General features: G+C 66.9%; 91 protein-coding genes, 2 tRNA genes and 9 pseudogenes (2 of these 102 running past the window's edge). 44 read left to right on the top strand and 58 right to left on the bottom strand.

The window, feature by feature from the left end; translation table 11 throughout:
* A protein-coding gene (locus ACX5I6_RS08745; RefSeq protein WP_461840195.1) for a beta-galactosidase crosses the window boundary here: on the top strand, positions 1-1,126 show its 3' portion. The gene continues 902 nt to the left of window position 1, outside the view; 1,126 of the gene's 2,028 nt are visible here — the last part of the coding sequence; its start codon lies off the left edge, out of view; its stop codon occupies positions 1,124-1,126.
* A 151-nt stretch (positions 1,127-1,277) separates the two neighbouring features.
* On the opposite strand, the gene ACX5I6_RS08740 is transcribed toward ACX5I6_RS08745, so the two are convergent.
* The 3 genes from ACX5I6_RS08740 to ACX5I6_RS08730 all read right to left on the bottom strand — a co-directional run bounded on the left by ACX5I6_RS08740 (position 1,278) and on the right by ACX5I6_RS08730 (position 4,767).
* Positions 1,278-2,636 carry an ABC transporter substrate-binding protein gene (locus ACX5I6_RS08740; protein WP_461840194.1) on the bottom strand — a complete coding sequence of 453 codons (1,359 nt, stop codon included), beginning with the start codon at positions 2,634-2,636 and terminating at the stop codon, positions 1,278-1,280.
* A gap of 252 nt (positions 2,637-2,888) precedes the next feature.
* Positions 2,889-3,833: a carbohydrate ABC transporter permease gene (locus ACX5I6_RS08735; RefSeq protein WP_285247005.1), complete on the bottom strand. Its 945-nt coding sequence runs from the start codon at positions 3,831-3,833 to the stop codon at positions 2,889-2,891.
* Entirely contained in the window at positions 3,823-4,767 is a 945-nt protein-coding gene (locus ACX5I6_RS08730; protein ID WP_461840193.1) for a carbohydrate ABC transporter permease, read from the bottom strand. Before ACX5I6_RS08730 ends, ACX5I6_RS08735 begins: the two co-directional genes overlap by 11 nt.
* A 371-nt stretch (positions 4,768-5,138) precedes the next feature.
* Here ACX5I6_RS08730 and ACX5I6_RS08725 point away from each other — a divergent pair, with 371 nt between their 5' ends.
* The 3 genes and pseudogenes from ACX5I6_RS08725 to ACX5I6_RS08715 all read left to right on the top strand — a co-directional run bounded on the left by ACX5I6_RS08725 (position 5,139) and on the right by ACX5I6_RS08715 (position 10,770).
* Positions 5,139-6,407, top strand: a complete 1,269-nt coding sequence (locus ACX5I6_RS08725; protein ID WP_461840192.1) for an ABC transporter substrate-binding protein — start codon at positions 5,139-5,141, stop codon at positions 6,405-6,407.
* A gap of 1,206 nt (positions 6,408-7,613) precedes the next feature.
* Positions 7,614-9,658: pseudogene (locus tag ACX5I6_RS08720) on the top strand (DUF6807 family protein).
* Complete coding sequence (locus ACX5I6_RS08715) at positions 9,655-10,770, top strand: M24 family metallopeptidase (protein ID WP_461840191.1); 1,116 nt, start codon at positions 9,655-9,657, stop codon at positions 10,768-10,770. Before ACX5I6_RS08720 ends, ACX5I6_RS08715 begins: the two are co-directional and overlap by 4 nt.
* Positions 10,771-10,889: 119 nt before the next feature.
* Here ACX5I6_RS08715 and ACX5I6_RS08710 read toward each other — a convergent pair whose 3' ends face one another.
* Genes ACX5I6_RS08710 through ACX5I6_RS08690 form a run of 5 tightly spaced genes read right to left on the bottom strand, consistent with a single transcriptional unit; the run spans position 10,890 to position 16,782 of the window.
* Positions 10,890-12,341, bottom strand: coding sequence for an aldehyde dehydrogenase (NADP(+)) (locus ACX5I6_RS08710; RefSeq protein ID WP_461840190.1), 1,452 nt, complete (start codon positions 12,339-12,341; stop codon positions 10,890-10,892).
* A gap of 33 nt (positions 12,342-12,374) precedes the next feature.
* On the bottom strand, positions 12,375-13,478 hold the full coding sequence (locus ACX5I6_RS08705) for a mandelate racemase/muconate lactonizing enzyme family protein (RefSeq protein WP_461840189.1): 1,104 nt from the start codon (positions 13,476-13,478) through the stop codon (positions 12,375-12,377).
* Positions 13,478-14,383 (bottom strand): 5-dehydro-4-deoxyglucarate dehydratase, encoded by a 906-nt coding sequence (locus tag ACX5I6_RS08700; protein WP_461840188.1) that lies wholly within the window; start codon positions 14,381-14,383, stop codon positions 13,478-13,480. The genes ACX5I6_RS08705 and ACX5I6_RS08700 overlap by 1 nt, the downstream gene beginning before the upstream one ends.
* A complete protein-coding gene (locus ACX5I6_RS08695; protein ID WP_461840187.1) occupies positions 14,380-15,345 on the bottom strand; it encodes an NAD-dependent epimerase/dehydratase family protein in 966 nt (321 codons plus the stop codon). Before ACX5I6_RS08695 ends, ACX5I6_RS08700 begins: the two co-directional genes overlap by 4 nt.
* Before the next feature lie 9 nt (positions 15,346-15,354).
* Positions 15,355-16,782, bottom strand: coding sequence for a Gfo/Idh/MocA family protein (locus ACX5I6_RS08690; protein WP_461840186.1), 1,428 nt, complete (start codon positions 16,780-16,782; stop codon positions 15,355-15,357).
* Between the two features lie 350 nt (positions 16,783-17,132).
* On the opposite strand from ACX5I6_RS08690, the gene ACX5I6_RS08685 reads away from it, so the two are divergent.
* Positions 17,133-18,167, top strand: a complete 1,035-nt coding sequence (locus tag ACX5I6_RS08685; RefSeq protein ID WP_285246994.1) for a LacI family DNA-binding transcriptional regulator — start codon at positions 17,133-17,135, stop codon at positions 18,165-18,167.
* Here the strand turns inward: ACX5I6_RS08685 and ACX5I6_RS08680 are convergent.
* Entirely contained in the window at positions 18,164-18,868 is a 705-nt protein-coding gene (locus tag ACX5I6_RS08680; RefSeq protein ID WP_461840185.1) for a FadR/GntR family transcriptional regulator, read from the bottom strand. The two genes, ACX5I6_RS08685 and ACX5I6_RS08680, sit on opposite strands and share 4 nt — an antisense overlap.
* A 68-nt stretch (positions 18,869-18,936) precedes the next feature.
* Here ACX5I6_RS08680 and ACX5I6_RS08675 point away from each other — a divergent pair, with 68 nt between their 5' ends.
* Positions 18,937-20,274 (top strand): alpha-hydroxy acid oxidase, encoded by a 1,338-nt coding sequence (locus ACX5I6_RS08675; RefSeq protein ID WP_461840184.1) that lies wholly within the window; start codon positions 18,937-18,939, stop codon positions 20,272-20,274.
* A gap of 3 nt (positions 20,275-20,277) precedes the next feature.
* Here ACX5I6_RS08675 and ACX5I6_RS08670 read toward each other — a convergent pair.
* Positions 20,278-20,912 (bottom strand): annotated as a pseudogene (locus tag ACX5I6_RS08670) (ArsR/SmtB family transcription factor).
* Between the two features lie 80 nt (positions 20,913-20,992).
* Positions 20,993-22,204, bottom strand: coding sequence for an acetoin utilization protein AcuC (locus ACX5I6_RS08665; protein WP_461840183.1), 1,212 nt, complete (start codon positions 22,202-22,204; stop codon positions 20,993-20,995).
* Positions 22,205-22,309: 105 nt separating this feature from the next.
* On the opposite strand from ACX5I6_RS08665, the gene ACX5I6_RS08660 reads away from it, so the two are divergent.
* On the top strand, positions 22,310-23,743 hold the full coding sequence (locus tag ACX5I6_RS08660; RefSeq protein WP_461840182.1) for a TrkH family potassium uptake protein: 1,434 nt from the start codon (positions 22,310-22,312) through the stop codon (positions 23,741-23,743).
* 40 nt (positions 23,744-23,783) lie between these two features.
* Positions 23,784-24,422, top strand: coding sequence for a potassium channel family protein (locus ACX5I6_RS08655; RefSeq protein WP_018761823.1), 639 nt, complete (start codon positions 23,784-23,786; stop codon positions 24,420-24,422).
* A gap of 53 nt (positions 24,423-24,475) precedes the next feature.
* Here the strand turns inward: ACX5I6_RS08655 and proC are convergent.
* The 5 genes and pseudogenes from proC to ACX5I6_RS08630 form a co-directional block, all read right to left on the bottom strand.
* Positions 24,476-25,308, bottom strand: a pseudogene (proC, locus tag ACX5I6_RS08650) (pyrroline-5-carboxylate reductase).
* A 250-nt stretch (positions 25,309-25,558) separates the two neighbouring features.
* Positions 25,559-26,548: a Ppx/GppA phosphatase family protein gene (locus ACX5I6_RS08645; RefSeq protein ID WP_018761825.1), complete on the bottom strand. Its 990-nt coding sequence runs from the start codon at positions 26,546-26,548 to the stop codon at positions 25,559-25,561.
* Positions 26,549-26,555: 7 nt separating this feature from the next.
* Positions 26,556-26,975 carry an SseB family protein gene (locus ACX5I6_RS08640; RefSeq protein WP_018761826.1) on the bottom strand — a complete coding sequence of 140 codons (420 nt, stop codon included), beginning with the start codon at positions 26,973-26,975 and terminating at the stop codon, positions 26,556-26,558.
* Between the two features lie 136 nt (positions 26,976-27,111).
* Entirely contained in the window at positions 27,112-29,838 is a 2,727-nt protein-coding gene (gene topA, locus ACX5I6_RS08635; protein WP_461840181.1) for a type I DNA topoisomerase, read from the bottom strand.
* A gap of 123 nt (positions 29,839-29,961) precedes the next feature.
* On the bottom strand, positions 29,962-31,599 hold the full coding sequence (locus ACX5I6_RS08630; protein WP_461840180.1) for a DUF7059 domain-containing protein: 1,638 nt from the start codon (positions 31,597-31,599) through the stop codon (positions 29,962-29,964).
* A 43-nt stretch (positions 31,600-31,642) separates the two neighbouring features.
* Between ACX5I6_RS08630 and ACX5I6_RS08625 the strand changes: the two genes are divergently transcribed.
* Both ACX5I6_RS08625 and ACX5I6_RS08620 read left to right on the top strand, forming a co-directional pair.
* Positions 31,643-32,113: a hypothetical protein gene (locus tag ACX5I6_RS08625; protein ID WP_461840179.1), complete on the top strand. Its 471-nt coding sequence runs from the start codon at positions 31,643-31,645 to the stop codon at positions 32,111-32,113.
* A gap of 51 nt (positions 32,114-32,164) precedes the next feature.
* A complete protein-coding gene (locus ACX5I6_RS08620; protein WP_285246983.1) occupies positions 32,165-32,728 on the top strand; it encodes a hypothetical protein in 564 nt (187 codons plus the stop codon).
* A gap of 9 nt (positions 32,729-32,737) precedes the next feature.
* On the opposite strand, the gene trhO is transcribed toward ACX5I6_RS08620, so the two are convergent.
* On the bottom strand, positions 32,738-33,634 hold the full coding sequence (gene trhO, locus ACX5I6_RS08615) for an oxygen-dependent tRNA uridine(34) hydroxylase TrhO (RefSeq protein ID WP_461840178.1): 897 nt from the start codon (positions 33,632-33,634) through the stop codon (positions 32,738-32,740).
* A gap of 126 nt (positions 33,635-33,760) precedes the next feature.
* Here trhO and ACX5I6_RS08610 point away from each other — a divergent pair, with 126 nt between their 5' ends.
* Both ACX5I6_RS08610 and ACX5I6_RS08605 read left to right on the top strand, forming a co-directional pair.
* Positions 33,761-34,453 (top strand): GNAT family N-acetyltransferase, encoded by a 693-nt coding sequence (locus ACX5I6_RS08610; RefSeq protein WP_461840177.1) that lies wholly within the window; start codon positions 33,761-33,763, stop codon positions 34,451-34,453.
* Between the two features lie 73 nt (positions 34,454-34,526).
* Positions 34,527-36,902 (top strand): DEAD/DEAH box helicase, encoded by a 2,376-nt coding sequence (locus tag ACX5I6_RS08605; RefSeq protein WP_461840176.1) that lies wholly within the window; start codon positions 34,527-34,529, stop codon positions 36,900-36,902.
* Positions 36,903-37,021: 119 nt separating this feature from the next.
* On the opposite strand, the gene ACX5I6_RS08600 is transcribed toward ACX5I6_RS08605, so the two are convergent.
* The 7 genes from ACX5I6_RS08600 to ssd form a co-directional block, all read right to left on the bottom strand.
* Positions 37,022-37,375: an Rv3654c family TadE-like protein gene (locus ACX5I6_RS08600; RefSeq protein ID WP_461840175.1), complete on the bottom strand. Its 354-nt coding sequence runs from the start codon at positions 37,373-37,375 to the stop codon at positions 37,022-37,024.
* Between the two features lie 107 nt (positions 37,376-37,482).
* Complete coding sequence (locus tag ACX5I6_RS08595; protein ID WP_461840174.1) at positions 37,483-38,001, bottom strand: TadE family type IV pilus minor pilin; 519 nt, start codon at positions 37,999-38,001, stop codon at positions 37,483-37,485.
* Positions 37,998-38,378 (bottom strand): DUF4244 domain-containing protein, encoded by a 381-nt coding sequence (locus tag ACX5I6_RS08590; RefSeq protein ID WP_285246978.1) that lies wholly within the window; start codon positions 38,376-38,378, stop codon positions 37,998-38,000. Before ACX5I6_RS08590 ends, ACX5I6_RS08595 begins: the two co-directional genes overlap by 4 nt.
* A 163-nt stretch (positions 38,379-38,541) precedes the next feature.
* The gene (locus ACX5I6_RS08585; protein ID WP_285246977.1) at positions 38,542-39,150 is read right to left on the bottom strand and encodes a type II secretion system F family protein; all 609 of its coding nucleotides are present in this window, start codon (positions 39,148-39,150) and stop codon (positions 38,542-38,544) included.
* Positions 39,147-39,944 (bottom strand): type II secretion system F family protein, encoded by a 798-nt coding sequence (locus ACX5I6_RS08580; protein ID WP_285246976.1) that lies wholly within the window; start codon positions 39,942-39,944, stop codon positions 39,147-39,149. Before ACX5I6_RS08580 ends, ACX5I6_RS08585 begins: the two co-directional genes overlap by 4 nt.
* Entirely contained in the window at positions 39,941-41,245 is a 1,305-nt protein-coding gene (locus tag ACX5I6_RS08575) for a TadA family conjugal transfer-associated ATPase (RefSeq protein ID WP_461840173.1), read from the bottom strand. Before ACX5I6_RS08575 ends, ACX5I6_RS08580 begins: the two co-directional genes overlap by 4 nt.
* A complete protein-coding gene (ssd, locus tag ACX5I6_RS08570) occupies positions 41,242-42,282 on the bottom strand; it encodes a septum site-determining protein Ssd (RefSeq protein WP_285247196.1) in 1,041 nt (346 codons plus the stop codon). The genes ACX5I6_RS08575 and ssd overlap by 4 nt, the downstream gene beginning before the upstream one ends.
* Positions 42,283-42,530: 248 nt before the next feature.
* Here ssd and ACX5I6_RS08565 point away from each other — a divergent pair.
* A pseudogene (locus ACX5I6_RS08565) lies at positions 42,531-44,265 on the top strand (bifunctional 3'-5' exonuclease/DNA polymerase).
* A gap of 121 nt (positions 44,266-44,386) precedes the next feature.
* Entirely contained in the window at positions 44,387-44,608 is a 222-nt protein-coding gene (locus ACX5I6_RS08560) for a YegP family protein (RefSeq protein ID WP_165838005.1), read from the top strand.
* 3 nt (positions 44,609-44,611) lie between these two features.
* Here the strand turns inward: ACX5I6_RS08560 and ACX5I6_RS08555 are convergent, their stop codons facing one another.
* The 3 genes from ACX5I6_RS08555 to ACX5I6_RS08545 all read right to left on the bottom strand — a co-directional run bounded on the left by ACX5I6_RS08555 (position 44,612) and on the right by ACX5I6_RS08545 (position 47,540).
* The gene (locus ACX5I6_RS08555) at positions 44,612-45,289 is read right to left on the bottom strand and encodes an NUDIX hydrolase (protein WP_018761843.1); all 678 of its coding nucleotides are present in this window, start codon (positions 45,287-45,289) and stop codon (positions 44,612-44,614) included.
* Positions 45,286-46,080, bottom strand: a complete 795-nt coding sequence (gene nth, locus ACX5I6_RS08550) for an endonuclease III (protein WP_461841691.1) — start codon at positions 46,078-46,080, stop codon at positions 45,286-45,288. The genes ACX5I6_RS08555 and nth overlap by 4 nt, the downstream gene beginning before the upstream one ends.
* Positions 46,081-46,163: 83 nt before the next feature.
* Positions 46,164-47,540: a hypothetical protein gene (locus tag ACX5I6_RS08545; protein ID WP_461840172.1), complete on the bottom strand. Its 1,377-nt coding sequence runs from the start codon at positions 47,538-47,540 to the stop codon at positions 46,164-46,166.
* A gap of 396 nt (positions 47,541-47,936) precedes the next feature.
* On the opposite strand from ACX5I6_RS08545, the gene acs reads away from it, so the two are divergent.
* The 5 genes from acs to ACX5I6_RS08520 all read left to right on the top strand — a co-directional run bounded on the left by acs (position 47,937) and on the right by ACX5I6_RS08520 (position 54,295).
* Positions 47,937-49,958, top strand: coding sequence for an acetate--CoA ligase (gene acs, locus ACX5I6_RS08540; protein ID WP_461840171.1), 2,022 nt, complete (start codon positions 47,937-47,939; stop codon positions 49,956-49,958).
* A 204-nt stretch (positions 49,959-50,162) separates the two neighbouring features.
* Positions 50,163-51,473 (top strand): ABC transporter substrate-binding protein, encoded by a 1,311-nt coding sequence (locus tag ACX5I6_RS08535; RefSeq protein WP_018761846.1) that lies wholly within the window; start codon positions 50,163-50,165, stop codon positions 51,471-51,473.
* Between the two features lie 89 nt (positions 51,474-51,562).
* Complete coding sequence (locus ACX5I6_RS08530) at positions 51,563-52,537, top strand: carbohydrate ABC transporter permease (protein WP_018761847.1); 975 nt, start codon at positions 51,563-51,565, stop codon at positions 52,535-52,537.
* Entirely contained in the window at positions 52,534-53,448 is a 915-nt protein-coding gene (locus ACX5I6_RS08525) for a carbohydrate ABC transporter permease (RefSeq protein WP_018761848.1), read from the top strand. The genes ACX5I6_RS08530 and ACX5I6_RS08525 overlap by 4 nt, the downstream gene beginning before the upstream one ends.
* A gap of 55 nt (positions 53,449-53,503) precedes the next feature.
* A complete protein-coding gene (locus ACX5I6_RS08520) occupies positions 53,504-54,295 on the top strand; it encodes a DeoR/GlpR family DNA-binding transcription regulator (RefSeq protein ID WP_018761849.1) in 792 nt (263 codons plus the stop codon).
* A 3-nt stretch (positions 54,296-54,298) separates the two neighbouring features.
* On the opposite strand, the gene ACX5I6_RS08515 is transcribed toward ACX5I6_RS08520, so the two are convergent.
* Complete coding sequence (locus ACX5I6_RS08515) at positions 54,299-55,327, bottom strand: LacI family DNA-binding transcriptional regulator (protein ID WP_018761850.1); 1,029 nt, start codon at positions 55,325-55,327, stop codon at positions 54,299-54,301.
* A gap of 5 nt (positions 55,328-55,332) precedes the next feature.
* Entirely contained in the window at positions 55,333-56,535 is a 1,203-nt protein-coding gene (locus ACX5I6_RS08510) for a Gfo/Idh/MocA family protein (protein ID WP_018761851.1), read from the bottom strand.
* 180 nt (positions 56,536-56,715) lie between these two features.
* Between ACX5I6_RS08510 and ACX5I6_RS08505 the strand changes: the two genes are divergently transcribed.
* The 5 genes and pseudogenes from ACX5I6_RS08505 (at position 56,716) to aroQ (ending at position 62,896) form a co-directional block, all read left to right on the top strand.
* Positions 56,716-57,648 (top strand): carbohydrate ABC transporter permease, encoded by a 933-nt coding sequence (locus ACX5I6_RS08505; protein ID WP_461840170.1) that lies wholly within the window; start codon positions 56,716-56,718, stop codon positions 57,646-57,648.
* Positions 57,649-57,658: 10 nt separating this feature from the next.
* The gene (locus ACX5I6_RS08500; RefSeq protein WP_018761853.1) at positions 57,659-58,582 is read left to right on the top strand and encodes a carbohydrate ABC transporter permease; all 924 of its coding nucleotides are present in this window, start codon (positions 57,659-57,661) and stop codon (positions 58,580-58,582) included.
* Positions 58,583-58,666: 84 nt separating this feature from the next.
* A complete protein-coding gene (locus ACX5I6_RS08495) occupies positions 58,667-60,007 on the top strand; it encodes an ABC transporter substrate-binding protein (protein WP_461840169.1) in 1,341 nt (446 codons plus the stop codon).
* Positions 60,008-60,158: 151 nt separating this feature from the next.
* A pseudogene (locus ACX5I6_RS08490) lies at positions 60,159-62,349 on the top strand (alpha-galactosidase).
* Between the two features lie 82 nt (positions 62,350-62,431).
* Positions 62,432-62,896: a type II 3-dehydroquinate dehydratase gene (gene aroQ, locus ACX5I6_RS08485; protein ID WP_461840168.1), complete on the top strand. Its 465-nt coding sequence runs from the start codon at positions 62,432-62,434 to the stop codon at positions 62,894-62,896.
* Positions 62,897-62,936: 40 nt separating this feature from the next.
* Here aroQ and ACX5I6_RS08480 read toward each other — a convergent pair whose 3' ends face one another.
* Positions 62,937-64,121 carry a MarP family serine protease gene (locus tag ACX5I6_RS08480; RefSeq protein WP_018761857.1) on the bottom strand — a complete coding sequence of 395 codons (1,185 nt, stop codon included), beginning with the start codon at positions 64,119-64,121 and terminating at the stop codon, positions 62,937-62,939.
* 196 nt (positions 64,122-64,317) lie between these two features.
* On the opposite strand from ACX5I6_RS08480, the gene ACX5I6_RS08475 reads away from it, so the two are divergent.
* Positions 64,318-64,995: a Crp/Fnr family transcriptional regulator gene (locus ACX5I6_RS08475; RefSeq protein WP_013602309.1), complete on the top strand. Its 678-nt coding sequence runs from the start codon at positions 64,318-64,320 to the stop codon at positions 64,993-64,995.
* A gap of 106 nt (positions 64,996-65,101) precedes the next feature.
* Here ACX5I6_RS08475 and ACX5I6_RS08470 read toward each other — a convergent pair whose 3' ends face one another.
* The 3 genes and pseudogenes from ACX5I6_RS08470 to ACX5I6_RS08460 form a co-directional block, all read right to left on the bottom strand.
* Positions 65,102-66,013 (bottom strand): NUDIX hydrolase, encoded by a 912-nt coding sequence (locus tag ACX5I6_RS08470; RefSeq protein ID WP_461840167.1) that lies wholly within the window; start codon positions 66,011-66,013, stop codon positions 65,102-65,104.
* 15 nt (positions 66,014-66,028) lie between these two features.
* Positions 66,029-66,562, bottom strand: a complete 534-nt coding sequence (locus ACX5I6_RS08465; RefSeq protein ID WP_461840166.1) for a RidA family protein — start codon at positions 66,560-66,562, stop codon at positions 66,029-66,031.
* 1 nt (position 66,563) lies between these two features.
* Positions 66,564-66,718: pseudogene (locus tag ACX5I6_RS08460) on the bottom strand (DUF4177 domain-containing protein).
* Between the two features lie 37 nt (positions 66,719-66,755).
* Between ACX5I6_RS08460 and ACX5I6_RS08455 the strand changes: the two are divergent.
* The 5 genes and pseudogenes from ACX5I6_RS08455 to ACX5I6_RS08435 all read left to right on the top strand — a co-directional run bounded on the left by ACX5I6_RS08455 (position 66,756) and on the right by ACX5I6_RS08435 (position 73,952).
* Positions 66,756-69,076: pseudogene (locus ACX5I6_RS08455) on the top strand (transglycosylase domain-containing protein).
* Between the two features lie 6 nt (positions 69,077-69,082).
* Positions 69,083-70,027: a metallophosphoesterase gene (locus ACX5I6_RS08450; protein ID WP_461840165.1), complete on the top strand. Its 945-nt coding sequence runs from the start codon at positions 69,083-69,085 to the stop codon at positions 70,025-70,027.
* A gap of 133 nt (positions 70,028-70,160) precedes the next feature.
* Positions 70,161-71,969 carry an ABC transporter ATP-binding protein gene (locus ACX5I6_RS08445; RefSeq protein ID WP_461840164.1) on the top strand — a complete coding sequence of 603 codons (1,809 nt, stop codon included), beginning with the start codon at positions 70,161-70,163 and terminating at the stop codon, positions 71,967-71,969.
* A complete protein-coding gene (locus ACX5I6_RS08440; protein ID WP_461840163.1) occupies positions 71,966-73,792 on the top strand; it encodes an ABC transporter ATP-binding protein in 1,827 nt (608 codons plus the stop codon). Before ACX5I6_RS08445 ends, ACX5I6_RS08440 begins: the two co-directional genes overlap by 4 nt.
* Positions 73,793-73,875: 83 nt before the next feature.
* A tRNA-Pro gene (locus ACX5I6_RS08435) sits at positions 73,876-73,952 on the top strand.
* A gap of 160 nt (positions 73,953-74,112) precedes the next feature.
* Here the strand turns inward: ACX5I6_RS08435 and ACX5I6_RS08430 are convergent.
* Entirely contained in the window at positions 74,113-74,331 is a 219-nt protein-coding gene (locus ACX5I6_RS08430) for a hypothetical protein (protein ID WP_461840162.1), read from the bottom strand.
* A gap of 131 nt (positions 74,332-74,462) precedes the next feature.
* Here ACX5I6_RS08430 and ACX5I6_RS08425 point away from each other — a divergent pair, with 131 nt between their 5' ends.
* Entirely contained in the window at positions 74,463-75,728 is a 1,266-nt protein-coding gene (locus ACX5I6_RS08425; protein WP_461840161.1) for a helix-turn-helix domain-containing protein, read from the top strand.
* Between the two features lie 47 nt (positions 75,729-75,775).
* Here the strand turns inward: ACX5I6_RS08425 and ACX5I6_RS08420 are convergent, their stop codons facing one another.
* Both ACX5I6_RS08420 and purD read right to left on the bottom strand, forming a co-directional pair.
* On the bottom strand, positions 75,776-76,714 hold the full coding sequence (locus tag ACX5I6_RS08420) for a phosphoribosylaminoimidazolesuccinocarboxamide synthase (protein ID WP_461840160.1): 939 nt from the start codon (positions 76,712-76,714) through the stop codon (positions 75,776-75,778).
* Between the two features lies 1 nt (position 76,715).
* Positions 76,716-78,032, bottom strand: coding sequence for a phosphoribosylamine--glycine ligase (gene purD / locus ACX5I6_RS08415; RefSeq protein WP_133830681.1), 1,317 nt, complete (start codon positions 78,030-78,032; stop codon positions 76,716-76,718).
* A gap of 99 nt (positions 78,033-78,131) precedes the next feature.
* Between purD and ACX5I6_RS08410 the strand changes: the two genes are divergently transcribed.
* The 3 genes from ACX5I6_RS08410 to ACX5I6_RS08400 are packed head-to-tail and all read left to right on the top strand — an operon-like array spanning position 78,132 to position 81,221.
* Positions 78,132-79,727: a molybdopterin-dependent oxidoreductase gene (locus ACX5I6_RS08410; protein WP_461841690.1), complete on the top strand. Its 1,596-nt coding sequence runs from the start codon at positions 78,132-78,134 to the stop codon at positions 79,725-79,727.
* A gap of 60 nt (positions 79,728-79,787) precedes the next feature.
* Positions 79,788-80,804, top strand: a complete 1,017-nt coding sequence (locus tag ACX5I6_RS08405; protein ID WP_109045143.1) for an asparaginase — start codon at positions 79,788-79,790, stop codon at positions 80,802-80,804.
* Between the two features lie 39 nt (positions 80,805-80,843).
* Positions 80,844-81,221, top strand: a complete 378-nt coding sequence (locus ACX5I6_RS08400) for a sterol carrier family protein (protein WP_461840159.1) — start codon at positions 80,844-80,846, stop codon at positions 81,219-81,221.
* Here the strand turns inward: ACX5I6_RS08400 and ACX5I6_RS08395 are convergent.
* From ACX5I6_RS08395 to ACX5I6_RS08380, 4 genes are all read right to left on the bottom strand, one after another.
* A complete protein-coding gene (locus ACX5I6_RS08395) occupies positions 81,198-81,917 on the bottom strand; it encodes a Pr6Pr family membrane protein (RefSeq protein WP_461840158.1) in 720 nt (239 codons plus the stop codon). The two genes, ACX5I6_RS08400 and ACX5I6_RS08395, sit on opposite strands and share 24 nt — an antisense overlap.
* A 55-nt stretch (positions 81,918-81,972) precedes the next feature.
* Positions 81,973-82,734, bottom strand: coding sequence for an SDR family oxidoreductase (locus ACX5I6_RS08390; protein ID WP_461840157.1), 762 nt, complete (start codon positions 82,732-82,734; stop codon positions 81,973-81,975).
* A gap of 14 nt (positions 82,735-82,748) precedes the next feature.
* Entirely contained in the window at positions 82,749-83,492 is a 744-nt protein-coding gene (locus ACX5I6_RS08385; RefSeq protein WP_461840156.1) for an aspartate/glutamate racemase family protein, read from the bottom strand.
* Positions 83,493-83,577: 85 nt separating this feature from the next.
* Complete coding sequence (locus tag ACX5I6_RS08380) at positions 83,578-85,146, bottom strand: NCS1 family nucleobase:cation symporter-1 (RefSeq protein ID WP_461840155.1); 1,569 nt, start codon at positions 85,144-85,146, stop codon at positions 83,578-83,580.
* A gap of 309 nt (positions 85,147-85,455) precedes the next feature.
* Here ACX5I6_RS08380 and aceE point away from each other — a divergent pair, with 309 nt between their 5' ends.
* Both aceE and ACX5I6_RS08370 read left to right on the top strand, forming a co-directional pair.
* A complete protein-coding gene (gene aceE / locus ACX5I6_RS08375; protein ID WP_461840154.1) occupies positions 85,456-88,197 on the top strand; it encodes a pyruvate dehydrogenase (acetyl-transferring), homodimeric type in 2,742 nt (913 codons plus the stop codon).
* Between the two features lie 76 nt (positions 88,198-88,273).
* Entirely contained in the window at positions 88,274-88,999 is a 726-nt protein-coding gene (locus ACX5I6_RS08370; protein ID WP_461840153.1) for a nucleotidyltransferase family protein, read from the top strand.
* A 12-nt stretch (positions 89,000-89,011) separates the two neighbouring features.
* Here the strand turns inward: ACX5I6_RS08370 and ACX5I6_RS08365 are convergent, their stop codons facing one another.
* Complete coding sequence (locus ACX5I6_RS08365) at positions 89,012-90,568, bottom strand: HNH endonuclease signature motif containing protein (protein WP_461840152.1); 1,557 nt, start codon at positions 90,566-90,568, stop codon at positions 89,012-89,014.
* A gap of 207 nt (positions 90,569-90,775) precedes the next feature.
* Here ACX5I6_RS08365 and ACX5I6_RS08360 point away from each other — a divergent pair.
* Positions 90,776-90,865, top strand: a tRNA-Ser gene (locus ACX5I6_RS08360).
* 122 nt (positions 90,866-90,987) lie between these two features.
* On the opposite strand, the gene ACX5I6_RS08355 is transcribed toward ACX5I6_RS08360, so the two are convergent.
* Complete coding sequence (locus ACX5I6_RS08355) at positions 90,988-92,022, bottom strand: zinc-binding dehydrogenase (protein WP_461840151.1); 1,035 nt, start codon at positions 92,020-92,022, stop codon at positions 90,988-90,990.
* A gap of 257 nt (positions 92,023-92,279) precedes the next feature.
* On the opposite strand from ACX5I6_RS08355, the gene ACX5I6_RS08350 reads away from it, so the two are divergent.
* The gene (locus ACX5I6_RS08350; protein ID WP_461841689.1) at positions 92,280-92,615 is read left to right on the top strand and encodes a DUF7793 family protein; all 336 of its coding nucleotides are present in this window, start codon (positions 92,280-92,282) and stop codon (positions 92,613-92,615) included.
* A 30-nt stretch (positions 92,616-92,645) separates the two neighbouring features.
* On the opposite strand, the gene ACX5I6_RS08345 is transcribed toward ACX5I6_RS08350, so the two are convergent.
* From ACX5I6_RS08345 to ACX5I6_RS08285, 13 genes and pseudogenes are all read right to left on the bottom strand, one after another.
* Positions 92,646-93,380 (bottom strand): SRPBCC family protein, encoded by a 735-nt coding sequence (locus tag ACX5I6_RS08345; RefSeq protein ID WP_461840150.1) that lies wholly within the window; start codon positions 93,378-93,380, stop codon positions 92,646-92,648.
* A 76-nt stretch (positions 93,381-93,456) separates the two neighbouring features.
* Positions 93,457-94,509, bottom strand: a complete 1,053-nt coding sequence (locus tag ACX5I6_RS08340) for a glycoside hydrolase family 3 N-terminal domain-containing protein (protein ID WP_461840149.1) — start codon at positions 94,507-94,509, stop codon at positions 93,457-93,459.
* Positions 94,469-95,119, bottom strand: a pseudogene (locus ACX5I6_RS08335) (glycoside hydrolase family 3 N-terminal domain-containing protein); the annotation flags it as partial. The pseudogene ACX5I6_RS08335 and the gene ACX5I6_RS08340, both read right to left, overlap by 41 nt.
* Positions 95,116-95,736 (bottom strand): gluconokinase, encoded by a 621-nt coding sequence (locus ACX5I6_RS08330; RefSeq protein ID WP_461840148.1) that lies wholly within the window; start codon positions 95,734-95,736, stop codon positions 95,116-95,118. The pseudogene ACX5I6_RS08335 and the gene ACX5I6_RS08330, both read right to left, overlap by 4 nt.
* Before the next feature lie 31 nt (positions 95,737-95,767).
* On the bottom strand, positions 95,768-96,997 hold the full coding sequence (gene manD, locus ACX5I6_RS08325) for a D-mannonate dehydratase ManD (RefSeq protein ID WP_387458465.1): 1,230 nt from the start codon (positions 96,995-96,997) through the stop codon (positions 95,768-95,770).
* Between the two features lie 36 nt (positions 96,998-97,033).
* Positions 97,034-98,446 (bottom strand): mannitol dehydrogenase family protein, encoded by a 1,413-nt coding sequence (locus ACX5I6_RS08320; protein WP_461840147.1) that lies wholly within the window; start codon positions 98,444-98,446, stop codon positions 97,034-97,036.
* On the bottom strand, positions 98,443-99,846 hold the full coding sequence (uxaC, locus tag ACX5I6_RS08315; RefSeq protein WP_461840146.1) for a glucuronate isomerase: 1,404 nt from the start codon (positions 99,844-99,846) through the stop codon (positions 98,443-98,445). The genes ACX5I6_RS08320 and uxaC overlap by 4 nt, the downstream gene beginning before the upstream one ends.
* 3 nt (positions 99,847-99,849) lie before the next feature.
* On the bottom strand, positions 99,850-100,755 hold the full coding sequence (locus tag ACX5I6_RS08310; RefSeq protein ID WP_461840145.1) for a sugar phosphate isomerase/epimerase family protein: 906 nt from the start codon (positions 100,753-100,755) through the stop codon (positions 99,850-99,852).
* A gap of 4 nt (positions 100,756-100,759) precedes the next feature.
* The gene (locus ACX5I6_RS08305) at positions 100,760-101,920 is read right to left on the bottom strand and encodes a Gfo/Idh/MocA family protein (protein WP_461840144.1); all 1,161 of its coding nucleotides are present in this window, start codon (positions 101,918-101,920) and stop codon (positions 100,760-100,762) included.
* Positions 101,917-102,765: a sugar phosphate isomerase/epimerase family protein gene (locus ACX5I6_RS08300; protein WP_461840143.1), complete on the bottom strand. Its 849-nt coding sequence runs from the start codon at positions 102,763-102,765 to the stop codon at positions 101,917-101,919. The genes ACX5I6_RS08305 and ACX5I6_RS08300 overlap by 4 nt, the downstream gene beginning before the upstream one ends.
* Before the next feature lie 2 nt (positions 102,766-102,767).
* Complete coding sequence (locus ACX5I6_RS08295; RefSeq protein WP_461840142.1) at positions 102,768-103,691, bottom strand: carbohydrate ABC transporter permease; 924 nt, start codon at positions 103,689-103,691, stop codon at positions 102,768-102,770.
* Entirely contained in the window at positions 103,688-104,698 is a 1,011-nt protein-coding gene (locus ACX5I6_RS08290) for a carbohydrate ABC transporter permease (RefSeq protein WP_461840141.1), read from the bottom strand. Before ACX5I6_RS08290 ends, ACX5I6_RS08295 begins: the two co-directional genes overlap by 4 nt.
* 6 nt (positions 104,699-104,704) lie before the next feature.
* Positions 104,705-106,064: pseudogene (locus ACX5I6_RS08285) on the bottom strand (ABC transporter substrate-binding protein).
* A gap of 217 nt (positions 106,065-106,281) precedes the next feature.
* Between ACX5I6_RS08285 and ACX5I6_RS08280 the strand changes: the two are divergent.
* Complete coding sequence (locus ACX5I6_RS08280; RefSeq protein WP_461840140.1) at positions 106,282-107,334, top strand: LacI family DNA-binding transcriptional regulator; 1,053 nt, start codon at positions 106,282-106,284, stop codon at positions 107,332-107,334.
* A 93-nt stretch (positions 107,335-107,427) separates the two neighbouring features.
* Here ACX5I6_RS08280 and ACX5I6_RS08275 read toward each other — a convergent pair whose 3' ends face one another.
* The 3 genes from ACX5I6_RS08275 to ACX5I6_RS08265 form a co-directional block, all read right to left on the bottom strand.
* A complete protein-coding gene (locus tag ACX5I6_RS08275; RefSeq protein WP_461840139.1) occupies positions 107,428-108,306 on the bottom strand; it encodes a phosphotransferase in 879 nt (292 codons plus the stop codon).
* Between the two features lie 115 nt (positions 108,307-108,421).
* On the bottom strand, positions 108,422-109,669 hold the full coding sequence (locus ACX5I6_RS08270; RefSeq protein WP_461840138.1) for an FAD-dependent oxidoreductase: 1,248 nt from the start codon (positions 109,667-109,669) through the stop codon (positions 108,422-108,424).
* Positions 109,662-110,948 carry an MFS transporter gene (locus ACX5I6_RS08265; protein WP_285247380.1) on the bottom strand — a complete coding sequence of 429 codons (1,287 nt, stop codon included), beginning with the start codon at positions 110,946-110,948 and terminating at the stop codon, positions 109,662-109,664. Before ACX5I6_RS08265 ends, ACX5I6_RS08270 begins: the two co-directional genes overlap by 8 nt.
* Positions 110,949-110,996: 48 nt before the next feature.
* Here ACX5I6_RS08265 and ACX5I6_RS08260 point away from each other — a divergent pair, with 48 nt between their 5' ends.
* The 5 genes from ACX5I6_RS08260 to ACX5I6_RS08240 all read left to right on the top strand — a co-directional run.
* Positions 110,997-111,803, top strand: a complete 807-nt coding sequence (locus ACX5I6_RS08260) for an IclR family transcriptional regulator (protein WP_285247379.1) — start codon at positions 110,997-110,999, stop codon at positions 111,801-111,803.
* 120 nt (positions 111,804-111,923) lie between these two features.
* Complete coding sequence (locus ACX5I6_RS08255) at positions 111,924-113,054, top strand: cupin domain-containing protein (protein ID WP_461840137.1); 1,131 nt, start codon at positions 111,924-111,926, stop codon at positions 113,052-113,054.
* Entirely contained in the window at positions 113,054-113,896 is an 843-nt protein-coding gene (locus ACX5I6_RS08250) for a fumarylacetoacetate hydrolase family protein (protein ID WP_285247377.1), read from the top strand. Before ACX5I6_RS08255 ends, ACX5I6_RS08250 begins: the two co-directional genes overlap by 1 nt.
* Positions 113,896-114,648 carry a maleylpyruvate isomerase family mycothiol-dependent enzyme gene (locus tag ACX5I6_RS08245; RefSeq protein WP_285247376.1) on the top strand — a complete coding sequence of 251 codons (753 nt, stop codon included), beginning with the start codon at positions 113,896-113,898 and terminating at the stop codon, positions 114,646-114,648. Before ACX5I6_RS08250 ends, ACX5I6_RS08245 begins: the two co-directional genes overlap by 1 nt.
* A gap of 231 nt (positions 114,649-114,879) precedes the next feature.
* Positions 114,880-115,343, top strand: the beginning of a protein-coding gene (locus ACX5I6_RS08240; protein WP_285247375.1) for a PucR family transcriptional regulator. Its footprint extends 1,132 nt past the window's final position; only the first 464 of its 1,596 coding nucleotides appear in the window; it begins with the start codon at positions 114,880-114,882; its stop codon lies off the right edge, out of view.

Raw genomic sequence — 115,343 nt, 5'->3', positions numbered from 1 at the left:
CGCGGACCTCACGCGCGGCATTGCGGGCGGTGACCCGTGGATCCTGATGGAACATTCGACGTCGGCGGTCAACTGGCAGCCGCGCAACCAACCCAAGATGCCCGGCGAGATGCTGCGCAATTCGCTGGCCCACGTGGCCCGCGGGGCGGACGCCGTGATGTTCTTCCAGTGGCGGCAAAGCTTCGCGGGGTCGGAGAAGTTCCACTCCGCCATGGTGCCGCACGGGGGACGGGACACGCGGGTGTGGCGTGAGGTGGTGGAGCTTGGCGCGGCCCTGCAGCGCCTCGAACCCGTACGCGGTTCGCGGGTCCGGTCGCGTGCCGCCATTGTCTTCGACTACGAGGCCTGGTGGGCCGGTGAAATCGACTCCAAGCCGAGCATCGACGTGAAGTACCTGGAGCTGCTGAGGGCGTTCCACCGGTCGCTGGTCCTCCGCGGCATCTCCGTGGACCTGGTGCATCCCTCAACGTCACTGGCCGGCTACGACCTGGTCCTGGTATGCACGCTGTACGCCGTGTCCGATGAGTCCGCCGCCACCATCGCCGCCGCGGCTTCGCGCGGGGCCACGGTCCTGGTCAGCTATTTCAGCGGCATCGTGGACGCTCAGGACCATGTGCTGCTCGGCGGCTACCCGGGCGCGTTCCGCGATCTCCTGGGCGTCCGGGTGGAGGAGTTCCACCCGCTGCTGGCCGGGGCCCAGCTGAAGTTGAGCGACGGGAGCACCTCGTCCATCTGGAGCGAGCATGTCCACCTTGCCGGCGCCGAAGTGATGCAGGCCTTTACCGAATACCCCCTGGAGGGTGTCCCCTCCCTGACCCGGCGGGCTGTCGGGTCAGGGGCCGCCTGGTACCTGGCCACCTTCCCCGACGCCGACGGCATTGAGGCCCTGGTCGACAAGCTGCTGGCCGAATCAGGCGTTTCCCCCGTCGCCGCTGCCGATCCCGGGGTGGAACTGGTGCGGCGCCTGTCCGCCGAGGGGCGCAGCTACCTCTTCGCCATCAACCACACGAGGGCCGATGCCGCCGTGTCGGCCACCGGCCTGGACCTGCTGACCGGAGAGCCGTTCCCGGGCTCGGTTCCTGCCGGCGGCGTAGCGGTGGTGGCGGAGGGCCAGGCGCAGCCCTAAGGACGGCCGACGGCGGCACGGGCCTGGGAAACAGCTCCGCCCCGGAAGGAACCATCGGTTCCCGCCGGGGCGAGCTGCCACCCGCCGTCGGACGCCTCGGGTGGGGCGTTACCCGCCCGAGGTGTCCGGAGCCGTGTTGGCGGTGTGAAGATCAGTTGCTGATGGCCGACTTCATCTCGTCGGTTGCCTTCTTGCCCGCGTCGGCCGGTGACAGGCGGTCGAACAGGACTTCCGACGTGTACCGCTTGATGATTTCCTGGATGGCTCCCGCACCCTTTGGCGGCGGCGCCGGGGCTTCGCCAAGTTCGCCCTTGATCTGGTCGATGAAGGTGACCACCTTGACGTCGGCCGGGGTCAGTTTGGGCTGGATGGCGGCCCGGACATCCGAGTTGGGGTAGACGCCGCGGTCCGCCAGGAGCGCTTCGCCGGCCTTGACGTTGTTGGTCAGGAAGTTGATGAACTTGGCAGTTTCCTGCGGGTGCTTGGTGCGCGAGGAAGCGGACCAGAACTGCGAGGCTTTGTACCAAAGCTCCGCGTCGGCCGCCGAGCCCGTCTTGGTGGGGAACCGCAGGATCTTGAGGTCTCCGCCACTGGCCTTCTCAAGGGCCGGCGCCTGGTTGGACCACCAGAACGCCATCGCATTCTTGCCGGTCGCCAGTCCGCTCTGGTCAAGCGGAGCGGCTTCAGCCTCAACCACCTCGGACGCTGAGGGCACGGCCTTCTTCTGGCTCAGCTCCTTCAGGAACGCCCACCATTCCGCGATGTCACCGGGCTCAAAGCCCAGTTTGCCGTCGGACGTGTAGAGGGACTTGCCGTCCTGCCGGAGCCAGACTCCCAGGGAGGCTTCATCCGTTCCGTAAGCTGCCGCGCCGTAGGTGCCCTTTGGCGACTTCGCGGTGATCTCGGCGGCGATCCGGCCAAAGTCGTCCCAGGTCCATTTGGTGTCATCCGGCAGCGGAACGCCGGCGGCCTGGAAAACTGCGGGATTGGCCAGGATGGTGGCGGCGTTGATGCCGGCCGCGATGCCCGTCAGGCCTTTCTGGCTCTTGCCGGCATTCAGGGCCGCTTCATCCAGTTTGGAGGTGTCGATGTCGTACTTGGAAAGATCCAGGAGCGCGCCGCGGCTGGAGTATTCAGTGATGTATTTTTCGTCCATCTGGATGATGTCCGGGGCGTCATTGGCCGCCACCTGGGTGGCGAGCTTGTCCCAGTAACCGCTCCAGTCGCCGAATTCCGGTTTGATCTTGATTTTGGGATTTTCGGCTTCGAACTGCTTGATGGCTTCCTGTGTCAACTGGGCGCGCTTGTCGCCGCCCCACCAGGAGAAGCGAAGCTCAACGGTTCCGTCAGCGCTCTGCGGAGCGGCTCCCCCGCCGCAGGCACTGAGGGCCATGACTGCGGCGACTGCGGCTGCGACAGCACCCGCCGTCCGGGTTCGGCGCGGTGCGCGTGAAGGTGGTGCCCCTGCCGGCTGCTTGGCAGCAAATGCAGGACGGGGAAAAAGCGGCACTGTGTAACTCCGATCTTCTTTGATCAAGGTGCGGTGATGTTGGGGGTGGCCTGGCCGCAGCCGTCGAGGTTTCGAAGACTGCACCTAAGCCGCGAAATCGCTTTCTGCATCTGATACTACAAGTCTAAAACTTGTATTACAAGATGTTAGGCGAAGTGCTTCCATCCCATGACGCACGAACGGCCCGTCGCTGGCGACGGGCCGTTCAAACAGGTGAGGCAGGGGCGCGTGGCGCCGGGGTGAGGCCCGGCGTTACTTGATGCCCGTGGTGGCGATGCCCTTGATCAGGAACCGCTGGCCGAACAGGAACACCAGGAAGACCGGCAGCAGGGACACGATGGACATTGCAAACAAGGATCCCCAGCTGGTGGCGGACTGCGAGTCGACGAACGCGCGCAGTGCCACCGGAACGGTGAACATATCCGGGTCCGTGAGGTAGATCAGGGCGCCGAAGAAGTCGTTCCAGGTCCAGATGAACGTGAAGATCGTGGTGGTGGCCAGGGCCGGCACCATCAGCGGCAGGATCACGCGAAGGAAGATGCGCGGGTGGCCGGCTCCGTCGATCCTCGCGGCCTCGTCAAGCTCCTTGGGGATGCCGCGGATGAACTGCACCATGAGGAAGACGAAGAACGCATCCGTGGCCAGCAGCTTGGGGACGATCAGCGGCCAGAAAGTATTCACCCAGCCGATCTGCGAGAACAGGATGTACTGCGGCACGATCACCACGTGGAACGGGAGCATGATGGTCAGCAGCATGATGCCGAAGAACAGCTTCTTGGCGGTGAACTGCAGCCGCGCGAACGCGTAGGCAGCCATCGAGCATGAGACCAGGTTGCCCAGGATCGATCCGATCACCACGATTGCGGAGTTGATCATGTAGTGGCCGAACGGGTGCGTCAGGGCCGACCAACCGGAGGTGTAGTTGCTCATTTCCAGGCTGTTCAGCCACAGGCCCGGTTCACGGAAAATCAGGTCGTTCGGCCGCAGCGAGGAAACCACCATCCACAGGAGCGGATAGATCATCAGCCCGCCGGCCAGGATCAGGATGCCGTGCTTCATCAGCGATTTGCCGCGCTGGGCCCTGCTGAAGGCCAGCGTTCCCCGGGATTCGCGGACCCTGGGCTTGCGGTTCGTAGGCTTGCCGGCGCCCCCGGACTTCTTGTCCGGGGTGGGCAGCGTCTCAAGCTTAGTCGTCATAGAAAACCCAATACTTAGAAGCGATGAAGTTGATGGCGGTGAAGACGCCGATGATGAGCAGCAGCACCCACGCCATGGCTGAGGCGTAGCCCATGTCGAACTGGCCGAAGCCCTTTTGGTAGAGGTACAAGGTGAAGAACATCGTTGAGTCGGAAGGTCCGCCGTTGCCGCCGGAGACGATGAACGCCTGGGTGAAGGACTGGAACGAACCGATGATCTGCAGTACCAGGTTGAAGAAGATGATGGGGCTCAGCAGCGGCATGGTGATCCGCCAGAACTGCTGGAGCGTGGTGGCACCATCAACCCTGGCCGCCTCGTAGTACATGTTGGGGATCTGGCGCAGGCCCGCGAGGAAGATGATCATCGGAGCGCCAAAGGTCCACACGTGCAGCAGGATGATCGATCCCAGGGCCGTGCTGGGGTCCGAGATCCAGCCGGGACCCTGGATGCCGAACATGGCCAGGACCTGGTTGACCAGTCCGGTGGTGCCGAAGATCTGCTTCCACAGGATGGCGACGGCGACAGAACCGCCCAGCAGCGACGGCAGGTAGAACACGGAACGGTAAAACGGAAGGCCGCGGAGCCCCTTATCCAGGACGAGCGCGATCAGCAGTGCCACAGCCAACTGCAGTGGCACACCCACCAGGACGTACGTGAACGTAACCCGCAACGAGTTGTGCAGCCGGGCGTCGCTGAGCATCCTGGTGAAGTTGTCCAGCCCCGTCCACTCCGGCGGCTGCAGCAGGTTGTAGTCCGTAAAGGAAAGGTAGAGGGACATCAACATGGGGCCGATGGTGATGGCCACCAGGCCCACCAGCCACGGGAGCAGGAAAATATAGGCGGCCTTGTTATCCCGCCTGTTGGCCTTCTTCTCCTCAGCGGTGACTTTGCCCTTCCGCCGGCTCAACGAAGACAGTTCGCTGATGGCGCTCACGGTTGTTGCTCCGTCACGGACAGCAGGCAAGCGTCGCCCGGCAGCTGGGCCGGACGGCGCGTCCGGGGAATATGCTTTGCGGCCATGTGGTCTCCTTTGGTCATCGTGGCCTCCACGTTTCGGTCATCGCCAGGCGATGGGGGGAATTGGACTCCCTTCGCGGGCCCGCCGCCTGCCCGTCAGGGCTGGAGCGGTTCCGCCCGCCGGGAGCGTGTTTTAGAAAGCGGCTCCGTACCAAAGTAAACGGTTTCTTGACTCCTGTACAGCCCTTTGTTAGTTTTTGAGAAAACGTTTTCTGTTACATCTGGCAGGGGGACGTGACCACCAAAAGGAGGGGGACAACAATGAGGTTTGGTCTCAGGAAATCGGTAATGGGAATCACCGGCGCCGCCGCAGCGCTTGCCATGGTCCTTACCGGCTGCGGCAATAGCCCGCAGGCCGCGAAGGTGGGGACTGCGGAGGATCCCGTCACCATCCGGTTCGCGTGGTGGGGCAACGACTCCAGGGCAAAGACCACCATGGAGGTCATCAAAGCCTTCGAAGCCGCCAACCCCACCATCAAGGTCCAGGGTGAGAACACCGAGTTCAGCTCCTACTGGGACAAGATGGCCACCCAGATCGCCGGCGGAACCACCCCGGACGTGATCGCCATGAGCGGCGCCTACCCCAGCGAATACTCCAGCCGCGGCGTCCTCCTGGACCTGGACAAGGTCAAGGACCAGATCGACACCTCGAAGTTCGCCGACGGGACCGTCGACCTGGGCAAGATCAACGGAAAGCAGTACACCATTACGGCTGGGGTCAACTCCATGTCCATGGTCCTGGACCCCAAGGTCTTCGAGGCCGCCGGCGTGCCGCTGCCGGACGACGAAACCTGGACGTGGGACGACTACGGACGGATCGCCGCGGAAATTTCCAAAAAGTCGCCGGGCGGAACTTTCGGCACGACCCCCATGGCCAACGATTCCTTCCTCGCCGTCTGGGCACGCCAGAATGGCCAGGAGCTCTACACGGACGACGGCAAGAAGATGGGTATCAGCGAGGACACGCTCGCCAAGTGGTTTGAGCTCAACAAGAAGCTGATGGAAACCGGGGGCGCCCCCTCCGCGTCCCAGACCGTCGAGGACGGGTCCGCCCAGCCTGAGATGACACTGATGGGCCAGGGAAAGCAAGGAATGAAGATCTCCTGGAGCAACCAGATGACGTCCTACTCCGGTGCCCCGCTGGTCATGATGAAACTTCCGGGCGAAAGCAAGACGCCGGGGGCCTGGCTGCGTTCGTCGATGGAATACGCCATCTCGTCCAAATCCGCCCAACCCAAGGAAGCGGCCTTGTTCATCAACTACCTGGTCAACAACATGGACGCGGCCACCAAGATCAAGAGCGACCGCGGCATGCCCGCCAACACCGAGCTGAAGGCCGGCATCACTCCCCTGCTCAAGGAAACCCAGCAGAAGGAAGCCACCTACCTGGACCGGATAGCGGCCATGAAGATCCCGGCACCCAAGCCCTTCCCGGCGGGATCATCCGCAACCCTGGAAGTTTTGAACCGTTACAACACGGATGTACTCTTCGGAAAGATCGCGCCACGGGACGCCGCCAAAGGCATGATTTCAGAGGTTAACCAAAACCTCGCCTGACGCCTGCCGCGGCGGACGGACGAACAGCCACCAACCACGAAAGGAGGCAGGCACATGATCACGGCAACACGGCCCAGCGCCATCGCCGGCTACGACGATTGGCCTGCCTATGTCCGGGCCCATCCCCGCCACCGGGCATCCACCGCGGCGGCGCAGGAACTCTCGGACGCCTTGGGCGTCCCGGCTGCGTCCGCGCCGTTGGAGGTTCGGGTGCAGTGGGAGGAAACGTACGACGACGCCACCACCACCGAGCTGAGCTGGCAGGTGGGCTTCGGGCCGCGCACCACGGGCTGGCTGGTCCGGCCGGCAGGACATTCCGGCCCCCTGCCAGGCGTCCTGGCCCTGCACTGCCACGGCGGAAACAAGTTCGGCGGCGCGGACCGGCTGGTGGAGCTCCCAACAACCCATCCGTCTGCGGCTGCCGCACGCGCAGGCCACTATGACGGCCGTGCGCTGGCCACCGGCATCGCCCGCCAGGGTTTCGCTGTCCTGGCCCATGACACGTTTGCCTGGGGCAGCCGCAGGTTTGACCTCTCCACCCCGCCATGGCGGACCGCCGCGGCCGTTGACGCACGGCAGGCGCAGTGGCGGGCGGACGGCGTCGCGCCTTCCGAGGCGGAGGAATACAACGCCGCGGCCGGCGTCCATGAGGACACTGTGGCCAAGGCGGCGGGGCTGCTCGGCACCAGCCTGGCCGGCATGGTGGCCCATGACGACCTTGCCGCCCTCGACGTCCTGGCCGCACTGCCCGGCGTCGATGCGGGCAGTCTGGGGTGCATCGGTTTCTCCGGCGGCGGCGGCCGTTCCCTCACCCTCGCCGCCCTCAGCCCGCGCATCAGGGCCGCCGTGGTCACCTGCATGATGACCACGTTTGAGTCCCTTTCCCCGCTTACCTCGACGCACATTCGTGGCTGCTGCAGACTCCTGGACTGTGGAAGCTGGGTGACTGGCCCGAACTCACTGCCCGCGCCGGGTCCGCCCGGTTCCTGGTGCAGTACGCCCTTGCTGACGAACTCTTCCCGGAAGCCGGAATGCGGCAGGCCCACCAGTTACTCGAATCCCTACACAGCGGCACGGACAGGTATGCCGGCAGCCTCTGGCCCGGCGGGCACGTCTTCACGGCGGCCATGCAGGACGAGGCCATCGACTTCCTGGCGGAAACGCTCACCTCCTGACCCCCAACCAGCAACGCTCCCAAGGACCCACGTGACCACACAGCATTCGGCGGAATCCACCCATCCGCAGTCCCCGCCCACAGACCTTCCCAGGGTTGCCCTGGTGGGGGTGCACGGCTTCGGCGAACGGCACCTCGCCAACCTGGCCCGGCTCGAACAGGCCGGCGCCCTGGAACTGGTGGCCGTCGCCGATCCCAACCCGCCGCAGCCAGGCAGCCTGGCCGGCTCAGTGGCTGTGTACCCGGACCTGGACCGGCTGCTGGCCGCCAAGCCGGGCGTCGACGTCGTCATTATTGCCACCCCCATCCAGACGCATGCTCCCCTGGCCATCGCGGCATTGTCCGCCGGAATGGACGTCTATGTCGAAAAGCCGCCGGTGGCATCCCTGGCGCAATTCGAGCAGGTCCTGGCCGCGGCCAGGGATCACGGCCGCCTGGTCCAGGTGGGCTTCCAGAGCCTGGGCTCCCAAGCCCTGCCCGCCATCCGGGGCCTGGTGGAGTCAGGTGAAATAGGCACCGTGCTGGGGCTCAGCGCCACCGGCCAATGGCTGCGGACCAAGGCGTACTTCAACCGCTCGCGCTGGGCCGGGAAGCGCAGCCTCGACGGCACGGACGTGGTGGACGGGGTGGCCACGAACGCCCTGGCCCATGCCGTTGCCACCGGACTGCACTTGGCGGGCGCGAATACCCTCGCGGACGTCCGCTCGGTGGAAACGGACCTGTACCGGGCCAACAGCACCGAAAGCGATGACACGTCCATTCTGCGGATTCGCACCGCTGGCGGAGAGACCCTGCTCTGTGCCCTCACGCTCTGTGCCCCCGAGCAGCTCAACCCGGCCGTTACGCTGCACGGAACGCTGGGCGAGATCACGCTCTCCTATACGGAGGACCACGTCGTCATCACCACCCCGGCCGGCGAGCGCCGGGAGTCCTTCGGCCGGACCGACCTGCTCGAAAACCTGCTGGATGCCCGGGCCCACGGGACGCCCCTGCTGTGCGCGCTGGAAGACACCGGAGCGTTCACCGCCGTCCTGGAGGCTATCCGCACCGCACCCGCACCAGCCCCGATCGGCACCGGCTTCATCACGTGGGAAGGCGAGGGCGACGACGCCCATCCGGTGGTGCAGGGCATCTCCGGAACCCTGGAGCGCGCCGTCAAGGCACAGGCAACGTTCGCAGAACTGGGCGTGCCTTGGGCCCGCCCCGTCCCCCGGTCCGGACGCTGACCGTGGAGGGCCACCCGGTGGCGGAATACCAGGACGGCAGCCATATCCGGGCAGTATCCTCCCCGCGCCCCTACCTCCACCCGGTGCGCACCCTGAACGGCGTCGTGGTGACGGATCATCAGCCCCTTGACCACGTGTGGCACCTGGGTGCCGGCGTGGCCCTGCAGGATGTGGACGGGGTGAATTTCTGGGGCGGCCGCACCTACACCAGGGAAGCCGGCCAGTACGTGTGGCGCCCGGACCACGGCAGCATCGCAAGCACCGGCACCGTATCCCTCCAGGCCGACGCCGGCGCGGGCCGGCCCGGCGTCCTGCAGGAGACGCTTAGCTGGAACGGGCCGGACGGCTCCCCCGTTCTCCGTGAGGAACGCACCTGGGCGTGGTCCGCCGTCGAACCCTCCGCCTGGCGGCTGTCACTGGATTTTGCGCTGTCACCCGCCGGGAACTCGCCGGTCAGTCTGGGCAGTCCGGGCTCCAACGGCCGGTTCGAGGGTGGCTACGGCGGCTTCTTCTGGCGGCTGCCCGAATGCGCGGACCCTGCCGTCTGGACGCCCGCCGGCTCCGGTGAGTCGCAGGCCCACGGCAGCGTCACGCCATGGCTCGCCTGGTCGGGAACGTTCGACGGCGGCCCGGCCACCTTGGTGTTCGTCGCTGCCGGGAACTCAACGGACCCCTGGTTTGTCCGGGTTGACGGCTACCCGGGCGTCGGCCAGTCACTGGCCTGGGATTCGCCCGTCATGGCGGAGCCCGGCGCACCGGTGCGGCGGCACGTCACCGTTTTCGTGGCCGACGGACTCCTGGCCACCGCCGACATCGAAGCACTGATCAACGAGCAAGGGGATCCGTCATGACCCAGACCACAGCCGCCGCCGTTCCCCAGCAGGAGGCCCGCCTGGCTCCCGGATCCCCGGGCGACCGGGCCATCAAGCGCCGGCGAGTGCTGGACATCCTGGACGCGGCCGGGCGGGATTCGTTGCTCCTCACCACCAACACGGCGCTGACCTGGTACCTGGATGGCAGCCGGGTGCACGTCAGCCTGGCCGGCGACCCCATCGCCGCCCTGCTCGTGGCGCGCGACGGCGACCACTTGGTGACGTTCAACAACGAAGCCGGCAGGATCGCCGCCGAGGAGCTTCCGCTGGGAGTCAACCTGCATACCGTTCCCTGGTACGCGAACCTGCACCAGGGCGCGGCCGCCGTGGGCAACGATGCCCTGCCGCCGCTGTCCGAGGCAGAGGTTGCCGCCGAACTGCGCGCCGCCCGCCAGCAGCTGCTGCCAGCGGAGAGCGCCCGCTATGCCCTGCTCAGCGCTGACGTTGCCGGCATCATGACCGATGTCCTGTCAGCCGCCCGTCCGGACACTACCGAATTCGCGCTGGTGTCGGCGCTGGCCGCGCGGGTGGTGGCCGCCGGGGCAGAGCCGCTGGTGCTCCTGTGCAACGGCAGCTCCCGCAGCACGTTCCGGCACCCCCTGGCCACGCACGCGCTTCTTGGCCGGCGGGCCATGGCGGTGGTTTGCGCCCGCCGCGACGGCCTGGTGGCCAACATCACCCGCTGGATCAGGTTCGACGCCGGCACTCCCGGAGAGCGCGACGCCGAGGCCCGCATCGCGGCAGTGGAGGCGGATATTTTCGATGCCACGGTTCCCGGCACCCGGCTGGACCGGATCTTCACCGAGATCCAGGCCGCCTACGTCCGGCATGGCTTCGGCGCGGACCAATGGGAACAGCACCACCAGGGCGGGCCCGCAGGTTACGCGGGCCGTGACCCCCGGGTCACCTCCGGCGCCACGGATACGGTGGTGCTGGACCAGGCGTTCACGTGGAACCCGTCAGGGCCGGGCGTCAAGATCGAGGACACGGTCCAGCTCACGGAATCCGGGCTCCGCATCCTGACTGTTGATCCGCGCTGGCCGGTGGCCACCGTGAACGGGCTGGAACGCCCCGTGACCCTGCAGCTCTAATTCGACGCCCGCTCACCTGCTGCAGCTTTAATCGAAACGCCCGCTCACTTATGGCCGTCGTTACGGCCATAAGTGAGCGGGCGTTTCGTGTTTGGCTGCAGCAGGTGAGCGGGCGTTTGTTACGGAAGCCGCAGTTCCCCATCCACACGGCGCGGGATCCCCAGCGGATTGTCCTCGCGCAGCGCCGGGTGCAGGACGCTTTCCGGGGCGTCCTGGTAGGCCACGGGACGCTGGAAGCGGCGGACCGCCGTCGCACCCACCGAGGTGAACAGCGAGGTGGTGGCGGGGTACGGGCCGCCGTGCTGCTGGGCCCAGTTCACGGCGACGCCGGTGGGCCAGCCGTCGAACAGGACCCGGCCGGCCAGGCCGGAGAGCTGCTCCACCAGGGCGGCGATGTCCTCGCCCGGTTGTGCATGCACTGTAGCCGTCAGGCTGCCGGGAACCTCCGCCAGGACAGCCGACAGTTCCTGCTGGTCCGTGTACTCAATGAGGATGGTAGTGGGCCCGAAGCATTCTTCAAGAAGCTGCCCGGGCCGGTCCAGGACCTTGGCCGCGGTGGTGGCGAACACCACCGGGGCAGCCCCGTTGGAGGCCGCGTCCTGGTCAACGCTGCCGCCCACCACCTGAACACCCTCCACGGCTGCGAAGCTGCGCAGCCCGTCCGGGTAGGCTTCGGCGATGCGGCTGGTCAGCATGCCGGCCGCGGGCTTGTCTTTGCTGGCTTCCGCTACCTCGGCTGCGAAGGAGGTTCCGGCAGGGATGAACACCAGGCCCGGCTTGGTGCAGAACTGGCCGGCCCCAAGGGTGAAGGAGCCTGCCAGGCCGGCGGCGAGTTCGGTGGAACGGGCCTTCAGTGCTGCCGCGGTGATGACCACCGGGTTGAGGCTGCCCAGCTCTCCGTAGAACGGGATGGGATCCGGGCGGGAGGTGGCGAGGTCGAACAGGGCGCGGCCGCCGGGAATGGACCCGGTGAAGCCCACGGCCTTGATGGCGGGGTCCTGGACCAGCGCCGTTCCCACCTCGCGGCCGCTGACCAGGGCGAACAGGCCCTCCGGAGCACCCGCACTGCGAAGCGCCCCCGCCACAATTTCTGCGGTCCGCTCGGAGAGCCGCAGGTGCCCTGAGTGGGCTTTGACAACCACGGAGCAGCCGACGGCGAGGGCCGAGGCCGTGTCACCGCCTGCCACGGAGAAGGCGAACGGGAAGTTCGACGCCGAGAAGACCGCCACCGGCCCGATGGGCCGCAGGATGCGGCGAAGGTCGGGTGTGGGCGGCGTGGCGGCAGGGTCCGGGTGGTCGATGATGGCTTCAAGGTAGGAGCCCTCGGTGATCACCCGGGCGAACAAGCGCAGCTGGCCGGTGGTGCGGGCCACTTCCCCCGTCAGGCGCGGGACACCGAGGCTGGTTTCGGCGTCGGCGATTTCCACCAGTTCGGCCGCGTTGGCGTCCAGGGCGTCCGCCACCGCGTGAAGCCACGCGGCGCGCTCTGCGTCGGTGGCCGCAGCAGCGGTCCGGGCGGCCTCCGTCGCGGCAGCGGTGAGTTCGGACAGGGAAAGCGTTGCAGTTGTCACGTCAGGTACCTGTTCTGTGGATGTGCGTAGTGGTTACGGTGCGTCCCGGAAACGGAAGCCCAGTCCGGGCTGGTCCGCCAAGGCCACCCTGCTGTTGGTGAACCGCACCGGCGACGGGCCGGCCAGGAGCCCCAACTGTTCGAAGGATGCCTCCTCGACATCTTCCACCATTGTGGGTTCCGCCAGGGTCAGTGCCAGCTGCCCGGACAGTTCCGGCAGCAGGTGCGGCATGACCTTGATGCTGTGGGTCCGTGCCAGCTCCACGATCCGCCGGAACGGGGTGATGCCGCCTACCCGGATGATGTTGGGCTGGATGATGTCCACCGCCTCCGCCTCGATGAAATCGCGGAACCGGTAGATCGTGTGCAGGTTTTCGCCAAGGGCAATAGGCACCGGGGAATGATTGCGGAGCCTTCGGTAGGCCCAGAGGTCGTCCGCGCGGAGAGGTTCTTCCAGCCATTCCAGCCCGAATTCGGCCAGGACATCGAGGGCCCGGAAGGTGGTGGGCAGGTCCCACCGCTGGTTGGCGTCGATCATGAGCCTGCGGTCCGGGCCCAGGACCGAACGGACGGCGGCAACGCGTTCGCGGTCCTCGCGGAGGTCCGGCTTGCCCACCTTGATCTTGACAGCCTGGTGGCCGGCCGCAACCCAGCGTTCGGCCTGCGCCACCAGCTCTTCCAGGGTGTAGTGCAGGTTCACGCCGGAACCGTAGACCTCGGCTGACTCCTGCCGCTGGCCCAGCAGGCCGGTGACGGACATGCCGGCACGGCGGGCCTGCAGGTCCCACAGTGCAAGGTCCACACCGGCCATGGCGATGGTGGTGAGCCCTCCGCCGCCGGCCTCGTGCAGCCGCTTCCAGAGCACGTCCCACACCCCCTCGGGGGTGGCGGGCAGCCCGGTGACGAAAGGGGCGATGTCGTGGTCAAGCAGCGCCTTGACTGCCTGGGGACCGATGGTGGGCGTCCAGGAGAAACCAAAGCCCGTCCCGCCGTCGTCCGTGGAAACCTCGGTGGCAATCACGTGGTTCTCCTGCGCCTCCGCGCCCCAGCTTCGGCGCAGCGCAACGGTGAGGAGCCTCGTCGACAGGCCGGTGATGCGCGGGACGGTGCGGACGGTTTCGGCGGCCAGTGCGCTCATCAGTGCCCGGCCAGCTCGTAGCCCCTGGCCAGGATGGCCTTGAGCTCCACGAGCTGCTCCTCCGTGGGATCCTCCAGCGGCGGCCGTACCGGGCCCACCGGAAGGCCGCCCAGGCGCAGGCCGGCCTTGATCAGGGAGACGCCGAAACCGGGTGTTTGGTCGCGCAGGCGGACCAGCGGCGCGTAGAAGCCCTCAAGGAGGGCATTGCGGCGGTCTTCATCACCGGAAACGTAGGCGTCGTAGTATGCCTTGGCGATCTCCGGCGCCATCGCGAATGCTGCCGAAGAATACAGCGGGATCCCCAGGCCGCGGTAGGCGCCCTGCGTCAGTTCCGCAGTGAGCAGGCCGTTGAAGAACGCGAAGTCCTCCCGGCCGGCAGCCTTGACGGCGGACACGATCTCCTGGGCCAGGCCGACGTCGCCCAGGCCGTCCTTGAAGCCGATGACCTTGGGATTCGCCGCCAGTTTCGCCATGGACGCGGCCGTGAACTTTGCGTTGCCGCGGTGGTAGACAATGACCGGCAGGCTGCTGGCATCGGCGACGGCCTCGATGTAGGCCACCAAGCCGCCGGTGGGTCCGGTCACCAGGTAGGGCGGAAGCACCAGGAGGGCGTCGGCGCCGGCTTCCTCGGCCACCCGGGCGGCAGCGAGGGCGTGGCCCAGCGGTCCACCAGCTCCTGCCACTACGGGGACTTTTCCGGCGACGACCTCGACGGCGGCCGCCACCACGGTGCTGACCTCGTCGATGCTGAGGGCATGGAATTCACCGGTGCCACAGGCAGGGAAGACGCCGCCGGGGCCATAGGGCAGCCGGGAGGCGATGTGTTCCTTGAGCAGTGCGACATCAACGGCGCCGTCGGCCGTGAACGGGGTGACGGGAAAAAACAGTACGCCGTCGAATTTCATGGTGTCTCCTTGCTTCCGCCGCCGGCTGTGACCAGGGTGGAAGCCTCGTCGTTGAGGGTGTGGCGGGACGTGAGTTCGGTGCGCCAGCTGCGCCGCGGCTGCCAGCCCAGGAGTTCCTGTGCCTTGGCGATGGAGAACGCGGGGCTGGTCCCGGTCAAGCCCGCGCTGATGTCTTCGCTGCCCGGCAGGAACCGGGGCATGAGCTCCGCCAGCGGCGCGGTTGCCAGGGCGTCCGCAAGCCCGACGAAGAAGGTTTCGCCGTTGGGAATGTCCGTCATTTTCCGGAGCAGCAGGTCAAGGAAGTCCGCCACATCCCGGGCGTCCACGTAGTTGAACAGGGCCGGCGCCGAAAGGGCGGGATCGGCCAGGCGTTCAGCCAGGGTGTGGCCCTGCTGGGTGGGCGCCCCCTCCCATTCCTCCGGTGAGATCACGAAGCATGGGCGGAATGCCGCGTACCGGATCCGCTCCCCTTGGGCGGCGGCGAACATCTGCACTGTCTGTTCGGCGATGAGCTTGGACAGCGCATAGGCGTTCCAGGGCTTCGGCGGCGTCCGCTCGTCAAGCGGGAACGACGGCGGAAGCCAGCCCGCGGGCGAGCCGTAACCGAGCACGGTGGGGCTGCTCGCGGTGATGATTTTGGGGACGCCCAGCTCGGTGGCGGCGCTGATCACGGCGAAGGCGAGCCGGGTGTTGGTGCCGAAGATGACGTCCTCCGGCGCGCTGAAGGGGACGGCGATCGCTGCAAGGTGGATGACGGCGTCGGGCCTTGACTCCCGGAGGAGGCGCAGCGCCTCCCCCGGCGCCAGGAGGTCCGCGGTTTCCTGCACGACGCCGGGCGGCAGCTGGCCGGCGGGCACGGCGTCGCGGTCCACGGAGACCACCTCGTGGCCCGCCTGGGCTAGCCCTGCGACGACGCTGCGGCCCAGGCGGCCGGAGCCGCCGGTAACGAATATCCTGCTCATGGTTCTTCCTTACTTGCCGCGGCGGAGGTCGACGCCCAGGTCCAGGTCCTCCACGCGGATGGGCAGCGAGGTTTCGAGCGACTGGTTGCCGGCGATGCCCACGGACACAGAACGCAGCCCGTCGAGGTAGCCGGAGGGGCGGCCCAACGGGTCTTCGCCCGGGCCGTTGAAGAGGTCCGAGAGCAGGAGCTCATCGCCCCCGCCGTGGCCGCCTTCGCCATTGACGATCGGGACCTCGTACGCTGCCTCCCAGTGGCGTTGGACCACCAGCCGTTCACCATTGCGGCGCACGGCGTCCTCTTCCTCCACGGGGGTTGCGCTCGGGTCCACCACGGTCTTCTTGTCCGTGCTGTGCAGGACGGCGGCGCGTTCCACCACTTCGAGCTCAGCCCGGCCTTCCGTGCCGTTGACCGCCACCCGGTACCCTTCCCACGGGCTGTGCGCGTTCAGGGAGTAGCTCAGGCGCGGCCCGCCCTGGTACTCAACCACCAGTGCCAGGTTGTCCTCGATGGTGATGCCGCCGGTGAAGACGTCCTGGTCGCGGCGGTAGCCGTCGTAGTGTTCGTTGTCCAGGAAGAGCGCCTTGAGCCGCTCGTCCTCCCGGAGGTCCAGCGCGAACGGGTCCTTGTCACCGGCGGGCGCACCGGCGTCGGGTGTTCCGCGCTCGGGGCGGGGGCCCAGCCCGCGTTCGGCGGCGTTCTTGTCGCCATAGAATTTCAGGCCGCCGGAGGCGAAGACGCGCTCCGGGACGTCGTCGATCCACCAGTTGACGAGGTCGAAGTGGTGGGACGCCTTGTGGATGAGCAGGCCGCCGGAGTTCTTCTTCTCGCGGTGCCAGCGGCGGAAGTAGTCGGCGCCGTGGACCGTGTCCAGGACCCAGCTGAAGTCGATCGAGGTGACCTTGCCGACCACGCCGCTCTGGATGATTTCCTTCAGGGCGCTGTTGCGGGGCGAGTAGCGGTAGTTGAACGTCACCACCACATTCCGGCCGGTTTCCTGGACCGCTTTGGTGATGCGGCGGCAGCCCTCGGCATCGATGGTGAGCGGTTTCTCCACCACCACGTCCGCGCCGGCCCGGAGGGCTTCGACGATGTAGTCGGCGTGGGTGTAGTCCGGAGTGGTCACCACGACGCGGTCAATGTTGTTGGCCTGGATAAACGCCGTCAGGTCCGCCGGATCGAACGAGGCAATGGGGCCGGGAGCGCCGAGTTCCTGGATGAGGCCCTGGTAGAACTCCACGCGGCCGGGGTTCACGTCTGAGAACGCGACCAGTTCCGCGGTGTCGGCGTGCTTGCCGAACACTGCGCGGATGTACATTTCGGAACGCCCTCCGGTGCCGACCAGGGCAAGGCGCGCTTTGCGGCCGTCGGAGGTGGCGCTGCCGGCAGCCGTGTGGGGAGCAGCTGCGGCCGACGTCGTCTCGGCTGTGTTGACCATGTGGGGTACCTTTCGAAAGCTCGTTGCCCGGCCGCCGGGACGGCCGCTGCGGTTCGGCGGTGGCACTCTGCTGCACCTGCCTGAGAAAGCGTTTTCTCAGTTCGCTATAGAAGTTGTATCAACCCGCCCGCCCATCCGTCAACCACTTCGGGCGCTGACAGAAAGCGTTTTCCGGCCCAACGCCGCGCTGGCGCCCTCCCCGGCGGAAAACTGCCGGGAAAAGGATAGAAATCGCTTTCCGGCTGCCGTATATGCTGTCTTCCAAAGCACCTGCCACCCGGGGCTTGTTGGCCCGGCGCGTGCCGCGGCCGGCAGCATCCGTCCGGAGTGGCGCGAAAGAAGGGTTCCCCATGGCCAGGAAATCGGCAAGCGGCCGGATCGGCATCGCGGATGTCGCCGTGAAGGCAGGAGTCTCACACGCCACGGTTTCGCGTGTCATGAACGGGAACTTCACCGTGGACCCGGACATCGCCGCCAGGGTCCGCGCAGCCGCCGCCGAACTGAAGTACCAGCCCAACCCGGTGGGCCGCAGCCTCGCACTGGGGAAGACGGACACCATCGGCATCGTGGTGCCGGACTTGGCCAACCCCACGTTCCAGGCGATCCTTCGCGGCCTCAGCCGGGCCGCGGCACAGGATGGCTACCGGGTGCTGATCGCGGATTCGTTCGAGGTTTCCAGCGAGGAGTCCATCCTGGCCGGCGAAGCGCGCCGCCGCTGCGACGGACTGGTCCTCTGCGCACCCCGCATGTCCGATGCCGAACTGACGGAGATCGCGCCGTCCCTGCACCCGCTGGTGCTGATCAACCGCACCACGGCCGCGCCGGACGTGCCCAGCCTGGTGGTGGACTACGGGCAGGGCGTCCAGGACATCGCCGGACACCTGGTGGAGCTGGGGCACACCCGGCTGGCCTTCCTGGCGGGGCCGCCGCGGAGCGCATCCAACGGCATGCGGCTCAAGGGCCTGGAGGCATTCAAGGCCGCCCACCCGCAGGTGGAGGTGACCATGCTCGAGGGCGGCTCGGACTTCGACACCGGGCATGAAGCAGTTGACGCGGTCCTGGCGAGCGGGGCCACCGGCATCCTCGCCTTCAACGACCTCGTGGCCATGGGCCTGATGAGCGGACTGCATGAACGGGGCCTGGATGTGCCCGGCGACATCTCAGTGACCGGGTTCGACGACATCCCCTTCGCCAAATACACGACGCCGGCGCTCACCACCGCGGCCGTCCCCATTACCGAACTGGGCGAGCAGGCCTGGCACCAGCTCCGGGCATTGATCCGCAAGGAAGGGAACGAGGTGCCCGGCAGCCGCTTCCAGCCCCGACTGGAAGTGCGGGCCAGCAGCGGCCCGGCCAAGGCGCCACGGAGCGCCGTCCACGGCTAGGGTTCCCGGGACCCGGCCCCCAGGCCCGCTTCCTGGTAATACCCCTCGATGTGGGCCGCCACCAGTCCTGCCGCCCGGCCGCCGTCGCCCTTCCGGACCGCAGCGAGGATGGCGTGGTGCTCGGCGCGCAAACGGGAGGCGGTGGCGTCCCAGTCGGGCAGGTTTGACGTCAGCTCTGCAGCGTAGCCCTGGATGGCCTCGCGGAGGGATCCCATCATGGCACTGACCACCGCATTGCCGGCGGCGCTGGCCAGCGCGAAATGGAAGCGGACGTCGAGGGCCAGGAAGTCACCGACCGAGAGGCCTTCCGCCTGGTCCATCCCGGCCAGCAGGGCCGCGGCCTCGTCGAGTTCGGGGGCATCCGGCCTGGCCTTGCCCGCGGCCCAGGACTCCAGCAGGACGCGGGTCTCCACAATGTCCGCCACGGGCAGGTGCTGGGTGGCAACGTGCAGGCGGAGGGCCGAGCCGAGCGCCGCGGTGGGGTCCGAGATGACCACCGTCCCGGCATCGGGACCGGACCCGACACCTGCACGGACCACGCCCATCGCCTCGAGGATCCGGATGGCTTCCCGCACCGACGTCCGGGAGACCTTGAGCTGCTCGGCGAGGGTCCGTTCGGCCGGCAGCCTGCCGCCGACGGCCAGCCGGCCGGCAGAGAGTTGGTCCTCGATCCACGCCAGGACCAGCTGATGGGTTCGCATACGGCCAATGGTAGTTGATGTGGTTGGACCACATGGCCTACAGTGTGGTTGGACCACAGGAGGACGCCATGACCCACATCATCCAGCCCGGCAATCCGGAGGCCGCCCCGGCCCCGGACACCACGGACATTCCCGCAGCGCCCGCCCCTGCCGAGGCGCCGGCGTCGTCCGCCGTGCCCCCTGCCCTGAAGCGCCGCGTGCCCAAGTACGCGGACCTCGCTCCGCTGATGCAGTTCAAGAAGCCCGAGTTCAGCAAGGACGCCCGGCTCAAGCGGGCCAGCACCATCTGGGAACTCCGGGACATCGCCAAGCGGCGGACGCCGCAGGCTCCCTTCGACTACACGGACGGAGCCGCCGAGGAGGAAATCACCCTCCGCCGGGCCCGCCAGGCCTTCCTGGACATCGAATTCCGGCCCGGGATCCTGCGGAACGTCTCAGCCATCGACCTCAGCACCACCGTCCTTGGCAAACCGTCCCGGCTTCCCGTCGGCATCGCTCCCACCGGATTCACCCGGATGATGCAGTCCGAGGGCGAATACGCCGGGTCCCGGGCCGCCGAGGCAGCGGGCATCCCCTACACGCTGTCCACCATGGGCACCGCGTCCATCGAGGACGTGGCCGCCGCTGCACCCAACGGCCGGAACTGGTTCCAGCTGTACCTGTGGACGGACCGCGACCGTTCACTCGAACTGATCGAACGCGCCGCCAAGGCCGGCAACGACACCCTCATGGTGACCGTGGATACGGCCGTGGCCGGCGCCCGCCTCCGCGACGTCCGCAACGGCATGACCATCCCGCCTGCATTGACCCTGAAGACTGTCCTGGACGCCTCCTACCGGCCTGCCTGGTGGTTCAACTTCCTCACCCACGAGCCGCTGACCTTCGCGTCGCTCTCGCGCTACACCGGCACCGTAGCGGACCTGATCAACTCCATGTTCGATCCCACGCTCACCTTCGAGGACCTGGACTGGCTGCGAGAGACCTGGAAGGGCAACCTGGTGGTCAAGGGCATCCAGACGGTGGAGGACGCCCGCCGCGTCGTGGACCACGGCGCGGACGGCGTAGTGCTCTCCAACCACGGCGGCCGCCAGCTGGACCGGGCCCCCATCCCGTTCCACCTGCTCCCCGAGGTCAAGGAGGCCTTCACCAAGGACAACACGGACGCGGCCATCATGCTGGACACCGGCATCATGAGCGGCGCCGACATCGTGGCCGCCCTCGCCCTTGGCGCTGACTTCACCCTGATCGGGCGCGCCTACCTCTACGGCCTGATGGCCGGCGGCCGCGCCGGCGTGGACCGCGCCCTGCAGATCCTGGAGAAGGACATGGCACGCACCATGGCCCTGCTGGGCGTCAGTTCCGTTTCGGGGCTCACGCCGGACCATGTGAGGCTGCTGGGGCGGTAGCCGCTATTTCTTGCGGCCGAACTTGGGCAGGTTGGGGAGGTTTGCCAGCAGGTCCGCGGCTTTGGTGGCCGCGCGGCCAACACTGCGTCCAATCTGCTGCGGAACGCTGTCGTCGCTCAACGGTGCTGCGGTTCCGCCGGGGATGACGACGGCGGGGCTCAGCTCTGCCCCCTCCCGCGCCAGGACGGCCGCCGCGGCGTCCTCCTGGCCCTGCGCCGCGTGCCCAGGTTCGACGGTGGCGGGCGCCTCCGTCGGGCCTGCTGCGGCCGCCGCTGCTGGCCGGCCCTTCGCTGCAGCTGCAGTGTTCCCTGCGGCGGTGTTTGCGGAGGCGTTCTTTGGCGATGCGCTGGTTGGCGAGGAGGCAGCCTTGGCGGCCGTCCCGACGTCGAACGTCTCCAGCCAGCTTGCGATGCCTTCCAGCGGGCCCCGGTTCAAGGCGTAGTACCGCTTTTGGCCCTGCGCGCGCATGCTCACCAGCTGCGCTTCCCGCAGGACCTTCAGGTGCTTCGAAATGGTGGGCTGGCTGGCGTCCAGTTCCTCCACCAGCTCCCCACTGCTTTGTCCCCCGTCCGGAGGGCCACCAGGATGTCCCGCCGGGTGGATTCCGCTATGACGGCAAATACGTCGTCTGTCACCATGCCTCCCACCCTAGCGACATATACGCCGAAAGGCATCAACTATTTCGGTATCCCAGTGTCCCGTTGCGGCACCTGAGCCGCTAGTCGAACCAGGGGTCCAGCCCGTGCAATGGGAACACGGCCTTGCGGGTGGCCATGACGGTACGGTCCACGGCGTCGTTGGGGTCGAAGCCCACTTCCCAGGACCGCCACCACAGCTCCACGTCATCCCCCATCAGCGCCGGGGGCACGGTCCCGAATTTCTCCGCCACATACTGCCGCCAGTCCTCGGGGACGGCGATGCGCAGCGGCACGGGCCGTCCGGCGGCGATGGCCACCAGGTGGCTCCAGGCGCGCGGCACCACGTCCAGGACGTTGTACCCGCCGCCTCCGGTGGCGATCCAGCGGCCCCCGCAGAACCGTTCGGCAAGGTTCGCGACGGCGTTCGCGGCCTCGCGCTGCCCGTCGACGCTGAGATTGAGGTGGGTGAGGGGGTCGCTGCGGTGTGAATCGCAGCCGTGCTGGCTGACGATGACCTCCGGTTCGAAGGCGCCTACCAGCTGCGGCACGATGGCGTAAAAGGCCCGGAGCCAGCCGGCGTCCCCGGTGCCGGCCGGCAGGGCAACGTTGACGGCTGTTCCCTCCGCTGCGGGGCCGCCGATTTCGTTGGCGAACCCAGTTCCGGGAAAGAGGGTCAGTCCTGTTTCGTGCAGCGAGAGCGTCAGGACCCGGGGATCGTCCCAGAAGATGTTCTGCGTGCCGTCGCCGTGGTGGGCATCGACATCGATGTAGGCCACTTTTCCGACGCCGCCGTCGAGGAGCCGCTGCACGGCAAGCGCGGCGTCGTTGTAGATGCAGAATCCACTGGCGCGGTCCCGGGAGGCGTGGTGCATGCCGCCGCCGAAGTTGACCGCATGCACGGCCCAGCCCTCCAGCACGCCCTGGGCGGCCATCAGGGATCCGCCCGCGAGCCGCGCCGCGGCCTCATGCATTCCCGCGAAAGCCGGGTCATCCTCGGTTCCCAGCCCCCGGGACTCGTCCGGCCGGGAGGGGTCGGCGCTGACCCTGCGCACCGCGGCGACATAATCCACCGAGTGAACCGCTTCCAGTTCCGCATCGGAGGCTGTCTCCGGTGCCTGCACGTCCACGTGGTCCAGGTCGAACAGCCCCAGGCTCCGCGCCAGGCGGGCCGTCAGGTCCATCCGTTCCGGTGCCATGGGGTGGCCCGGACCAAAGTTGTAGGCAGTCATGTCAGGGCTCCACGCCACCATCGTCGGCGGCGCGGGCTGGCTTAGACCGGGCAGATATGTCATCAATCACAGGCTACCCGAGCCCGCCGGACTCCCAGCCAGGCCATGAAGCCGGGCTTTAGTGGTTTACTACTGGGGGAAGCAGTTTCGACCGAGGAAAAGCCACACATGACGCAGAGCCAGTCAAGGCCCCGGACCCCGGCCAGCTGGCACCCCCCAGCGCAGGAGCGGGAGGGCCTCTGGATCTTCACGCGGCTTCGCGACTTCATCGACGACATCGCCAACACCTCCCCTGCCAGGCTTGCCCTGACGGCGTTCGCCGCGGTCTGCGTGGTGTTCACGTTCCTGCTGTCCCTGCCCATGGCTTCGGCCGACGGAACCGCCACCCCCATCCACGAGGCCATGTTCACAGCTGTCTCGGCCGTCTGCGTGACGGGACTTACGGTGGTGTCGACGGCGGTGCACTGGTCCTTCTTCGGCCAGCTGGTGATCCTGGTGGGCATCTTCATTGGCGGTTTGGGTACCTTGACGCTGGCCTCGCTGCTGGCGCTGATGGTGAGCAAGCGGCTGGGGGTGCGCGGGAAGATCATTGCCGCCGAATCCATGAACAACGCCGGCCGCCTCGGCGAGGTGGGCACCCTGCTCCGGATCGTCATCACCACCTCCGTGGTCATCGAGGGCGTCCTGGCCCTGGCGCTCGTTCCCCGGTTCCTGACCTTGGGCGAGCCCTTCTGGCAGTCCGTGTGGCATGGCATCTTCTATGCCATTTCGTCGTTCAACAACGCCGGCTTCACCCCGCACTCTGACGGCATCGTGCCCTACGAGACGGACCTGTGGATCCTCATTCCACTAATGGTGGGCGTCTTCCTGGGCAGCCTGGGCTTCCCCGTGGTGATGGTCCTCCAGCAGAACGGCTTGAACTGGAAAAAGTGGAACCTGCACACCAAGCTCACCATCCAGGTATCGCTGATCCTGCTGGTGGCCGGGGCGTTCCTCTGGGCGCTGATGGAGTGGGACAACGTCCGGACCATCGGCACCATGGATGTGGGCGACAAGATCACCCACGCGCTGTTCGCCTCCGTCATGACGCGTTCCGGCGGCTTCAACCTGGTGGACCAGAACCAGATGGATTCGACCACCATGCTGCTGACGGACGCCCTGATGTTCGCCGGCGGCGGTTCCGCATCCACGGCGGGCGGCATCAAGGTCACCACCATCGCCGTGATGTTCCTGGCCATCGTCGCCGAGGCCCGCGGAGACGCGGACGTCAAGGTCTACGGCAGGACCATCCCGCAAGGAAGCATGCGGGTGGCCATCTCGGTGATCGTGGCCGGCGCCACCCTGGTGTCAGTGTCCGCTTTCCTGTTGCTGGCCATCAGCGGCCAGTCGCTTGACCGGGTGCTGTTCGAAACCATTTCCGCGTTCGCCACGGTGGGCCTGAGCACCAACCTCAGCGCCGAGATGCCCCCTGCCGGCGTCTACGTCCTCGCAGCCCTGATGTTCGCGGGCCGTGTGGGAACCGTTACCCTCGCAGCCGCTTTGGCCCTGCGCCAGCGCAGCCAGTTGTACCACTACCCCGAAGAGAGGCCCATCATTGGCTAGTTCCACAGACGCCCCGCGGCGCCCCGCCCACAATGCCCCGGTGCTGGTGATCGGGCTGGGCCGCTTCGGATCATCCACGGCAGAGCAGCTGGTCAAGCAGGGCCGGGAAGTACTCGCGATCGAACGCGACCGGAACCTGGTGCAGAAATGGGCCCCGCTCCTGACCCACGTGGTGGAAGCTGACGCCACCAACATCGACGCACTGCGCCAGCTGGGGGCGCAGGAGTTCAGTTCCGCGGTGGTGGGGGTGGGGACGTCCATCGAGTCCTCCGTGCTGATCACCGTCAACCTGGTGGACCTGGGAATCGAACACCTCTGGGTCAAGGCCATCACCCCCTCGCACGGCAAGATCCTGACGCGGATCGGGGCCAACCACGTGATCTACCCGGAGGCCGACGCCGGCGTCCGGGCAGCCCACCTGGTCTCCGGCAGGATGCTGGACTTCATCGAGTTCGACGACGACTTCGCCATTGTGAAGATGTACCCGCCGCGCGAGACCGTGGGGTTCACGCTGGACGAGTCGAAGGTCCGCTCCAAGTACGGTGTGACCATTGTGGGCGTGAAGTCCCCGGGCGAGGATTTCACCTACGCCCGGCCCGAGACCAAGGTGTCTTCGCGGGACATGCTCATTGTCTCCGGGCACGTCGACCTGCTGGAACGGTTCGCCGCCCGGCCGTGACGTCCCCGGTGGTTGGGTTTGTCGAAAGCGGATTTCGACAAACCCAACCTCCGCTACCCAAGCTGCTTGGTGATTTCCGCTGCCCGGTCCGCTGCCGCCTTGGCGCCGGCGGCGATGATGGCCGGGATGCCTTGTTCGTCGAACGTGGCGATGGCCCGTTCCGTGGTGCCGTTGGGGCTGGTGACAGCTTTGCGCAACGCGGAAGGGTCAGCACCCGGTTCGGCGAGCATGAAGCCTGCGCCGGCCACCGTTTCGCGGGCCAGGAGCAGGGACAGCTCGCGGTCCAGGCCCAACTCCTCCCCCGCCGAAGCCATGGCCTCGGCCAGGTAGAAGGCGTATGCCGGCCCCGAGCCGCTGATCGCTGACAGCGCATCCACCTGCTCTTCGGGCACTTCCACCACAGTCCCGGCGCCCTGCAGTATGTCCTTGACCTTCCGGAGCTGCCCGGGCGTGCAGTGGGTTCCCGGTGACACGGATACCACACCGCGGCCCAGCTTTGCCGGCGTGTTGGGCATGGTCCGGATGACCGGCTGGCCGGCGGGGAGCGCGGCTTCGAGTTGGGCGATGGACACTGCCGCAGCCACGCTGACCACCACGGTGTCCGGCGAAAGGGCCGGGCCGATTTCCCGGGCCAGGTCAGCAATTCCCACCGGCTTGACGCCAAGGATGACGACGGCGGATCCCTTGGTGGCTTGTTTGTTGTTGTCGGGTTCTTCCTCGCCGGCGATCGCGGTAATGCCGGGGTACCGTTCGGCGAGTTCCGAGGCGCGCTCCGCGCGGCGGACGGTGGCCACCACATCCCGGGGTCCGTCCCGGCCTCCAGCAGGCCGCCGAGAATGGCCTCGTTCATGGATCCACAGCCAAGGAATGCAATTCGGTTGCTCATGCCTCCATCATTGCAGTACGCATGCATTCACAGGCAACTCCCATGTTCAGCGCAGGCAGCGCACAACTTGGAGTCCTAAGGTAGTTATTACCTCATTGAGGGTGCGAGTGATGCGGCAGGCATGGGGATGCCTGCCAGGGCACCGGTGGCTCGGCAACAGGTTTTCCCCCATTTTCCTGTTGCCGGCCCCGGTGCTTCCGCAGTTAAGCGCTACTGGAGGCGCTGCCCGGCCAGGCCGAACGTTTGGGTGCTAGATGGCAGGTTCCACCGGGCGGGACGCGGCCACATGGGGCGCCGGTTCCAGCGGCCCGGCGAAGACCAGCTGGTCCAGGCGGCGCAGGATGAGCCCTTCGCGCAGGGCCCAGGGGCAGATGCGCAGCTTCTTGAACTTGAACATCTCCAAGGCCGCCTCGGCCACCAGGGCGCCGGCAAGGAGCTGGTGCGCCCGCGCTTCGGATACACCGGGGAGGTGCAGCCTGTCCTCCGAGCTCATGGCCGAGATCCGCTGGGTCCAGATGCCCAGGTCCGAGGCGTGCAGTTCGCGCTTTACGTAGGGGCCCTCAGCGCTGGGTGCAGCCCCGGCGATCCGGGCCAGGGACCGGAAGGTCTTGGAGGTGCCCGCCACCACGTTCGCCCGGCCGAGGCCGTCGAATTCCCGGACAGCGGGCTTGAGGGTGGCCCTGATGTAGCGTCGCAGTTCCTTGACGCTTTTGGCCGACGGCGGGTCCTCGGGGAACCAGTCCCGGGTGAGCCTGCTGGCGCCAAGCGGCACGGAGGTGGCCACCTCCGGAAGCTCGTCCTGGCCGAAGGCCATTTCAAAGGAGCCGCCACCGATGTCCAGGTTCAGGATGGGGCCGGCGCCCCACCCGTGCCAGCGCCGTACCGCGAAGAACGTCATGGACGCTTCCTCGCTCCCGGTGAGTTCCTGAAGGGTCACCGTGGTCTCGTGCTTGACCCGGGCCAGCACGGCGGGGCCGTTGGTAGCCTCCCGGATGGCCGACGTACAGAATGCCAGCAGGTCTTCGGCCTTGTGCCGGGCGGCGAACTCCCAGGCCTCCAGGACGAACTCGGTCAGCTCATGCTGCCCCTCGTCGCTGATGCTGCCGTCCGGTTCAAGGTATTGGACCAGGGACAGCGGCCGCTTGTGGGACGCAAACGGGACCGGCTGCGCACCGGGATGCGCGTCTACCAGGAGCAGGTGGACGGTGTTGGATCCGATGTCGAGGACGCCTAGACGCATGGGGACATTATTGCTCGTCGGCGCGCTTGAAGTCCCGCCGGATGTTCGCCACGCCTTCGGGATCGATCTCGAAGCCGTAGGCGGCACCGGGGTTGATCACCATGCCCAGTTCGTCGCCGAGGTTGGCGATGATGGCCGCACCCTGGGTGCCCAGCACGTTGGGTGCGGCTTCCAGGTACTGCTGGTCCACCCGGGTGGGGTGTGAGAAGACGGCGAGGACGGGGCGGCCGTCCGCGTTGGCAAGGACCAGCGGCTCAACCTGGGAGTCCACTCCTTCCACCGTGTCCGAGCTGATGATGTAGACCTCGCTGTTCAGGAAGGACAGGATGACGTCCACGGGATTGGCGTCTTCCTGCCCGCCGGTGGCGAGCTTCTCCTCAAGGTCGTTGAGCGGCTGGAGATCCGTGTGCGCGGGCTGTTCAGTCATACCGTCTACCCGATCACGATGTGCCCTGCACCGCAAACAGAGTCGCTGCCATGTCCCGAAATCGCCGGAAAAATGCGGGCTCGCCGGTTCTTTCCGGCGAGCCCGCACCGCTCCGGCGACTTCGGCGGTCCCAGGACTACTTCTTGGCCGTTGCCTTCTTCTTCGCGGGTGCCTTGCGGGTGGCCGTCCGCTTGACCGGGCCCTTGGCGCGCTTCTCGGCCAACAGCTCCACGGCCTGTTCCCGGGTGAGTTCCTCCAGGGAGGTGGCACGCGGAACCGTGATATTGGTGATGCCGTCGGTGATATATGGACCGAAACGGCCCTCCTTCACCACGATGTTCTTCTCCGACACCGGGTCCGGACCGAACTCCGCCAGCGGCGGCACGGCGGCACGGGCTCCGCGCTGCTTGGGCTGTGAATAGATCTCCAGCGCCTGCTCCAGGGTAATGGTGAAGATTTCCTCTTCGGATCCGATGGAGCGCGAATCCGTGCCCTTCTTCAGGTACGGACCGAACCGGCCGTTCTGCACCGTGATGAGGTTGCCTTCGGCGTCCTCGCCCAGCGCGCGGGGCAGGCTCATGAGCTGCAGGGCCTCGTCCAGTGTCACGGACTCCACGGTCATGGACTTGAACAGCGAACCCGTGCGCGGCTTGGCCTTGACCGGCTTCTTTGGCGGCTTGGGCTTGCCGTTCTTGTAGTACTCCACCGGCTGCCTGGCCAGGTCTTCGTCGGTCATCTCCGGGATGATCTCGGTGACGTAGGCGCCGTAGCGGCCGTTCTTGGCCACAACAGTGTGTCCCGTGTGCGGGTCTGCACCGAGCACGCGCTCCTCCGGCGCCGCAGTCTCCATCAGCTCAATGGCTTTGGCCGCGGTCAGTTCGTCCGGGGCCAGGTCCTCGGGAACGTTCGCGCGGGCAGACTCCACGATCTCGCCCGTCTTGGGATCGACGACGGCTGCGGAACTTTCCAGGTACGGGCCGAACTTGCCCACCCGCAAGGTGATGTCGTCGGTGATCGGGATGGAGTTAATCTCACGTGCATCGATCTCGCCCAGGTTGTTCACGATGCTCAACAGGCCGGGGTCGGAGTCCTCGCCGAAGTAGAAGTGCCGGAGCCACGAAGCTCCCGCCTCCTGGCCGTTGGCGATCTTGTCCAGGTCGCCTTCCATGTCGGCGGTGAATTCGTAGTCCACGTAGTCGCTGAAATGCTGCTCCAACAACCGGATCACCGAGAACGCGATCCAGCTGGGCACCAGTGCGGAGCCCTGCTTCCGGACGTAGCCGCGGTCCTGGATGGTGGAGATCGTGGACGCGTACGTCGACGGGCGGCCAATGCCCTTCTTTTCCAGTTCGGCGGTCAGGGACGCTTCCGTGTAGCGCGGCGGCGGCGAGGTTTCGTGGCCCACCGCCAGGATGTCCGCGGCAGTGAGGGAGTCGTCCTTGGCCACATTCGGGAGCCGGCGTGCTTCGTCGGACTCGTCATCGCCGCGTGTCTCGTCCTTGCCTTCCTCGTAAGCGGCCAGGAAGCCGGGGAAGGTGATGACGGTGCCGGAGGCGGAAAACTCGGCGTCCCGCCCGTCGGCGGCAATGGCACCAAGGCGGATGGTCGCCGTCGAGCCCTTGGCGTCACCCATCTGGGACGCCACGGTGCGCTTCCAGATGAGCTCGTACAGGCGGAACTCGTCCCCGGAGAGCTGCTTGGCAACCTGGGCCGGCGTGCGGAAGGAATCTCCCGCCGGGCGGATGGCCTCGTGCGCTTCCTGCGCGTTGGCGGCCTTGTTCGAGTAGACGCGCGGTGACTGCGGAATGTATTCCGGCCCGTAGAGCTCCGAGGCCTGCCGGCGCGCGGCGGTGATGGCTTCGTCACTCAGCGCCGACGAGTCCGTACGCATATAGGTGATGTAGCCGTTTTCGTAGAGCCGCTGGGCCACCTGCATGGTGCTCTTGGAGGAGAAGCGCAGCTTGCGGCCGGCCTCCTGCTGGAGGGTGGAGGTGGTGAACGGCGCGGCCGGGCGCCGGGTGTACGGCTTGGTGTCCACCGAGCGGACGCGGAAGTCCGCATCCTGGAGCCCGGCGGCGAGGGACGTCGCAAGCTCCTCGTTGAGGTGGGCCACGTTCTTGGCGGTGAGCTCGCCGTTGTCGTTGAAGTCGCGGCCGCTGGCCACCTTGGCGCCGTCAACGGCGGCAAGCTTGGCCTTGAACGAACCGGAGTCCGCGCCGAACTGGCCGGTCAGGTCCCAGTAGGAGGCGGCCTTGAAGGCCATCCGTTCGCGTTCGCGGTCCACCACCATGCGCGTGACCACGGACTGCACACGGCCGGCGGACAGGCCGCGGGCCACCTTGCGCCACAGCACCGGGGAGATCTCGTAGCCGTACAGGCGGTCCAGCACGCGTCGGGTTTCCTGCGCATCCACCAGGTCCTGGTCAACATCGCGCAGGTTGCCCATGGCGCGCTGGATGGCTTCCTTGGTGATTTCGCCGAACGTCATCCGGTAGACCGGGACCTTGGGCTTGAGGACTTCGAGCAGGTGCCACGCAATGGCTTCGCCTTCGCGGTCCCCATCGGTTGCGAGATAGAGTTCGTCGGCGTCCTTGAGCGCAGCCTTGAGCTCGGTCACCTTTTTCTTCTTGTCCGGAGACACCACGTAGTAGGGCTTGAAGTCGTGGTCGATGTCGACGGCGAACTTGCCCACCGACGTTTTCTTCAACTCGGCCGGGAGTTCGGACGGTTGCGGCAGGTCGCGGATGTGACCAATGGAGGCCTCTACGATGAAGCCCTCGCCGAGGTACTTGGCGATGGTCTTGCTTTTGGCCGGAGACTCCACAATCACGAGTTTCTTGCCGGTTTTGGCCTTGCTTGGCACGGTGCTCCTACAGAAAAAGGTTGCTGGGGCAGATGAGCCCATGTTCGCCTAGTTCACCATATTTTGGGGAATCGTGCGCATTCATGTGGAAAAGACGGGGCCCGGCCAGGAGCATAAGGGGGCTTACTGTTCGGCCGGAAACGCGGCCGGAATGAGGAACCCGTCCCGCACAAGGTTGGCCACGTCGGCAAGCAGCGAGCGCTGGAATGACCCGGCCTCTCCGCCCAGGAGGGCCTCCAGTGCCGCGGCGATCTGCCCGGCGGCCAGGTCGCCGTCGCACGCTGAGACGAACCCGGCCAGCTCGGTGCTCATCAGGTTGGTGCGGCGCAACCCCGCGCCCTGCCGGAGCAGGATCACGCCGGGGTGCTCGGCGCCGGGGCGCTGGTGGCGCTCCTCCGTGACGTCGTCGGCCACGAGCAGGTGCGTTTCGGCGAGATCGTGCCCTGCCAGCCAGTCGCTGCGTTCGACGGCGGCGCCCAGGTGGGGTCCGACGGGCTGCTCGATGGGGTACGTGATTTCCTCGTAGCGGCTGATGGCTTCCTGCCCGGCCGCAGCGGGGCGCCGCAGCCACACCATGCCGAAGCCGATCCCAGCGACGTTCCGGGACCCGAAATCCGCGAGATATGCGGCGTAGGCGTCCCGGTAGTGTGTTCGGTCCCGGGATTCGGAGGCGTCCTGCAGCCAGGTTTCCGCGTATTGTTCCGGACTGACCTGCTCCCGTTGGATGAACCAGGCATCGGTGCCTGCCCGCACCCAGGACCTCGGCCGCTCATCCCAGTTGGCGCCGGCGGGGATTTCCCAGTTTCCCAGCATCTGGGCCACGCCGCCCGGCGCCAGCACGCCGGGCAGGTCCGCCACCAGGGACGCGACGATCTCATCACCCGGCAGGCCGCCGTCGCGGTAGGTGAACTGGCCGGCCGCGTCCTCGCCGGCGCTGCGCGGCGTGATCACGAACGGCGGGTTGGACACCACCAGGCCGAACTCCTCGCCGGCCACCGGCTCCAGCAGCGAGCCCAGGCGCAGGCTCACCCGGTCCTCGAGCCGGTCCGGGTCCACGGAGAGCGCCGCGGCGTTGAGCAGGATGTTGAAGCGGGCGTAGGCCAAGGCGCGTTCGGAGATGTCGGTGGCGGTCACGTGCTGGCAGTGGTGCAGCAGGTGGAAGGCCTGGATGCCGCACCCCGTGCCCAGGTCCAGGGCGCGTTCGGTGTGCTGCCGGATGGTGGTCTGCACCAGCGTGGTGGACGCCTGCCCGATGCCCAGGACGTGATCGTGCCGCAGGACTCCTGACTGCTGGTGGGCCGCGAGGTCGCTGGCCACCCACAATTCAGCGCCGCCGCTGCCGTCTGGGTTCGCGTCCCAGCCGTACGGGCGCAGGTCGGCCTTGGCCGTGATGAGGGGCGTGCCGGGGACGGGCTGCACCAGGCCCAGCTCCAGGAGCCCTTCCACGCCGATGCCCGGCAGCGCGGCGTCGAGCGTTTCCCGTTCCTGCGGCTCGGCCAGGAGCCAGAGCCTGACGACGGCGGCAAGCGGCGCCGCCGCTGCGGTGCGCTGCACTGCCTGCGCGGTGGCCAGCATGGCGGGAATGACCTGGTCCCGGTTCAGCGCCGCGGAGGCCGTGGGCCCCAGCAGGCGGGCGACGCCGTCGAGCGTGTAGTCGATCCTGCGGAGGTCAGCGGCGAGCGCCGCGAGCAGCCCGGGAAGGTCGCTGCGGGGTGCGTCGGGAGTGTTGCCGGCGGTGAACTCGTACGGGGATCTAGGCACCGCTCAAGTTTAGTCCGGCCCGGCAGCGGGGTACGGTGGAAGCATGCCTTCCCGCCTGTCCTTCCTTCCGCGCGCCCGCACCGCCGCGGTACGCCGTACGCTGCCGGCGGTACTGGTTGCCGCAGCCCTTGGACTCACCGTCGCAGGGTGCTCGCCTGCGGGCTCGGTGGAGGCCGCGGACGTTCCGCAGTGGCGGGCCACGGCGCTGCCCACGTCCCCGGCGGACGTGGTGCTCCAGGATTCGGGAAAGATCCTCAACCGGGACCACCTTGTGCAGGAAGCAGCTTCCGTTCCTGCCGGCAGCTACACGCTCACGGCGGTGTGTGCCGGCACCGGCAAGGCGTTCTTCGCAGTGTCGCTGGACGGCAAGGCTGTTACCGAAGCGGGTGCGGCCTGCAACGGCCGTGCCGAGACCACCAGGATCAACCTGCCTGCCGGCGGCCGGGTCCAAATCAGCAGCTCCAGCGTGGACGCCCCGCTGCTCTACGCGTACCGGCTGGTCCCGGCGCAATAACACCGGGTTCCGGCTCTGGCCCGGCGCCTGTCGCGGGCATACAGTCGGACTATGCCCAGTGTGCGGAGGTTCTCCGCGCCCCTTCCCCGAAGGACAGCACGGGCGCCGCGGGCACCGAAGCCCGCGGCCGCCGTCGCCCTTGGACTGGTGCTTGCGGCAGGTGCCCTGGCGGGCTGCGAATATACGTACGACGACGGCCGGGCCGGCGCCGTCCAGGGCGGCGCCACCATCGCCCCGGTTCCGGCGTTCACCCGCGATCCTTTGCAACAGGACCCGGTCAGCGGCGCCGACCTCGGTGATTGGGTGTCCCGGGCGCTTCCGGAGGGCACGGGACCGGAGGTCCAGGCCGATGCCGGGTTGTTGGGGTCCGGGGAGGTGCGGACCGTGGCATCACCGGCCCTGGAGGCCGGGACCTACACGCTGGCCCTGGCCTGCCGAAGCCAGCGCAGGGTGACGTTCACGGTGAGTACCGAGGACGTGACGCTGGTGGATCTTGGCCTTCGGTGCGGCATCAACCGGGAGAACGTCTTCTATCTCTCCACCCGGAGCGTCCTGACGGTGCGGCTGGAAGCGGGCAGCGCGGCGAACTATGCGTTCCGGCTGCGCAGGCTTTGACGTGCGGGCTCAGGCAGCGGCGCAGCCTTCGGGGCAGCGGAGCGTCTCCGGGCTGGAGGCGCACCCGGCGCAGTACAGCGTCAGGGTCCGGCAGCTGGGGTTGGAGCAGTTCTCGAATTTGCTGGTGGGTGCGGAGCAGCGGGCACACTGGCCGATCGTTTTGGCGTCCTCGCTGAACTCGAGGTGCATGCGCTTGTCGAAGACGTAGAGTGAGCCTTCCCAGAGCCCTTGGTCCTTGAATGCCTCGCCGTAGCGGACAATACCGCCGTCGAGTTGGTAGACCTCTTTGAAGCCGCGGTTCACCATCAGGCTGGAGAGGACCTCGCAGCGGATGCCGCCGGTGCAGTAGGTGACCACAGGCTTGTCCTTGAGGTCGTCGTACTTGCCCGAGTCGAGTTCCTTGATGAAGTCGTGCGTGGTGGCGACGTCCGGGACCACGGCGTCCTTGAACCGGCCGATTTCGGCTTCGAAGGCATTCCGGCCGTCGAAGAACACCACGTCCTCGCCGCCCTGCTTCTTGGCGTCCACCAGTTCGTGCAGTTCCTCCGGCTTGAGGTGCTTGCCTCCGCCCACTACTCCATTGGCGTCGACAGTCAGTTCTCCGGGAGCACCGAAGGAGACGATCTCGTCCCTCACCTTGACGCTGAGCTTCGGGAAGTCCTCTGCGCCGCCGTCGGACCATTTCACGTCGATGCCCCGGAACCCCGGATACTCGCGGGTGGTCTTGACGTACTGCTTGACCGCGCCGATTTCCCCGCCCACCGTGGCGTTGATTCCGTCCTTGGAGATGAGGATGCGGCCGGTCAGGCCGAGCTTCTCGCACAGGGCGCGCTGCCAAAGCCGCACGGCGTCCGGTTCCGCGATGGGGGTAAAGCCGTAAAAAAGCACAATTCGGTTCAAAGCCACGTATTTAAGGGTACCGCCGGCCGGGTGCACGGTTATCGCCGGCCCGGGAGCAGACGCGTATCACAATTCCATAAGCACTTGGCCACCCCCTGTTGCTGGCGATCCGGCTGGAATAGTCTTCATGCCATGAGTCAGGAAACCCTGGTTGAAGACATCACTGGCCTGTTTCAGGTGTGGGTTGCGGGCTGGGCCGGATGTCGCGGCTACCGGACCTCGACGCAGGGCCGGTTCCCTGCCGTATTCCGGGCTGACACCAGCGGTGACTGGGAAGTTTTTGCGTCCGAACCCACCCCTGACGAGTTCGCGGCCCTGGCCGCCACCACTGCCGAAGCGCCCGCCCGGGTGCTGACCATCCTCACCCACGATCCCGCCAGGTTCAGTGGCCTGGCGGCCAAGCACGGGCTGAACGTCACCTCCGATTCCCAGACGATGATGATCGTGGACATGGAGACCCAGGACGCTGAGGATCCGTGGCTTTCCGACGACGACCTGAGCCTGTCCACGTTCGAGCGGGATGGCGTGCACTACGCAGAGGTCCGATCCGGGGACGAGATCGCGGCCAGCGGAAGGGTGTTCGTGGTTGGCGATACCGCGGTGTTCGACAAGATCATCACCGAGCCCGCATTCCAGCGCAGGGGCCTGGGAAGCCTCATCATGCGGGCCTTGGCGGCCCAGGCCTTCGGCCACGACGTGCGGACAGGACTCCTGCTGGCGTCCACTGACGGGCAGAAACTGTACTCACACCTGGGCTGGACCACGGTGGCCAGCGTCCTGATGCTCTCGGCGTCCCATGACGGAGCGGATCTTTCGCTCAGCTGAGGGTGCCGCTGCCCGGTTGTGCGTTTGGCGAACCGCTGCCCTCCGGCTTGGTGCCGGGTGAAACAATGGTGGGGTGACCCCCCATGACTCCCTGATTCCCCTTCTGGGCCGCGGCCCGGAACCGGAACAGCTCCGTCATGTCCGCACCATCCCCGCGCGGGAGGCGGTCCACGAGCCCTGGCCTGAATGGGTGCACCAGGACCTCGTTGAGGCGTACGGCTCGCTCGGCATCCGGGAGCCGTACCGCCACCAGGTGGAAGCCGCCAACGCCGCCCATGCGGGGAAGCACGTGGTGGTGGCCACCGGAACCGCGTCGGGGAAATCGCTGGCGTACCAGTTGCCGGCGCTGGACGCGATCCACCGGTCGGAGTTGCGTGTGCTGGCGGACCCGGGGAAGATCCACGACGACGGCGCCGTGACGCTGTATCTCTCCCCCACCAAGGCCCTGGCGGCGGACCAGTTGAACGCCATCCGTGCTTTGAAACTGCCCACGGTCCGTGCGGAAACCTACGACGGTGATACCGATCCCGCTGCCCGCCGCTGGATCCGGGACCACGCGAACTTCATCCTTGCCAACCCCGACATGCTGCACTTCGGCATCCTCCCCAACCACGCCTGGTGGGCGTCGTTCTTCCGCCGGCTGCGCTATGTCATCGTCGATGAGGCGCACAGTTACCGTGGCGTGTTCGGCTCCCACGTGGCGAACCTGATGCGGCGGCTTCGCCGGATCTGCGCCTACTACGGGGCAGGATCGTCGTACCCGGAGCCGGTGTTCATTGCGGCGTCGGCCACGGCGTCGGAGCCTGACGTCTCCTTCGCGCGCCTCATTGGCGCCCCCGTCACTGCGGTGTCCCGCGACTGCTCGCCCCACGGTGCCACGACGGTGGCCCTCTGGGAGCCGGCGCTGACGGACGTCCGCGGCGAGAACGGCGCCAAGGAACGACGGACGGCCGTGGCGGAGACCTCTGACTTGCTGGCCAACCTGGTGTCCGCGCAGATCCGCACCATCGCATTCATCAAGTCACGACGTGGCGCGGAAACCATCTCCGCCATTACCAAACGGCTTCTCGACGAAGTGGATCCGAGCCTGCCGCAACGGGTGGCCGCGTACCGCTCGGGCTACCTGCCGGAGGAACGCCGGGCGGTGGAGAAGTCGTTGCGTTCCGGCCAGTTGCTGGGTGTTTCCAGTACGTCGGCCCTGGAACTGGGGATCGACATTTCCGGCCTTGATGCGGTCCTGGTGGCCGGGTGGCCTGGAACCCGGGCCTCCCTGTTCCAGCAGATCGGCAGGGCGGGCCGCGCCGGCCAGGATGCGATTGCGGCCTTCGTGGCAAGCGACGACCCCCTGGACACCTACCTGGTGAACCATCCCGAGGCCATTTTCGATGTTTCGGTGGAAGCAACAGTCTTTGACCCTTCAAATCCCTACGTCCTGGGACCGCATCTGTGCGCCGCGGCCGCTGAACTTCCGCTGGGACCGGCGAAGCTCGATCTCTTCGGCGATACCGCAGAGATGCTCCTGGACCGGCTGGTGGCACAGGGCTACCTCCGGCGCCGGCCTGCCGGCTGGTTCTGGACCCATTCGCAGAGTGCCGCCGCCATGGTCAACCTCCGGGCGGACGGAGGGGGACCAGTCAGCATCGTGGACGCCGAGACCGGTTCGCTCCTGGGGACCATGGACTCGCCGCAGACCCACTACCAGGCGCACACCGGGGCGGTGTACGTCCACCAGGGCGATACCTATGTGGTGGAGGACCTCAACGAGGACGATCACTGCGTCATGGTGCGGCGCGCCAACCCGGACTATTACACGACCGCACGGGACGTGACACAGATCGAGGTGCTGGAGACCCAGCGAACCATGCAGTGGGGTGACGTGACGGTGCACTTCGGCGACGTGAAGGTCACCACCCAGGTTGTGTCATTCCAGCGCAAAGCACTGATTTCCAATGAGGTGCTGGGCGAGGAACCGTTGGAGCTGGGCGCCCGCGACCTGTTCACCAAAGCTGTGTGGTTCGTGGTGGAGAACCGTTCCCTGACGGCGGCGGGACTGATCGAGGCCCAGTTCCCGGGTGCCCTGCACGCTGCCGAACACGCGGCCATTGGTCTTCTTCCCTTGGTGGCTTCCAGCGACCGGTGGGATATCGGCGGGGTATCAACCGCACTGCACGCCGATACCGGGGTGCCCACCATCTTTGTGTATGACGGGCACCCCGGGGGCGCCGGGTTCGCCGAACGGGGCTTCGACAAGGCCATGGTGTGGCTGGCGGCAACGCGGGACGCCATCAAGGCCTGTGAGTGTGACACCGGCTGCCCGTCCTGTGTCCAGTCGCCCAAGTGCGGCAATAAGAACAACCCGTTGGACAAGGCCGCGGCCGTAACCCTGCTGGATGTCCTGCTCAAGGACGCTTCGGAAGCCAGCCGTGAGGTGCTGGACGCCAGGAGCTGAGCGGGATGCGCCAGACTGAAAGACGTCCCGGACAGAAGAAGTGCCGGACTAAAGGACGTTTGGGACTGACGGGCGTGCAGGGAGGCCTGGACAGTCCCTGCGCCGCCACAAGGCAGCCGCTACGGAGGGGGCCCTGCCCGTGCATGTCCCGTGGCGGCGCCCAGGAGCGACCCTTCGTTAAGCTCGGTCCGCACGTCAACGGTCTGTCCGGCCCCTTCCACGCAACTGATCACAGTGGCGGCATGGCGGGCCGACACCTCCGACGCAACCATGCAGGGCTCCCCTGTTGTGATGCCGCGGAGGGCGTCGGCCGCTGCGAGGGCTGCCAAGTCCGCGGCTGCGGCCGCCCGGCTGGCCAGCACGGCCGACTGGGCGAGCAAGAGCATGACGGCCATGGCTGTCATGACCACCAGCGCCAGCCCGGCCGCCATGAGCGTTCCGGAGCCGCGGTCCCGGCCATTGTGCGCACCCAACCAGCTGGACGAACTACCAACACGCCCCAGCCTGTCAACTGGGCGGCAGTACCGTGAGGCCGGGCGGCACGCCCGGGCCTTTGCTGGGAGGCGCTTTTCCATCGCCGTCACCGGTTTCCCTTTCCATCGGTCAGGCCGCTGCCGTTGCGGGTCCCGTCTGCACCGCCGGTTCCCGGCGACTCACTCCGCGTCGATGCACGTGCAGTGAGGGTCCACGGAATCGATGCGCCCAGCGGTCCGGACACATGGTCGGTGACGGTGATGCTGAACCATTCGCCGTCGGCCGCAATGGACGCGGCCGCCGTTTCGCCGGCAAGGGTCCTGACTGTCCGTTCCACGGCGCCGGGGTCTTCGCCCCGAGCCAGGGCCCGCGCCCCGGCGCGGGCTCCTTCTTCGATCCGCAGTTGCGTCATACCTGCGGCGGCTCCGGCCAGCAGCATGGCAAGCAGCGCCAGTACCGCCGGCAGCGCCACTGCGAACTCTGCTGTGACCGCGCCCCTGGCAATCCGCCTGGGCGTCACATCGGCAGCGCCCGGAGCACGGGGTTTGGCAGGCGAACTGGTGCTGCCCGGCGCATGGGGCGTGTCGGGTGAATCGGCAGTGCCCGGCGCATGGGGGCCGGTCACGGCAACGCCAGCGCGGTCCGGATCAGGTTCAGCAGGAAGCCACGGACTTCATCACTGCGAAGGATGAACACGAGCAGCCCTGCGAAGCCGACGGCGGCCAGGGTGGCGATGGCATATTCCGCCGTGGCCATGCCTGCCTCAGAGCCCAGCAGCCGGGCCCTGCGCCGGTTCCCATGCCGGAATGGGTCCGATCCCGGATAAAGCTCAACGACATTGCCGTCTGCGGCCGCTGCCCCATGCCTGGCAGAACCGGTTGGCGCGGAAACCTGCCCGGCGCCGCCGGTGGCGAACCCTTGTCCGCCAGGTGAGGTGCCGGCAGTGGCGGAGTGGGCGAGCGCGGATGTTCCGGCGGAGCAGCCGTGGTGGTTGATGGACATGTGTTTTCCTTTCATGGGTCTGCCGGGATGTTTCCCCGGCTGTCTCGACTCTTCCCGCCGGCGGTGCGGCCGGTAAGGGATGGGGTGGGCTAAGTGGAAAAGCCGGGCCGCCGCCCCCTTGTGGAGGAAAGGACCGAGGCGCCGGGGTGCCCGGGCGGGCGGTCTAGGAGCCGGACGGAACCAGGGCGAGCAGCACCGGGACGACGCCCAGGCAGATGAAGGCAGGGAGCGAGCAAAGGCCCAGCGGGACCACCAGCTTCACGCCAAGCGAGGCGGCGCGTTTTTCTGCGGCACGGAATCTCTCGCGCCGAAGCCTTGCAGCCTGCGCATACAGGATCGCGGATGACGGTGCACCAGTCAGCGCGGCAAACCCGAGGGCGTCCCGGAGCTCCAGGACCTCCGGAAGCCGTACGGCTGAGCTTCGCCACGCCGTCTCCCAGTCGGCGCCGATGGCCAGGGCGGAGACCACTGGACGCAGGGAGTCCCGGTAGTGCGGGGCTGCCGAGGCGGCCACCAGTTCCAGCGACCGCCCGATTCCGGCCCCGGCGTCCAGCATCGCCGCCACGAGTTCGAGCATCATGGCTGTGTCCCTGATGCCCCCAGCACGGCCCTTTTCGGTCCCCGCAGGTGCCTGGTGGTGGTTCTCCCGCGGGGCGTCCAGGTTCAGGCGCCGCAGGCGTCGGCGTGACCGGCTGCGGCCTGAACAGGACAACCAGGCAGCCATGGCGAGGAGCAGGAACAGCGCCGGCCCCTGACCCCATTCCGGCGTCATGGCCCTGACTCCGCAGCGGCCGAAACGAGCCGGGCGGACCACACCCGGCCGGCCATGGTGAGGACTATGCCGCCTACCAGCGCTGCCAGTCCAAGGGGGGTGCCCAGCAGCGTGGCTAACGGGTCAACCCCCAGGGCTGCGCCCAGTCCGAGTCCCATCAACGGAAGCCAGGTCAACAGGCGGACCGTGGCTTTAGGCCCTGCAAGGGCCGTCTGCCTGGCGGCGTCGGCGTCTTCCCCGGCCTCCAGCTGGGCCGCAAACCTGGTCAGCACGTCAGCGAGCGGGCATCCACTGGCTTCAGCGATATCGAGACAGGCCGCCAGCTCAGACCAAGTTGCGGCTTCACGGTCCCGGCCCGGGAATGCCGTGGGAAGCACCCGACGGATGGCCTCGGACACGGGAGCTCCGGTAGCCGCGGCTGCACGGGCTGATGCGAGGACTGTGGTTGACCCGCTCGCCAGTACGGGGCGCTCGGGGCGTGCGGCATCCGGGAGCCGCTGCTCTTGGCCGCCGGGGACGCCGTACACGGCCCACAGTTCATCCCAGAGCCGTGCGGGCGTCCGTCCGCCCCTGAGCAGCGCCGCCAACTGCTGCACCATCAGGGTCAGGCCCATTCCGCGTTTACCGGCCGAGTCGCGGCCGGAGCGCCGGGACCACGGCAGCATCCTGCGCGTGGGGGTTCGTTGCGCTCCCGGGGAGTTCCGCGCCACGGCGCGCAATCTCGCCGGCGCACGCAGCGGCGGTTTGAGGAGCAGCACGGCGGTGCAAAGGAGCGCCGCCAGGAAGAGCGTCACGGGGCTTCCCCGGAATCCAGCCCCAACCGGGCTGCCAGCGCAGGCCACCCCGGGCCCGGCTTTCCGGATTCCTCGACGGCCGGCACCACGCCAAGGCCCTCGGGACCGTCGCCGAGGAGTCCCACGCAAAGTACTTCCCTGCCCCGGGGCGTCCGGCCGAGGTGGATGACCACGTCCAGCGCGCTGGCCGCCTGGAGCCGCACCGCCTCCGGCCCCAATCCGGCGAGGGCCCCGAGCGCTGTGAGCCTGGCCGGGACCGCCGTTGCGGTGTTGGCGTGGATGGTTCCGCCGCCACCGCTGTGGCCGGTGTTCATCGCGGTGAGGAGCTCGCGCACTTCGGGCCCCCGGCACTCGCCCACCACCAGGCGGTCCGGGCGCATGCGCAGGGCCTGCCTGACGAGTTCCCCCAGATCCACGGCTCCCCCGCCTTCAAGGTTTCCATGACGCGATTCAAGGGCCACCACATGCGGGTGGACCGGGTTCAGCTCGGACGCATCCTCGATCAGGACGAGGCGTTCGTCCGGCGCACACAATCCCAACAAGGTGGACAGCAGCGTGGTCTTGCCGGAACCGGTGGCCCCGCTGACCAGGAAGCTTAACCTCCTGGCCACCACGGCTTCCAGCACTGCCTGCACCCTCGGGCCGAACATCCCGGCGGCCCGGAGTTCCGCCATGGTGAATACCCGCTCCCGGCGGATCCGGATGCTCAGCAGCGTCCCGGACGTGGAAACCGGCGGCAACACGGCGTGGACACGGTAGCCGCCGGCGAGCCTTACATCGACGCACGGTGAGCCGTCATCCAGGCGCCGGCCACCTGCAGCCACAAGCCTGCCGGCCAGTGCCCGCACTTGGGCCTCATCGTCGAACCGGACGGAAACCCGCTCGATGCCGTGTCCCCTGTCCACCCAGACAGAGCCCGGCGCGTTCACGAAGATGTCCGTGACGGCCGGATCCCGGGTGAGTTCCTGAAGCGGCCCCAAGCCGTTGAGTTCAGCGCTGATCCGCTCGACCGCGGCCAGCGAACCGGCGGTACCCAGCAGCTTGCCGGTGGCCTGGACCGCCGCGGCAACCCGTGAGGGCGTCACGGCCCCTGCCTCGGCCATCATCGACTCGCGGACGGACTCCAGCAGGCCGGCGTCCACTGCCCTTCCGGTCCCTGCTGCATTCCCCGACCGCCCGGAGCGGCCTGCCTGGTTGGTTTCCAGGATCCGGGCGTTCCGCCGGGCGCCCGCGTTTCCCGGCGCCGCCCCGCTGCCCGCATCCCGCCCGGCGAACCCGGGAGTTCCCTGCGGACGCATCATGCCGCATCCCCCGCGTACAGGTCATCGCCGAGCCACTCGAGGGCCGCGGCGGCGAAGCGCCGTATGTTCCGCCGCTTCCCCAAGTCCAGCAGGCGGCCCGCCTCCGCGGCACCTGGTACGGCGCGCAGTTCGGGGATCCTGCCTTGCACCGGCAGCCCGACGGCGTCGGAGATCAGCGAAGTGTCCAACGCGGCGCCGGGACGCCCGCGGACCAGCAGTGCGGCCTCGACCGGGGGAAGCTCCTGGAGCAGGCGAACGGTTGCCACCGCCGCCTTGAGCTGGGCCGGGACCACCACCATGATCCGGTCGCAGTCCCACGCCACCGTGTTCAGCGGCCCTGCACCCCGCCCCACATCGACCACCACCAGTTCGTAGCCACGGCGGGCGGCGTCGAGGACCCCGGCCATGGCAGCGGCGGGGACCGGCAGCGGTTGCTCCCGGGTGGCAGGCCACGAGAGGAAGGACAAGCCTCCCGCCGCAGGCAGGGAATCCACCAGCTGCACGGGGTCAATGCTGCCCCTGGCCTCGGCGAGGTCCGGCCACCGGAGGCCAGGGATATCCTCCGCGGCGAGCGCAAGTTCAAGTCCACCGCCCCAGGGATCGCCGTCAACCATCAGGACGTGCACACCCAGCCGGGCGGCTGCCTGGGCAATCCAGATGGCGGCCGTGGTGGCCCCTGCACCGCCGCACCCGCCCGTGATGCCCAGGACCACCCCACCCGGACCTGGCGAGCGGGACCGGCTGAGGTGGTCTGCCAGCCAGGCCGCGGCGTCCGGCAGCACGGCTACGCGTTCGGCCCCCAGAGCGGCGGCGAGGTGCCAGAGGCTGTCCCCTTCACCGTCCAGGCCAACCATGACCGCCGGCGTGCGCCGGCGCGGTGGCAGTTCGCGCACATCACTGCCCACGAGGACCGCTGCCGCGGCATCCCAGTGCCTCCCGGCTTCGACGGCATCGGGGACAACACGCAGGTGCGCCCCGGCAGCCGCCACAATGCGCTCCACCTCAGAACGCAGCACTCCGGAGGAGGTGACCAGCAATACTTCACCTGACCCGTTCGGCAGCCAGGCCGCGCCTCGCACGTCCGGCCCATCGGCCGCTCCTGGCGCCCCGCCAGGCGGCCGCCGCGAGGGTGCCCCGGAATGTTCCGGACCGGACCGGGGTGCGTTCAGCTGGTGCCTGCTCATGGAGCCACTCTGTCTATATCCCGGCCCACGGAGGAGTCAGGAAATCCTGTATGTGGACAACGTGCGTCCGGGCAGCTCCGCAAACAGGGCAGAATTGGAGCATGTATCTGCTGCTCGCCGCCCACCCCCGCGGCGCGGCCCTCCAGCAGCTGACGCAGGCGGGACATCCCGAGCCGGCCAACCCGGAACCCCGGCCCGTGGCACTGCCGGACCTTCCCGCCGTCGTCCGCGACCTGGAAGCCCGGCGCCCCGGCGGCCAGCCGCCACGCTGGATTTGGCACCGGACGCAGGACTGGTACCCCGCACTGCTCACATCCGGGGTGGAGGTGGAGCGTTGCTATGACGTCAGCCTCTGCGGCAACATCCTGGCCTTTTCGCAGTTCAGCGCGCACACCGAGTACGCCCGGAACACGGACCGGGTCCCCGTGGAGGATCCGCTGCTGCCCCCGAAGACACTGCTGCCGCCGCGTCCCCCCGCAGACCAGGGCGCATTGTTCGACGACCCCAACGCCGGTGCCGCGCCGGGCGTGTCCCTGGACGAGCTCCGAACCGAGTACGCTGCCCAGCAGGCCGCCATGGCTGCGGTGGACACGGCGGAAAACCGCCGGAACCGGCTCCAGCTGCTGCTGGCGGCGGAGTCAGCGGGCGCCATGGTGGCTGCGGAGATGCAGCACGCCGGCGTCCCGTGGCGCGAAGACCTGCACGAACAAATACTGTCCGGGCACCTCGGGCCCCGGCCCTCCGCCGGGCAGCGTCCGCCCAGGCTCGAAGCGTTGGCGGCGGAACTGCGCGGCCTGCTCAACGCTCCCGGACTCAATCCCGATTCGCCGCAGGACTTGATGCGGGCCCTGCACCGTAACGGAATCGAGGTGAAGAGCACCCGGAAATGGGAGCTGAGGGAGTCGAGCCACCCGGCCATTGAGCCGCTCTTGGAGTACAAGAGCCTGTCCCGGCTGCACACAGCCAACGGCTGGTCCTGGTTGGATGCCTGGGTGGACGGCGGCCGGTTCCGGCCGGAGTACGTCGTGGGGGGCGTGGTCTCGGGCCGCTGGGCTTCCCGCGGCGGCGGCGCCCTGCAGATTCCACGCCAGGTCCGCGGTGCCGTGCACGCCGATCCCGGCTACAAGCTCATCGTTGCGGACGCCTCGGCAGCTCGAACCCCGGGTCCTGGTGGCCCTTGCCCAGGATTCGTCCATGGCGGAGGCGGCCCGGGACCAGGACCTCTACGCCGGGATTGCCGCCAAGGGTTTCGGCGGGGACCGGGCCAAGGCGAAGATGGCGCTGCTGGGCGCAATGTATGGTGCCACCTCCGGTGAAGCAGGCCGGCTGATGCCGCAGCTGGCACGCACCTATCCCCGCGCCGTCGACTTCGTGGAGCGGGCGGCACGGGCGGGCGAAGCCGGAGGAACGGTCACCACCAGGCTGGGCCGGAGCAGCCCTCCCCCGTCCGAGCGCTGGTACCAAAGCCAACGTTCGGCAACAGCGGAGGAGCAACGGCGGGCCGAGTCGATCGCCCGGTCGCGGGGCCGTTTCACGCGGAACTTCGTGGTCCAGGGCTCGGCGGCGGACTGGGCGGCGTGCTGGCTGGCGGAATTACGACGACGGTTGCGCACCTTGCGGGCTGCAGGCGCGGTGGGGAGCGGGGCCGGCCGGCCCGAGCTGGTGTTCTTCCTCCACGACGAAGTGATGGTTCACGCGCCGGCAGAGCGGGTGGAGGCTTGCATCGCCGCCATCGAGGAAGCGGCCAGGGCGGCCAAGGAACTGTTGTTCGGCCCAATACCGGTGGAGTTTCCGGTGAGCCTTGCCGTGGTGGATTCCTACGACCGTGCCAAGTAAGGCGCCCGGAGTTCGGCAGGAAAACACGCCTTTGAGACGCAAGGTAACCTACCCGGCAGTAGCTCGACGGGTACGGTGGCGGCGGTTACAGTCAAAATGGCTGAAGCAGATCCGGTCACTGATGCAACGACGCATACCAGGGAGGTCCCCGTCCATGGCGGGAAGATTTGAAATACACCGTGTTGGGGACGAGTCCTACCGGCTGCGGCTTACCGACGCCGAAGGGAATATCGTCGCGGTTTCTCCGACTTTTCCATCCCTGACGATGCTGCGGGACGGAATCAAGGCAATGCGGGAGAATGCCGCCACGGGGATTGTTGTGGACTTGCGCCGGCAGGCCTGACGCCTAAACCGCAACCGGGTGCAGCCGGTTCCGGTCCCACGGGACGGACCAGCCGAGCTGGTCGAACAGCCCGCTGAGCACAATGCCGGTGAAGCCCCATACCAGCACGCCGTTGACAGTGAATGCCGGGCTGTCGAACGTGCGGCCGGCCCGGTGGACGGTGGCCATCACCCGGTTGTCGGGGTCCAGCAGGTCCCGGACCGGGACGCGGAACACCTGGGCCGATTCACCGTAATCCACCACCCGGACCGGCGACGGGGCATGCCACCAGGCGAGGACCGGCGTCACCAGGAAGTTGCTGTGCGCCAGGCCCAACTCCTGGAGGGTGCCCAAGACCTCCACGCCGGCCGAGTCCAGCCCGGTTTCCTCTTCGGCTTCCCTCAGCGCAGCCGCCACCGGTGTTTCGTCCCGGTCGATGCTGCCGCCGGGGAACGCCACCTGCCCCGGGTGGGACCCCAGGGTGTGGGCCCGTTCCAGGAGCAGGACGTCGAGGTCGGCCGCGGCCAACGGCTTGGCTGACGCGGCAGGGACGTCGTCGAGAACGCCGAAAAGCATGAGGACGGCGGCCCTGCGGGCGCGCTCAACGTCCACGGTCAGCGCGGCCCAGCGCGGGTCAGGGGGGCCGGCGGTTCCCGATTCGGCCTGCCGGACCAGCCTGGCAAGGTCTTCGCGCGCGCTCACGGGGTCCTCACCTGGGACGCCATCCGGATCTCGGCTGCCCGGTGCTGCTCTGACAGGTACTGCTCCAGCAGTGCTTCGCTGCCGGGCGCCAACTCATATTTCAGGAGCTTGGCGGCCTTGGCCGGGTCCGTCTCTCCCATGCCGTAGGAGGGGCACCAGTTGGCCACGGGACAGGCACCGCAGGCCGGCTTCCGGGCGTGGCATACGCGCCGGCCGTGGAAGATCACCCGGTGGGACAGCATGGTCCAGTCCTTGCGCTCGAAGAGCCTGGCCACGTCCTGTTCGATCTGTACGGGATCCTCCGACTGCGTCCAGCCGAACCGCTTGGTGAGGCGGGCGAAGTGGGTGTCCACGGAGATGCCCGGGACGCCGAAGGCGTTGCCCAGGACTACGTTGGCCGTCTTGCGTCCGACGCCGGGCAACGTGACCAGGTCCTTCATCCGGCCCGGAACTTCGCCGTCGAAGTCGTCCACGAGCCGCGTGCACAGCGCGAGGACGTTCTTGGCTTTGGCCCGGAAGAACCCGGTGGGCTTAAGGATGGTTTCCAGCTCCACCGGGTCGGCTTCCGCCAGGGAACGGGCGTCAGGCCAGCGCGCGAACAGCACTTTGGTGACCTGGTTGACGGTGACGTCGGTGGTCTGGGCGGACAGCACCGTTGCCACCAGCAGTTCGAAGGGGTTGCGGAAGTCGAGCTCCGCGTGGGCGTAGGGGTATTTTTCGGCCAGCGCCTTGTGCATGCGCCGCGCCCGCCGTTTCAGTGCCAGCAAGGATTCGGCCGGGACCACGGGCATGCCGGGAGCCTGGTCGTTATTCGCGGTTTGCCCGGCGGGGTCGTTCCCGCCGGGCCTGGCCGCCCGGAGCCCGGCCATGGACGTCAGCCGCGCTCGATGTTGCTGAGGTCGCGCAGGATGCCCAGCCGGCCGTCAGTGTGCTGGACCAGGAACTCGTGTCCCCGGTCTTCCAGTGCCAGCACCCACCCGCCGGGTTCGATGACGAAGGCAGGCGCCCCGGTGCGGGGATCAAAGGCGGTGCGGTGCTGCGCCACGGCAAACCAGAAGGCCTCGTGGGCGGGCTGTGCGTCCGCCTCGTCGTGGCGGACAGTGGGGTCCACGGTTGCGCCGATGGGCTCTTCGGTCCGGATCTGCTGGTGCACCGCGGTGGCGGCCGGCGGCTCCCAGGCTGGCTGCGGGGCACCAAGTGCCGGAGCATCGGCTGCCCGGGTTTCCTCCGCCGCGGGCGCCGCAGCGGGACGGACGACGTCGGCTGCCTGGGTTTCCTCCGCCGCGGGCGCCGCAGCGGGACGGACGACGTCGGCTGCCTGGGTAGGCGGCCCGGCATCCACCTCGGGGGTACGGTCCAAGACCTCCGGGGCGGTGGAAACCGGAGTGGAGGTTGCCGTCGCGGAAGGAGCAGGTGCCGAGGCGGAAGGAGCAGGCGCAGGCGCTGCAGGAGCCGAGGCGGGCACGGCGGCCGTGGCAGGCGGCTGCCCGTTGCCGGCAGGTTCGTGGCTGGCGCCTCCCGGCTGGACCGCGGATGACCCGGCGCCTCCGCCGCCAAAGACGCCTGCGCCCTTGAGTCCGAAGCCGGTCTTGGACTGGCCGGAGCCGGACTCCGGCTTTGCCGGCTTGGGGGCGCGGGGCCTCCGCGCGGGCACTGCGGCTTCGCGTGCCACGATATGGGCCGGCGCATCGGCCCGGCCTTTGAAATCACCGGCGAGATAGGGGATGTAGCGGCCCAGGACCGTGGCTGCGAACAGGACCAGGGAACCGATCAGGCCCACCAGCAGGCTGGTGACATAGGCGCCCGCAACCGACAGGAAGAAAAAGGCGACGGCGAAGGAGGCAACCACCGAGGCGAACTGGTCGATGGACAGCGATCCCACCCGGATTTTGGTACCCGGCACCAGCCGGCGTGCGGCGAACAGCGCGCTGGCGATCACCGGCAGGATGATGCCCAGTCCCAGGAAAAAGAGGTTGTTGAGGTTCCACAGGTTGTAGCGGGCGCCGAACAGCGGCAGCAGGGATGCGACGAAAAGGATCAGGGTGCCGGCGAAAACCGCAAGGTCGCGCACGGTGAACGGTCCGAGCACAGCCTGGTTGGCGTTGGGGTCAATCTTCCACGAGGCCGCCTTCTGCCCTGGAGCGGTGCCGCCGGCAGGGTTTTGGTGGCCTGGTCCCCCGGCGGTTCCGGAGCCGCCGGGTCCCGCTTGGGTGTGCGGGGCCGTTCGCTGGCCGAAGCTCTGCTGGTTCATTCTGCTCTCCTTAGCGTGGCGGCACCGGGCCCGTGCGGACCCGAAAACTGTGCCGTCTTGACATGCGGTCCGGCTCCGGCCCGGCACGGTCCATGCCTGGCCGGAGCCGTCCGAAGTGAAGTCACAATTCCATCTCAGCCTAGTCAACAGCCAAGCTGATCACTAGCTGGCTTGGGGTCGACGGAGCCGCCTGCACACCATTCACCGCTTAACAAATGCCGTTCGCTGGCGCATCTGTGACGGCGGGCACATTGGGTCCGCGGCAAGCATTAGGCTTGGTTGCGGAACAGCTCTTTGCGGTATGTCCGTCCCGGCTGGAGCCCAGTGCCGCGCCAACGGCGGGCCCTGCGGTGAGGGCGTCCCGCGCGGCGACGATCGATGAATGATGAGGTTCATATGTCCCAGGACACCCCCAGCTCCACGGCCACGGTTCCGTCGGATTCCGCCCCGGCCGCAGCCCGGTCCGGCCAGCAGGGTGACGCTTTCGCGAACCTGCTGCACGAGACCCGGGCCTTCCCTCCCAGCGCCGAGTTTGCAGCCGGCGCCATCGCCACGGCAGCCGAGTATGACGATGCGAACGCGGACCGGCCGGCGTTTTGGGCGAAGAAGGCCCGGGAGCTGCTGACGTGGTCCAAGGACTTCACGCAGGCGCTGGACTGGTCTGATCCGCCGTTCGCGAAATGGTTTGTTGGCGGCGAAATCAACGCGGCGTACAACGCGCTGGACCGGCATGTGGAGGCCGGCAACGGTGACCGGGTGGCCATCCATTTCGAGGGTGAACCCGGCGACACCCGCGCGTACACCTATGCGGAGCTGACCGAAGAGGTGAAAAAGGCGGCCAATGCTTTCGAGTCCCTGGGCGTGGCCAAGGGTGACCGGGTGGCGGTGTACCTGCCGATGATCCCGGAGGCCGTGATCACTTTGCTGGCGTGTGCCCGGATCGGCGCGGTTCATTCGGTGGTGTTCGGCGGCTTCTCGGCCGAGGCGCTCCGCTCCCGGATCGACGACGCCGAGGCCAAGCTGGTGGTGACCGCTGACGGTACCTACCGGCGCGGCAAGCCCAGCCCGTTGAAGCCGGCGGTCGACGACGCCCTGGCCCACGACGGCCACACCGTGCAGAACGTGGTGGTGGTCAAGCGCAACGGCCAGGACGTGGACTGGCATGAGGGCCGGGACCACTGGTGGGCGGACACGGTGGGCGCTGCGTCCGCGGAACACACCGCGGTGGGCCACGATTCCGAGCACCCGCTGTTCATCCTGTACACCTCCGGGACCACCGGGAAGCCCAAGGGGATCCTGCACACCACCGGCGGGTACCTCACCCAGGGCGCGTACACGCACAAGGCGGTGTTCGACCTGCACCCGGAAACGGACGTCTACTGGTGCACGGCCGACGTCGGCTGGATCACCGGCCACTCGTACGTCGCCTACGCCCCGCTCATCAACGGCGCCACCCAGGTCATGTACGAGGGCACCCCGGACTCCCCGCACCAGGGCCGCTGGTGGGAGATCGTGGAGAAGTACAAGGTCTCCATCCTCTACACCGCCCCTACCGCCATCCGCACCTTCATGAAGTGGGGCGCGGAGATCCCGGGCAAGTACGATCTGTCCTCGATCCGCGTCCTGGGTTCGGTGGGCGAGCCGATCAACCCCGAGGCCTGGATGTGGTACCGCAAGGTGATCGGTGGCGACAAGGCGCCCATCGTGGACACCTGGTGGCAGACCGAAACCGGCGCCCAGATGATCGCCCCGCTGCCGGGCGTCACCGCCACCAAGCCCGGCTCGGCCCAGGTGCCGCTGCCCGGCATTGCCGTGGACGTGGTGGACGAGATGGGCCAGTCCGTGCCCGACGGCCACGGCGGCTTCCTGGTGATCCGCGAACCCTGGCCGTCCATGCTGCGTGGCATCTGGGGCGACCCCGAGCGGTTCAAGGACACCTACTGGTCCCGATTCGAAAACATGTACTTCGCCGGGGACGGGGCCAAGAAGGATGAGGACGGGGACATCTGGCTCCTGGGCCGGGTGGACGACGTCATGAACGTCTCCGGGCACCGGCTCTCCACCACGGAGATCGAGTCCGCCCTGGTGTCCCACCCCGCCGTAGCTGAGGCCGCCGTCGTGGGCGCCTCTGACGAGACCACCGGCCAGGCCGTCGTCGCGTTCGTCATCCTCCGCGGCGACGCCGTGAACAACGGCGACGCCACCGTCCAGGAACTGCGCAACCACGTGGGCAAGGAAATCGGCCCGATCGCCAAGCCAAAGAACATCCTGGTGGTCCCCGAACTGCCCAAGACCCGATCCGGCAAGATCATGCGGCGCCTCCTCAAGGACGTCGCGGAAGGCCGCGACCCGGGCGACGCCACCACCCTTTCCGACCCAACGATCATGCAGCAGATCGCGCAGTCGCTCAGAAAGTAACACTGGCTTAGTATCCAGCCGGGCACCACCGGACGGCCCCGTTTCCCGCGCCATCACGGGGAAGGCGGGGCCGTTCACGTTTGTGACGATTCAAAAAATCGACGCGCAAAATGTTATTTAGCGTTCTTCCCTGTTCGCTTTTGCGAGGTTATAGTCAGCGTATGTGAGGTGCCTCACACGCGGCTATTTTTCAAGGGAGAGAACATGGCTTCACAGTTTGATGCGTCTGCCACCGCATTTCCGAGCAGGCGGACCATCCTCAAGACAGTCGGCGTAGGAGCGGTTGGCCTGGCCGGCATCCCGTTCCTTGCCGCCTGCACCGGCGGCAGCGCACCGTCGGCAACGGGGTCGGAATCCTCCGGCCTCACTTTCGGCTCCGGAGCCTCGGACGACGTCCCCAAGCGCGCCTACCAGGCCGTGACGGATGCCTTCACAGCCAAGACCGGCAAGACGGTCACCACCAACGTGGTACCCCACAACGATTTCCAGAACAAGATCAACTCCTACCTGCAAGGCTCCCCCGACGATGCGTTCACCTGGTTCGCCGGGTACCGGATGCAGTACTACGCGGGCAAGGGACTGCTGGCACCCATCGACGATGTCTGGCAGACCGTGGGCGCCAACTTTTCCGACGCCCTGAAGAAGGCGTCCACCGGCCCCGACGGGAAGATGTATTTCGTTCCCAACTACAACTACCCGTGGGGGTTCTTCTACCGGAAGAGCCTCTGGACCGAAAAGGGCTACCAGGTACCCGCAACGTTCGATGACCTCAAGGCGCTTGCCACGAAGATGAAGGCTGACGGCCTGATTCCCATTGGCTTCGCCGACAAGGACGGCTGGCCCGCCATGGGCACCTTCGACTACATCAACATGCGACTCAACGGCTACCAGTTCCACGTGGACCTCTGCGCCCACAAGGAGTCCTGGGACCAGCAGAAAGTCAGCGCCGTCTTTGACACCTGGAAGGCCCTCCTGCCGTTCCAGGACCCTGGAGCCCTCGGGCAGACCTGGCAGGACGCCGCAAAGGCCCTGGAGGCGAAGAAGACCGGCATGTACCTGCTCGGTTCCTTCGTCACCCAGCAGTTCACCGACCCCACGGTCCTGGCCGACATCGATTTCTTCGCTTTCCCCGAAATCGCGATGGAAGGCAGGGACTCCGTCGAAGCCCCCATCGACGGACTGCTGTTGTCCAAGAAGGGCGGGGACAACAAGGCAGCCCGCGACTTCCTGGCGTTCCTCGGCACACCGGAGGCGCAGAATGCGTACGCCAAGGTGGACTCGTCAAACATCGCCACCGCCAAGGGCGCGGACACCTCATCGTTCACGCCCCTGAACAAGAAGTGTGCCGACACCATTGCGGGCGCGAAGAACATCAGCCAGTTCTTCGACCGCGATGCTCTGCCGGCCATGGCCAACAACGTGATGATTCCCGCCCTGCAGACGTTCATCAAGGACGGCACCATGGACGTCAAGAACCTTGAGGCCCAGGCCAAGACGCTGTACGCAGCGCAGTAGTTTCCGCCTACGGAACGGCGACGGCGGCGCTTGGCGTGCGCCGTCGCCGTTCCCCTCCTGCATCCGGACCAAGCAAGGGGAAGAATCCCATGAGCAGCACCGCACAAGAATTGATTCCGCCGGAGTCCAGGGACCCGGCCGGAGCGCCCTCGAAGAGGCGGCCCGGGCGCGGCCGGGTACGCCGCCTGTCCAGCCGGGACAAGCTTGTCCTGGCCCTGATGGTGGGGATTCCCACCCTGATCGAACTGATGCTGGTCTGGCTGCCCATGCTGATGTCCGTCGGGCTGAGCTTCAGCCGCTGGAATGGCCTGGACCTGGCAGATCTCCGTCCGGCCGGCACCGACAACTACCAGTTCATCACCCAGGACTACCCGCCGTTCTGGCCCGCGGTGCAGCACAACATGCTGTGGCTGCTGTTCCTGGCCCTCATCGCCACCCCGCTGGGCCTGCTGCTGGCCGTACTCCTGGACCAGAACATCCGCGGCAGCAAGATCTACCAGAGCATCTTCTTCGCCCCGGTCATGCTGTCCCTCGCCCTGATCGGCATCATCTGGCAGCTGTTCTACCAGCGTGACAACGGCCTGCTGAACTTCGTCCTGGGAACGGCGGGGACGCCGCAGGCAGTGGACTGGTTCGGTGATTCGTCCGTCAACATCTGGGCCGCCATGATCGCCGCCACCTGGCGGCATGCCGGCTACGTCATGCTGCTGTACCTGGCCGGCCTCAAGGGCGTGGACCCCAGCCTGAAGGAAGCGGCAGCCATCGACGGCGCCTCCGCCACGCAAACCTTCTTCCGCGTGGTCTTCCCGGCCATGCGGCCGATCAACATCGTCATCGTGGTCATCACCATCATCGAATCCCTCCGCGCATTCGACGTGGTGTACGTGATCAACCGCGGCACCAACGGCCTGGAAATGCTCAGCGCGCTGGTCATCCAGAACCTCGTGGGCGAAGGCCAGGTGATCGGCGTGGGCTCCGCGCTGGCCGTGGTCCTGCTGGTGATTTCCCTTGTCCCCATCGTTTTCTACCTCAGCCGCACCTTTGGCAAGGAGAACAGAGCATGAGCAATGTTGCAGCCCGGCCCCGGCCCGTTCCCGCAGGCGCAGGAACCCGGTCGGGGAGCCGCCCCAAGCGGCACTACGGGACCCACATCTTCCTGACCGTCATGGCCATCGTGTGGCTGGTCCCGCTTGGCTGGTCCGTCTTCACAGCGCTCAGGCCGGTGGCCTCCACCAACCAATACGGGTACTTCAGCCTGGCCGGCGCGTTCAACTTCGACAACTTCATCCAGGCCTGGACGCAGGGCGGGTTTTCCACCTACTTCTGGAATTCGGTGATCATCACGGTCCCGGCCGTGCTGCTGACGCTGTTCCTCGCCTCGCTTATGGCCTTCGCCGTGAGCCGGGTCAACTGGAAATTCAACATCACGCTGCTGATCATGTTCACAGCAGGCAACCTCCTTCCACCGCAGGTCCTCGCCGCGCCATTGTTCGAGATGGCCAAGCACCTTACGGTGCCCTACTCGTTCAGCGATTCCGGGAACATGCTCAACACGTACATCATCGTGATTGCCGTGGACACGGCGTTCCAGATGGGGTTCTGCACCTTCGTGCTGTCCAACTACATGAAGGCGCTGTCCGCAGACCTGACCGAAGCGGCGCTGGTGGACGGGGCGGGCATTTGGCGGCAGTACAGGGAAATTATCCTGCCGCTGTGCCGGCCGGCGTTCGCCGCCCTGGGCACGCTGGAAGTCATCTTCATCTACAACGACTACTTCTGGCCCCTGCTCTTCATCCAGAGCGGCAACCGCCTCCCCATCACCACCGCCATCAACAACCTCCAGGGCCAGTTCCTGAACAACTACAACCTCTTGGCGGCGGGTGCGGTCATCACGGTCATCCCCACCCTGATCATCTACCTGCTCCTGCAGCGGCAGTTTGTGGCGGGGCTGACTCTTGGTTCCAGCAAGGGGTAGGCAAAGATGGAACGTGAACGGGACATTTCTCCCTTAGCCGCCCGAAAGGAACTCCATGCTTCCCGCAGCACGTCACCAGGCCATCGTGGACGCCGTCCAGCGGGAGCGGGTGGTCCGTGTGTCAGACCTCGCCCACCAGCTGGGTGTCTCGCTCATGACGGTCCGGCGGGACATCGAGCTGCTGGAGGAGGGCGGCCGGGTGGAGCGGATCCACGGCGGTGCCAAGCTCCCCGGCGGTGCAACCACCCATGAGCCCGGATTTGAACTGAAGTCAACCCAGCTGCCGGCCGAGAAGCGCGCCATTGCGGCTGAGGCCGCGCGGATGGTGCATGAGGGCATGGCGGTGGGCCTCAGCGCCGGCACCACCACGTGGGCGCTGGCCCAGGAACTGGCCAAGGGGCCTCGGATCACGGTGGTGACCAACTCCGTGCGCATTGCGGACCTGTTCCACCACGGGGCCGCTTCCGGGGCTGCCCGCTACGGTTCAACCGTGATCCTGATCGGCGGCGAGCGCACGCCGTCGGACGCCCTGGTGGGGCCGATTGCCACCGCAGCACTGAAACAGCTGCATCTGGACTTGCTGTTCCTGGGCGTGCACGGCATGGATCCGGAAGCAGGATTCACCACTCCCAACCTCCTGGAGGCGGAGACCGACCGGGCCTTCGTGGCGGCGTCCCGGAAGCTGGTGGTGGTGGCGGACCACACCAAGTGGGGTACGCAGGGCATGAGCACCATCGCCGCGCTGGAGGAAGCGGACGAGGTCATCAGTGATGCCGGCCTCAGCGCGGACGCCCGCCGGATCCTGCAGGAGAGCGTCAGCCGGCTGCGGATCGCTGCGCCGGCCTAGCTCCTACGGGCAGCCGCAGGACTGGCGGATGCGCAGCGTAGTGGGGAAGATCCGGTGCCGCGGTTTCCCGCCGCGGCCGGCTTCCAGCAGCGCCCCGACGGCGGCTTCGGCCATGGCCACCACCGGCTGCTCCACGGTGGTCAGCGGCGGCCAGGAGTATTCCGAGTCCGCCGATCCGTCAAAGGACGCGATGGCGATGTCACCCGGGACGGAAAGGCCCGCCTCGTGGATGGCGCGGAGGAGTCCGATGCCCTGCATGTCGGACGTGGCAAAGATGGCGGTGGGCCGGTTCACCGATGCCAGCAGCCGCTGCCCGGCAGCATACCCGCCGGGCCTGGTGAACGCGCTGTAGGCAATGGGGCCCTCCGGCAGGCCTGCCTCCTGGAGCGCCTGGCGCCAGCCCAGCTCGCGGCCATCGGTGGAGCCGGAGACGTTGGTGCCCATCGCCAGCCCGATATTGGTGTGCCCATGGCCGATGAGGTGCTCCACCGCGATCCTGGCACCGGCTGCCAGGTCCACGCCGACGCTGTTGAAGCCGGGCGCATCGCGTTCCTGGTTCAACAGCACCGCCGGGATGTCCGCCGTCTCCAGGACTTCGAGGTCAGGTTCGAAGAGGACGCTGGCGAGCAGCACCCCGTCCACCTGCCGGGCGGCGAGGTTGCGGACGTTCCGCCGCTCCTTGGCCAGGTTCCCGTCCGAGTTGCTCAGGACCAGGGCGTAGCCAAGGGCGGCGGCCGCGTCCTCCACCGCGTGGGAGAACAACGAGAAGAAGGGGTTGGCGATATCCGGGACAATGAGCCCCAGCGTCTCGCTGGACCCCAGCTTGAGCGCCCTGGCGGCGGCATTGGGCCGGTAGCCGAGGACGCGGATGGCGTCCTGGACTTTGGCTTCGGTGGCGGGGGCCACCTTCTTGGGACCTCCGTTGACCACGTAGCTGACGACGGCGGTGCTGACGCCCGCGAACCGGGCAACATCCTTGCGCGTCACCGGCCCGCGCGGGGACGGCACAGCCGAAGTGGTCATGGAGTACATGCTAGCTACCAGGTGGCGGGCGCGTCGCCGAAGTCAGGGATGGGCAGGCGCGCGCCGTCTTGCCGTGCCGATTCGTGGGCCACGATTCCGGGTAGCGTGAACCGCGCGGCGACCCAGGCATTGACGGGCGGCAGCGAGCGGTTGTTCACCGCGGTGACGAAGTCGTCCACCAGGAAGTGGTGGCTGCCTTCATGCCCGTTGGGCGCGCCGTGGAACTCCGCGGGCAGCCGTGCTGCGTCGTGCACCGGGGCGAGTCCCGACACGAAGGCGTCCCGGAGTTCGGGGGCGACGTTGGCCAGCGACGGATCGTCCAGCGGAATGCTGGGCCGGGTTTCCATCTGCTCGGAGATGTCGTGGACGTCCTGTTTGTCCTGCCACACGGTGACCTTGGCGAGCTGTTCGAAGCTGGCCTCGGTGCCGAAGAACCGGAACCTGGATTCGCGGATGTGGGAGGGGTAGCCCACCCGGCGCATTTCGTTGGTTCGCATGGCACCGCCGTCGTTCAGTTCGAAGAGCGCGGTGGCGTTGGATAGGTCGTTGCCGAACATACTGACGTCCTTGTCGAAGACGCCGTCGTTCCGCTGGTCCGAGACCCCTATGCAGCTGACGCTGACGGCATGTGCCGGAAGGGCCCCGAGCACGCCGCCGATCGCGTGCGTGGGGTAGAGCATGGGCGGGTAGCTGGCGGTTTCCTTCCACCGCTCGCCGCCGCTGTACTGGTAGGCGTCGTAGAACCCCAGGTCCATGTCGTGGACATAATCGCCCTCGGAGTAGAAGACCCTGCCGAATTTTCCGGCAGCGTGCTGCTCGCGGGCATAGACCGTGGCGGGGTTGTAGTAGCTGGTTTCACCCATCATGTAGACGTTTCCGGTTTCCCGGACGGCGTCGATGATGCGGGCGATTTCCGCTTCCGAGACTGCCATGGGAACGGCAGAGTAGACGTGCTTGCCTGCGCGGAGCGCCCGTTCCACCAGGGGGCCGTGGGTCCAGCGCTGGGTGAAGATGGCAACGGCGTCGACGTCGGAGGCCAGCAGGGCGTCGAAGTCCGCTTCCTGCCCCGCCAGGTTGTACCGTTCGACGGCTTCGGCCGCCCGTTCCGGGCGCTCATCGGCCACGTAGACGGCGTGGACACCGGGGTGAAGGTTGAACAGGTGCGCGAACTGGGAGCCGAACTGGCCCGCGCCCACGATGCCGATCGAGAACGTCATTGTCATGCCTTTCGTCAGGGTTACCTGAGTCTTGCATCGGTTTCTACTCGAGTCAATATCCGGTAAATGGAGAAAAAGCCTTTGAAACAGGCAGAAATTAACCTCTTGCCACCCCAGCATCTACTCGTGTAGATTGTTCCGCAGCCTGTTACTTCCATCACAATCAGGAAAGGGTCGACGATGACCACCCTTACCAGGAACGCCAGCCCGGCAGAACATGCAGTGCGCCGGCCGCTGAAGCGCAGGGGACAAAGTGACCTGAAGATCGCGCTGTTCTTCATCGCTCCCGCCATGATCGGATTTCTCGTCTTTTACCTGGTGCCGACGCTTCGCGGCATCTACCTCAGCTTCACCGAATACAGCATCCTCGGGGACCCCACGTGGATTGGCACCGCCAACTACGAGGCGATCGCGAAGGATCCCCTGTTCTGGAACGCCTTGGCGGTCACCTCGCAGTACGTCCTGATCAACATCGTCCTGCAGACCGCACTGGCCCTGGGGCTGGCCCTGCTGATGCACCGGGTGGCCAAGTCAACCTGGATCCGCGGCGCACTCCTGCTGCCGTACCTGATGGCCAACGTGATCGCCGCCCTCCTGTGGTTCTGGCTGCTGGACTACCAGATCGGCATCGTCAACTACTTCATCGAATCCATCGGCCTGCCCAAGGTGGCGTTTTTCGGCAGCGAGGAATGGGCCATCCCCACCCAGGCGCTGATCAACACATGGCGGCACATGGGCTACACAGCGCTGCTGCTCTTCGCCGGCCTGCAGTCCATCCCCCACCACGTCTACGAGGTGTCCAACCTGGACGGCGCCTCCCCGTGGCAGACGTTCCGCAAAATCACGGTGCCGCTGCTGCGTCCCGTCCTGGTCCTGGTCCTGATCGTCACCGTCATCGGCTCGTTCCAGGTCTTCGACACCGTGGCCGTGACCACCCTTGGCGGCCCGGTCAACGCCAGCCGGGTGCTGCAGTTCTACATCTACCAAAAGGCCTTCACGGAATCGGATTTCGGATACGGCTCCGCCCTGGCAGTCATCCTCTTCGTCATCCTCGCCTTGGTGGCCTTCATCCAGATGAAGTTCCTCAAGGGCAACGAATCAGACCTGGACTAAGGACACTTCCATGACCACCGCAAAAGTTTCCGCCCCCGCCCGGCCCGCCGCCCGCCGTCGTCCGTTCAGCTGGCGCCGCGCCGCCGCCTGGGCCCTCGTTGCCCTCGCAGTCGCCGTATCGGTCCTCCCGTTCTACTGGATCCTGCGGACGGCGCTGTCCACCAACGGATCCCTTGCCGGCAACGCCACCAACCTGCTCCCGGCGGACTTCAACCTCGGCGCCTTCAAACGGGTCTTCGGCCTGCAGTCACCGGAAGAAGCTGTCGCCGAAGGCGGCTCCGGAGCCCAGATCGACTTCTGGAGCTACCTCCGCAACTCCGTGCTCTTCGCCTCCATCACCACCACCGGGGCCGTGTTCTTCAGCGCCATGGCCGCCTACGCGTTCGCCCGGTTGCGGTGGCGGGGACGGAACCTGGTGTTCAGCCTCTTCCTGGCCACCATGATGGTGCCGCCGATCTTCACGGCACTGCCCAACTTCCTGCTCATCAAGAACCTGGGCCTGCTCAACACCCTGGCGGGGCTGGTACTCCCCTACATCTTCATGACCCCGTTTGCCATCTTCTTCCTGCGTCAGTTCTTCCTGAACATGTCCCGCGAGGTGGAGGAAGCGGCCATGCTCGACGGCGCCAAGCACCTTCGGATCTTCTTCCAGATCATCCTGCCCAACGCCGCAGCCCCCATCGCCACGCTGGCCCTGCTCACCTTCATCGGCCAGTGGAACGAGTATTTCTGGCCGCTGCTGGTGGGCCAGGACGAATCCGTCCGCGTCCTCACGGTGGGCCTGGGCGTCTTCAAATCCCAGTCGCCGCAGGGCGCGCCGGACTGGTCCGGGCTGATGGCCGCCACCCTTGTCTCCGCCCTGCCGGTCCTGATCCTGTTCGCCGCGTTCGGCAAGAAAATCGTCAACTCCATCGGCTTCTCCGGCATCAAGTAAGTCCCCTTCCCGCGTAACCCACCCGCCCCATCCCCGGCGCCGGGCCATGGCGGCCTGCCCGGAAGCACTGTGAAAGGAACACCCATGAAAAAGAAAGCACTCACCTCCCTCGCCGCAGCGGCAGCCGCTGTCCTGGCACTGTCGGCCTGCGGAGGCGGCGGATCCGCCGAGGCCGGCAAGGGCGAAATCAACTACTGGCTGTGGGATGCCAACCAGCTCCCGGCGTACAAGCAGTGCGCCGACGACTTCCACAAGGCCAACCCGGACATCACCGTCAAGGTCACCCAGCGCGGCTGGGACGACTACTGGGGCACCCTCACCAACGGCTTCGTGGCGGGCACCGCCCCGGACGTGTTCACCGACCACCTGGGCAAGTACCCGGAATTCATCAAGAACAAGCAACTGCTCGCCCTCGATGACGCGGTCAAGAAGGACAACATCGACACCAGCATCTACAACTCAGGGCTAGCGGACCTCTGGGTGGGCCAGGACGGCAAGCGGTACGGCCTCCCCAAGGACTGGGACACCATCGCCCTGTTCTACAACACCAAGCTCGCAGCCGACGCCGGCGTCACCCCCGAACAGATGGCCAACCTGAGCTGGAACCCCCAGGACGGCGGCACGTACGAAAAGACCATCGCCCACCTGACCGTGGACAAGAACGGCAAACGCGGCGACGAAGCCGGCTTCGACAAGAACAACGTTGCCGTCTACGGGCTCGGCCTCAACGGTTCCGGCTCCGGCCAGGGCCAGACCGAGTGGAGCTACCTGACCGGAACCACCGGCTGGACGCACACGGACAAGAACCCGTGGGGCAAGCACTTCAACTACGACGACCCCAAGTTCCAGGAAAGCATCGACTGGTTCGCCGGGCTCGTGGACAAGGGCTACATGCCGAAACTTGAAACCACGGTGGGCGCCAGCATGGCGGACACCTTTGCCGCCGGCAAGTCCGTCATCAACGCCAACGGTTCGTGGATGATCGGCCAGTACACCGGCTACAAGGACGTCAAGGTGGGCATCGCCCCGACGCCCACGGGAGTCGACGGCAAGCGCGCCAGCATGTACAACGGCCTGGCGGACTCCATCTACGCCGGCACCAAGAAGCCGGACGCCGCCATCAAGTGGGTGGAATACCTGGGTTCCGCAGCCTGCCAGGACGTGGTCGCTGCCAAGGCCGTCGTCTTCCCCGCCATCAAGACCTCCGCCGACAAGGCAGTGGAAGCGTTCAAGGCCAAGGGCGTGGACGTGACCCCGTTCAGCCAGCAGGTCAAGGACGGCACCACATTCCTCTACCCGATCGCGGACAACGCCGCCAAGGTTGACGGCATCATGAAGCCGGCCATGGACGCCGTGGTGTCCGGCAAGGCCAAGGCCAGCTCCCTCACCCAGGCCAACGACCAGGTCAACGCCCTGTTCAAGTAACCCATCCAACGTGGCTGCGTATGTGGTCGCAGCCACCGGCCCGGGCGCCGCCGTCCTCCTCCTCGCGGCGGCGGCGCCCGGCCACCCCTTCCCGGATTTCCCTCCTGTGCGTAACTTAAGACGCAACGCTGAACACTGAAAGAGACCTCCTATGGATCCCCTGTATCTCCGTTCCGCCGGCACCAGCCTGCTGATCAGCTTCGACAGCGGGGAGGCCGAGGTCATCCATTGGGGCGCCGACCTGGGTTCGGAGCTTGCCGGACCTGGGCTTCCTGGCCGGACCTATCGGGCACTCTTCGGTCGACGCGCGCGTACCGTCCGGCCTCCTCCCCCAGGCGTCCTCCTCGTGGCGGGGCCGCCCCGCCCTCCGCGGCCACCGCATCACCGGCAACGGCCCCGGCTTCGACTTTTCCACCCGCCTCCGCGTCACGTCCGTCCACGCCGAGGGCCGCACCGCCACGATCGGCCAGGCCGACCTCGACGCCGGCATCAGCGTCTCCACCTCCCTGACGCTGCACGACGGCGGCCTGCTGGAACTGCGCCACACCGTCACCAATGACGGCACCACCCCGTTCCAGGTGGACGAGCTGGCAACCGTCCTCCCGGTGGCCCCCGACGCCGTCGAACTCCTGGACCTCACCGGCCGCTGGTGCCGGGAACGCCACCCGCAACGGCAGCGCATCCAGCAGGGCACCTGGGTCCGGACCGGCCGGCACGGCCGCACCGGGCACGACTCGTCACTGATCTTCGCCGCAGGCACCGAGGGCTTCGGCAACCGGCACGGCAAGGTGTGGGCGACCCACCTGGCCTGGAGCGGCAACCACGAACAGTTCGCGGACACCATCGGCGATGGCCGCACCGTGATCGGCGGCTCGGAGCTGCTGGGGCCGGCCGAGGTCATCCTCGAACCGGGCGCCGGCTACACCACACCGGCCCTTTTCGCCGCCTACTCCGGCCATGGCCTGGACGGCATCAGCGAGGCGTTCTACAGCTGGTTCCGTGCCCGGCCGCACCATGTGCTGCCCGCCGCCTCCACAGGACTGCCGGCCGGTAAACCGCGCCCGGTGGTGCTGAACACGTGGGAGGCAGTGTATTTCGACCACAACCTGGACACGCTGATCGAACTGGCTGATTCCGCGGCGGACCTTGGCGTGGAGCGCTTCGTGCTCGACGACGGCTGGTTCCGCGGGCGCCGCGACGACCACGCCGGGCTGGGCGACTGGTACGTCGACGAGACGGTGTGGCCGGACGGCCTGACCCCGCTGATCGACGCCGTCACCTCCCGTGGCATGGAATTCGGCCTCTGGGTGGAGCCGGAAATGGTCAACCTGGATTCGGACGTGGCCCGTGCGCACCCGGAATGGATCGTGGGTCCTTCCGCTTCGGCGCACAAGGACGGCGGCCGGCTGCCCCTGGAGTGGCGCAACCAGCACGTCATCGACCTGGTGAACCCGGAGGCCTGGCAATACGTGTTCGACCGGATCTCCGCGCTCCTGTCCGGCAACAACATCAGCTACTTGAAATGGGACCAGAACCGGGATCTCGTGGAACACGGCCATGCCGGCCGGGCCTCCGTCCACGAGCAGACCCTTGCCGCGTACCGGCTGTTCGATGAACTCCGCAAGGCCCATCCCGGCGTCGAAATCGAGAGTTGCTCGTCCGGCGGCGCCCGTGTGGACCTGGGCATCCTGGATCGGACCGACCGCATCTGGGCCTCGGACTGCAACGACGCGCTGGAGCGGCAGACAATCCAGCGCTGGACCGGCGTGGTGGTCCCGCCCGAGCTGGTGGGCAGCCACATCGGGCCCACCACCTCCCACACCACCGCCCGCACCCACGACCTCTCGTTCCGGGCCATTACCGCCTTGTTCGGCCACTTCGGGATGGAATGGGATGTCCGGGGCGTCCAAGGCAAGGAGCGGGAAGAGTTGCGGCGCCTGGTGGGGCTGTACAAGGAACACCGGGGCCTGGTCCACAGCGGGCTGCCTGTCCACGCGGACATCGCCGATGACGCGTTCCAGCTGTACGGCGTGGTGGCCCCCGCGCCCGTTGAAGGCACGACGGCGGCGCTGTTCGCCGTCGTGGGCATGCGCACCTCGGCATCCGAGACCCCCGGCAGGATGGGCGTTCCCGGGTTGGACGCGGAGCGCAGCTACCGGGTGGAGGCCGTCTTCCCCGCACCGGTGGACGCCGACTACGCCCACACCTTCACCCAGGTCCAGCCTCCGGCCTGGCTTTCGGGCGGCGCGGTTGCCACCGGACGGTTCCTCGCCGAAGTGGGGCTGCCCATGCCCATGTTGAACCCGGAGCACGCGTTGCTGTTCAAGGTCACGGCCCTCTAGCAGCTGCTGTGGGCCCGCTGCCCGCCGCCCCTACCAACGTAAGAATGCGCGGCGGGCAGCACCAACCGATAGATTTGCACGCATGACTGAAGCCTCCTCCACTGTCGAAGCCGGCCGCGGCACCATCCTCGTCATCAACGGCCCCAACCTGAACCTGCTGGGCACCCGGGAACCGGAGAAGTACGGCACCTCAACCCTTGCGGACGTGGAGCAGCTGGCAGCCTCCGCCGCCGCCAAGCACGGCTTCGCGGTGGAGTGTGTGCAGTCCAACCATGAGGGTGTCCTGCTGGATGCCATCCACGCGGCCCGGGGCGCCGCCGCAGGAATTGTCCTGAATGCCGGCGCCTTCACACACACGTCCGTGGCGCTCCGTGACGCCCTGGCTGCGGTGCAGCTGCCCACCGTCGAGGTGCACATCACCAACGTGCACCAGCGGGAAGAGTTCCGGCACCACTCGTACCTGTCGCCGGTATGCGCCGCGGTGATCGTGGGCGCCGGCGTGTTCGGCTACAAACTCGCCATCGACTACCTGGCCGAGGTCCTGTAGCCGGCAGCCCTGGTTCTTCACTCCCTGGCTTCCGGCAGCCCTACTTCTGGATGCACTGCCCGGAGGAGACGGGCGCGGACAGGGTGGGCGCCTGCTGGGCCACGGGGTTCAGGTCGCTCATGGTGATGGCGAATCCCACTTCTGCGTCCGAGGTTGCCTTGGCAAAGATCACGCCGGCCACCTGGCCGTCAGTGGTCAGCAGCGGGCCGCCCGAGTTCCCCGGCTGCACGTCCCCCGCCAGGCGGTAGATGTCTTCAGGCGACGGGTTGTTTCCGTAAATGTCCGGCACCAGCACGGTGGCGATGTCCTGCACCGTGGCCGGCTTGGACTGGAAGGGCCCGCCGTGGGGGTAACCGGCGAAGGCGGCCTGGCTGCCGCCGGGCAGGTCGCGGCTCAGCGGCAGGGGCTGGGACGGAAGGTTGTCCACCGCCAGGACTGCCAGGTCCCGCTTGGTGTCGAAGTAGACCACACGCCCCGGCATCGCGCCGCCGTCGGGCATCTCCACGACGGGCTGCGACACGCCCGCCACAACGTGCGCGTTGGTGACCACGCGGCCCTGGGACACCACGAACCCGGTACCGGTCTGGTTCTGGCCGCATTCGTACGCCGTGCCGGCGATCCTCAGGACCGACTGGGCTGCCCTGTTCAAGGCCGGAGTGTTGGTGCTGGCGTTGGGCACCTGGACCGGCTGGCCTTGGTCCAGGCCTTCGAACAACGTGGGTATCCCGTTGCCGATAACCGTGGACCGCAGTTCAGCCATGGTCGCCTTGACCGGGGTGGGCGTGAGCCCGTCGATGAACCGGATCACCTTGGATTCAGCCAATTGCTGCGACACGACCGGCACGCCCAGGGAGCTGACGCTGAAGGCCAACATGGACATCACCAGCGCGGACACCACCAGGTTCAGGGCCCCGCCCACCAGCCGGTCCACGGCACGCAGCGGCCGGATCCGCATGGCACCGCGGATTTGCCGGCCCACCATGGTGCCCAGCCCGTGGCCCAGGGCCATGAGGACGACGGCGGCCGCAATGATGGCGGTCAGCCTCCATCCGGAGTCCGGAACGAAGGTGCTGACCAGGGGGACGGCAAAGAACGCCGCGACGGCGCCGGCCGCGAAACCGGCCAGGCCGCCGACCGTGACCAGGAACCCATTGCGGAGGCCGTAAACCAGGTATGACAGCAGCGCCAGGATCAGGACGAGGTCCAGGACAGTCAAGCCGACCACAAAGGCTCCTTATTAAACAGTTGAACCCCCATTCTAGTGGCGGACACTGACAAACTTCTGTGGGCTTCAGCGCCCTCCCATTGACCCGGATCCGGTTGTTCACGGGCGTTTCGGCTGCCAAGTTCGTCACAGAACCTTGAAAATTCTGAAACAATGGCTCAAGCGCCACAGCCGATACTTTTACTCAGGAGATTTCATGGACATCGAGGTACTGCGCCGAGCACCCCTTTTCGCCACGCTCGACGACGACGCATTCCGTCTGCTGACGGACGAGCTCACCGAGGTGGACCTTTCCCGCGGCGCATCCGTGTTCCGCGAGGGCGACCAGGGTGACCAGCTCTACTTCATCGTCTCCGGCAAGGTGAAACTCGGCCGCACGTCCCCGGACGGCCGGGAATCCCTGCTCGCCATCCTCGGCCCGGGCGAACTCTTCGGCGAGATGGCCCTCTTCGACCCCAGCCCCCGCACCGCCACCGCCACCGCGGTCTCGGAAACCCGGCTGGCCGGGCTCAAGAATGAGAGCCTGAACACCCTGCTGCGGACCCGCCCCGAGGTTTCCGCCCAGCTGCTGCAGGCCCTGGCCCGCCGCCTGCGCCGCACCAACGACTCCCTGTCCGACCTTGTCTTCTCGGACGTTCCGGGCCGCGTGGCCAAGGCCCTGCTGGACTTGGCGGACCGCTTCGGCCGGCCGGCAACCGACGGCGTCCTGGTGGCACACGAGCTGACCCAAGAGGAACTGGCGCAGCTGGTGGGCGCGTCCCGCGAAACCGTCAACAAGGCCCTCGCCGAGTTCGTCCAGCGCGGCTGGCTCCGCCTCGAAGCCCGCGCCGTGGTCATCCTGGACATGCAGCGCCTCCGCCAGCGCTCCCGCTAGGACCTACGAAAAAGGCCGCCCCGAGGGGCGGCCTTTTCGTGCCCGGGAACGGCGCACGGTGGTTGCGACAAGCTCAACCACCAGGTTTCGACAAGACCGCCTGGCGTCAGCGTTCGCGCTGGTGGTCCCCTGCCACGGTCTTGGCGGCCTCGACCTCAAGCATCAGCTTGCCGTTTTCCTCCACCAGGACCGGCTGGTACACGTGGGGCTTGCGCTTGTAGCTCAGGTAGGCGATGCAGCCGTTGGCGGCCGCCATCTTTTCGATCATGATCTCCGAACCGGGAACCAGCAGCTCACCCAGGGGACGGCCCACGGTGTTCTCCTGGCCGGCCTCGTCGCCGAGTGCGGTGGTATTCCTTTCCTGCACCACCTGCGCCGCGTTGACCCACCTGCCCCAGACGCCCTTGCCCTCAAGCAGTGAGGGTTCCTGGCCCAGCGGGACGGTGGCGGCAAAGTACCGGGTATCGAACCGGCGGTGCGCAAAATCCGGGCTGCGCCAGTTGACCAGGGATTTGAGCAGGTCCGTGCGCAGCGAGAGGCCGCGCTTGCCCAGGACCTGGGCCAGCGTCTTCTCCTGGTCCGCGACCGCGATGCGGGCGCGCATCCATTCGGACGAGGATGTGGCTTCCACGGTGTTGGACATGTCCGGACCAGCCAGCAGGATGCCGGTCTCTTCGAAGAGTTCCCGGATGGCGCCCACCACGTGGCGCCGGGCCAGCCCGACGTCGGCCGTTCCCATCTGCTCGGCCCAATGCTGCGGCGAGGGGCCAAGCCAGCCCATGGCGTCGTCGTCGGCCGGGTCAAGGGAACCGCCGGGGAAGGCGAGGACTCCCAGCGGCGAGGAGCCGGGCCGGTAACCCAGCCAGGTCTCCAGGCCGGTGGGCGAATCACGCAGGAGGACTACGGAAGAGGCGTAGCGCGCGGCCCGGGGAGTCCGTTCGCCGTGTTCGAGCCAGCTTTGAGCCGCCCCTTCAAGGTCCTGGGGAAGTGCAAAAAGGCGTCGTGCGAGGTGAGGCAAGGGAAGTGACCGGTCCTAGCTGAATTCGGCGATCAGTTCGACTTCAACAGGAGAGTCGAGCGGAAGAACGGCAACGCCGACGGCGGAACGTGCGTGCTGCCCGGCGTCGCCAAGGACACGGCCCAGCAGCTCAGAGGCGCCGTTGATAACGGCGGGCTGGCCCGTGAACGACGGGTCCGAGGAGACGAATCCGACCACCTTGACGATGCGGGTGATGCGGTCCAGGTCGCCGATGACGCTCTTGACCGCGGCCAGGGCGTTCACGGCACACACGGCGGCATACTTCTGGGCGTCCTCCGGAGAGACCGTGGGCTCGTCGGCGAACCCTTCGGTACCGGCGGACACCTTGCCGGTAGCTTCGAGTTTGCCGTTAATGAACGGCAGCTGGCCGGAGGTGAACACGTGGTTGCCGGAGACGATGGCGGGGACGTAGGACGCCACGGGAGCGGCGACCTCCGGGAGAGTGATGCCAAGTTCCGCGAGGCGCTGCTCGACGGCGGAGGCCGGCGCCGTTGCGGCGCCGGAAGGGGCTTCTGCGGGGGTGCTCATGCTACTGCTTCTCCCTCTTGAGGTAGGCGACAAGTCCGTTGCCGTCGGGTCCGGGAACAACTTGGACAAGCTCCCAGCCGTCCTCCCCCACTGGTCCAGGATCTGCTTGGTGGCGTGAATAATGAGCGGAATCGTCGCGTACTCCCATTTGGTCATGAGAGAAAGCGTAGCCCTTGCCGGTAAAGTGGAAAACATGGCGACTCGCAACAACCCCTTATTCGACACTGCCACCACACTGGGTAAGATCCTTCTTTTCCTCGGTGTGAGCGCGATTTGCGGTGTCCTGGTGGCGGGCCTTCTGGTCCCTGCCGCTGCCGTCTCGGGCAGCGCGGCAAGCGGTTCCATCAACTTCTTCGACTCCCTCCCCGCGGAACTGAAGGTTGACCCGCCCAGCCAGACCACCCGCATCCTGGCCGCCGACGGCAGCGAGATCGCCAGCGTCTATACGGAGAACCGCACCAAGGTTCCGTTGGACCAAATTTCCCCGAACATGAAGAACGCCATCATTGCCGTGGAGGACAGCCGCTTCTACGAGCATGGCGGCGTGGACACCACCGGCATCCTTCGCGCGCTGGTCGCCACCGCCCGCGGCAACAAGCAGGGTGCATCCACCATCACGCAGCAGTACGTCAACAACGTGCTCAATGCGAATCTCGCCGCTGCCGGCGAAGAAGACCAGATCAAGCTCAACGGCGTCAACAAGGGTGTTGGCGACAAGCTCCGCGAAATGAAGCTCTCCATCGCCCTGGAAAAGGAGTTCACCAAGGACCAGATCCTTGAGGGCTACCTGAACATCGTGTTCTTCAACCGCGACGCGTACGGCATCGAGGCCGCCTCCCGGTACTTCTTCAGCACCACCGCCAAGGACCTGACCCTCCCGCAGGCGGCACTCCTGGCGGGCCTGGTGAACAGCCCGTCCATGTTCGACCCCATCACCAATCCGGAGAAGTCCAAGCAGCGCCGCGACCTGGTGCTGGGCCTGATGAAGGACCAGGGCAAGATCACCGCGGACGAATACCAGGCTGCGGTGGCCACCCCCGTTGAACCGAAGGTCACCCAGCCCAAGCAAGGATGTGCGTACGCGGCCACCGCTCCGTACTTCTGCGACTACGTCCTGCATCTGCTGGAGAACAACCCGGCCTACGGTGCGGAGGTCAAGGACCGCCAGCGGCTCATCTACGGCGGCGGCCTGACCATCACCACCACCCTGGACCCCAAAGCCCAGGCCACCGCACAGGAGCAAGCCGACGCCGCGGCCGGCGCCAACCCGGATAAATGGGGCGCGTCAATGGTCTCGGTGCAGCCCGGCACCGGCAAGATCATCTCCATGGCCCAGAACACCTCGTTCCTGGCCGGCGCGGGCGGCTTTAATTCACAGTTGAACTTCAACGTGGACAAGCTGGACAAGGACGGGAACGACCTCAACGGCGTCGGCGGGTTCCAGCCTGGTTCCACCATGAAGCCGTTCACCTTCGCGGAGTGGCTCAACGAGGGCAAGACCATGAATACCGTGGTCAATGCAGCCCAGCGTGTCTACCCGATCGGTTACCCGTGGAAGAACACTTGCGGGAAGGTCCAAGGTGCATACAGCACAGCGCAGAAGAACGCAGGCCTGGACGCTACCGATGACCTCCAGAACGCCGAGCCACAGTGGTACCGGCCGCTGACCGTCCTCGAGGGCCTTTACAACTCCATCAACACGGTGACGTTCGCGTCCGCGGCGCAACTGGACTTCTGCGGCATCCAAAAGATCGCCGATGCCGTTGGACTGCACAGCGGCCTCCCCTCGGCGGATGGCAGCGAGCCGCACCCCAAGATCAACATGATGACCCTGGGCAACCTGCTGGGATCCACCCAGACGTCGCCGCTGACCATGGCCAGCGCGTTCGCCACGTTTGCGAACGACGGCAAGTACTGCGAGCCCATTGCCATCACCTCGGTGACCGACGCCACCGGCAAGCAAGCCCGGCCCAGTCCAGCAGCTGCCGCGACGCCATCAAGCCGGAGGTTGCCCGCGGCGTGAACTATGCGCTGCAGGAAGTCATGAACAGGGGTTCGGGCGCGCTGATCCAGCCGCGTCTTTCCACCAAGACCAGCTTCCCGATCGGCGCCAAGACCGGTACGTCGAACAACAACGGCTCCACCTGGGTTGTTGGCCACACCACCGGATTGGCCACGGCTGCCTGGTTCGGTGACCCGCTGGGCGACCAGGGCCGCGCCGGCCAGAACATCACCGTCAACGGAAAGTTCTACCAGGGCATTGACGGTTACATGGTTGCCGGTCCCATGTTTTCGAACTTCATGACCAAGATCGCGCCGGGCTACGGCACCAACCCGTTCCCGGCACCGCCGAGCAACATGGTCAACGGAACTACTACCAATTCGGCACCCGCCCAGAGCAGCCCGCAGGCCAGCCAGGCCCCTGCAGCCCCTGCAACCCAGGCACCCGCCACCCAGGCGCCCGCCCCGGCCCCGAGCAACAACGGGAACGGCAATGGCAAGGGCAACGGCTAAGTACGCATGAGCATCGACAGCCTGGCAAGCCGCGCCCGTTCAATCGGGCGCGGCTTTGCCGTTGCCGCAGGTGCAGGAACTGCAGCCGGGATGGCGGCCTTCGGCTATGGCTTGTGGGAGAAGAACCAGTTTGTCCTCCGCGAGGAAACCCTGGCCATCCTCCCTCCCGGCCGCAACCCGTTCCGCGTCCTGCACTTGAGCGACATCCACTTCGTGCCCGGGCAACACCAGAAGGCCCGGTGGCTCGGCTCATTGGCAGACCTGCAGCCCGACCTGGTGGTCAACACGGGCGACAACCTCAGCCACGTGATGGCCGTGGACCCGCTCCTGGCTGCGCTCCGGCCGCTGCTGCAATTTCCCGGGGTCTTCGTTCCGGGCTCCAACGACTACTTCGCTCCCACATTCAAGAACCCTGCGTCCTACCTGTTGGGCCCCTCCAAGGCCGTGCCCAAGCCCACCGCCCTGGATTGGCCCCGCCTTCGTTCCGGGTTCGGCATGGGCGGCTGGGTGGACCTGACCAACCGCCACCAGTCGCTGATCTTGAACGGCATGCGCTTCGACTTCTCCGGTGTTGACGATCCGCACCTTAACCGCGAGCGGTACGCCGGCTGGCCGCGCGGCACGGTCAACCAGGACGCCAACGACCACCTCAAGGTCGCGGTCATCCACGCCCCGTACCAGCGGGTCCTGGACCACTTCACGGAAAGCGGCGCGGACCTCCTGCTCGCCGGCCATACGCATGGCGGCCAAATTTGCATCCCCGGGTACGGTGCCGTCGTTGCCAACTGCGACCTCCCCACGTGGCGCGCAAAGGGCCTCCACGACTGGACCAGCAAGGGGCGCACGACGCCGGTCAACGTCTCCGGCGGCATCGGCACCTCACGCTTCGCCCCGGTAAGGATCGCCTGCAAGCCGGAGGCAGTCCTGCTCACGTTGACCTCCCGCGGCTGACCCTCCCATTACGGACTGCAATAACTGGGCAAGCCGGGCGCCCTGGCGGCAACCCCCTGTGAATCGTCTCACTCCATGGCATAGGGTAGTTGCCAGAGGAAACTACATTCGTTTTAGAGCTTGAGAAGCGGGCATGGCCAAGCAGACTCCATTTTTCAGATCAATCAGCCGTCTCTATCCGCACGTCCGCCCCATCATCCCCCGGCTTGTGCTGGGGCTTCTCTGTGCGCTGGCGGCAAGTATCGTTGCCCTGACCATCCCCCAGGTGCTGCGCGTCCTGGTCAACACGGCGCTGCAGCCGGGGGCTGGCGCGGACGGGGTGTGGATTTCCGCCGGCGTCATCCTGGTGCTGGGCGTCGCCGAGGCCGGCCTGGTGGCGCTCCGCCGGCAGTTCGTCATCAACCCCGCCACCACGGTGGAAACCCGAATGCGGGTCTCGCTCTACGACCACCTGCAGGAACTGACCGTCTCCTTCCACGACCGCTGGGGTTCCGGCCAGCTGCTTTCCAGGTCCATGACGGACCTGAACTTCCTGCGCCGGTGGATGGCCTTCGGCGCCATCATGCTGGTGGTCACCACCCTCACCGTGATAATCGGGATCGTGGCCATGTTCGCCATGAGCTGGCAGCTGGCCCTGATCTTCCTCGCCGCCGCCGTTCCCATCACCATCAACAGCTTCCGGTTCCGCACCCGGTTCAGCAAGGTGGCCCGGCGCAGCCAGGACCAGGCCGGGGACCTCGCCACCACGGTGGAGGAATCGGTCCACGGCATCCGGGTGCTCAAGGCGTTTGGCCGCAGCCGGGAAGCCTTGGAGAACTTCAACGAACAAGCCGAGGAACTGCGCCAGACCGAAATCGAGAAGGCCCTCCACCAGGCCACCTTCACCATGGTGGTCACCCTGCTCCCCGAACTCGCCCTCGGAACCGGCCTGGTGGTGGGCGTCATGCTGTGTGCCGGCGGCCAGCTGAGCATCGGCTCCCTGGTGGCGTTCTTCGCAACGGCCGCCGTCATCGCCTCGCCTGTGGAATTCTCCGGCATGCTGCTGGCCATGGCACTCACGGCCAAGACCGCCGTCGACCGCCACTACGAGGTGATGGATACGCAGAACACCATCACCAGCCCCGCCGAGCCGCGCCGCCCGGACGAACTCGCGGGCGCACTGCGCTTCGACAACGCAACGTTCGCCTTCGAGGACGCCCCGGACAAACCGATCCTTAAGGACATCAACCTCGAGGTGCGGCCCGGCGAAACCATGGCCCTGGTGGGCGTCACCGGGAGCGGCAAGAGCGCGCTCATCCAGCTGGTCCCCCGCCTCTACGACGTCACCGCCGGTTCCATCAGCATCGATGGCGTGGACATCCGCGACTTCGACGTCGAGGAACTGCGCAGGATCGTCGGAGTGGCCTTCGAAGACACCACGCTGTTCTCCAATTCCGTCCGGGACAACGTCCTCCTCGGCGCGCCGGTGCGGACCGAGGAGATCCTGGAGGAGGCCCTGGACGTGGCCCAGGCGCACTTCTCCTACTCCCTGCCGCAGGGCGTGGACACACTGATCGGCGAGGAAGGGCTCAGCCTGTCCGGCGGCCAGCGCCAGCGCATTGCCCTGGCACGCGCCATCGCCGCCCGTCCACGCGTCCTGGTCCTGGACGATCCCCTCTCTGCCCTGGACGTCCACACCGAGGAACTCGTGGAGGCCCGCCTCCGCGAGGTGCTCAAGGACACCACCACCCTGATCGTGGCGCACCGGCCGTCCACAGTGGCCCTGGCCGACAGGGTGGCGCTGCTGGAGGACGGCCGCATCACCGCCGTCGGCACGCATACGGACCTGCTGGCCGGCAACCAGCACTACCGTTACGTCATCGCCAGCCTTGAGCGTGAACCGCGCGACCTGGACTCCGAACTGTCCGCCCTTGAGGACCAGGCAGAGGAAGTGACCCGATGAGCACGGCAACGTTCGGCACCGCCAACGAGGACAACGCCCACCTCAGCAAGAGTGACAGCAAGGCTGTCCGGCGACGGTCGATTGCCTTGCTGGCGTCCCTGATCCGGCCGGTGCGGGTGCGGTTCTGGCTGACCATCGCCATGGTGGTCCTTTCCCAGGCAGCCCGCGTGGCCGGCCCGGCACTGATTGCCTTCGGCATCGACCACGCCCTCCCGGCCCTCCGGTCAGGTGACAACCTCCCGCTGGTGTTCACCGGCGTCGCCTACCTCCTGGCGGCCATCGCGACGGCGGGGCTCACCGCCCTGTACGTCACCTCCACGGCACGGCTCAGCCAGGCCATGCTGCTGGACCTGCGCGTCCGGGTCTTCCGGCACACACAGCGGCTCAGCCTGGAATTCCATGAAAGGTACACATCCGGCCGGATCATTGCCCGCCAGACGTCGGACCTGGAGGCGTTGCGCGAACTCCTCGATTCCGGCGTCAGCTCGCTGGCCTCCGGGATGCTCTTCATGGCGTTCACCGCCGCCACGATCTTTGCCCTGGACTGGCGAAGCGGCCTGCTGGTACTGGCCGCCGGCGTGCCCATGTTCTTCCTGGCCCGCTGGTACCAGAAGCATTCCCAAATCGCCTTCCGGGAATCACGGGTGGTTTCCGCCCGGCTGATCGTGCATTTCGTCGAAACCATGACCGGAATCCGCGCGGTCAAGGCCTTCCGCAAGGAAAAGGGAAACTCCGAAACCTACGGCAACCTTGCCGAGGACTACCGCCTGGTCACGGTCCGGTCCATCAACCTCAACGGGATCTTCCAGCCCGGGCTGGTGCTGATCGGCAACGTCTGCGTGGCAGTGGTGCTGCTCTTCGGGGGCTTCCGGGTGCTGGGCGGCGACCTGGCCGTAGGCGTCCTCCTGGCCCTCATCCTCTCCACCAAGCGGTTTTTCCAGCCCGTGGACCAGATGGCCATGTTCTACAACTCGTTCCAGAGCGCGCAGGCAGCCCTCGAAAAGGTGTCCGGGCTCCTCGAGGAAGTACCCACCGTCCGGCCGCCGAAGAACCCGGTCCCGCTTCCCGCAGCCACCGGGCGCATCGACTTCAAGGACGTCGAGTTCCGCTACGGCGACGGACCCGTGGTGGTTCCCCTCCTTAACCTGCATATCCCGGCTGGGCAGACAGTCGCCCTGGTGGGACAGACCGGCGCCGGCAAGTCCACCCTGGCCAAACTCATCGCCCGGTTCTACGACGTCACCTCGGGACACCTGACCCTGGACGGCGTGGACCTCCGCGACCTTGCCACCACCGACCTCCGCCGGAACATCGTCATGGTCACCCAGGAAGCCTTCCTGTTCAGCGGTTCGGTGGCGGACAACATCGCACTGGGCCGGCCGGAAGCATCACGTGCCGAGATCGAGGAAGCCGCCAAGGCCGTTGGGGCGCACGACTTCATCCTGGAACTCCCCGGGGGCTACGACACCGACGTCAACAAGCGCGGCGGCAGGGTCTCCTCCGGGCAGCGGCAGTTGATCAGCTTCGCCAGGGCCTTCCTGGCGCGGCCGGCAGTACTGATCCTGGACGAGGCCACCTCCTCCTTGGACATCCCCTCTGAACGGCTTGTGCAGGCCGGGCTGGCCCGCCTGCTCGCCGGGACGGAGGCGGCGCGCAGGACGGCACTGATCATCGCGCACCGGCTGTCAACCGTCGAGACAGCTGACAGGGTACTGGTGGTGCACGACGGCCGGATCGTGGAGGACGGCACTCCGGAAGAACTGATCGGCGGCGGCGGCCGCTTCGCGGACCTGCACGGGGCCTGGAAGGATTCCTTGGTCTAAGCCGCCGCCCAGGCTCCCGGCGGCCGGATTTCGCATCGGGCCCCGCCATCGGCTATCCTTGTAAAGTTGCTTTTGCAGCGGATCGGGATGTAGCGCAGCTTGGTAGCGCGCTTCGTTCGGGACGAAGAGGTCGCAGGTTCAAATCCTGTCATCCCGACCATAACGAAAAGAGGGTCTCCACTGGGGCCCTCTTTTTGCGTCTCTATTTGGTGACGCCCCGCCGGAGATCCCGCTGCCGTAAAGCCCCGCCACCCGGTTAAAGGAATGGCCCCAGAGCTGTTGCTCCGGGGCCATCCTCGCCTCCTGGGTGAGGAAGCAGTTTATGCGGGATCAGGCCAGTTGCCCACGTACGTGGTGTAGGTAGTGGTAGTGGTCTTATCCTTCTTCACCTTTGCGGAGGCGGGGTCAGGCCAGTTGCCTACTGCTACAGACGTACTCGAATTATCGGCGACGGAGCCTGAGGCCAGGACAGCCGGAGCTGCCGCGGAAAAAGCCAGGGCCCCGGCCAGGACGGCCGCGGTTGCGATCTTCTTCAACATATAAGTTCCTCAATACGAGTCGGATTCGTTACAAAGCCAGCACTGTCCTTGTTGACACACATTGTAAAATATTTTCCACAGGGGCTGTCAAGCATCCGTCAGCCCCACTTGTCCCAAGGAGGAGGATACGCGTGGGCAACGGGTTCGGAGAAAAGCTCCGCGCTGAGCGCCTTGAGCGTGGACTGACGCAGGCCGAACTGGGCAAGGACCTGTACTCACCCAGCTACATCTCGCTGCTTGAAACGGGCCGCCGCGAACCGACGGCGGAAGTCATCGAGGAACTGGCGCGCAGGCTGGAGCTGGCACCGAAAGCCCTGGAGGCCTGGAGCCAGCCCATTTCCGTCAGCGACGCCGAGTATGTACTGGCTGGCCTCTATGCCCGGCAGGCGTGGGACCTGCGCGACTATCCCCTGGCGGCAAGCCACGCGGCCACGGCCGCGAAGATCGCCCTGGAGGGGCGGAACACCAGTGCGTGGTGGAACATGACGTACATGCAGGCCGAGTGCCTGATCAAGCAGGGCAACTGGCGGGAAGCCCAGAAGATCATGGAGCACCTGCTGGAACATCCCATGGCCAGGGAATCGGCAGGACTTGCCGTCCGGGCACACCAGATGCTCGCCGGCATCTACCAGGGCCAAGGCCAGCTGAGCCTCGCCGTGGACCAGGGAATCCTGGCCGTGGACCTCTGCAAGCAGCTCCCCAAGGGATCAACCCTCATCATCAACGCCCACCACGCCCTCATCGGGGCACTTGCCGAGAGCGGACGGCTTGATGAAGCCTGGGGGTACTGCCAGGCCATGATCGAGCACGTGGACGAACTCTCCATGAGCCAGCTCGCCGGCGAGGTGGCCTGGGTGGTGGGTAACGTCGCCTTCATGCGGCACGACTACGCCGAGGGCGTGAAGCACCACGAGCGTGCGGCGCGCCTGCTCTCCCCCGCCAATGACATTGGACTGTGGGCCCGGTTCAACAAGGCGTCCGCGGCGGTCCGGCTCTCCTCCGGCATCGTTGAGCCGGAAACGCTGTCTGCGATCGAACGTGCTGAACTGGCGCTGTCAATCGTGGGTGGAAACAAGTCAGACCAGCTGGAGGTAGCGTTCATCCGCGCCCGCTGGCTGTACCTGACCGGGGACATTGTGGCCGCCGTCGAGAAACTCCGCGAAATCCACGCCGAGCGCGCAAGCCTCGCCAAGCACACAGCCGGTGAGGTCTCGCTCCTCCTGGGCAAGTCGCTCAAGGCTGCCGGTGACACCGAGGAAGCCCTGGTGCACCTGGAGGAAGCCCAGAAGGCCTTTGCCGCGGCAGGCGCCCAGGACAGGGTCCAGCAGGCCTTGGACGCGATCCTTGAAATCAAGCTGGCCCAGAAGCGCGCGGCTGCCGCCGCGAAAGCCAGCTGAAACACGCCAGGTGAACCCCCGGCGCGTCCACCTGGCGTGGCCGGGTCTCAGGCGAACGTCTTCCCGGTGATCTTCTCGTACGCTTCGACGTACCGACTGCGGGTGCGTTCCACCACGTCGGCAGGCAGCGCCGGCGGCGGGGTGTCGGATGAACGGTCCCAGCCGGACGCGGCAGAGGTCAGCCAGTCCCGCACGTACTGCTTGTCGTAGGAGGGCTGGGCCTGGCCGGGCTTGTAGGTTGCGGCGTCCCAGAAACGGGAAGAATCAGGAGTCAGCACCTCGTCGCCCAGGGTGATCGACCCGGAGACGGCGTCATAGCCGAATTCCACCTTGGTGTCGGCGAGGATGATGCCGCGTTCCCGCGCAATCTTCTCCGCCGTGGTGTAGATCTTCAGGGTCAGCTCGCTCAGGCGGCCAGCGATGTCATCCCCCACGAGCGCCACCACGGCGTCATAGGTGATGTTCTCGTCGTGCTCACCGATCAATGCCTTGGCGGACGGGGTGAAGATGGCGTGCTCCAGCCGGGAGCCATCCACCAGCCCCTCCGGGAGCGGGATATCGCATACCGTTCCGGACGCCTTGTACTCCAGCAGCCCCGAACCCGTGAGGTAGCCGCGGGCAATGCACTCCACCGGGAACATGTCCAGCTTCTTGCAGATCATGGCCCGGCCTTCCACCTCCGCGGGCACGCCGTCTTCCACCGTGGACCCGAGCACATGGTGCTCGACGCCCAGCTGGTCGAACCACCAGAGGCTCAGCTGGGTGAGGATGCGGCCCTTGTCCGGGATCTCGCTGGAGAGCACATGGTCAAAGGCGCTGATGCGGTCGCTGGCCACCACCAGGACGCAATCCTGGCCCAGGCGTTGCACGATCGACTCGTCGGCAGGTTCGTAAAGGTCGCGGACCTTGCCGGAGTAGACGTGCGTCCACCCCTCCAGTTCCAGGGTGTCCGTGGCGTAGCCACGGTTCTCGGGAGTTCCACTCATGTCAGGCCTTCGCTTTCACTACGGGCAGCGATCCGGTGGCACCGTACGGTACCTTGATTTCCCCGCGGGCTGCCTTGCGGGCAATGTCGCTGCGGTACTGGGAGCCTTCAAGCTGGACCAGCTCAACGCCGTCATAGGCCCTTTCCCGGGCCTCCACCAGGTCACTGCCCAGGGCGACGACGGCCAGGACGCGGCCGCCGGCGGAGACCACCTTGCCCTCGTCGTCCAGGGCGGTGCCGGCGTGGATGACGTGCACGCCGTCGAGGGCGTCCACTTTCTTGAGTCCGCGGATTCGGTCACCGGTGCGGGGCGTGTCAGGGTAGTTTTCCGAGGCCACGACGACGGCGACGGCGGCGTCCTTGGACCAGCGCAGCTCTTCCGCTTTGTCCAGTTCGCCCTTGGCGGCTGCCATGAGCAGCGCACCCAGGGGGGTCTTGAGCCGGGCGAGGACCGCTTGCGTCTCGGGGTCGCCGAAACGGACGTTGAATTCGATGACGCGGGTTCCGCGGGACGTGAGCGCGAGCCCGACGAAGAGGACGCCCACAAAGGGAGTGCCGCGGCGCGCCATCTCGTTCACGGTGGGCTGCGCCACCCGGTCAAGGACTTCCTGCACCAGGCCCTCGGGTGCCCACTCGAGGGGGGTGTAGGCGCCCATGCCGCCCGTGTTGGGGCCTTCGTCGTTGTCGAAGATGCGCTTGAAATCCTGGGCCGGCGAGAGTGCCACGGTGTTCTGCCCATCGCAGAGGACGAAGAGGGAAACCTCGGGGCCGTCCAGGAACTCCTCGATCACCACGGATCCACCGGCGTCGAAGCACGACTGGGCGTGGGCCAGGGCTTCGTCCCGGTTCCTGGTGACCACTACGCCCTTGCCGGCGGCCAGGCCGTCGTCCTTCACCACGTACGGAGCGCCGAAGGTGTCCAGCGCGGACGCTGCCTCTTCGGCATTGGTGGCCACCATGGCCATGGCGGTGGGAACGCCTGCCTCCGCCATGACCTCCTTGGCGAACGCTTTCGATGCCTCCAGCTGGGCTGCTGCCTTGCTGGGCCCGAATACGGGAATGCCGGCGGCGCGGACGGCGTCGGACACACCGGCGGCCAGCGGAGCTTCGGGGCCCACCACCACGAGGTCGACCGTGAGCCGGGCGGCCAGCTCGGCAACAGCCTGGGGATCGTTGCCGTTGATGTTGTAGGTGGGTACCAGCTTGCTGATACCGGCATTGCCGGGCGCCGCGTGGACTTCGGACACGTTGGGGTCGGCAAGCAGGGAGCGGACAATGGCGTGTTCGCGGCCTCCGGGGCCAATGACGAGTACCTTCACAGTCTCCAAGGGTACTTTGTGCACCCTTCCCGCTCCTAAGCTGTGACCTTGCCGGCCCGGCCGGTCAATCCGGACCACCCGCCGCTCCGAACCACCACCATGACAAAGCTTCGGAACCGCTTGACCGGCCCCTCCGCCCTGGCTGCCCTGGCAGGTGTGGTGGCAGCCGCCGTCGTACTTGCCGTTGCGGAGCTCCTCGGCGCATTTTTCACCGCCAGGGCAACCCCGCTGTTCGCCCTGGGGTCCACCTTCATTGACTTCACGCCGCCCCGGCTGAAGGACTTTGCGATTGCCACCTTCGGCACCAACGACAAGACTGCCCTGTTCGTGGGCATGGGACTGACCATCGCGGTGCTCGCCTGCGTCCTGGGCATCGTGGCCTACCGGAAATGGGTCCTGGGCGTCCTGGGCGTCCTGTTCATGGGCGCGGTCATCGTTGCGTGTGTCGTGACGCGTGCAGGCGTCAGCGAAGTTGACGCCATCCCGTCCGTACTGGGCACGGTGGCCGGCCTGGTGGCCCTCCGCCTGCTGGTGGCACCGCTCTGGCGGCTGAAGGAAAGCAAGCCATGGCCCGAGACTCCCGCGGACCAGGCAGCCGACGCCGATGCCCGGCCGGGGAACGAAGGCGCCAGCCGTCGTCGTTTCTTCGCTGCGGCAGGGATCACCGCGGTGGCCGCCGGCATCGCCGCGACCGGCGGACGGTTGCTGGGCGCGGCGCGCAACAACGTGGCCAAGGCCCGCGAAGCGCTCACCCTGCCGGCGCCGGCAAAAGCCGCAGCCGCGGTTCCCGCCGGCGTACAGTCCCCCGTCCCCGGCGTCACGCCATGGCTGACGGACAACGCCGACTTCTACCGGATCGACACCGCGCTGAGCGTCCCGGAAATCAACGTCAACGACTGGGAACTGCGGGTCCACGGCCTCGTGGAGCAGGAAGTCACCCTCACATTCCAGGACCTGCTGGATGCCAGCCTGATCGAATCGCACGTCACCCTCACCTGCGTCTCCAACCCCGTGGGCGGCAACCTCGCCGGAAATGCCAAATGGCTGGGCCTGCCCATCCGCGACGTCCTGGCCCGGGCCAAGCCCAAGGACGGGGCGGACATGGTGCTCTCCAAGTCCATCGACGGCTTCAGCGCCTCCACCCCCCTGGAGGTCCTGCAGGACGGGCGTGACGCCATGCTGGCCATCGGCATGAACGGCGAGCCGCTGCCGCTGGAGCACGGCTATCCGGTGCGGATGGTGGTCCCGGGGCTCTACGGGTTCGTCTCCGCCACCAAGTGGGTGGTGGACCTGGAGGTCACCCGGTTTGCGGACAACAAGGCCTACTGGACCGAGCGTGGCTGGTCCGAACGCGGCCCCATCAAGACAATGGCGCGTGTGGAGGTACCTAAGTCCTTCGCCAAGGTCCCCGCCGGGAAAGTCGCCGTTGGCGGTACTGCCTGGGCACAGACCCGGGGAATCACCAAGGTTGAAATCCAGATCGACAACGGCGAATGGACCGAGACGGTCCTCTCCACGGAAGCCTCAACCATCACGTGGCGCCAGTGGTCCTACGAATGGGACGCCACGCCGGGCCCGCACTACATCAAAGTCCGTGCCACCGACGGTACCGGGCAGGTGCAGACGGACCAGCGCGCAGATCCTGTCCCTGACGGCGCGTCAGGCTGGCAGTCGGTGATGGTGACCGTTCAGTAGCCACCCGCGACCGGCCCGCGGGTGGCCCGCCATCCGCGAACCGGCCCATAGACTGGCAGTATGCCGCACAATCCGCATGCCACCTTCACCGTTGACTCCGCCGTCGAACTGGCCGTCATAGAACGCAGCGGCTTCGTGGAGTCCCGGCACATCGGCTCTGCGGTGCTCGTCGCCGCCGACGGCTCGGTGGTCACCGAACTCGGCGACATCAACACCCCCATCTATGCACGGTCCACCCTCAAGCCCTTCCAGGCGCTGGCGTCCATGCAATCGGGCGTACCGCTGCGGGGTGCCCAGGTGGCCATCGCGTGCGGCAGCCACACCGGTTCGCTGGACCACATGGATGTGGTGGCAGGCATGCTCAAGGCGGCGGGCGTACGGGAAGACCAGCTGCAGTGCCCGGAAGCCTGGCCGGAGGACGAAACGGCGCGGAACTGGCTGGTCCGGTCCGAAAAGGGCAAGTCGCGGCTGGCCTACAACTGTTCCGGCAAGCACGCCGCCTTCCTGTGGGCCTGCACCGAGAACGGCTGGGACACGCACAGCTACCTGGAACCCAACCACCCCCTGCAGCAGCGGGTACGCACCGTCATCGAGGAATACACCGGTGAGCGGATCGCGCACCTGGGCATCGACGGCTGCGGCGCTCCCGTGGCCGCGGTTTCGTTGAAAGGACTGGCGCTGGCGTACTCCCAGCTGGCCAAGGCTCCCGGCGACCACAGCTTCAGCGCCAGGGCCGCGACGATCGCCACCTCCATGCTGGACTATCCCTGGGCCGTTCAGGGCCGGGGTGAAGCGAACACCTTGGTGATGGATGAGCTGGAAATCATCGCCAAGATCGGTGCCGAGGGCGTCCTGGCGATGGCCACACCGCAAGGAGTCTCGGTGGCCGTCAAGATCCTGGACGGAAACGTGCGGGCAACCTCTTTGGTGGCCCTCACGCTGCTCGCCGCCGCCGGGGCCGTGGAGATTCCCGGAGTCGCCAGCGCCTTGGAGAAAGTGGTGGCTCCGGTGCTCGGGGGCGGCCGGCCGGTGGGGAAGATCCGGCTGGGCCCCGCGGTATCCGCCCTCCTTGACTAGCTCCAGATTCCGTGCCGACGCCAAAGGAAAATTGAAAGCATGGCCACAGCCCGCCGTCGTATTGATGTCCACGAGGGCAAAGCAGCAGTGAAGGCGTGGCTGGAAGCCGCCCAGTCGCCGTCGGACGCTCCCCTGCCGCGCGCCGCCCTGGCCACGGCCGTGCGGTACTCCCTGGAGGAAGTGACCGCCCGGGCGCCGGGAAACTCCGTGGAGGTGCGCGTGCCGCCCTTCGGCGTCACCCAGTGCGTGGAGGGCCCGCGGCACACACGCGGCACCCCGCCGAACGTCATTGAGTGCGACGCCGCCACCTGGCTGGCGATGGTCACCGGCCAGGTGGCGTGGGCGGACGCAGTTGCAGCCGGCAAAGTGGCAGCCTCGGGCCTGCGCGCAGACTTATCGGCCCTGCTGCCCCTCTAGCCCGGGCTCGTCTCCCGCGTGCCTGCCACGGGTGGTGCGGGGCTCTCCGGCCCCCTCCGCCGGGGAAATCCGTGCCGGGTGGGGGACCGAGTTCTGCAGTTTCGTGGACAAGGCCGCCACTACGGCGAAGGCAAGCGCGGCCACGGCAATAAGGACCGACATCACCGCAACCGTGCCGTAGCCGGCTGCCCGCGGGTCCAGGAACGGATAGGGATACCAGTCCACGATGGGACCCCGGACCAGGCTGTAGACCAGGTACAGCAGGGGAAAAACCAGCCACACCAGGGATGTCCGGACCGGAATCCGCACCCGTGGGAGGTCCACCAGCCAGTCGATCACCATGACGGTGGGTCCGGTGTAATGGAGCACCACATTGACCCACGGGATGGGGGTGTTGACGTCAATGTCGCTCAACAGCAGGCTGTAGGTGATCCCGGTGATGGTCATATACACGGTGGCCGCACCCCGGAGGAGTTCAAGCCACCGCGGGCTTGCCCCCTTCCAGGCAAACCAGCCGGCGATCCCCAGGGTCACGAAGGCGATGATGTTTGATTCGATGGTGAAGTAGCTGAAGTAGTTTCCGGCGCTGGCGCCCGGTACGTTCTGCACCAGGTGCAGCAGCTGGAACAGCACCGCCACGAACCCCAGCAGCGCGAACCAGAAGCGGAAAAGTGCAAGTCCCCTGTTTGCGGTCATGTGCCGATCCTAGGCTCTGGGCGGCCACCCGCCCCGCCACGGCGGTCCGGCGTGCCTACCCGCGGCCAATGAAAGGCATGCCGGCCGCCGTGACCACCACGGAGCCGACGCTGGCCGACGCCGGCATGTTGGCCATCATTAAGACGGCACGCGCCGCGTCCGCCACCGGAAACATCGGTTCCACCTTGCGGCTGCCGTCCGCCTGCAACGCCCCGGAACCGACACCGATGGTGTCCATGATGTCGGTGGCGGTGTTGCCGATATCGATCTGCCCGCACGTGATGCCGTAACCGCGGCCGTCCAGGTCGATGCTCTTGGTCAGCCCGGACATCGCGTGCTTGGTGACCGTGTAGGCCACGGTACGCGGCCGGGGCGAGTGGGCGGAGATGGACCCGTTGTTGATGATGCGGCCGCCCTGGGGCTCCTGGGCTTTCATCGTCCGGACTGCCGCTGCCGCGCACAGCATGGACCCGGTAAGGTTCACGGCCACCGTGGCGTTCCAGTCTTCCAGGCTGATTTCGTCCACGCCGGCCGACGGGCCGAACACCCCGGCGTTGTTGAACAGGACGTCCACGCGCCCCCACTGCTGGCGGACGGCCTCGAAAAGCCGCTCGACGTCGTCGGGCCGGGTGACGTCGCAGGGCACCACCAGGGCGTCCGGGCTGCCGTCCGCGGTTTCCAACAGCAGCGCCTCGCGCCGCCCGGCAAGTGCCACGCGGTAGCCGTCGGCCAGCATCTGCCGCGCCACCTCCCGGCCGATGCCGGACCCGGCTCCGGTGACGACGGCGACGCGGGCGGCGGGCTGTGGGGTGTTCATTCGGTTCTCCTGGCTTAAAGCTGCGCCGGAACGGCCGGCTGGTGCAGCGGCCAGCCTATGACGGTCTTGGGCCGCGGTGCAGCGAAGGTCCGCACTTTGGAGGTGGACAGGCGCATGCGCACCAACGATTCGGCGATGGTCACTGCCGAGGCCACACCGTCCACCACGGGGACGCCTGCCCGCTGCCGGATCTGCTCGTCCAGGCCTGCCATGCCGCCGCAGCCGAGCACAATCACTTCCGCCTTGTCCCGGGTAACGGCCAGCAGTGCCTCGTTGATGATGGCTTCCACCGCCCGTTCCGGTTCCTCTTCAAGTTCCAGGACGGCCATGCCGCTGGCACGGACGGACGCGCACCTGGCATCCAGGCCGGCCAGTTTCAGCCGGTCCTCAATGAGCGGAACCGTGCGGTCCAGTGTTGTGACCACCGAGTACTTGTGGCCAAGGAACATCGCCATGCTTGCGGCGGCCTCCGTGATGTCAACCACCGGAACATCCAGCAGTTCCTGCAGCCCCTCCCGGCCGTGTTCCCCGTAGCCGGCCTGGATAACGGCGTCGAACGGCCCGGGGTAGGAGGTGACGGCGTCCATGACGGCGATGGCGGCCAGGTAGCTTTCGAAGTTTCCTTCGCAGGAGTCTGCGCCGAACCGCGGCGTGAGGCCAACGATTTCGGTGTCCGGGGCGGCCGCGGCGCGTGCGGAGGCCGCGATGGAGTCGGTCATTGAGTGGGTGGTGTTCACATTTGCGACGAGGAGGCGCATGGGAAGTTCCTTTGTCAGCCGGTGGTGGCAGCCCTTGCCGGGTCCTGGGCTTCAGTGGGTGCCGGGGTTCAGTGGGTGCTGGGGTTCAGTGGGTGCTGGCGACGGCGATGGCCTCGCCGTCGTGGTCCACGAGCACTTGGTTGCGGTCGGCGATGAAGAAGTACAGCGCGGCGGCGATGCCGGCGGCGAAGAACCAAGCAAAGGGTGCCGCCGCAGCCAGGCCGGGAACGAAGGCGATCAGCAGGGCTAGGACGGCTGCCGGCACCATGGCGGTGATCGCACGGGGGTTGACGCCCTTCTTGTAGAAGTACGCGCCCTCCGGCGATGCTGTGTAGAGCTCCGGCACGTTGACCTTGCCACGCCTGATCAGCCAGTAGTCAGCCATGACCACGCCGAACAGGGGGCCGAGCAACGCCCCGAGTCCGCCGAGGAAGTACACGATGACCAGCGGGTTGTTGTAGAGGTTCCAGGGCAGGATCACCAGGCCGATGCTGGCGGAGACCATTGCCGCCTTGCGGAAGTTCAGTTTCTTGGGGAACAGGTTGGTCAGGGCGTAGACGGGGGCCACGAAGTTGGCCATGAGGTTCACTGCGATGGTCAGGATCAACAGCGCAAGGCAGGCGAGGACCAGGAACAGCGTGTTGGGAATGGTCTGGACGATGTCGGACGGGCTCTTGATGATGGTCCCGTTGATCTTGAACTGTCCGCCGGCCATGACCACCACGATGGCGCCGAAGACCAGCATGTTGATGGGGATGCCCCAGAAGTTGCCCCGCACCACTGCTTTCTTCGAAACGGCTGACCGGGTGAAGTCGCAGAAGTTGAGGACGAAAGTGCCGTAGATGGAGACCCACAGCGCGCCGCCGGCGAAGATGGTGAGCCACATTTCCGGACCTTCCAGGGCCTTGTTGGAAGCCCAGGCGATGCTGCCTCCGGCTTCCACGAAGATCCAGGCGGCCATCGCTGCCATGGTGGCCAGGATGACCGGACCCGCGAAAGCCTCGTACTTGCGGATCATTTCCATGCCGAAGCTGACGATCACCAGTTGGACCACCCAGAGCGTCACGAATGCCATCCACCCCAGCGTGGACAGGCCCAGGATCGAGTCCTTGTCCAGCTCTGCGAGTGACGGGAACATGGCTGTGAGCATGACGCGGAAGACCACCGATGCGAGGTAGGTCTGGATGCCAAACCAGGCGACCGCCACGGCCCCGCGGAGGAGGCTGGCGATCTGTGCCCCGCGGATACCGAAGCTGATCCGGCTCATGACCGGGAAGGGCACACCTGTCTTGACGCCCATGAATCCCGACAGGGTAAGCAGGCCGAACAGCAGCGCAGCCCCGATGCCCAAGGCAAGGAGGATCTGCCATCCACCCAGCCCGAGGGCGAAGAGTCCGATGGCGAATGCGTAGTTGCCCAGGCTGTGCACGTCGTTGGCCCAGAGGGTAAAGATGCTGTAGCTGGTCCAGCTGCGGCCGGCGCGCTTGGTCGGGGCAAGGTCAGTGTTGTAGAGGGTGGGGCTGATGCTCGTGCCTGACGCTGCGCTGGCGGAATCGCAGAGTGCTTCGATAGTGCCAGACGGGTGGACAGTACTGGCTGACGGCTTTGTCAGGTCCTTGTCCGCGTCCACGCCCGCAGTTGGAGGGGTTTGCATGGGGTCTCAATTCTTGGGCCGATTCCGAGTGGTGAGTCCGACCGGAGGTCGTTGCTGTTATTCCACATTGCGGAAGTGAGATATTGAATAGTGAAATAAGGGTATGACCCAGGTCACTGGCGGTCAAGCGCCGCAGCCGCCGCATTCCGGTCACAAACGGTCGATTGCCGCCAATATGCGGTGCCCACGGCGCGGTGACGGCTATCGCATTGACCCGTCCGGCTGGCCTCAGTAATCTCATATAGCAATAATGTTTTCTCACAATACGAAAACATGCGCAGATGCGTTCAACGATGAAAAGAGGCTGCCGTGGCTGCAGGAGAAGATACCTCCCATATCCTCAGCGGGTTGACTAACCAGCTGCCTGATCGTGATCCGGAAGAGACTGCCGAGTGGGTTGAGTCCCTGGATGCGTTGATCAGGGAACAGGGCACTGAGCGTGCCCAATACATCATGCGGAGCCTGCTGCAGCGCGCGGGCGCGCAGAGCGTCGGGGTGCCGATGGTGACCACCACCGATTACGTGAACACCATCCCGGTGGACCAGGAAGCGGAGTTCCCGGGCAACGAGGAATTCGAGCGCCGGTACCGGGCCTACATGCGGTGGAACGCCGCGGTCATGGTGCACCGGGCGCAGCGGCCCGAGATCGGCGTCGGCGGGCATATCTCCACCTACGCCGGGGCAGCGACCCTGTACGAGGTCGGGTTCAACCACTTCTTCCGCGGCAAGGACCACCCCGGCGGCGGGGACCAGGTTTTCTTCCAGGGCCACGCCTCCCCCGGCATGTACGCCCGGGCGTTCATGGAAGGACGCCTCTCCGAGGAAGACCTCGACGGGTTCCGGCAGGAAAAGTCCCGTGCCGGCCACGCCCTGTCTTCCTACCCGCACCCGCGGCTGATGCCGGACTTCTGGGAATTCCCCACCGTGTCCATGGGCATCGGGCCGATGAACGCGATCTACCAGGCCCAGAACAACCGCTACCTGCACAACCGGGGCCTGAAAGACACCTCGGACCAGCAGGTCTGGGCGTTCCTGGGCGACGGGGAAATGGACGAGCCCGAGTCCCGCGGCCTGCTCCAGCTCGCCGCGAACGAAAACCTGGACAACCTGAACTTCGTGATCAACTGCAACCTCCAGCGCCTCGACGGCCCGGTCCGGGGCAACGGGAAGATCATGCAGGAACTCGAAGCGTTCTTCCGCGGTGCGGGCTGGAACGTCATCAAGGTTGTCTGGGGCCGGGAATGGGATGACCTGCTCACCCGCGACACCGACGGCTCGCTCGTGAAAATCATGAACGAAACCGTCGACGGCGACTACCAGACCTACAAAGCCGAATCCGGCGGCTTCGTCCGCGAACACTTCTTCGGTAAAACCCCGCAAACCAAAGACCTCGTCGCGGACCTCACCGACGACCAGATCTGGAACCTCAAACGCGGCGGCCACGACTACCGCAAGGTCTACGCCGCCTACAAAGCCGCCACCGAATTCAAGGGCAAACCCACCGTCATCCTCGCCCACACCGTCAAAGGCTACGGACTCGGACCACACTTCGAGGGCCGCAACGCGACCCACCAGATGAAGAAACTGACCCTGGATGACCTGAAGAAGTTCCGCGACCACCTCCGGATCCCGATCACCGACGAAGAGCTCGAGAAGGATTCGTACCGGCCGCCGTATTTCCACCCGGGCACCGACGCGCCGGAAATCAAGTACATGATGGAACGCCGCGCAGCACTGGGCGGCTCCGTGCCTGAGCGGCGCAGCAAGCACTCCGAGATCACCTTGCCGGACGCGAAGTCCTACGAGGTGGCCAAGCGCGGGTCCGGCAAGCAGCAGGCCGCCACCACCATGGCATTCGTGCGCCTGCTCAAGGACCTGATGCGGGATAAGAACTTCGGCAAGCACATCGCCCCGATCATTCCCGACGAAGCCCGGACGTTCGGTATGGACGCGTTCTTCCCGACCGCGAAAATCTACAACCCCAAGGGCCAGAACTACCTCTCCGTGGACCGCGACCTCGTCCTGGCCTACAAAGAATCCCCCGCAGGCCAACTCATCCACCCCGGCATCAACGAAGCCGGCGCCGTAGCAGCGTTCACCGCCGCCGGAACCGCCTACGCCACCCACGGCGTGCCCCTGGTCCCGGTCTACGTGTTCTACTCCATGTTCGGCTTCCAACGCACCGGCGACGCCTTCTGGGCCGCCGCGGACCAAATGACCCGCGGCTTCATCATCGGCGCCACCGCAGGACGGACCACCCTCACCGGCGAAGGCCTCCAACACGCCGACGGCCACTCCCCCCTCCTGGCCTCCACCAACCCCGCCGTCCTCACCTACGACCCCGCCTACGGCTACGAAATCGGACACATCATCCGCTCCGGCCTCGAACGCATGTACGGGCCGGACTCCACGGACAAGAACCTCCTGTACTACCTCACCGTGTACAACGAACCCATCGTCCAACCCGCCGAACCCGAAAACCTCGACGTCGAAGGCCTCATCAAGGGCATCTACCTCCTCGCCCCGGCAAAGATCGACGGTCCCCGCACCCAGATCCTCGCCTCCGGCGTCTCCGTGCCCTGGGCCATCGAAGCCCAACGCATCCTCGCCGACGACTGGAACGTCTCCGCCGACGTCTGGTCCGTCACCTCCTGGAACGAACTGCGCCGCGACGGCCTCGCCGCCGAAGAAGAAGCCTTCCTCAACCCCGGCCAACCCGCCCGCACCCCGTTCGTCACCCAGCAACTCGAAGGCGCCACCGGCCCCATCGTCGCCGTCACCGACTACATGAAAGCCATCCCCGACCAAATCCGGCAGTTCGTCCCCAACGAATTCGCCACCCTCGGCGCCGACGGCTTCGGCTTCTCCGACACCCGCGCAGCAGCCCGCCGCTACTTCAAAAACGACACCCACTCCATCGTGGTCAAAGCGTTGCAGATGCTCGCGGCACGTGGGGAGGTTGAGGAGGGCGCTCCGGCATACGCCATGGACCGGTACAAGCTCCTGGACGTGAACGCCGGCACCACCGGCGGGGCGGGCGGAGACGCCTAAGTCCACGTCGGCGGCAGTCGGGGCAGTTTCCGGGGGAAGCTGCCCCGGCTGCTTCGGCGTTGGCTAGGGTGCAGTTATGGAGAACATCGAGGAATCCGGAGGGCCGGGCGTCCGGGTGACGGGGGTATTGCTTGCCGCGGGTGCGGGCACCCGCCTGGGGCTGGGCCCAAAGGCCCTGCTTCCATACCGGGGGCGGCCCCTGGTGGAGGTGCTCGCCGGCAAGCTGCTTGAGGGCGGCTGCCGGGAGGTGGTAGTTGTCGTTGGCGCAGGAGCATCCGAGGTGCAGGCTGCCGCCGCCCTCGCTTGCTGCCGCGTGGTGGTCAATCCGGAATGGCAGTCCGGCATGGGCAGCTCGTTCTTGCTGGGCAACAACACCGCGGATCCTGAAGACCACCTGCTCATTGCCCTCGTGGACCAGCCCGGGCTGACCGCTGAGACCGTCCGGCGGCTGTTGGCCGCCCACATTCCGGGGCGGATCACGGCTGCAGCCTACCTCGGTCCTGAGTCCGACGGCGGCCTGCCGGACACCCGCAGCCCGATCGGCGGCTCCCCGAACACCCACAGCCCGGATGGCAGTGCCGGCCACGACGGCAACAGAGGGCAGTCGTGGGAACTCCGCCGCGGGCATCCACTGTTCATCGACGGGTCGCTGCGGGCCTCGGTGGCCGCAACGGTGACCGGTGACGCCGGCGCGCGCATCTTCCTCCGTACCCATCCGGAACTCGTCGATGAGGTGGATTGCAGTGACCAGTCCAGCGGCGAGGATATCGACACCCCGGACCAGCTCCGTCTTCTCCGGTAAACACTCAGGTACTCAGGAATGGGCGCCCAGGAACCCCTCCAAGGCATCCTCCCAAGGAGATCCGCGGTAGCGGACAATGTCTGCGGCACCCCCAAGGCATCCATGGGGCCACTTTGTGGGTTCCCAGTCCTGGTGTTCGCTGTGGTAGTGGCGGCCGGCCGGTGAGGTCCATCCCGGTGGGCCGGTTTTACTCGCCGGGGTGGGCTTCCAACCGGTGGTATGCCGGAGCCGGTGATGTTTCGGGCACGGCTGTCCCAAGTTGCTGATCCCGGTAGTCCCACCATCGGCCCAGGCCAGGATGTGATCGGCCTCCGTGTCCAGCGAGGAGTTGCTGCAGCCGGGGAACGGGCACTTACCGTCCCGGAGCCGGAGCCAGTTCCGCATCGCCTTGCCCACCCGGTAACTCTTCCGGCCAATCTCCAACGGCGCCCCGTCCCGCGGATCCACGAGAACCCGGTAAAACGAGCCCGCCCCCTCAGCGACCAACCGCCGGGCCATCGACGCCGGGATCGGCCCATACCCATCCAGCACCGCCGCCTCATCCGTCAACCCCAACAACGAAAACACCGGCACGGTCACCAACACCTGCGCCCGGACCGGATCAGACGGGACATCGGCAGACCTCTCGAAGTCATCGAGGCCGGCGCAACCTTCGCCTGGCCCCACGTCCCTCCCGGCCGCCTGTCCCGTGCTCAGCCCCTCAGCACCACCTCCGCCACCGCCTCCGGTACCGCTCCCTGTGGCGCGGCCGGGGGCGAGCCCCTTGGTAAGGATCGCTGCGGCAAACACGTCGGCCCGGAGCTGGGTGAGGGTCCTGGCCTCGCCCGGGCCCTGCACGCCCCGGGCAACAGCGGTGAGCCGATTCCACCCCGCCGCCGCCTGGTCCGCGGGCAGGTACGCCCCCAGCCAGGCCATCCCGTCCCGGTCCGGCCGGTACTCCACCCGCCGGTCCACCACCCCCGTGGCGTGGCGCTGCTCAATGCTCCCGGCATGGTGGCGTTCCCGCCAAACCCTGGCCTTGGCCCGGAACCGGTGCGCCGGCAACTCCCCCACCGCACACCCCCGCACCGCATCCGGTGCATCGGGGTCCAGGAAATGGGCCTCCAACCCCGCCGCCCCCGCAGCATCCAGCCCCGCGGTTTCATCGGCCATCACCGTGGCGTGCTGCCAGGACAGGGTCCCGTCGTTCAAAGCAGCCGCAGTCCGCGGCAACCCCTTGACCACAGCCTGCGAGGTGGCCAGGAACGCCCCCGCAGCCCGCGGACCCAGCGCCAGCACACACCCGATCTCCGCCGCGACCGCCATCTCCTGCGCCACCACCGGCACCCCCGGCCCCGCCACAACACAGGCAGCATCCGTAAACGCCACCGCAGCCCGAGCCTTCAAACCGGCGACCCGGGCCTCCACCTCACGGACACCGGCCAGAACATCAAGACACCCATCCACCAAACCAGCCAACGGATCAGCAGCACAGAACGGCTCCGCGCCACACCCGTCCACCTCGGCAAGCAGCACGGCAAGGGCAGCACGAATATCCGCCAACGCCTCCACCACCGCCGCTTTCCCCATAAACCCATCATGGCAAGGGGGTACGACATTAAGGGGCCGAGATGAGGGCCGCGCACGACAACCAGGCGCCCAAAGAAGGCAGATTGGGTTTCGACAAGCCCAACCACCGGCGGGCTCAACCACCGACAAGCCCGGCCACCCGGCAAACAGCCCAGATCCGGCTTCGTTTTGGGGATGACGGCCTCGCTCCGGTACCCTATTGAGGTTGGTGACGTGTCCGAGCGGCCGAAGGTGCAACACTCGAAATGTTGTTTGGTGTAAAAGCCAACGTGGGTTCAAATCCCACCGTCACCGCCACGTAGAAAGGCCCTGGTTCCCTTGGAAACAATGGAACCGGGGCCTTTCGCTTGCCCGGGCCGGGATGGGGTTCAATTCCTCGGGCGGACCGACTTACCCGGGCGGACAGCCCGTCAGAGGCGTCAGCGGCTCGGATCGATCATGGTCATGCCCGCGACGTTTGCGCTGTCCAGCCGGGGCAGCATCTCCGCAGCCTCTTCCAACCCGATGACCCGCTCAATGAGCTTCTGAGGCTGGAGTGCGCCGGATTCTATCAGGGCCAGCATTCCGGGGTAATCCGCCGCGGCCATCCCGTGGCTTCCGAAAACGTCCAACTCCCACGCAATAACCCGGGCCATCTGAACGCGGGGGTGGCCCTCAACCGGCGGCAGGAGCCCGATCTGGACGTGCCGGCCGCGTCGTCGGAGGCTCAGGATCGCGTCGGCGCAGGTCTGCTCGCTGCCGACTGCGTCGATGGAGACGTGGCTTCCTCCCGTCAGGTCCTGTACCTTCGACGGAATATCGGAACCGTCGGCGAGCACTACGTGATCGGCCCCGAGGGAAGCCGCCACATCAAGGGCAGCCGCGTTCCGGTCCACGGCAATGACCTTGCCGCCCAGTGCCTTGGCAATCATGACGGCGCTGAGGCCAACGCCGCCCACTCCAGCAATGGTGACCCATTCACCGGCGGCCAGGCGTGCCCGGCTTGTCAGGGCCCGGTACGCGGTGGCAAAACGACAGCCCAGGCTGGCCGCCGCTTCGAAGCTGACCCCCTCGGGGATCGCCACGAGATTGGTGTCCGCCGCGTGGATCACCACGCGCTCTGCGAACGACCCCCAATGTGTGAACCCCGGCTGCTGCTGGTCAGGGCATACCTGTGCATTGCCGCCGAGGCACCACTCGCAGGTCCCGCAACCCTCCACGAAAGGGGCCGTCACCCGGTCACCCACCGCCCAGCCGGTCACTCCAGGGCCGACCTCAACGACGACGCCGGCGAACTCGTGGCCGGGAACGTGCGGCAGGGCGATGTCGTCGTGTCCGGCCCACGCGTGCCAGTCGCTGCGGCACAAGCCCGTGGCGACGACGGAGATCACCACACCCCCTACCGGGGCCTCAGGCTGGTCCACGTCCTGGACGGTCAGCGGTCCAGCGATCTGGCGCATAACAAGGGAACGCACTGGCCCTCCTTCGGCTTGGTTGTCCAGCCCAGTCTAGGTGGGGGCGACGGTGGACCGAGCGCGCCTTCATAGTTGCGGCGCACGTTCCTGTGGCCCCGTCCCAACGGCCGGTACGCGTCCCGTGACTGAAGCGAATGGCCAGCAGATGTGCGTTGTGCAACATTCATGCAGAATAGGGTTTCAATCAGGCGTCTGCGCCTGGAAAACAGGCCTAAGAGCGGAGCGGGGACACGGATGAACGAGTTTTTCGCGGCGTCCTGCGAGCGCGGGGTCTGCGGCTGCGCTGGGCCCCGGACGTCCACCTAACGTACGAGATTGCCGTTCGGGCGGCGCGGGCCCTGCAGGGCTTCAGCGACGGGTGGGTCCTGCCACTCCTGGTTGACCTGAACGGAGTGGCAGGGTTGACGCCCGAGGCCAGGGCGGGCATGAATGCCTACAGGGGGTTCTCGGCGGTAGCACTCATCGGCGACGGACCCATGGGCAAGGTCGTGGCGGCGTTTTCCCAGCGGTCGCTGACTCCCACTGCGTACTTCACGAACGAGAGCGAAGCCCTTGATTGGTTGTCGGGCCAGGGCAGCAGGGCCGCGAAGTAGCGCACGGGCATACCATGGGGGCACTCCCCTTCAGTGTGGGGCGGACGACGGCGGAACGCTGGCTGCCCCCTCTGCGCGCCTTTTGATGCCCAGCAGCATTGCCCGGTCCATCACGAGGTAGCCGGGCCGGAGCAGGAAGTCCATCACGCGTAACCCGGCAGGCCAACCCGCGCCGTACCGCGTCCTGAGCAGGAGCCTGGTGCCTGAAGGGCCGGCGTCGTGCAGCACGAACTGCCACGTACCGGTCACTGTTCCGGGCGGGGCACCCGGGCTGGAATCCAGGACGAGGTGGCGGTCCTCCGCCAAGTCCACGACGCGCGGCCCCCGCCGGCCGCCAGGGTAGCCGACAGGTGTGAAGGCGATGATGTCTCCCACCTTCAGGTCCTGCCACTCGGGATGGATGCGGTCCGCGTTGGTGACCCCCAGGCGGAGCAAGCCGTTCTCCACCGCCGTGTAGGAATACAGGCCGGCGCGGTCTACTCCCATTTGCACGAGCCATGGCCAGACCTGGCCGGGGGGTGCGGCGACGGTAACCGCCATGGTCCAGACGTCGTCGGCGTCGGGAATGAGTTCGTCACCCGGAAGCGGCGCAGTCTTTTCCGGCCCGGTGGCACCCCATGTCCGCAGGACCCGCGGCAAGAGACCATGCGTGGACAGACCGGTTGCGACGGCGGCCGCAAGGAAACCCCGAAGCCGGCGTCGCCGGGGGCCAGGCCCGGATTGTGGACCGAAACGGACGCCGAGACCCGCCGCTGTGCCGCCCATGGCACACCTCCTCTTGGTTCCAGGGATGCCTCGAGGCTACAAACCGACACCCCGAGGCCCCCAGAGTCCAAAGCCCCTACAGCCGCGTGTCGAAGGATCCGCAGAACACGTTCTCGTTGAAGGTGCCTTGGAAGCCGGATTTGCCCTGGATTTTTTCCACAGTGGCCCGGATGGCCTCCCGGGTCCCGGCGTGCGCGTGGATTGCCGTCTTGACCATGGGCACGTCGATGAGGTGGTTCGGCTGGTTCAGGGACACGAACACGGTGGGCACCTCGGTGACGTACCAGGGGATTTCCGCTGCCATGGGCGAAGACCACTTGATCCGGATGGCGGCCTCCTGCGCAAAACCCTTCACATTGGCGAACACGAAGGCGGCGTCGTACTTGTCCGCATAGTCCCCCGTGGCCTCCTCGGAGATGACGGACATGAAGTTGACCCCGGTCTCCCCCGCGGCCTCGCGCTGTTCAGCCGTCCTGAACAAGGACACTTGGAAGCCCGCCGCCTCCAGTTCCTCCTTCACCACGTCCAGGTAGGCCAGCGGATCAGCCCGCGTGAAGTCGGCACCGCCGGAGATGCCGTAGAGGCGGATCCGCGGATGGGTTTCGGGTGTGATGGGCAGGTTCCCCGCGGTGTCCTTGACCAGGGTCACGGTCTTGTCGGCGATCTCCGCAGCCACCGAACGGTGCGCAGCGGATCCAATGACGGCAAGCGCCTCCGCCGGCGGCACGAGCTGGTCAACAGGCTTGAGGTGCAGGCCCAGCGACGCCTTCAGGCCGAGGATGCGCCGCAGGGCGTCGTGCAGCCGCTGCTCGGTGATGACGCCCGACTTGTAGCCGTCCAGCATGTACTGGAAGTCCTCGGCCGGGTTCCGGAAGAAGAGGAACATGTCGCAGCCGGCGGCGATCGTGGCAGGCACCAGGTCCTTGCGCTTCATGGCCTGCGTGAGGCCCACCATCTGCGAGGCATCCGTGAGGACCAGCCCGTTGAAGCCGAGCTCCCCGCGCAGCAGGTCCTGCAGGAAGCTCCGGGGACAACGTGGCCGGCAGGATCTCTGCGTCGGCCAGGCCGGGCCGGAAGTGCCGCGAAACTTCCGGCGCTCCAATGTGGCCCACCATGATCGACTGGACACCGTGGCCGATCATTTCCCGGTACACGTGCCCGTAGGTACGGTTCCATTCGTCGTACCCAAGGGTGTTGTAGGAGGTAACCACGTGCTGGTCCCGCTCATCGATGCCGTCCCCCGGGAAGTGCTTCATGGCGCAGGCCGTGGGTGATTCGCTGATGCCGTCGAAGTACTCCTTGGCCCGCTCCACCACAACGTCCGGGGTGTTGCCGAACGAGCGGGTCGAGATCACGGTGTTCCGCCAGTTGTAGTGGATGTCCACGATCGGCGCGAAGGCCCAGTTGCAGCCCAGGGCCGCGGTCTCCACCCCGGCCACCTGCCCCATTTGCCGGGCAATATTCTTGTCCGGGTGGGAACCGGCCTGCAGGTGCGTGGAGACGAAGGTGCCGTCATCGCAACTGCCTGCACCGCCCATTTCCGGGTTGGACGCAACCAGCAGCGGGATCCTGGACCTGGACTGGGCGTACCGGATGTGTTCCTGCACGGCGGCTGACGGTCCGGGGCGGTAGCGCATGCCGCCCACGTGGTAGTTGTCCAGCACGCCGTCGAGGTACCCGGGCGAGTAGTCGTTGTTGTGGTTGATGAACAGTTGCCCGATCTTTTCCTCGAGCGTCATCCCCGCAAGGGTGCCCTCCACCCAGGCGATGGCCCCGGCGTCGAGGTTGAACGGCGCGGCGGCAAGGTCGACGCCGAACTGCCGCGGCGGGCTGCCCCGGCCGGGCGGGCGGGAGGTACGACGCCGGCGATCCCCTTGAGTGCCTGGGCCACGACTTCGGCGACGGGTGCGGCGATGTCCACCACGACTCCGGCTTCGTCGTCCTGGAGCGGTTCGAGGGTGGCGAGCTGGGAGTCCAGGAGCGCGGGTGGCATGAAGTGGCCGCTGCGGCCTTCTGTCCGCGCCTTCAGGACTTCCTTGCTGCCGTTCAGGTGCAGGAACACCGTATCCGGTGCCTGGGCGCGGATGGCGTCGCGGTACGTGCGGCGCAGCGCCGAGCATGCAAGGACCAGGCCACCGTCGGCCGCGCCGGCGAGCCTGCTGCCCACGGTGGCCAGCCAGGGCCAGCGGTCCTCGTCCGTCAGGGGCGTGCCGGCTGCCATCTTGGCGACATTTTCCACCGGGTGCAAGGAATCGCCGTCCAGGAACGGGATGCCCAGTTCGCGGGCCACGAGATCGCCGATGGTGGTCTTGCCGCAGCCGGAGACGCCCATCACGACGATTCGGATCTTGTTCATCGGGCGCTTTCCTTACCAGTCGTGGCCAGCCTCACCAGTCGTGCACCGTGCCGTCGACCAGGCGGTTGTACGGCAGGTAGGCCTGCTGGTAGGGGTAGGCGGCGGCGGCTTCCTCGTTGAATTCGACGCCGATGCCGGGCTTGTCGCCGGGGTGCAGGTAGCCGTCGGTGAAGGTCATGGACTGTTCGAAGACCTCGTTGGTCTTGTCCGAGTGCTGCATGTACTCCTGGATGCCGTAGTTGTGGATGGCAAGGCCCACATGCAGCTGCGCGGCGAAGCCCACGGGGGAAATGTCCGTGGGGCCGTGGAAACCGGACTTGATCTGGTACTGCGCCGCAAAGTCCATAACCTTCTTCAGCGGCGAAATCCCGCCGAAGTGCGTGGACGCTGCCCGGACGTAGTCGATCAGCTGTTCCTTGATCAGCGTCTGGAAGTCGAACACGGTGTTGAAAATTTCACCAATCGCCAGCGGTGTGGTGGTGTGCTGGCGGACCAGGCGCAGGCCCTCCTGGTTCTCCGCCGGAGTGCAGTCCTCCAGCCAGAACAGGTCGTAGGGCTCCAGTGCCTTGCCCAGTTTCGCGGCCTGGATGGGCGTCATCCGGTGGTGCCCGTCATGCAGCAGCGGGATCTCGGGGCCGAACTCGTTCCGGACAGCCTCGAAGACCGTGGGCAGGTGCCGCAGGTAGGCGCGGGTGTCCCAGTCCTCTTCCTGCGGGAACGCCCCCCGGCCGGCGGGCTCGTAGTCATATCGCTCCCCCGACGCCTGCGCCTGGGCAGCCACGCCGTAGACGGCTTTGATCCCCGGGATGGCGGTCTGGATCCGGATCGACTTGTAGCCGAGCTCCAGGTGCTCCCGCACGGAATCGAACAGCGACTCGATGTCCGAGCCGGACGCGTGGCCGTAGGCGCGCAGCCCGTTCCGGGACGCCCCGCCCAGCAGCTGGTACACGGGAAGCCCGGCAACCTTGCCCTTGATATCCCACAGTGCCATGTCCACGGCGGCGATGGCCGCCATGGTGACCGGGCCGCGGCGCCAGTACGCGCTCCGGTAGAGGAACTGCCAGGTGTCCTCGATCCGGTGCGGGTCCTTGCCGATGAGCAGCTGCGCGACGTGCTCCTTGAGGTAGGCGGCGACGGCGAGCTCGCGGCCGTTCAGGGTGGCGTCGCCGATACCCGTCACGCCGTCGTCCGTGGTGATTCGGAGGGTCACGAAGTTTCGGGTGGGGCTGGTGACGAACACTTCCGCGGCAATGATTTTCATGGGACTAACTGTTCCTTCCGGAAGTAAAAGCGGGTTTCAGGTACGTGCAGGGGTGGCGGCCGGGGTCGTGGCGAAGGATCCGAGCAGCCGGGAAACAAGGGCGACGACGTCAGGGTCCTCTGCGAGGGCAGCGCTGACGAGGCGAAGCAAACCCTGCACCCGTTTGGTGCCGTCGAGTGCCACAGCAGCCTGGATTTCGGCGGCGAGCGGATCCTGGAAGTCGTTTCCCGCGGTGACGTAGTCAATCCAGGCGGCAAGCATCAAAGCGCTGCCTGCGCCACTGCGGCCGTCGGCCCGTTCCGCCGCCATCACGGGTACCGCGCGCATGCGCAGCTTGGTGGTGGCATCGGCCGCGATCTGTGCGAGCCGGTGGGCGATACGCGCGTTTCCGAAGCGGTCCAGCAGGGCCCGGCGGTAGGTCGGGATGTCCAGCCCTTCCCCCTGCAGGTGGCGGGCTGCCTCGTCCCAGAAGTCCTCCACCGCTTTCCGGCAGAGGGGGTCTGCCAGGGCGTCCGCCACGGTGGCATGCCCGCGGAGCTGTCCCGCGTAGGCGAGGATGGAATGCGAGCCGTTGAGGAGCCACAGCTTCCGGTTCTCATACGGCTCGATGTCACCGACCACGACGGCGCCGGCCTCCTCCCAGCGGGGACGCCCGGCCGGGAAGTCCCCGCTGAGCACCCAGTTCCGGAAAGGTTCAGCCACCACCGGCGAAGTGTCGCTGTAACCGCATTGCTCTTCCACCTCTGCGATGTCCGCCTCGGTGGTCCGCGGCGTAATCCTGTCCACGGACGTGCTGACAAAGCTGACGTTCGCCTCGATCCATCCGGCCAGCCCGGAACCCCATCCGGAGGCCAGTCCCAGGACGGCCCGGCGGGCAACTTCACCGTTTGCGGACAGGTTGTCGCAGCTGACGACGGCGATGGGTCCCGCGCCGCTGTCCCGGCGCCTGGCAAGGGCCAACACCAGGCGCCCCAGCGGCGTGCCGGGCACTCCGGCCTCCCCGGACGCTGCTGCCGACAGCGCCCGGAGGTCATCCGCCGTGCCTGGGGCGCCGGCGTCGAACGTTCCATCCGCGGCCAGCCCGTAGGCTGCCTCGGTGATGGTCAGCGTGACCACCGCTGTCTCCTTCGCCGCGACAAGCTCGCAGAGCCGTGCGGTGTTGGCGCCGTCCACCGCTTCCACGATGCTGCCGATGACTTCGAAGCTGTCCCCGCGGGCCGACCGCTCCACCAGCGTGTAGAGGCAGTCCTGGCGGGACAGCGCTTCCGCGGCGTCGGGCCGGCGGCCCGTGAACGCCGCGATCCCCCACTCCGCCGCGTCCGGGGCGTGCTGGGTATACCAAGCCTGGTGGGAGCGGTGGAACGCCCCCAGCCCAAGGTGCACGATGCGCACCGGAGGCTTAGGCAGCGGCTTCAGGCTGCGGTTGAGTGCAGGCAGCGCGGCGTTCACAGCTTGAACACCCTCCGTGGCGACCCGTCCACGATATCCACGATAAGTTCGTGTGCCCGCTCCTCGGTGACCCGGTGTTCGGCCACGAGGCGGGCCAGGAAGGACGCCTCGATCCGCCGGGCCGTGTCATGGCGGGCCGGGATGGAACAGAAGGCGCGGGTGTCATCGATGAACCCGGAGGACCGCGTGAAACCCGCGGTCTCCGTCACCGCGGACCGGAAGCGCAGCATGGCGTCCGGGGCGTCCAGGAACCACCAGGGCGCACCGAGGTAGACCGACGGGTAGAACCCGGCCAGCGGCGCCAGTTCGCGGGAGAAGACGGTCTCGTCCAGGGTGAACAGGACCAGGTGGAAGTCCTTGGCCGTGCCAAAGTCCTGCAACAGCGGCCGGATGGCTTCGGTGTAGTTCACCGCCACCGGGATGTCGTGTCCGGTATCGGCGCCGAAGGCCTCGAACGTGGGTGCGTGGTGGTTCCGGAAGGAGCCCGGGTGGATGGTCATGACCAGCCCGTCCTCCACCGACATCCTGGCCATCTGGTAGAGCATGTGGGCTTCGAAGGCGTCCCTGTCCCGGGCGCTCGCCTGGCCCGTCCTGCCGCGCTCAAAAAGCCGCTCCGCCTCGCCGTCGTCCAGTTTCAGGGTGGCAGGGGTGAAGACGCCGTGGTCGGCGGAGACGGCGCCGCGCTCCACGAAGTGCCGCCGCCGCGACTCAAGCGCCTTGATGTACCCGGCATAGCCGGTGGCACCCTCCCCCGCCGAGCCGAGAAGGCGTTCAACGTTCTCCTGCCAGGCCGGATGTGCCATGTTCAAGTACGGGTCCGGCCGGAAGGTGGGCAGCACCCGGCCGGCGAAGGCGGGGTCCGCATGCAGCGCAGCGTGGCTGTCCAGCGAATCCAGCGGGTCATCCGTGGTGGCGAGCACCTCGATGTTGAATTCCTTGAACAGTTCCCGGGGCCGGAAACCGGGCTCGGACAACTTGGCCTGCAAGGCATCGTAGAGCCGGTCGGCGTTCTGGCCGGACGGTTCCTCGGCCAGGCCGAAGACGTGGGCGAACTCCTGCCGGATCCAGTACCCGGAGGCGGTTCCCTCGAAGGCGGGCCATGCTTCACAGAAGTGCCGCCAGACCTGGCGCGAGTCCGCGGGCTGGTTGCCAAGGCCCAGCTGGTCCATGGTCACTCCGCCCGCGTGGATCAGGCGGGTGACGTAATGGTCCGGGGTGACCAGGAGTGCGGCCGGGTCCGGGAACGGCGTGTTTTGTTCGATAACTGCGGCGTCGACGTGCCCGTGCGGGGAAATGATGGGGAGTTTTTCCACTCGTGAGAAGAGCGAGCGGGCAACCTCCCGGACCCCGGGATCGGCAGGCAGGAGCCGGTCCGGGTGGTCCGCTATGGTCTGCGCCATGGCTCAACGCCTCCCGGCTGCGACATTGAGCCCAGCCAGGGCCGCCGTTGCGCGGAGGTACTCAAGGTTCCCGGCGGTTCGTTCAGCCAGCGGCTGATCGGTGGAAAAGTCCTCCACGGTCACCCAGCCGTCGTATCCGAAGGCTGCGAGCGCCTTGAAATACTGCAGGACGCTGCCCTGTCCCGCACGCAGGGGCGCCCACTCATTCTTGAAAATGGCTGCCCCTGATTCGTCGGTCTCGCCGCTGTCCACCCACACCGCGTTCTTCACGTGCACGTGCGCCAGGTAGTCGCCGAGGAGCTCGAAGGCGGGGAGATAATCCTCCTGCCCTTCGATCAGCAGGTTTCCCAGGTCATGGATGACGCCGACGTGCCGGGGGTCCAGGCCGTCCAGGAGCCGCAGCGCCGATGATGCCGATGCGGTGATGGTGCGGTGATGCAGCTCCACGAGCGCCTTCACTCCGTGGTGCGCCGCCCGCTCGGCAATCCATTCGAAATCGCGGCGGGCAGCGGCGAAGAGTTCCGGGTACGGGGTGCCGCTGGCCGGTTCGTTGCCCCAGGCTGCGGTTCCGAGCGGCGGCGTGGTCACCCGCACCTGGCCGGCTCCGAGCTTGGCGGTGGCGGCGAGCATGCGGTCCACATCGTCATGGTTGTCGCACCGCGCGTACCCGCCGATGCCGGAGAACTCCAGGCCGGCGTCGCTGGTTATGGCGGCGATCCGGTCCAGGTGGTCTTCCATTCCGGCCAGCGGCACGGTTGCCTTGTTCCCGGCCCAGAAGCCGGGCTCGGGGGCTTCGCCCTGGTCCGTGATGCGCCATTCGACGCCGTCCCAGCCTTGGCCGGCGAGCTGCTGGACGGCCTCCTCGGGGGTCCACTCGGGGGTTGATGCGGTAAATACTGAGAACTTCATGGTGTCAGGCGCTTTCTGCCGTGCTGCCGGTGTGGACTTCGAGGTCGTTGTACTTGCCTGCCAGGACATCCTCGAAGAGGACGGGCTGGCCGAGGGTGGCCGAGACGTACACCGAACGCACCGCGGCAAGGGCATTGACGGCGTCGCTGACAGTAACTCCGGGTTGCTTCCCACCGGCGATGGCGGCCAGGATGTCCCGGTACTGACGGACGTGGCCGGCCGGGTACACGGTGGGATCGGCTGCTTTGTAGTCTTCCTCCGGGTACTTGGCCAGTTCTTCCTGCGCCTGGTTGCCGCCGCCCTGGAGTCCCATGTCCGCCGAGGCGCCGCCTGCGGCGCGGCTGTGGAAGTAATCCAGCCGGTCGTTGTCCACCACGGCCGAGCCCTCGGAGCCCATGAGCTGCACGCGCACGGTCAGTCCCGGGTAGGCGGCAGTGGTGGCGTGGAGGACGGCCAGGCCGCCGTTCTCGAAGGTCACGGTGGCTACCGCCGTGTCCTCCACTTCGATCCGTTCGTGGGCGAGGCGGGCCGTGTGCGCAAAGATTTCCACCGGCCGTCCCATGAACCACAGGAGCAGGTCCACGGTGTGCACGCCCTGGTTCATGAGGGCGCCGCCGCCGTCCATCGCCCAAGTGCCGCGCCAGTCGCCGGAGTCGTAGTAGCCCTGGCTGCGCCACCATGCCACCGAGGCGATGGCGGACGTCAGCTTGCCGAAGCGGCCATCTGCGATGGCGCGGGACACGGCGACGCTGGACTGGTCGAACCGGTGCTGGCTGATGACCGAGGCAACGATGCCCTTGCCGGCTGCTTCCTTCGCGGCTGCCTCGATTTCCTGGGCCCGCCTGAGGTCCACGTCGAGGGGCTTTTCGATGACCACGTGCTTGCCTGCCGCCAGCACCTCAAGGCTCTGCTGGATGTGCAGGCCGCTGGGAGTCGCCAGTGCCACGAGGTGGATGTCTTCGGCGGCGAAGGCCTCCGCCTGGGTGGTGTACAGGGCCGGCCGCGTACCGCCCTGCTGTTCGATGAAGTCCGCGAGTGCTTCGGCGGCCGCCGGGATGGCATCGATGAGGGCGACGATGCGGACTTCCGGGAATTCGCGGAGGGCTACGGCGTGCGTGCGGCCAATGACGCCGCACCCGGTAATGGCTGCGTTCAAGGTGCTCATGCGGTCTGGACTCCTGCTTCTGCGGTGACTTTGGCGAAGGCGCGGGCTGCGATTCCGAAGGCCGTGGGGCCGGAGAAACCGCCCAGGCCGTGGGCACCGGCGAGGTGCGGCTCAAGGGAAGCGAAGCCTTCGTAGCCGTCCGCCTTGAGCGCCTCGACGGTCTTCAGGACGTCCCCGTCGCCTTCGCCGGCAGGCACTACGTGGCCGTTGGCGAAGAGGGCATCCTTGACCTGGAGGTATTCCAGGTGCGGGCGCAGCTTGGCGTATCCCTCGTCGAAGGGCTTGACGCCCACCTGGACGAAGTTTGCCGCGTCCCAGGCCACTTTCAGGGCGGGTGACTCCACGGTCTCGATGATGTCCAGCACGCGGTCCGGGACGTCTCCGAAGATGTCCTTCTCGTTTTCGTGCAGGAGGATCACACCGGCTTCCTCGGCCACCGCGGCCAGGGCGCGCATGCGCTCGATGACGTCGTCCCGGATGCTGTCCACCTGGACTGACTCGCCGTAGTAGAAGGAGAAGATGCGGATGTACTTCGCGTCCAGGACCTTGGCGGCATTAACCGCACGGCGCAACCGCTCCACCTCATGCTCCACCGGGAGGCTGACGTCCACTTTTCCAATGGGCGAGGCAATCGCCGAGACCTTCATGCCTTTATCCGCCAGCAGGGCGGCAAGTGCCTGGAGCTGTTCGTCGCTGAGGTCCACAATGTTGGTTCCCCATGCGCTGCGGACCTCGATGTGGTTGGCGCCGAGGGCCTGCAGCACGGCGATCTGGACTGCGGGGTCGTCGTCGATTTCGTCGCCGAAACCGGACAGCTGCCACGTGACCTGGGTGGTCGAGACCATGGTTATTTAACTCCTCCGGCGGTCAGCCCGCCTACTAGGTAACGCTGGAAAATCAGGTAGAGAATGACCACCGGTGCTGCACACACCAGGGCTGCGGCCATCATCTGGCCGTAGTAGGGAATGGCGCCGCCTTCCTGCGAGGCACCAAAGATTTGCAGGGCGACGGCGGCGGTCTGGCTTTCGGGGCGCGTCATCACCGAGGCGAAGAGCACGTCGTTCCAGCCGAGCAGGAAGGCGAAGATGCCGGAGACGACGATTCCGGGCCAGCTCAGGGGCAGCACGATGCGGAAGAGGACGCCGAGGTTGGACGCGCCGTCGATCTTGGCTGCTTCCTCAAGTTCCTTGGGGAGCCCGCGCAGGTAGGTGACCATCACCCAGGTGGAGAACGGCATGGCGAAGGTCAGGTAGGTCACGAACAGGCCCCACTGGGTCCCGATCACCTGAATGCCAAGGTAGGTTGCCGCCGAGGAAAAGAGCACGAACACCGGCAGCACCATCAAGGTTCCCGGGACGGACTGCAGTGCCAGCAGGCCGCGCAGGATGCTGAGCCTTCCACGGAAGCTGTACCGGACCAGGACGAACGCAGTGGACACGGACAAGGCCGCGGATACCACGGCGGTTGATCCGGCCACCAGGACACTGTTGGTCAGGCCGGTGGCGAGACCCACGCTGGTCCAGATCTTCGAGTAGTTCTCGAAGGTCACTGATGACGGCCAGAACTCGCCGTTGGCAACGCCGATGTCCGAGTTCACCGATGCCAGGAAGATGTAGAGCACCGGAATGAGGACGAGTGCACCCAGGAAGACAAGGATGATGACCAGCAGGGGGCCGGGCAGGAGCCGCAGCACCTCGTGCTGGCGGTGTGAGCCCGGACGCTCGACGTCCGCGGTCGGCGCGCTCCGGCGACCGGCGATGGTGGCGCTCATTTCTTCGCTCCTGGGGTGTCGGCGTCGTCAAGCTTCACGGCGCGGAGGTAGACGAACAACGGGATGGCGATGAGCACCAGGGAAATGAAGGCCATCGCAGCACTCAGCCCAAAGCGGAAGCTCTGGAAGCTGGTGACGTAGGTCAGGATGGGGAGGACTTCCACGTCCGTTGGCGCCGGGACCCCGAACAGCACGAACGGAAGGGTGAAGTTGTTGATGTGGTGCAGCATTCCGATCAGGAAGGCCAGGGCCAGCGGGCCCTTCAGGTACGGGAAGATCACGTAGCGGAGTTTGTTCCACCACAACGCCCCGTCCAGGGCTGAGGCCTCGTGCACCTCGTGGTCCACGGACTGCAGGCCGGACAATGCCAGCAGGTAGATGAACGGCCAGGAAGCCCAGATCTGTACCAGGACCAACGTCCAGAAGGTTTGCGGTCCGTTGAGCCAGAGTCCCACGTGGATTCCCACGGTGGCCAGGGCCTCGTCCACGATGCCGCCGGGCTGGAGCATGGTCCGCCAGACGGTGGCCACCACGAAGGACGGCAGGACATACGGGATGAGGAAGACCGAGCGGATCAGGGCGCGGCCCTTGAAGGCGTTCTGGGTTGCCACGGCGGCGGCAATGCCCAGCGGCAGGGTCACCACCATGGCAAGCAGCGAGTAGCTGACGCTGAGCCACACGGCGTGGAGCAGCGGCGAGTTGGTGACGGCTTCAACGAAGTTTTCGACTCCGATGATTGGTGCACTGACCCACTTCCGCAGCGTGTACTGGTCCAGGTTGAGGATGGACATGTAAATGCCCAGCAGCAGCGGCACCACGATGATGATGATCATCAGGACCCCGCCGGGGATCAGCATCCAGAGCGGACGGTTCCGCTCGCTCAGGCCCTTGTGCCGCGGGCCGTCCTTGGGGCCGGGCTGCTGCCCGGCGTCATTGGCGGTCCGGGGCGCCCGGCCTGCGGCGGATTCCACCGCAGGCCGTACTTCATGAGAGGCGTCGGTTGACATCAGAACTTATCCTTTGGAGGCCCGGTCCAGGGAAGCCTGGCCCTTGTTTTGGGCGTCTTTGATCCGGGTATCGAGGGCGGATCCGTCCACCTTGCCGGCGGCCAGGTCCGGGATCGACTGGACAGTGACGTTCAGCAGGCCCAGCTGGATATCGCCCCAGGCGCCCGTGAACGGGGTGGCCTTTGACTTGGCGGCAGCATCGGCCAGCGGCTTGAGCTTGGCGTCGGTCAGGGTGGCGAGGGCCTCGGCGTTGGCCGGAAGGTCACCGAAGACCTTCTGGTAGTTCAGCTGTTCGTCCTTGGAGGTGATCAGCTTGATGTAGGCGAAGGCCAAGTCCTTCTGCTTGGAGTAGTCGGCCACCACCAGGTTGTCGCCGGAGAGGATGCTGGCAGCATCGCCGTCGGACTTGGACTGGGTCTGGCCCGGAGCAATCGTGGGCATCAGGGCGTATTCGTACTTGCCGGCGACGGCTGACTTGTCCAGGGTGGGAATCGAGCTGGACGTGGTCATCATCAGGTACCCGGCCTTGCCGCTGGCGAAGGCAGCCACGGCGTTGCTGTTGCTCCAGCCAATCGATGCGGGGTCAACCACTTTGTCGTTGGTGAGCCAGCCGAAGTACGTTTCGTAGGCCTTCTTGACCGTGGGGTCATCCATCTTCAGCTTGTTGCCGTCCACCAGCGGGTTGCCGGCCTGGACGGACATGGCCCAGATGAACTTCCAGGGATCGAAGCTGTCCTTGTATCCGGTGGCGATGCCATAGGTGCCGTCCTTGGTCATCTTCTTGGCCTGGGCGGCCAGGTCATCCCAGTTGGTGGCAGGCTTGTCGATGCCCGCCGCAGCCAACAGGTCCTTGTTGTACGCCATGACGAACGGCCGGCTGACGAACGGGATGCCGGCCAGGTGGTCCTTGTCCGGCCCGGAGATTCCCAGGGTTGCCGGGTTGAAGCGGTCCTTGCCACCCACCTTCTTCCAGTCGTCGTCGGAGAGGGTCACGAAGGCCTTGGTGGCATATGCCGTGGGGGTGAACGTGGTTCCGAGGCTGTAGACGTCCGGGCCCTGGCCCGAGACCACGGACGTTTGGATCCGCGTGAGTTCATCGTTGGCCGAAGCAAAGGTCTCGAATTTCACGTCGGCGCCGGTCTCAGCTTTGAACTTCGCGGCAATATCGGACTGCCACTGCTTCTGCTGTTCCGGGTACTGGCTGGAAACGTTCACCAGGACGCTCAGCGTCTTCCCGGTGCCGTCCACTTTGCCGTCCGAGCTGGTTGAGCCGCCCCCGTTGCCGGAGCTTCGATCCACACCCGGTCAAGGCGAGCGCTGCAGCCGTGACGATCGCCGCAAGCCCAGTAGTCGATTTAAACCTCATTGTTTTTTCTCCTCTAGGACACCCGCATGGCCACATCCGTCTTGTGGCGGAAATCACTGCAGGCGACTCGAGAGTCAGTCTAGGAAATTGGAAAGCTTGCGGCAAGCGGTTGCCAAAAGTTGCCATGAGTGGTGTCATTGGATCATCCCAAGTCGGAGAAACGCAGCGCGGATGCTGCCGGCGGATTCTCCAAGCCAGCGATGAAAGGTCGGCAACTATGGCTAATCCATCGGTGGAACCCGCTCCGCAGGGGGCCGGAGACGCAAACGCCCGGCGGGACCGTCCGCCCACCATCCGGGATGTTGCCGAGCTTGCGGGCGTGGCCACGTCCACGGTGTCACGGGCGCTCTCGCGGCCCGAGCGGGTCAATCCGCGGACGCGGGTCCGGATCGAAGAGGCAGCCGCAGAACTCAACTACATTCCCAGCTCGCAGGCGCGCGGCCTCAGCTCGGGGCGGACGAATGCCGTGGCCGTGCTGGTTCCCGACATCACCAACCCGTTCTACTTCGACATCATCCGGGGTACCCAGCACCAGCTCAAGGCAGCCGGCGTGACACAGCTCCTGGTGGACACGGAGGAGTCCAGCGAGATGGAACTGGATGCGCTGCACAAAATGCGCAAGTCCGCCGATGGCTTCATCCTGGCGGCGTCCCGCCTGACCGACGCCCAGCTGACGGAAGTCTCCCAGACACAGCCACTGGTCACTTTCAACCGCGCGTCCACCAGCGCTCCCACCGTGATGATCGATACGCCGTCGGCCATCATCCAGGCGCTGGAGCACCTGGCATCGCTGGGCCATCACAAAGTCTGCTACGTCGCCGGGCCTCCCACCTCCTGGTCAAACCAGATGCGATGGAAGGTGTTCGAAGAGGACGCCACGAAGCGGGGAATGGAAGTCCACCGGATTGGCCCCTACGCGCCAAAGACAACGTCCGGGGCGGCCGCGGCGGATGCCGCTGTCCGCACCGGGGCCACGGCCTGCATCGTGTTCAACGACCTGCTCGCCATTGGCATGCTCCAGCGGCTGCAGGCCCGCGGCATCCGGGTGCCTGCGGACATGAGCATCATCGGCTCGGACGATATCTTCGGCGCCGATTTCTGCAATCCGCCGCTGACCACCATTTCCAGCCCCATCGAGCAGGCTGGCAGGGTGGCGGTGTCCATGCTCCTGGCCCAGCTCAATCCCCTCCCGGGAAGCGCCACCCGGAAACTCGCCGTCATGCCCACCCACCTGACGGTCCGGGAATCGACGGGCCCGGCCCCCGCCTGATCAGCCCAAGGTAAACGGCAGCACCAGCCGGTGTCCCGGGGTGAAGGTATTGGGGGAAGGGGTAAAGGCGCACCACATACGACTCGACGAAGGCTAGGACAGCTGGAAGCGGTCCAGGGCCTCCCGAAGCATGCGGTGGCCTTGCCGTTCAAAGTTCCCATCCCCCACCTGGTACGCCCAGACCGCCGTACCGATCGCTTCCCGGAGCAAGTCGATGCGCCACACCTCCATGGACCTGGGGTCAGCTCCGTATCCCTCCAGAAAGGCCTTCTCGAGCTCCGGCCTTCCCCGCCATTGCTGCACCGCCAACCGGCACAGATCAGTGGCGGCCGGCCTGAAATCGAACCTGCCGAAGTCGATAATCCGAAGCTCGCCATTGTGGATGAGCCAGTTCCGCGGCTGCCAGTCACCATGGGTGGGAACTACGGTGATGGGGGCAGGCCGGTACTCCGCAAGGCGACTCCGTGCCTCCAACTCGATGGATGGATCGATGCGATGGTCCCGGTCCAACCACGCAAACGCCTTCGCCGTGGCCCGCGCTTCGCAGGTGTCATCGCAGCGGCGCTCCTGGCTGTGAAGCACCTTCAACAGTTCGCCGGCCTGGGCGTAGGTCTCCGGGACCTGCTCGGCCGGGGTTGCCTCCACCAGAACGCCCTCAAGGTACTCAGTCACCAGGATGTTGGCGTCCGGGTCTGAATGAAGCAGGCGGGCTGCCCGGCCGCGCCGGGCAAGCGGCCGTGTGTAGGCGTTGTGGGCCGCGACCTCGCGGCCCAGGTGGTGGTTCGAAGGTCCGGCAGCCTTGATGATTACCTGCCCGGTGGCCGCCCGGACCTTGAGGACCTTGGTGTCCACGATCCCCCAGGACAGGTCGGCGATAAGTTTCGGCGAGCCAAGCCACCCCTCAGCCAGCCTGGACTGTTCGGCGCTCAGCAGCCCGCCATCCCACTGCCCTGCCCCCGAACTTTGCCCCATGATCTGAAGCCTAGCAACGGGCGGTCCAGGGAGGATCCGGCCGACCCGGCAAAGAGGCGGGCGTACGACGCCGGGAGCCACCCGTCGTCGTACGCCCGCCTTCATATCGCGCTGCTTAGGCTTCCACGAGCTTGGCCCCGGCCGGCACCTCTGCCGGAACGCCGGGCTCGCCGCGGCCGTACAGCCAGTCGTTGTACTGGAAGTTGTTGTCGCCGCGGCTCTTGAACAGCATGTTCCGAAGCACCCGGGCCACGCCGCCGACGTGCCAGGACTCGCCCCAGATCCTGGCGGTGCGCTGCACGCGGGCGGTGCGGGCTGCGCGGGTTTCATTGAACTCGCGGAAGGCATCCTCCCAGGCACCGGCGTCGATCCCCTCGGGGGTGAAAACCTGGTTCCGGGACACATCCTGGAGCACTGCCGCGTCCTCCAGCGCCTGGCACGCACCCTGGGCCAGGTACTGGAGCATCGGGTGGGCGGCATCGCCGATCAGCGCCATGCGGCCGGACACCCAGTTGTCGATCGGATTGCGGTCGTACATGGGCCAGCGGATGCCGGTGGCCAAGTTCTTCAGGGCCGCCTGCACCGCGGGGACGCAGCCGGCGTAGGCCGCCTCGAGTTCGTCCACGCCGCCGTACTGCTCTTCGCCGCGCTCGAATGATGCCGACTTGAACACGGCAACCGTATTGAGCAGCTGGCCCTTCCGGAGTGGGTACTGGACCAGGTGGCAGTTGGGGCCGAGGTAGACGATGACGTCCTCCAGGTCCGCAGCGGGGGTCTCCTCCGTGATCGGCACGGTTCCCCGGTAGGCCACATAGGCCGAGTTCACGGGACCGTCATTGGCAACCGTGCCGCGCAGGGTGGATTTGAGCCCGTCCGCGGCCAGGATGGCGTCGGCTTCGAACACCTCGCCCTTGGCGGTGTAGGCCCGCGCCCGGTCACCGTCGGTTTCCACCTTCTGCACCAGGACATCGTTCACCAGGGTCACGCCGGCTGCCTGGCAGGCCTCGAGCAGGATTCGGTGCAGGTCGCTGCGGTGGATCACCACGTAGGGCGCCCCGTAGCGCTCCTCAAACTCGCCTCGCAGGGTCTGGCGCGTCAGTTCCTCCCCCGTAACCGCGTCGCGGAACACCAGGTGCTTGGGCTGGACGCCGATTTCCAGGGCTTTCTCCAGCAGTCCCCAGCGCTTGAGTACCCGGGACGCGTTGGGGGCCATCTGCAGCCCGGCTCCCACTTCGCCGAAGGCCGGTGCCACTTCAACCAGCGTGACGTCGGCGCCGTTTTCGCGCAGGGCGAGCGCTCCGGCCAGCCCGGCCATGCCGCCGCCCACCACGAGGACATCGGTGGACTCTTTGACGTTAGACATTGGTAGCTCCTACTGCTGTTGATTTCTTGATTTTGGTGCCGACGGCCGCGATCAGGACCGCCGCCGCGGCTGCTGCTCCGGCGAAGGCCAGGAAGTTGGAATTGACGCCCAGTCCCGCTGCGAGCAGGAGCCCGCCGGCCTGCGGCGCGGCCACGGCGCCAATCCGGCCGACGCCCAGCGCCCAGCCGAGGGCGGTGCCGCGCAGGTGCGCCGGGTAGTGGCTGGCCACTGCGGCGATGATCAGGCACTGGGTGCCGTGCGTTCCCACGCCGGCGAGCACCAGCATGAGGTAGACGACGGCGACCGGCGGTCCGGTCACCAGCACCACCAGGGCGAGGGCGGCCACGCCCGCTGCCGCGATGGCAGTGGGGAGGGGACCGAACCGGGTGCCGGCCCAGGCCGTGAGGACTGACCCGGCCACGGCGCCCAGGTTGAGCGCCAGGGCGAAGGTCAGCGCGGAGCCCAGGTTGTAACCGGCCAGCTGCATGAGGTTGGGCAGCCACGTTCCCAGGCCGTACCAGGCAAACAGCGTCACCAGGGTGGCCACCGCAAACAGCAGGCTGGTGCCAAGGTAGGGCGCCCTCAGCAGGGTCCCGAATCCCGCGGACGCCTTCGCGGTGCTGCCGGCGGCTGTCTTGGGTGCCAGGGTTTCCGGCAGGTAGCGGAGCCCCAGCGGGATCACCACCACCAGGGCCACGACGGCCACCAGGAACATCGCCGGCCAGCCGAAGGCCGGGATCAGCGGAATACCCACGAGCGCGGCGATTGAACCGCCAATGGGGACACCGGACATCATGAGGGTGGCGATGGTGGACCGCCACTTTTCCGGAACGAGCTCGGCCACCAGGGCGTTGGCCGATGGCACCAGGCCGCCCAGGCCAATGCCTGCCAGCAGCCGGAGGCCGCCGAACACCGGGGCGCTCGGGGCAAACGCACAGAGGATGGTGAAGAGGGAGAACACTACGGCGCAGTAGATGATGGTGCGGCGGCGGCCCCAGGTGTCGGCCATCCGTCCGGCAAAAACGGCTCCGATCATCATGCCCACGAAGGCCATGGATCCGATCGTTCCAGCCGTTGCCTTGGTCAGGCCCCAGCCGGTGTCGCTGATGAGCGAGCCTTGGACGGTGCCGTAGACGATCAGGTCGTAGCCGTCGAAAACGACCAGCAGCCAGCACACCAGGACGGCGAGCACGGAACGCCGGGGAAACCCGGAAAGGCCTGCGCCCGGGGCGGGGGCGGCCGTGCGCTGCGGCACTGCAGCGGAAGTTGTGTGATTCATCCCACCACTGTGCTGGCAGTCATACCAGCGCGCCCATAAGATTCTGTCATGCAGAATCTTCCTGCCCGGCGGAAACCCACCTACTCGATCGAGGCGGTGGACAACGCCCTGCAACTCCTCCAGTTGCTGCGGGACGTGGGGAGCCTGCGGCTCAAGGACGCCGCGGCGGAGCTCGGCGTGGCACCCTCCACGGCACACCGGCTGCTGGCCATGCTGGTGTACCGGGGCTTCGCGGTGCAGGACGAAACGCGGCGGTACGTTCCCGGTCCCGCCATGGGGGCCGGACCCGCAGGGTTCAGCTGGACACGGCAGCTGCGCGACATCTCCCGGCCGCACATGGAACTGCTGTGCGCCCGCACCAACGAGACCGTGAACCTCATGATCCGGGTGGGCACCAAGGTCCGTTTCCTGGACACGGTGGAAAGCAGCAACATCCTGCGCGTTGGCGACCGCCAGGGCACGCTGCTCCCGGCACACAAGGCCTCCGGCGGCAAGGCCATCCTGGCCGAAATGGATCCCGCCATGCTCGAGCAGCTGTTCCGCAGCCCGAATGCTGAGCTCGCGGGCGACTACATCCCCGAGGCCGAGTATCCGGCGTTCCTTCGCGAGCTTGAATCCGTGCGCGCCAACGGCTTCGCGGCCAACTTCGAGGGCACGGAGGAAGGCATCAGCGCCTTTGGCATGGCACTGCACAACGGGAAGGGAATGGTGGTGGGTGCGCTGAGCGTAGCCACGCCGGTAGCCAGGTTCCGGCCACTGTTCGACGCCGGGCTGGTGGGCGTCATGATGGAAACCCGGCGCCAGCTGGAGCTGGACATCGCTGCCAACCCGGCGGACGGCGCAGTGGGGAGCTGACCCGGGCGGACACGCCACTCCGAGGAATATTCTGCCAGCCAGAATATGCTGGGGATCACAGCCCGCTTTCCCTAAGGTCGAATCCACGCCGCAGTCAGTCCGCACGCAAGGAGAAGGCCAGTGTCCATCAGCGCTGAAAACCAAACACATGAAACCGTGGCCCAGGAGCACCATGTCCCCGAGCCCACTCCGGAAGAGGCTGCCCAGTTGGGGCAGCTGTATAAGGATTTCGATAAAGGGAACCTGATTCCGTTGTGGACGGAGATCGCGGACCTGATGCCTATGGTTCCGTCCCCGAAGGCCGTTCCGCACGTGTGGCGGTGGGAGGACCTGTACCCGCTGGCCGCCCGCGCCGGGGACCTGGTGCCCGTGGGCCGCGGTGGGGAACGCCGCGCCATCGCGCTGGCCAACCCCGGCCTGGCCGGCACCCCGTACGCCACCCCCACGCTGTGGGCCGCCATCCAGTACCTGGGCGGCCGTGAGACCGCCCCGGAGCACCGCCACTCCCAGAACGCGTTCCGGTTCGTCGTCGAAGGCGAAGGGGTTTGGACCGTGGTGAACGGGGACCCGGTCCGGATGTCCCGCGGCGACTTCCTGCTCACCCCGGGCTGGAACTTCCACGGCCACCACAACGACACCGACCAGCCCATGGCGTGGATTGACGGCCTGGACATCCCATTCGTGCACTACGCGGACGCCGGGTTCTTCGAGTTCGGCACCGAACGCGTCACCGACGAGGCCACCCCGGACATCTCCCGCTCCGAGCGGCTCTGGGCCCACCCAGGGCTGCGCCCCCTCTCGGGGCTCGATGACACCACCAACTCCCCCATCGCCGCGTACCGGTGGAAGTACACCGACGCCGCGCTGCGCGAACAGCTGCTCCTTGAGGACGAAGGCCACCCGGCCACGGTGTCCCAGGGCCACGCCGCCATCCGGTACACCAACCCCACCACCGGCGGGGACGTCATGCCCACCATCCGCGCGGAGTTCCACCGGCTCCGCGCCGACGCCACCACCGAAGCCGTCCGCGAGGTGGGCTCCAGCGTCTGGCAGGTCTTCGAAGGCACCGGCACCGTGACCCTGAACGGCGAAACCAAGCAGCTGGCCAAGGGCGACCTCTTCGTGGTCCCGTCCTGGGCTGCCTGGTCGCTGCAGGCCGAATCTGAGTTTGATCTGTTCCGGTTCAGCGACGCACCGATCTTTGAGCGCCTGAACTTCAACCGCACCTACATCGAAGGACGCACCAAGTAATGAAACTCCTCACCCTCCGCCTGGATAACGGCACAGGCAACGGCAAGAGCACGACGGCGGTCCGCCAGGACGGCGACACCCTCACCGAAATCCCGGGGTTCGCCGACGTCGGGGCCCTGCTGAAGGACCCCAACTGGGAAACCACCGCCAAGGAAGCCAACGGCGCAACCCACGCGTACGACGGCGCCGACCTCGCCGCCGTCGTGCCTTACCCCGGCAAGATCATCTGCGTGGGCCACAACTACCGCAACCACATCAAGGAGATGGGCCGGGAGGTTCCCGAGTACCCCACCCTGTTCGCCAAGTACGCCGAATCCCTGATCGGACCGAACGATGACCTGGCCCTGCCGCAGGAATCGGACACCGTGGACTGGGAAGCAGAACTCGCCGTCGTCATCGGCAAGGCCGGCCGGCGCATCCCCGAAGCCGAAGCCGTGGACCACATCGCCGGGTACGCCGTCCTGAACGACATCTCCATGCGCGACTACCAGTTCCGCACCATCCAGTGGCTGCAGGGCAAGACCTGGGAAAAGTCCACGCCGTTCGGCCCCGCACTGGTCACCAAGGACGAATTCACGCCCGGCCCGCTCATGACCTCCGCCGTGGACGGCGACGTCCAGCAGTCCACCCCCACCTCGGACCTGGTGTTCACCCCCGAATTCCTGGTCGCCTACATCTCCACCATCATCACCCTCAACCCGGGCGACGTGATCGCCACCGGCACCCCCGGCGGTGTGGGCCACGCCCAGGATCCCAAGCGCTACCTGCAGGAGGGCCAGGTCCTGGTCACCACCATCGAGGGCCTGGGCCGGCTGACCAACCGCGTGGTCAAGGAAGCCTGATGGTTGCCCGGCACGACCAGGCCACCGACCCCGTCCTGCTCGACGGGCTGCTGCAGGCCCGGCGCGGCACCGCGTTTTTCGCCCGCAAGCTCAACGAGCTTCCCGACGCGGAACTGGACGCGGACTCGCTGCTGCCGGGATGGACCCGCCGCCACGTTGTAGCCCACGTGGGCTACAACGCCCGGGCCATCGCCCGCCTGGTCGAGTGGGCTGCCACCGGGATGGAAACACCCATGTACCCGTCCGTGGAAGTCCGCAACCACGAGATCGACTTCGGCGCGACGCTGTCCCCAATCGCCCTGCGGAACCTCTTCGACCACTCCGCCGTGCACCTGAACGTCGAATGGCGCGACCTGCCCGCCGACAACTGGCACCACAAGGTCAAAACCGTCCAGGGCAGGACCGTCCCGGCCGAGGAGACCGTGTGGATGCGCACCCGCGAAGTCTGGGTCCACGCCGTGGACCTGGACAACGGGGCCACCTTCAAGGACATCCCCGCCCCCGTCCTGGAACGGCTGCTCACGGACATCAGCGGCGCCTGGCACACCCGCGGCAGCGACGCCGGACTCCTCGTCACCGTGGACGGGACGGACTTGGCCTTCGGGGACACCGCGGCCGCGTCGCCCACCGTGGTCTCCGGTTCACTGGCCGCCATCGCGCAGTGGGCCACCGGCCGCGGCACGGACGGAACCACGGCAAGGCACGACGCCGGATCCGTCACCCCGGTGCCCGCGGCACCGGCCTGGATCTAGACACCCCGGGCACACCCTCACACCGCACCAATGGCGGGCCGGCCGTGCCGGCCCGCCATTGGGCGTTGCCGCACGGGCACGCCGTTTCCCCGGCAGCGCGTCCGCCTCAGACTGGAAACCAAAAACGGGCCAGTTGTCTTGGAACAGATTCCATAATCCTGCCCCCTGCGGCTGGATAGCATGAGGTGACCGGACAAAGCCGTCCGGCGGGATCAACGCAAAAGGACAACCATGGCCGCGGTTACGGTGGATGACATCCTCTCGGATCTTCCCCTTGGCTTCGCCAGCCTCATCCTCCGGCCCGGCCCTTCGGCGCCGGACATCGAACGGTTCCTGATCGTCGACGCCGACGATGAGGCGGTGGACGCCGCCAAAGCCTTCGTCCTGCTCATCGGGGTCCGCGGCCGGTCCGCCCTGCCGGCCCTCCGGCGCCTCCTGGAGGATCCGCCCCCGGTGGTCGCACTGAAAGGCCGCCGGGACGACCTCGCCGAAGCGGAGGAGCTCCTGCGCGCAGCGGGGTCGGGGCTGCTGCTGGTGGATCCTGCTGCAGACTGGGACAGCCTGCTGTCGATTGCCAAGGACCGGATCCAGCCGCGCAGCTACCAGAGCGAAGTCCTGACATTGCTCGAGGAAGACCTGTTTGCGATCGCCCAGACCACGGCACGGCTCACGTCCAGCCACGTGCTCATTGAGGA

It is taken from the genome of Arthrobacter sp. MMS24-T111 (assembly GCF_054888995.1).
Note: the sequence above shows the minus strand (reverse complement) of the source record. Positions and strands in the feature narration are given on the sequence as shown.

Bases quoted from the DNA above. Each gene is read 5' to 3' on its own strand.
- ACX5I6_RS08660 (WP_461840182.1), top strand. From the start codon at position 22,310: ATGACGCAGAGCCAGTCAAGGCCCCGGACCCCGGCCAGCTGGCACCCC.
- ACX5I6_RS08310 (WP_461840145.1), bottom strand. From the start codon at position 100,755: ATGAAGTTCTCAGTATTTACCGCATCAACCCCCGAGTGGACCCCCGAG.
- ACX5I6_RS08530 (WP_018761847.1), top strand. From the start codon at position 51,563: ATGAGCAGCACCGCACAAGAATTGATTCCGCCGGAGTCCAGGGACCCG.
- ACX5I6_RS08380 (WP_461840155.1), bottom strand. From the start codon at position 85,146: ATGCAAACCCCTCCAACTGCGGGCGTGGACGCGGACAAGGACCTGACA.
- ACX5I6_RS08680 (WP_461840185.1), bottom strand. From the start codon at position 18,868: ATGCGAACCCATCAGCTGGTCCTGGCGTGGATCGAGGACCAACTCTCT.
- ACX5I6_RS08585 (WP_285246977.1), bottom strand. From the start codon at position 39,150: ATGACGCCGGAATGGGGTCAGGGGCCGGCGCTGTTCCTGCTCCTCGCC.
- ACX5I6_RS08410 (WP_461841690.1), top strand. From the start codon at position 78,132: ATGACAAAGCTTCGGAACCGCTTGACCGGCCCCTCCGCCCTGGCTGCC.
- ACX5I6_RS08675 (WP_461840184.1), top strand. From the start codon at position 18,937: ATGACCCACATCATCCAGCCCGGCAATCCGGAGGCCGCCCCGGCCCCG.
- ACX5I6_RS08515 (WP_018761850.1), bottom strand. From the start codon at position 55,327: ATGTACTCCATGACCACTTCGGCTGTGCCGTCCCCGCGCGGGCCGGTG.
- ACX5I6_RS08275 (WP_461840139.1), bottom strand. From the start codon at position 108,306: ATGGGGCAAAGTTCGGGGGCAGGGCAGTGGGATGGCGGGCTGCTGAGC.
- ACX5I6_RS08430 (WP_461840162.1), bottom strand. From the start codon at position 74,331: ATGTTGAAGAAGATCGCAACCGCGGCCGTCCTGGCCGGGGCCCTGGCT.
- ACX5I6_RS08290 (WP_461840141.1), bottom strand. From the start codon at position 104,698: ATGTCAACCGACGCCTCTCATGAAGTACGGCCTGCGGTGGAATCCGCC.
- ACX5I6_RS08405 (WP_109045143.1), top strand. From the start codon at position 79,788: ATGCCGCACAATCCGCATGCCACCTTCACCGTTGACTCCGCCGTCGAA.
- ACX5I6_RS08280 (WP_461840140.1), top strand. From the start codon at position 106,282: ATGGCTAATCCATCGGTGGAACCCGCTCCGCAGGGGGCCGGAGACGCA.
- ACX5I6_RS08640 (WP_018761826.1), bottom strand. From the start codon at position 26,975: ATGACTGAACAGCCCGCGCACACGGATCTCCAGCCGCTCAACGACCTT.
- ACX5I6_RS08610 (WP_461840177.1), top strand. From the start codon at position 33,761: ATGAGTCAGGAAACCCTGGTTGAAGACATCACTGGCCTGTTTCAGGTG.
- ACX5I6_RS08560 (WP_165838005.1), top strand. From the start codon at position 44,387: ATGCAACGACGCATACCAGGGAGGTCCCCGTCCATGGCGGGAAGATTT.
- ACX5I6_RS08685 (WP_285246994.1), top strand. From the start codon at position 17,133: ATGGCCAGGAAATCGGCAAGCGGCCGGATCGGCATCGCGGATGTCGCC.
- ACX5I6_RS08300 (WP_461840143.1), bottom strand. From the start codon at position 102,765: ATGGTCTCGACCACCCAGGTCACGTGGCAGCTGTCCGGTTTCGGCGAC.
- ACX5I6_RS08440 (WP_461840163.1), top strand. From the start codon at position 71,966: ATGAGCACGGCAACGTTCGGCACCGCCAACGAGGACAACGCCCACCTC.
- ACX5I6_RS08700 (WP_461840188.1), bottom strand. From the start codon at position 14,383: ATGAAATTCGACGGCGTACTGTTTTTTCCCGTCACCCCGTTCACGGCC.
- ACX5I6_RS08500 (WP_018761853.1), top strand. From the start codon at position 57,659: ATGACCACCGCAAAAGTTTCCGCCCCCGCCCGGCCCGCCGCCCGCCGT.
- ACX5I6_RS08645 (WP_018761825.1), bottom strand. From the start codon at position 26,548: ATGCGTCTAGGCGTCCTCGACATCGGATCCAACACCGTCCACCTGCTC.
- ACX5I6_RS08545 (WP_461840172.1), bottom strand. From the start codon at position 47,540: ATGAACCAGCAGAGCTTCGGCCAGCGAACGGCCCCGCACACCCAAGCG.
- ACX5I6_RS08725 (WP_461840192.1), top strand. From the start codon at position 5,139: ATGGGAATCACCGGCGCCGCCGCAGCGCTTGCCATGGTCCTTACCGGC.
- aroQ (WP_461840168.1), top strand. From the start codon at position 62,432: ATGACTGAAGCCTCCTCCACTGTCGAAGCCGGCCGCGGCACCATCCTC.
- ACX5I6_RS08495 (WP_461840169.1), top strand. From the start codon at position 58,667: ATGAAAAAGAAAGCACTCACCTCCCTCGCCGCAGCGGCAGCCGCTGTC.
- ACX5I6_RS08625 (WP_461840179.1), top strand. From the start codon at position 31,643: ATGCCTTCCCGCCTGTCCTTCCTTCCGCGCGCCCGCACCGCCGCGGTA.
- ACX5I6_RS08715 (WP_461840191.1), top strand. From the start codon at position 9,655: ATGACCCAGACCACAGCCGCCGCCGTTCCCCAGCAGGAGGCCCGCCTG.
- ACX5I6_RS08510 (WP_018761851.1), bottom strand. From the start codon at position 56,535: ATGACGTTCTCGATCGGCATCGTGGGCGCGGGCCAGTTCGGCTCCCAG.
- ACX5I6_RS08705 (WP_461840189.1), bottom strand. From the start codon at position 13,478: ATGAGCGCACTGGCCGCCGAAACCGTCCGCACCGTCCCGCGCATCACC.
- ACX5I6_RS08620 (WP_285246983.1), top strand. From the start codon at position 32,165: ATGCCCAGTGTGCGGAGGTTCTCCGCGCCCCTTCCCCGAAGGACAGCA.
- ACX5I6_RS08520 (WP_018761849.1), top strand. From the start codon at position 53,504: ATGCTTCCCGCAGCACGTCACCAGGCCATCGTGGACGCCGTCCAGCGG.
- ACX5I6_RS08305 (WP_461840144.1), bottom strand. From the start codon at position 101,920: ATGAGCACCTTGAACGCAGCCATTACCGGGTGCGGCGTCATTGGCCGC.
- ACX5I6_RS08390 (WP_461840157.1), bottom strand. From the start codon at position 82,734: ATGAACACCCCACAGCCCGCCGCCCGCGTCGCCGTCGTCACCGGAGCC.
- ACX5I6_RS08445 (WP_461840164.1), top strand. From the start codon at position 70,161: ATGGCCAAGCAGACTCCATTTTTCAGATCAATCAGCCGTCTCTATCCG.
- nth (WP_461841691.1), bottom strand. From the start codon at position 46,080: ATGCCCGTGGTCCCGGCCGAATCCTTGCTGGCACTGAAACGGCGGGCG.
- ACX5I6_RS08465 (WP_461840166.1), bottom strand. From the start codon at position 66,562: ATGAGCACCCCCGCAGAAGCCCCTTCCGGCGCCGCAACGGCGCCGGCC.
- manD (WP_387458465.1), bottom strand. From the start codon at position 96,997: ATGAAAATCATTGCCGCGGAAGTGTTCGTCACCAGCCCCACCCGAAAC.
- ACX5I6_RS08575 (WP_461840173.1), bottom strand. From the start codon at position 41,245: ATGATGCGTCCGCAGGGAACTCCCGGGTTCGCCGGGCGGGATGCGGGC.
- ACX5I6_RS08590 (WP_285246978.1), bottom strand. From the start codon at position 38,378: ATGTCCATCAACCACCACGGCTGCTCCGCCGGAACATCCGCGCTCGCC.
- ACX5I6_RS08330 (WP_461840148.1), bottom strand. From the start codon at position 95,736: ATGAACAAGATCCGAATCGTCGTGATGGGCGTCTCCGGCTGCGGCAAG.
- ACX5I6_RS08695 (WP_461840187.1), bottom strand. From the start codon at position 15,345: ATGAGCAGGATATTCGTTACCGGCGGCTCCGGCCGCCTGGGCCGCAGC.
- ACX5I6_RS08735 (WP_285247005.1), bottom strand. From the start codon at position 3,833: ATGACGACTAAGCTTGAGACGCTGCCCACCCCGGACAAGAAGTCCGGG.
- ACX5I6_RS08345 (WP_461840150.1), bottom strand. From the start codon at position 93,380: ATGGGCGGCACAGCGGCGGGTCTCGGCGTCCGTTTCGGTCCACAATCC.
- ACX5I6_RS08370 (WP_461840153.1), top strand. From the start codon at position 88,274: ATGGAGAACATCGAGGAATCCGGAGGGCCGGGCGTCCGGGTGACGGGG.
- ACX5I6_RS08665 (WP_461840183.1), bottom strand. From the start codon at position 22,204: ATGACATATCTGCCCGGTCTAAGCCAGCCCGCGCCGCCGACGATGGTG.
- ACX5I6_RS08395 (WP_461840158.1), bottom strand. From the start codon at position 81,917: ATGACCGCAAACAGGGGACTTGCACTTTTCCGCTTCTGGTTCGCGCTG.
- ACX5I6_RS08365 (WP_461840152.1), bottom strand. From the start codon at position 90,568: ATGGGGAAAGCGGCGGTGGTGGAGGCGTTGGCGGATATTCGTGCTGCC.
- ACX5I6_RS08525 (WP_018761848.1), top strand. From the start codon at position 52,534: ATGAGCAATGTTGCAGCCCGGCCCCGGCCCGTTCCCGCAGGCGCAGGA.
- ACX5I6_RS08260 (WP_285247379.1), top strand. From the start codon at position 110,997: ATGCAGAATCTTCCTGCCCGGCGGAAACCCACCTACTCGATCGAGGCG.
- ACX5I6_RS08690 (WP_461840186.1), bottom strand. From the start codon at position 16,782: ATGGTCAACACAGCCGAGACGACGTCGGCCGCAGCTGCTCCCCACACG.
- ACX5I6_RS08250 (WP_285247377.1), top strand. From the start codon at position 113,054: ATGAAACTCCTCACCCTCCGCCTGGATAACGGCACAGGCAACGGCAAG.
- ACX5I6_RS08270 (WP_461840138.1), bottom strand. From the start codon at position 109,669: ATGTCTAACGTCAAAGAGTCCACCGATGTCCTCGTGGTGGGCGGCGGC.
- acs (WP_461840171.1), top strand. From the start codon at position 47,937: ATGTCCCAGGACACCCCCAGCTCCACGGCCACGGTTCCGTCGGATTCC.
- ACX5I6_RS08400 (WP_461840159.1), top strand. From the start codon at position 80,844: ATGGCCACAGCCCGCCGTCGTATTGATGTCCACGAGGGCAAAGCAGCA.
- ACX5I6_RS08450 (WP_461840165.1), top strand. From the start codon at position 69,083: ATGAGCATCGACAGCCTGGCAAGCCGCGCCCGTTCAATCGGGCGCGGC.
- ACX5I6_RS08475 (WP_013602309.1), top strand. From the start codon at position 64,318: ATGGACATCGAGGTACTGCGCCGAGCACCCCTTTTCGCCACGCTCGAC.
- ACX5I6_RS08535 (WP_018761846.1), top strand. From the start codon at position 50,163: ATGGCTTCACAGTTTGATGCGTCTGCCACCGCATTTCCGAGCAGGCGG.
- uxaC (WP_461840146.1), bottom strand. From the start codon at position 99,846: ATGGCGCAGACCATAGCGGACCACCCGGACCGGCTCCTGCCTGCCGAT.
- ACX5I6_RS08385 (WP_461840156.1), bottom strand. From the start codon at position 83,492: ATGCGCCTCCTCGTCGCAAATGTGAACACCACCCACTCAATGACCGAC.
- ACX5I6_RS08265 (WP_285247380.1), bottom strand. From the start codon at position 110,948: ATGAATCACACAACTTCCGCTGCAGTGCCGCAGCGCACGGCCGCCCCC.
- ACX5I6_RS08295 (WP_461840142.1), bottom strand. From the start codon at position 103,691: ATGAGCGCCACCATCGCCGGTCGCCGGAGCGCGCCGACCGCGGACGTC.
- ACX5I6_RS08245 (WP_285247376.1), top strand. From the start codon at position 113,896: ATGGTTGCCCGGCACGACCAGGCCACCGACCCCGTCCTGCTCGACGGG.
- ACX5I6_RS08505 (WP_461840170.1), top strand. From the start codon at position 56,716: ATGACCACCCTTACCAGGAACGCCAGCCCGGCAGAACATGCAGTGCGC.
- ACX5I6_RS08420 (WP_461840160.1), bottom strand. From the start codon at position 76,714: ATGAGTGGAACTCCCGAGAACCGTGGCTACGCCACGGACACCCTGGAA.